Raw genomic sequence first — 115,343 nt, forward strand, 5'->3', positions numbered from 1 at the left:
AAACCTCTCCGTATTCTCTCTTAGTCTTGTTCAGAAATCAAATAGGAGTCCTATAGTAAGGAATTAGGTTACTCAGTCAGCAAGGCAGGAGACATCAACAATGATGGTATTGACGACTTGATTATTGGGGCATTTACTAATAAAGATACTAATAATAAAAACTATGTGGTGTTTGGAGGGACGAATCTGGGCAGTGGAGGTACCTTAGACCTCTCTTCTTTGGATGGCACTAATGGCTTTTTGATTAACGATATTAGACCATATGACTACTCAGGCTACTCAGTCAGCAATGCGGGGGACATCAACAATGATGGCGTTGACGACCTGATTATTGGAGCACCATATGCCTCCGCCAACGATGATGCTGGGCGAAGCTATGTGGTATTTGGCGGGAGGAATCTGGGCAGTGGCGGCATCCTAGACCTCTCTTCCTTGAATGGCACTAATGGCTTTTTGATTAACGGCACTACTAATGACCTCTCAGGCTCCTCAGTCAGCAATGCGGGGGACATCAACAACGATGGCATTGACGACGTGATTATTGGAGCACCATATGCCTCCCCCAACGGCAACGATGATGCTGGGCGAAGCTATGTGGTGTTTGGGGGGACGAATATAAACACTAAGGACACCCCTAACCCGGCGCTAACTCCTGGTAATTCTACCCTGACGGGCAACAGCCGTCAAGATACATTTGTGTTTCGCCCTGGCGATGGCAATGACACTATCACCGATTTTGGTGGCATTGGTAAAGGCTCAAACCCTTTGGCAGCACTGATTGACAGTGTTGACACCTTGCAATTTACAGGTTCGGGTTTGACTGCCCAAAATCTGCAATTAACTCAAAATGCTAACAACTTAGAAATTACCTTTGAAAATGTGGCTAATACCAAAGTCACTCTACAAAACTTCAAATTAGAAAACCTCGATAATGTGCCTGCTTCTGGAGCAAGACCTGCGATTGGCAATATCCTGTTTGATGGGCAAACCAACATCACCGACAGCTTTGATGTCTTCGATGCCAACTCCACTCAAACTAGCCTGTTCAACAAGAACACAGTCACATTCCTCAATGACCTGAATAATAGCATCACAGGTTTTGAAAACTCCAACGATGTGATTAATGCTCAAGGGAGTAACGATTTTATCTATGGCTTGAGTGGCAATGACCTATTGCGAGGCGGTACTGGTAATGATACTCTCGTCGGCGGTGCTGGCAATGATACTCTCGTTGGCGATGCTGGCAATGATGTTCTCACCGGTAGTGCTGGTGCCGACTCTTTCGTTTACAATACCGATGCAGCTTTTGCCCTGACTGCTGTTGGTGTAGATGCCATTAGTGACTTTAAAGATTCCCAAGGCGATAAGATTATCTTGGATAAGACTACCTTTAATGCTATTACTTCAACTGCGGGAACAGGTTTTAGTAAGAAGAGTGATTTTCAAATCACAAGTTCAGGGGCGGCTAGTACGGGGAAAATTATCTACGACGCTGTGAGTGGGCAGTTGTTCTACAACCAAAATGGTAGTGCGGCTGGTTTTGGCAGTGGTGGTCTATTTGCAACTCTGACTGGTGCGCCAACTCTCAGCGCATCAGATTTTGTGGTGCAAGCGTAGAATCATACATCTGTATATCTGTGTCAACTTCGGTAGGGTAGCACAGCTGTGCTACCCATGTGTTCGATTTATACGAAAATAGCTATTATATAGGCGATGTCTACGATGGTCACTGAGCTTTGTCGTAGACATCGCATCAACAAATAGTCAATTTATCTTGCAGTTCTCCAAAATTAAAAATCTTATTAATGATAATTCATTCTCTTAAAATCCAACGCCTAAAATCAACGTATTTCTATTCTCTAGCAATGACAATATCGTTAGACTTTATGACTGCATAAGCTTCTTTTCCCTCAGATAGTTCCAACTCTTCTGCGGAAGCTCTGGTGATAATCGAGATTAACTCTACTTTGTGAATAATCTCCAGAGTTACCTCACTATTAACAGCTCCATAAACAACTCGTTTAACCACACCTTTAAGAATATTGCGAGAGCTAACTTTTAGTGATTTCTTTTGAATAGTACTTTCTATATCAGGCTTTTGAATGTAGGCATCTTCCTGTTTTTCCTGCTGAGTTGGTGATGATATTGATGCCCAAGTGTGCTGATTAAGACTACGCACGAGTTCCCGGAGAATTTCAGTCTTGGTACGTTGAGACTGTTCGCAGAATTCCTCCAGAATCTTTCGCTCGTCCTCTGAGGTTTGAAATGTGACCCATCCTTGTTCTTTTCTTGGCATAATAATATGATCAATTTTGGTTATCTTGGTAAAATTCTAGCAAGTATCAATTCGATATGTCGTTTTAGTAATAAGATTTTTTTCTCAGCATTTTTGGCATTTTTATCGCAAATTAATCAACTAATCTCATCTACTTAACTACATATATATTTTTTTCTAGATGCGAAATATTTTGTTACTTGAAATTGTCTAAATTATCACTAAAATATTACCAACTAAGATGGTATAACATTGGGCTATGGTATTTGTTGGGATAGCGATGCCTACGCAGGGTAAATCTGGCAGAAAATTCCGCTAGCGATCGCATGAGTGCCATAGGATTATTTAACGTGACTTCACAGCAGGGCGATGAAACACCTAAAATCGCGTTCTCAAAACCTACGAAGTTTATTTGAGAACAATATCACCATTGAATACGTGGCAGAACCCCTCAAAGCTATGCCAGCTGATGCGGAGGTGACAAAAGTGCTGCATTGGATGCAGGCACAAAATTTTGATGTTATCGGCATTGAGACGGGAGATATTATTAGCGGTTATCTAGAACGCTCTAGTTTGATTCAAGGTAAAGAAGGTAAGTGTAGCGACTATCAACAGTTGTTTCATCCAAAAGAACTAATTGCTATTTCCACCCCGCTTATAAAGTTGCTACCCATTTTGCAAGAAACTCCGCGATTGTTTGTCTTAGATTGCAATCAGATAAGTGGTATTGTTACCTGTGGCGACTTGCAGAAAGCACCTGTGCGAATGCTACTGTTTGGCTTGGTAACGCTCCTAGAAATGAATTTGCTGCGGCTGGTGCGGATTTACTATCCCCAAGATTCTTGGCAAAAAGTCCTCAGAACTGAGCGCTTAGAAGTTACTCAACGGCTATGGCGAGAAAGCCAGGAAAGAAACGAAGCTACCGATTTGTTAGATTATCTGCAATTCTGTGATAAGCGAGAGTTGATTTTAAATCAACCAGAACTTCTTCAGCAATTGGGACTAAAGTCTAAGCGGTTTGGTGAACGCTTCCTCAAGTCTGCTGAACAGTTGCGAAACCGATTAGCTCACGCCCAAAATTTAGTTACTGGCTCCTCTTGGACAGAGTTGATTTCTTTAGCAGAGGCGATGGAAACACTCTTAATTCGCTGTGAGGAAGTTGAGTGAAATGGTCAAACAATTTTGGATTTTAGATTTTAGATTTTAGATTTTAGATTGAAAAGAGCAATCAAGTCACTTGCTCTGTCATTTAATTTTATATTTTGCGGAAAGTTGCTCTTGCGGCTCTGCCGCGCCACTTCCTACAACTCTTGGAACCCCCCTTCGGGTGACGCTCGCGGACTCGCTAACGCTACGCTAACAGCAGTTCCTCATGGGGGAAACCCCCTCTGAGCGACTGCCGACGCTCCTACGTCGCTACCGCTACGCTAACACCGCAACGGAGTGACTTGACTTGAGCAAACTTTCCAAGACGGATGCAAGAATCTTCAATTCCATTTTCCAAAATTTAAAATCTAAAATTCGGTAAGTCCTACTTACTTAAAGCGACAGGATTGGTCAATAGTCGGCGTCTCTTCAAGTTGCACCATTATCAACACCGCTGGCGCATCGCCTACTGTTCCAGATAAGTGACCCTTATGACCTTGTGCGTCTGCTTTTGTACCTTGATCTTCTCCAAATGAAATTTCGCCTTCCCCCATCTCGACTCGCTGGCCGTCCATAGTCTCCACAAACCAGCGTCCTGACAAAGGTATAATCCACTGGGGCTTGGGGTTCTCATGCCAGTTACCAACCCAACCCACGGGTAGCACAGTAAAGGTGATTGTAGCACCAGACTGCTTCAATTTAGAAAGCCACTGCGGTGAGGTATCCGGGGCTATGCCTTTTTCGATGAAGTCCTCAATTTGACAACGGGACTGGTGACTTATACCGTCGTGGTCAGTCCAGACGTGCCAGTAGTCAATTGTTGGCTTGTGTGATGAATTCTTCTGCATAAAAATGGCTCTTTTTGATTGTGGGATTAACTTACTTTGGTTTCGTTTATTCGCTCACAGAGCTAGTAAAGCGATCGCTATTCTTGGATAATAATGTCTGCTGGGACTGGTCTAATACCAATTCTGTATGAAAATGCGCTAAACCATATTTAAGTACAAGAAAGAAAAACGAACCGCATTCGCGTTAGCGTCTCCCCTTGGGAGAAGGACGCAAAGGTCACAAAGAAAGAAAGAAAGAAGTTAAAAGGGTTTGGCGCAGCCTCACAAAGAAATGGTCTAACTTGATTAGGAATTATGAAACCGCAACCGTGTAATTGCGTTGTTCCCATTTACTGCTTTCAATCCAGAAAAAGGTAAAGCTAATTGGCTGTTGCTGTTTGTCTGAAACAGAAATATCCACAAAATTCACTCCTAACTTGGTAGAAGTAGAAGGCGTATCTTGTACGGTTTGCCAATTATCCTGTGACCAGTGCAACTGAAAAGATGCTAAAGCATGAATTCGCAAGATATGACCTTTTTTAACTTTGTCTATTTGACGGTTAAACTTCCAAATTTCTAATGATTTACACTTTTGTCTTTCGCCCAGATAGCGATTCGCCACCTCTGGAATCAAATCAAATACCTGACCATCATGATTTGACCGTAGTAGCTTAATATATTCCGAGTGTGCCCACATTAGGGGCATTGCAGAACCTGTTGGTTTTCCTAAATACATGTGGTTTTCAGCTGTATCTGCTTCATCCCAAACCTGTTCTGGGAGCAAACAAGTGTCTGAAGCAAATCCTTCCATTGCCTTAATATATGTTTTGACATCACCACCCGCAGCTAATTCATAATGTCCTCGTTCTCCTGCTAAGAGAGGCCAAGCACGTCCCTGACCCCAACTAACATAAGGACTGCCATCTTCTTGTTGTCCGTAGCCGTCGTGGTTGTAACGATGCCAACAAGGCCCAGCAGATGTATCTACTTTCAAGACTGCATCAATTACTTTCACAGAATCAACAATAATCGGGTCATCAGCTTTGCGAATTCCATAACGCACTAATTGCAGAAACCCGCCATCAACAATTTCTTTCGCCGGAAATTCTGCGATTTTACCAGGCGGTTGACTGCTAATAAAAAGAGTTCCTTGGTTGGGATTTTCGTTGGGTTGAGGATTATTAATATCTGTAGGAGTAATCCGAATATAATGCCGTTTGATGCCAGCAACTAAAGTCCCTTCAGTAGTTACTGTCCAATCTTCGATGTGAGATTCTAAAAAATCAGCGTATTCTTCGATAAACTTTGCTGTTGCTTCATCCCCATGTTCACGAACAAATTGAGCAGCACAGATTAAGGCGGCAATATTAGATGCTAGTGTTGATGGTGAATAACCGCTATTTTCTTCCCAGCGTTCTTGTTGGGTAGCCGGGCCGTGACGAATTAAATAACCCGCCGCCCGCAAAATCATTGGATAAACATCAAAGTTTAAGCAAGTTTTCTGTTGATGCAATAGCCATGCTAACAGAATGGGAAATGCTACCTCATCAAGCTGGATACCTGTCCAGTAAGGTTTACCATCAACCCAAAAATTTTGGGGAAAACCGCCATCTTCCTGCTGACTGGTGGCAAGATAAATGAGCGATCGCACTGCTGTAGCTGTTTGACCCGCAGCCACTAAACCTGATACACTGCTAACCATATCCCGCGTCCAGACAAGGTGATATCCTCCCTGATCTTGGTCGTTTTTGGCTTCACCCCAAGGGATAGCCAGGGATGCAATCAACGCACCAGGATAAGTTTTGTCTTCATGTGCTAACAACAAACTAATGCTGTTGTGATACAACTCCCCATCATCATAAGCAACATTTTCTAATGGTTTGACGCCCTGGCGCGATCGCTTCCATTGTTCGTTGTATTGCTCTTTCTGCTTTTCAAATGGAATATTCAGCGACTGAAAGAGTGTGGAAATCGCATTGTGCAGATTTGTACCAAACGCCAGTCCTAAAGTAAACTCTTTAGTGCTATCTAGATTTAATTCTCCAGTCAGAGCAATGTTGCCATCCACAGCACTGTCAAACTCCCAATCCATCTGAAAATTATCGGCTAAATCTGTCCAGCCATCACTTTCACCGACGTAACCACAGGAAAGACGGGTAAAGGGAACTGTTGCACCTAGCGCTAGCCATGTTCCTCCTTTCTCGGCTGTGAGAATCCGATGTCCAGCAACTTGTATAGCGTAACCATTATTACCTCTACCTCCAACTTCCAGATGGGGCGCACATAAAGCATATAACTGGAGTTGGGAAATAAAATCGCTATCTCCTGTTAACTTTGTGTGTTGTAAAATACAGGAGAAATGCGGGTCAGCAATCACTTCTTTGATTACAGCATAACGCCCTTGGGGATCGGAATTAGTGATGCGGTATCCTAAACCATGAGTCCACATCGGTTCCACTTTTGATTCGAGATGGCGTTTCTCTTCGTGAAAAAAGCTTTTTCCATCAGAAATTAGATACTGTAAATCCCGAACTTGGGGTTTATCTACTGTGGGATGGTAGATTTCAGTGATAACACTGTTCCAGATCGTAAACCAAATATTACTGGAGGTAGAGTAAGCTGTACCGACTCCATCTTTATTGGCATGAGTCCATCGCGGCTCGATACCGGGTGCGCCAAAAGCCTGTCCTTGACCAAGAATTTTTACCATAATTTATTGTACCCATCAATAACTACTATTTAAAAATGCTGTGTTTGATATTTATTCAAAAGGTTCAGAATATCTGCGAGCCGCACTTAAGTATTTGGCTTCAATAAAAATTTGTTTGATTTCAGGATGCTTTTGGCGAATTTTTGTTTCTAAACTTTCTACAGTTAATGCTATTTCTTCACCTGTCAGATTTTGAGAAAATTGAATTTCTAAGTTGAGTAATACTTCCTGTGGAGCAAGCTGCATTGTTAGTATACGGATAACTTCTTTGACTCCTGGTTCTGTTTTTGACAAAGAGCGGATATTAGCTATAGTTTTAAGATCGGCACTTTCACCAAGTAATAATCCTTTACTTTCTCTCGCTAGTACCATCGCTACTATAGCCAAGATAATCCCAATGATAATCGAGGCGATACCATCAAAATAAACATTATTAAATAAATGTCCTAAGAAGATTCCGATGAAGGCAACGATTAAACCTAAAATTGCCGCAGTATCTTCACATAATATTGTCAATACTGTGGGGTCTTTACTATTTTTGATTGCTTGCCAAAAATTTTGTCTACCCTTGGTTGGCAAAAACTCTCTTAAAGCTACAATCCAAGAAAAACCCTCCAATAATATTGCTATAGCTAACACAATATAATCCCATTTTGCGTCTTCTAAAGGACTGGGATTAATTAAATGAATGATTCCTTGGTAAATTGACATACCGCCGCCAATGGCAAAGACCAAGAGAGCAACGATGAAAGTCCAGAAGTAAAGTTCTTGACCATAACCAAAGGGATGGCTAGCATCTGCTGGCTTTTGGCTTCTGCGAATTCCCAGCAAAAGTACTAGTTGATCGACAGTATCTACAACTGAATGAATCCCTTCAGATGTCATGGCAGAACTGCCAGTAAAAGAGGCGGCGATAAATTTAGTAATAGCGATCGCTAAATTAGCCCCCATCGCCGCATATATAGATTTATTAGATGAATCAGATGCCATGATCGGAAATAATAATTATGCAGAAACTTCTAATTCACCATCTAGATGGGTAACTTCCCATTGGGTTTGTTCGCCATCGCGCCAAAAGCGCAATCCCACTGTAGCGTCTCCCACGGACAAATTTATGAGTTCTAAATCGGGTAAGTAATCTGGGAGTGAGGGCTGTACTTTTAATTGTTGTTTTGAGGCATCAGCTTTGAGTCCTAAAATGGTACGAATCAGTAAGAAAATTGAACCAGCAGCCCAAGCCTGGGGTATGTTAGCGTCTGGGTAGGGGACTGGAAAGTTATCATCTTGGCGTTCAATTCCCGCAAACAATTCTGGCATTCGCCCAGCTTGAAAATAACTAGCAGCAGCAAAAATACCCTCCGCAATGCGGTTAGCTTCTTTGTGATAGCCATACTTTTTTAATCCCGCCGCGATGATCGAGTTATCATGAGGCCAAACACTACCGCGTTGATAACTAATCGGGTTATAAGCTGGATTTTGAGATGAGAGAGTCCGCACTCCCCAACCACACCACATATCTGGTTGAAAAAGTCGGTTAACAAGTTTTTTTGCTCGTTCCTGTGGGACGATACCAGACCAGAGTAGATGCCCAGGATTTGAGGTAATTGATTGAATTTGCTGCTTTTTATCGTCTAATCCTAAACAGTAAAAACCTTCTGATTCCATCCAAAAGCGATCATTAAATCGTTGATAAAGTTCTTCCGCTTTTTGACGCAGCTTTTTCGCTTGCTCTTTTTCGCCCCAGACTTCATAAATTAAAGCTGCCCTCAGCCACGCATCATAAACGTAGCCTTGCACTTCACATAAAGCGATTGGCGGCTCAACTAATTCACCGTTTGGGTAAACTATTGCGTCACCCGAATCTTTCCAACCTTGATTGCGTAATCCTTTTGACGAACGAGTTAAATACTCAACAAATCCATCCCCGTCCAAGTCGCCGTATTTGTCAATCCAATTTAGCGCCTTTTCCAGTGGTTCTCGACACTCATCAAGCATACTGAGGTCGGCGTTCCAGTTATAGGCTTCAGCTAAAGTAACAATCCAAAGGATGGTAGTATCTACTGTTCCGTAGTAGGGTTTGTATGGAAGTAGATTTAGTGTAGTTAACTCATCGCGCCGCAGTTCGTGTAGTATTTTGCCCGGTTGGGCATCGTGCCAATCATCCAACTCAGTTGCCTGGAGTTGAGCCAGTTTCAGCAACGTGCCACGTGCAAATTCATGATAAACTGCGATCGCTTGCAAGCTAGCAATTATTGAGTCGCGCCCAAAAACGGCGACAAACCAAGGAATACCAGCAGCAGGCATCCAAAATTGATGCCCATTGTCATATACCTCAATCCGTAGCGCTCCCATATCCACGATCGCTTGCTGATAGTATTCGGTAATTTCAGCATTAGATGATCGCAACTTTGTGGCATTAATCAGAAACTCATCTCTAACCTTTCCGGCTTTTGTATTGTGAGCCACATCGCAGGTATCTTGAGGTTTGAAGACATTTCCATCAGCTAAGGCTGTAAAGTTGATACAAGTGTGCCATGTCTTGCCAGGAGCGATCGCCACATCAAACATTAAACGACCATTGGCATAGCGTGGCTCAGAATTACCACAAACTGTTTCAATCACAATACCTCGGAAGAAAGAACCATTGCGATATTCAGTCGTGAGTACACCATTTTCCCATCTGGTTTCTGTTTCACCCCGCGTCAATATTTGCTGTGATTTGACATCAAAAATGTCCGCAAAATCTGAGCGCATAGCTAGCATTAATTGAAACTTAACAACTTCATTGTGATAGTTAGTTATATCAATATCTTCATGCATACCTTCCACAATGTCGCGCCGAACAGTTACAAGCAAACTACCCGGAGGTAAAGAGCTATTGATAGTAGGAAGTTGCGGGTTGGTAAATTGGTAAAGCGCATTATGATGGGTGATATTGCTAGAGGCTAGCAGCGAAAGGGGGTAGCGATTCAGAGAAATTTCGTAGTAAGAAATTAGGCGTGTGTCCCAAACAAAAAAACCTTGAGGTAAATTTTCGTTGATGGAACCATCACTAGCTGTTACTAAAAAAGAGGAACCATCGTTGATGGTTATCAAACCAGGATTGACAGTAACTTTTGTCGGCATTGTCAATTAACCATTCTCTGTAAAACCGGGGTACAAGGTCATACCACCGTCTACAAACAGTGTTATACCATTAACATAATCAGAGTCATCAGAAGCCAACCAAACTGCTGCTTTGGCGATATCTTCTACATCTCCCACACGTTTGGCTGGAATCAGTTTTAGTAACTTCTCCTCTGCTTCTGGAGTATCCCAAGCTGATTTATTAATTGGAGTTTTGATTGCACCAGGAGCAATACTATTGACGCGAATTTTGTGGGGTGCAAGTTCTTGGGCAATACTTTGCATCATCATATTTATACCGCCCTTACTGGAAGCATAATTAACATGCCCCGCCCAAGGAATTATCTGATGCACTGAACTTATACAAATAATCTTACCTGCGGCAGATGAAATCTGGGGCTGTACACCTCGGCGCAAGAATTCTTTTGCAGCTTCCCGCGCACATAAGAATTGTCCTGTCAGGTTTACCTCAATAACTCTATTCCATTGCTCAAGGGTCATATCTACAAACGCTGAATCTTTTTGAAGACCTGCATTGTTTATCAAAATGTCAATAGTGCCGAATTGTTCGAGTGTCTGGCTGAACATCGCCTTTATTTGGTCTTCTTTGCTGACATCAGCTTGAATAGCAAAAGCTTCACCATTAGCCGCTTTGATCTCATCAACAAGTTTTTGGGCTGACTCAGCTTCCGAATAATAGTTGACAGCTACTGCTGCACCTGATAAAGCTAAATAGCGAGCGATCGCTTCACCAATGCCAGAACTAGCACCCGTCACAAGTGCTTTTTGACCTTTAAGTAGGTCAGGAGAATAGCTCATAATCTTTTCGATATTTTTAAAACTTGCATTTGTTGTTGCAAGTAGCTGAAGACTTGCATGATATTTTTGCTTTGTGGGCGTAGTATTACCTTGGCGATTTAGATCGTAAAATCGGCAAGTTATACATTAAAGAGACAAAACTTTTTATATTCTAAGAAATCTCTCGTATTTTCCTAATCTATCCAGAGAAAGATAAACAGTATATTGTTTTACCGAGCAATATTTCAATTAGTTGTCATTCCTGTGACAACACGATGTCTTTATTTGTAAAATTGTCATTTTCAAGATCATATCAATCTTAAGAAAGATTTCTGATATATTCAGAGCAATATCGGTTATGAATTCAGGTAAAATCTTTAGTTAATCAATCTAAATGAGAGAACCATGTAATATATTGAGGTTGGGGCAAATCAGGGTTTAGGCTATTGTTTTTGTAAATCCTGAGTGTCTGATTAGATTAGCTATTGTCAAATAACCAATCTAACTAATCAAAAACAACCATTCTCTAGTTTTTATAAATGCCAGTTGGGATATGATTTAAACTAAAATCGTGGTTAATTTAATTAGTTTTGGGATTTGAAAAAACAAGTACTAAAAAACAGTAAATATGGATAAACTTTTTTATGCTCTGTCTTTGAATAATCAAAATTTACCATACCCTGATCCTTTACACCCTATCATAGTCCACTTTGTAATTGCGATGGTACTTTTTTCTTTTGTATGCGATGTGCTGGGCTATTTCACCCGCAACGTGCGTTTGTTTGAGGTGAGTTTTTGGAATATGTTTGTTGCCTCAGTCACCATCTTTTTAGCGGTAATTTTTGGTCAGTTTGAAGCAGGTCTGGCGAACATTTACCCAGCAGTCCAACCAACACTGAATTTTCATACGGTGATGGGTTGGTCGCTGGCGGCTATTGTTGTCGCCATTACAGCTTGGCGTTACGTAATTCGCGATCGCACCCCACGGAAAGTACCGCCTGCTTATTTGGGTGCGGCAACGTTTTTAGTCTGCCTAGTGTGCTTGCAAGTCTATCTAGGCAGTAAGCTAGTTTGGGTGTACGGGTTACACATCGAGCCAGTTGTGCAAGCGATGAAGCAAGGAGTTTCGCCATGAACTGGCAACTCATTGAACAGTTGAGATTGAGGCTGAATGCTAACGGATTGCCTTATGAAATTCCGATACATCCGCAACTGGTGCATTTAACATTGGGTTTGTTGATTATTGCGATCGTTTTTGATATTGCAGGAACGTTTTTTGCTTTAGAAAAACCAATCTTCAAATTTTTAGGTCTGCCTGCCCTGCGTTCTGGTTTCTTTGATGTCGGCTGGTATAACCTCATCGGAGCAGCTTTTATCAGCTTTTTCACTGTTGCAGCTGGTTTTTTTGAGCTACTGCTAGCAAATCCACCAGTTGATCAAAAGAGCGTTTGGGGGTTAACTACTGGTTGGACGATGCTTTTGCATGGTTTGGGTGGCGTTTTCCTGTTGGGAGCGATCGCAGCCATGACTGTATGGAGAGGTTTGCAACGCTATCGCTGGCGCAAGGATGCTTCCAGGCAGGTGCAGTGGAGTTACTTGTTAGCAGGCATGGTGATAATGGCAATATTATTCGTTCACGGAACTTTGGGAGCGCAATTGGGAGAGAACTTTGGAATTCACGTTACTGCTGCGAAGTTACTCCAAGAAGGTAAAAACCCAAATTTGATACTCAAATAATCAAGCATCGCGCCCGCTCATAGCTAAGAGGATGTTTGAAAAGTCCTATTGTAGGTATCAAAACGTTCTCGATCCTCCTAAATCCCCCTTAAAAAGGGGGACTTTGATTCCGGTTCCCCCCTTAAAAAGGGGGGTTAGGGGGGATCAATAAGTGCTTAAAATCACAGCCAACTACTTTTCAAACAACCTCTAAAGGCGGGCAAGATGCCCACCCCACAAGATTGAATAATTTATTTGTTGCAAATCCTTTAATTGTAAGTACAGAGGCCGTCGAATATGCCTAATCAAAGCTATGTACAAGTACAAAGAATTCGAGCTATTGGATTAACGGTGACAAACTGCGATCGGTCTTTAAATTTTTATAAAGAAGCGCTTGGTTTTGAACTAGTTTCCGACATCACTGTTGAAGGACAGAATTACAGCGACCTGGAAGATGTGAGTGGGGCAAAAATTCGCATTGTTACCTTGCGACTAGGTGATGAACTTATCGAGTTGATGGAGTATCTCAACATTCAGGGTAAACCTATTCCCAGCGATTCACAAAGTAATGACCTGTGGTTTCAACATTTTGCAATTGTGGTGAGTGATATAGATCGTGCCTATGCTCACTTGCGTTCATTTCCCATTGAACCAATTTCAGTTTCCCCCCAGACAATGCCACCTAGTAATGAAGCATCTGCTGGTGTCCGTGCCTTCAAGTTTAAAGACCCTGATGGTCATGATTTAGAGTTAATTTGGTTTCCGCCTGATAAAGGAAAAGATAAATGGCATCAAAAGAGCAATCGCTTATTTTTGGGAATTGATCATAGTGCGATCGCAGTTTCCAACACCGAGCAAAGTCTACACTTTTACTGTGACCTCCTGGGAATGCAAATTGATAGCCGCAGTCTGAACTGGCAGTCAACCCAAACTCGCTTGGATAATTTACCAGGAGCCAAAGTCAGAATTACAGGACTGCGACCAGATCAAGATAGTGTGGGAATTGAACTGTTAGATTACATTTTGCCTGGAAAAGGCCGTCCTATACCGAGTGACTGGAAAAGTTCTGATATTGCGAAGGTGCAAATTGAACTTGTTGTCAATAACATTGAGCAGGCGGTAGAGATATTGCGGCAGAATGAGGTTCAGTTTGTGTCATCGGCGGTTGTACAGTTTACGGATAGTGCAAGTCCTGATCGCAAGGGGTGTTTAGTTAAAGACCCTGATGGACACGCAATATTGCTAATTGCGGAATCCTGATATGGGAAGCGGATTTAAGCCTATAATGCCTGTAGTGAGTAGGACATAAATAAAAATGTCAGAAAAGACTTTCGATATTGCTTACTTATCTGATAATTTACTTGATTTATTATCAGATATCCAAAATAATGTTGAAATTACGCTAACTCGTCAAGGGGTTCCTTGGGCAAAAATTTTACCTCTGTCTCAAGCAGAGTCTACAGTTGAAAAAGGGGGTTTAAATCATGGCTTGATGGTGGTGAGTAGTGAAGATGTTTTAGAACCCAGAGTTGCAGGTTTTTGGCAAGGACAGGTTAATATTTCTGATGATTTTGATAACACTTCAGAAGAGGTAATTGCTGCTTTTTATGGAGATGATTAATGAGTTTTCTGCTCGATACTCATATCCTACTATGGTTTTTAGAAAATGATTCTAAGTTGTCAAATCAGGTAAGAGAAGTAATTACTAACCCTGAGAATTTAATTTTTGTCAGTGCTATTAGTGCTTGGGAAATTTCGATTAAACAGTCTTTAGGAAAGTTAATAGCTCCTAGTAATTTAGAAGAGGCTTTGCGCTTTAGTCGGTTAGAGGTTTTAGCGATGACGTTGGCACATGGAATAAAGGTTGCTGATTTGCCAATGTATCATAAAGATCCTTTTGATCGGATGTTAATTGCTCAGGCTTTGGTAGAAGGTCTTACGATAATTACAGTAGATCAGAAGTTTAAATTTTATAATGTAGCGTTGTTAATAACCGAATCATAAATATTTGGTAAGTATTCGATGATTCAACGTCCAAAAATCAAAGCATCCAGCGAATATGCACCAGGACCTAAAACTGCGATCGCAATCAGCATAACGCAATACATAAAAGCTTTTTCCCAACTTGGGGGTTCACCTTTTCCTAAAGGTCCCTCATACTGTCCTTCAGCAATTAAGTAGGGATCTTCGGCTACAAAGGGTTTACTTCCAGAAATGTCCAAATATATTGCATAAATCATTGAGCCGAGAATGGGCAAAGTTGCTAAGAGTGTGAGGAATCCAATTATTAGAAAAATTCCGCCACCTATCATCGACGCAGCTGATAAAAAGCAAAGAAAAATAGGCATTTTTAGAGACTCAGCCCACTGTCGAAGATGCGCTATCTTTGGATATCCGTGTAGTATAAACAACCCGCCAAGGCTAACTCTTAGTAGTAAAAGTGCCAATCCTGGGAGTCCGTCAGGATACACAGGAGAAAGTGAACTAAACAAGTGTGGGCCTAGCTGTGGGTAATTAAATGCAGCTAGAAAAAAAGCAATCGCTACACCCAGCCCAAATTGATAAATCATAGTTGTACACCACGGGTATTAAGGTCAATAGTATATAAGGAATGACCGGCTGTGATAAATAGGCGATCGCGTTCTTTACCACCGAATGTTAGGTTAGTGCTTGTCTCCGGGATCAGAATTTTTCCTAACTGAGTCCCATCGGGCGCGTATACCTGTACGCTGTCTTCAGAACTAGTAAAAATGTTGCCATGTTCGTCAACCCGAAATCCATCAGGTTGTCCGGGATCGATGACACAGAACACACGGCCATTCTGCACATGGCGCTCGTCCACAACCTCATAGACACGAATATGATGAGGCCCGCCAGGAATATTAAATGCAGCTGTATCTGAAACATACAAAAGGCTTTCATCTGGACTGAAAGCCAGTCCATTCGGGCGCACCATGTCTGTTACTACCGGATAAATTTCACTAGTTGCCGGGTCAAAGCGATACACGTAACTTCCAGGTTGTTCCTGTTCGCCGCCGTAACCTTGGTTCGGCTCGGTGATGCCATAGGGCGGATCGGTGAACCAAATTGTGTTGTCACTTTTGACTACCAAATCATTTGGACTATTAAGGCGTTTGCCCTGGTAGCGATCGACTAAAATCTTCCATTCCCCATCGTGTTCACGTCGGATGATGGCACGCAGACCGGACGAGCAAGCAACCAGACGACCCTCCAAGTCACGGTAATTACCGCTTTGGTAATCAGATGGCGATCGCACGACGCTCACACCATCGGTAGGACTCCAGTGCAACAGGCGGTTGCCATGAGCGTCACTCCAGACAACGCTATCGTCTTCATGGAAGTAAACAGGGCCTTCGCTATGGACTGCACCGTTGGCTAGCTCTTGGAGTGAACCAACTGGGCGTAGAATACCACGCAGGCGATCGTCATAAATCTCAATGGCTTCAGCCATAGGAATCTCCTGTTATTTAACTTGGTTACTGGCGATAAATGGCAGGTTAAAGTTAATACAAACTTAATTTTTAGAATTATCAAATATGCCTGATTTACATAATATATAAACATCAATGAAATTAAAAGGAAATATTAGCCTTCCTTTAGGCATAAATGAAAATTAGACCATTGGATAGAGTCTAAAATTTTAAATCGCGTTTTTTTAAAGGTTACTCATAGCAGTTCTAAATTTTCTGCTCTTGGCGGTTCGATTTGCAGCATAGCTTTAATAGAATTGCTATATATCCAAAGGCTGAATTTATAATTTTATAGATACACCATTGATGAGTTGAAAAATTCAGAGTTTGTGACATAAAGTAAAGTTTGAAATCAAAAACTATCTGAATATTTTTCAGTTAATCGGCTTGATATAAATTGTTTCCAATTCTCGAAATAAATAGCTTATGGATCTTGGTCTTAAAGATAAAGTCGCTGTAATTACTGGAGGTGATTCCGGCATTGGAAAAGCGACAGCTAAACTGCTTGCTTGTGAAGGTGCAAAGGTTACTATTATCAATAAGACTTCGGAAAGTCTTGAACTGGCGGCTGAGGAGTTGAGAAAGTTTGGAGAAATATTTACGGTTCAGGCGGATCTCACTCAGCCTAAGGAAGTTGCAGCTGCTAAAGAGCAAATTCTTGAACGCTTTGGAACAGTTGACATCCTTGTTCATGCGGCAGGAATCACAGGTGCTACGGGAGATTTTCTCGAACTCAGTGATGAGCAGTGGTACAAGACGATTGAGGTTGACTTGATGGGGACGGTACGCACCTGTCGCGCTTTTATTGAGCCGATGCGTAAAAGTGGTTGGGGAAGAGTTATCCTGATCAGTTCGGAAGATGCACTACAGCCCTATCCAGAAGAGATACCTTACTGCGCTTGCAAAGCAGCTGTACTAAATCTTGCTAAAAATTTATCTAAAGCTTATGCAAAAGATGGCGTGCTGGTGAATGCAGTTTCTCCTGCCTATATCGCCACCTCAATGACTGACGCAATGATGGAAAAGCGCTCAAAAGAGCTAGGTGTCAGTTTTGATGATGCAATTGACAGTTTCCTTGATGAACAGCGCCCTCACATCGAACTCAAACGACGTGGCAAACCAGAAGAAGTAGCGGCTGTGATTGCCTTCCTTTGCTCAGAGCAATCAAGCTTTGTGGTTGGTTCTAATTATCGGGTAGATGGTGGCTCGGTTGCAAGTTTGTGAGCCAAGCGGGTATAAGGGAAATTAGCCCCGCTTCTCGTAATTCGTAATTACTGTTGGCTAAGGGTTTTAAATATTTTAAATTGGGTAGTTTATTTACGTCACTCTGTACTAGCCCCGAAGAGAGTGTACAAGTTTTTTGTTGTTATATCAATTCGTAATCAAGGGGTGTAAGAAGGTTGCATCTGGTTTACCGGGTTGAAATCTGTTGCCGGATTTGAAAGAATTGGTATAACCTCTTATTCTTAATTTGAGAGTTGATTATGAAACAGATAGAAACAGTTGTTGCCAATATTAACGATCTAAATGATGGTGAAATGCGACAGGTATCTGTCGGCGAGACAGAAATTTTACTGAGTCGTATAGATGGAAAGTTTTATGCTGTCGGCGCACACTGCTCTCATTATAAAGCGCTACTGGCAGAGGGGGTGCTGAGTGGGCATTGTGTTGTTTGCCCCTGGCACAATGCCTATTTTGATGTGACGACTGGCGATCAACTAGAGCCACCTGGCTTGGATTCTCTAGATTCCTATCAGGTACGGATTGAAGGTGAAAACGTTATTGTCAGCGTACCAGAGGAAACAACAGGATTGCGATCGCCCGCAATGGCGCAATTTAACCCCAATGTTGATGGACGCACATTTGTGATCTTAGGAGCTGGAGCGGCGGGTGTCCATGCAGCACAAACTTTGCGAGTCGCTGGATATCAAGGGCGAATCGTCATGATCACTCAGGAAGATAAGCTGCCCTACGATCGCACCAAGCTGAGTAAAGACTACTTTATTGGTAAAACATCCTCCGAGGAAATGCCCCTGCGATCGGCCGATTTCTTCAAGGAACACGGCATTGAAGTGCTGTTGAATCAGCGAGTTGAACAGGTGCAAACAACGGCAAAAGCGATCGCCTTTACTAATGGAGATTCCTTAACCTATGATGCCTTACTAGTAGCAACAGGAGGTAAACCACGCCAGCTAGATATTCCTGGTGCAGACTTGGAAAACATTTTGACATTACGCAGCTTTGATGATACTGATCGCATTTTGGCAGCCATCAAGCAAAAAGCACAAGCGGTAGTGATTGGCTCCAGTTTTATCGGTATGGAAACGGCATCTGGGCTGAGTCAGCAAGGTTTACAAGTAACTGTTATCTCACCGGATTCTGTACCTTTTAAGAAAATCCTTGGCGAGGAAATTGGCAAAATCTTTCAGCAAGTTCATGAGGAAAGCGGCGTTTCCTTTAAGTTTGGTAGAAAAGCGGTGCAATTTGAAGGTAGCGACAAAGTAGAAGCTGTAATTTTAGATAATGGCGACCGCTTGAAAGCAGATATCGTAATTATCGGAGTTGGCGTACAGCCGGCAACAGACTTTCTTAAAGGCGTCGAATTGCATCCCAAAGATCACAGTGTTGTTGTTGATGAATACTTGTGTGCAGGTGATGGCATCTACGCCGCAGGCGATATTGCCCGTTATCCCGATTGGCGTACAAACGAATCGATTCGCGTTGAACATTGGCGAGTTGCAGCACAGCAGGGGCGAATTGCAGCTCATAACATGGCAGGGAAAGCAGTCAAATTTAGAGGGCTTCCTTTGTTCTGGACAATGCAATTCAACTTTCCGTTGCGCTACATCGGACACGCCCAAAGTTGGGATGAAATAATTGTAGATGGGGATTTACAAAAACAGGAATTCATTGCTTTTTACATCAAAAACAATCAAGTCTTGGCAGTTGCAACCAGCCATCGGGATACGGAAACAGCAGCTATCTCGGAATTGATGCGCTTGAACCAGATGCTAACTGTTGAGGAATTACGGCGCGGTATAGTTGATTTGATTGACAAACAAACAGCCTTAAGTTAGTAGCAAGCGGTAGCGGAGTTTCTAGTGGGTGCTGAAGCAAGCGCTCAATTAAGCACTTTAGTACTCATACCAATTTGAAAAATGATTGCGACAGATGGATTGCTTAAGCAATACAGTTCAGTTAAGCAATTTTTTCCTTATCCTTCTTCTCTCAGTGCCGCGCCAGTTGCTACAACGGGGGGAACCCCGCAACGCACTGGCTTCTCTGCGCCTCTGCGGTTCGTTAAACAAAATGACTTTGACAAAGAGTGCTAACCTTAACTGAACCGTATTGATTGCCTTAAGAGCTTATGCACTAACTTTTTTACAATCCAAAATCTAAAATCCAAAATGGTATAACTAGGAACCAGAGTAGACTAATAAGGCTCGATATAAAAATAATTTGCAACCTCTTGCATATATGATCAACATCACTGAGCGCTACGACATCATTATTATCGGTACGGGAGCCGGTGGAGGTACACTGGCTCACCGCCTCGCACCTACAGGTAAAAAAATTCTAGTGCTGGAACGAGGCGACTTTTTGCCGAGAGAAAAAGCTAACTGGAATCCAGAGGAGGTTTATCAAAAACATCGCTATCATACAGATGAGCAATGGTATAACAAGGAAGATAAGGCATTTAAACCTCAGACAGGTTACTGGGTTGGTGGCAATACTAAACTTTACGGTGCAGCCTTAATTCGATTCCGAGAGCGAGATTTTGAAAGGGTAATTCATAAGGGAGGAATTTCTCCAGAATGGCCTTTGAAATATCAAGACTTTGAGCCATACTACACGCAAGCAGAAAAGCTGTATGACGTGCATGGCAAAGAAGGAGAAGACCCCACCGAACCACCTCGCAGCGAACCATATCCCTATCCGCCAGTCAGTCATGAGCCAGATATGCAGTCCCTTGCTGATGGCATCCGTGAACTGGGTTACTACCCATTTCACCTACCACTAGGATTAAAGCTGAATGAAAGCGATCACAGCAAAAGTCCCTGCATTCGCTGCGATACTTTTGATGGATATCCTTGTCTTGTAGGTGCAAAAGCCGATGCTGATGTTAACGCCATTCGTCCTACCCGCGAAATGTATGCCAATTTCACGCTTTTAACTAATGCTAAAGTCTTGCGACTACATACCAATGAGTCGGGGCGAGAGGTTACAAGAGTAGAAACTGAAATTGCCGGGGAAAAACATTGGTTTACCGGCGATATTGTGGTTGTTGCTTGTGGTTCTGTCAATTCAGCTGCTTTGCTGTTACGGTCTGCTAATGACAAACATCTGAATGGATTAGCAAACAGTTCTGATCAGGTGGGGCGGAATTTCATGAAGCAACTGGAAACAGCTATAGTTTCCATACACTTAGAGGTGAATCACGCCAACTTTCAAAAAACGATCGCTGTCAACGATTTTTACTGGGGAGAGCCGGATTTTCCTTATCCCATGGGCATGGTGCAGAATACAGGTAATGTGCTAGCCGATATGATTCCCGGAGAAGCACCCCCACTAATGGCTCCATTTGTCAAGCTGATTCCTCATTATGAGCGCCATTTGTTGGCCGAGCGATCAGTTGGTTGGTGGTTGCAAACAGAAGATTTACCAGATCCGAATAATCGGGTTCGGGTGGTGGGTGACAAGATTCACGTTGACTATACACTGAATAATACCGAAGCAAGCGATCGCTTAATCCATCGCTGGACATCTGTGCTCAAGTCAATCCCTCACTCTGCTAAAAGCGTCCTCCCATTTAGCCTTTATCCTCGCACACATCTACCAGAACAAGCCGTTGCCCATCAATGTGGTAGTTGTCGATTTGGCACAGACCCCAAAACTTCAGTCCTTGATGTTAATTGTCGTACCCATGATGTCGATAATCTCTATGTGGTAGATAGTAGTTTCTTTCCGTCAAATTCCGGTGCTAACCCGACATTAACGATTATGGCGAATGCGTTACGTGTTGCTGACCGCATAGTTGAACGATTGAAATAATCAGGCATTCCGTTGGGCGGGTTAAGAGACTTGAAGGAAGTGCTGAACCCGCAAGGGTGATTAGTTATTTGTAAGGACAAAAAGGACGAAACATTATGACAAATGATCAAGGGCAAATTACACCACAACAACAACCAGAGATTCAATCTCAACAGGAGGATTTAGAAGCGACAAATTTACCTCATCCCTTGGCTACAAATCTAGGCGCTGTAGGAGGTGGCGTTGCCGGAGCCGCACTAGGTCGCTCCATTGGTGGTAAAATGGGTGCTGCAATTGGTGTGGTTGCAGGGGCAATTACTGGTAGCATTGCAGCCAACAAGTTGGTAGAGTACGCTGGAGAATTCATTGAAGAACTCCAACCGACAATTGGATTGGGATTAGGAGCCAATCACAAACCAATTGAACTACCCCGTCACTATTCTTGGGAAGAATTACAAGCATTATCAAAACCACAAGGTGGAGAAATTCAAGTCCCCTAAACCAAACATTTAAGTGCGATCGCTTCGCTCCTTATACTATTTGTTTGTGAGGCTGCGCCAAACCCTTTTAACTTCTTTCTTTCTTTCTTAGGACTTACGCAAAATATCTCTGAAACTCTGATTTCTCTGTGTACTCTGCGCCTTTGCGGTTCCTTTTTCTTTCTTGTACTTAAATATGGTTTAGTGCATCTTCATACAGAATTGGTATTACAATCTTTGCCTCCCCAACAATCCCCCTATGTTAAATTCAAGCTAGAACTCCTGCGGATAAGGAATCACGTAATCGCGGCTTCTGTAGAACATGGCTTAAATAATAGCGCTTTTATCCCTCCCTTAGAAAGTGGCGATCGCTTAACCCGCCACGAATTCGAGCGGCGCTATACAGCAATGCCCGATAAAAAAGCAGAATTAATCGAAGGAGTCGTCTACGTGGCATCACCATTGCGTTTTAGAAGTCATGGTTTACCTCATGGAAACTTAATTATCTGGTTAGGGAATTACAAAGTTTCCACCCCAGGCGTAGAACTAGGCGATAATGCTACTGTGCGCTTGGATTTAGACAATGAACCACAACCTGATGTTTTACTGTTAGTAGATAAACCAACCAGAGGACAGGCACAAATCAGCGAAGATGATTACGTAGAAGGCGCACCGGAATTAGTAGCAGAAGTAGCAGCCAGTAGTGCATCTATTGATTTGTACGACAAAAAACGCGCCTATCGTCGTAACGGAGTGCAGGAATATATCGTCTGGCAGACTTTAGAGAATAAACTCGACTGGTTCTGTTTGCAAAATGGAGAATATTTGCCACTCGTAGCAGATGCAGATGGGGTGATTAAAAGTAGGGTATTTCCAGGTTTGTGGTTAGCTGTCACCTCACTAATTACAAGAGACATGACGAAAGTTTTAGCAGTGCTGCAACAAGGATTAAATTTAAAAGAACACGCTGACTTTGTTGAGCATTTAGCTTAGTAAAACTTAATACAAATGGTGAGGCAGTACCTGTGGCAACGATGTCTACGACGGGCGTAGCTGCGGCGCCTGCAATCCACACTTAATTCTTAGGTAAAATTCACCGCACTCTCTGTCTGGAGGGCGCTTTTTTTATGAAGCTATAGTTATACAAATATTTACACAGATAAAATATTAAAAAAATATCTGGTGTATTTGGGTACAATTACTAAATTGTTACTGATTTATATTAGTAAATGCATTGGTATAAATAAAAATACTTATCAAAAATGTCAGCAGTGAGCATCTCACTTTCGTAGAAAGCCTAAACCTGACCCCAGCCCTCTCCTTAGTACAGCTTTGCGTAAAATCGTGGCGAATTGAGGGGAGAATTTAAACGCAAAGGGGAGGCAGCGGGTTGCGGTGAATCCAGCGCTGTAGGCGGATTTCCCGCCGTAGGCGACTGGTGTTAGCGTAACGGTAGCGACGTAGGAGCGTCACCCGAAGGGGGGTTCCCACGCCACTCCCCCCAACGGAGGGAACCTCGGCAAGGGGGTGGCTAAGAGTTGTAGCGACTGCCGTCGCGCAAAGGGAAACGCAGAGTCACGCAGAGGATTCGTTATGAATTAATGAAATGTTGTACTTAGTAAGGAGAGGGAGCAGGAATCTTCTTTATCCTATAGTGTAGTGTATTTGCTTTCACTGAGATGCTCCCCATTGGGTTTACACTGACTAACAAATCTCAGATTTGAGTTTTCGTCTCAATTCAATATAAAATCTAAAACTTAAAATCCAAAATCCACATGGCAGACCTAACTCCTAATTCTAGTTTTAGTTTGACGCTGCGCTTGCAGATTCCCAATCGCATCGGGATGTTAGCGTCAATAACCCAGGCGATCGCAGCCACTGGCGGTAATCTCGGTCAAATTGATCTAATCGAGCAAACCCGCAAAGAGTCTACCCGCGATCTGACTGTGGATGCCGCTAGTACTGAACACGCTGAAACCATTGTGCAAGCAGTGAAAGCATTGCCAGACATCAAGTTACTCAGTGTCTACGATCGCACCTTTAATTTGCATCGCGGTGGCAAAATCAGCATTGTCAGCAGAATTCCCCTGAAGAGTGTTTCCGATCTAGCAATGGCTTACACGCCCGGAGTTGGTCGAATTTGTACGGCGATTGCTCAAGACCCAGAGGAAGTTTATAAGTTAACCATCAAACAAAACACCGTTGCCATTGTTACCGATGGTAGTGCCGTTTTAGGTTTGGGAAATCTCGGCCCAACCGCCGCCCTACCAGTCATGGAAGGCAAAGCAATGCTGTTTAAGGAATTTGCGGGGCTGGATGCTTTTCCCATTTGTCTGGCCACCCAAGATACAGAAGAGATTATCCAGACAGTTAAGAATATTGCTCCGGTGTTTGGAGGTGTGAATTTAGAGGATATTGCTGCCCCTCGCTGCTTTGAAATTGAAAACAGATTACGCCAGGAGTTAGATATCCCCGTTTTTCACGATGACCAGCACGGTACAGCAATTGTCACCTTAGCGGCGTTGTTTAATTCCCTAAAGCTGGTGCAAAAGTCAATAGCAGAAATCAAAATAGTGATTAACGGTGCTGGGGCGGCTGGAGTGGCGATCGCGCGGTTACTCCGTAAAGCTGGGGCAGAAAAAATCTGGATGTGCGACTCTAAAGGGATTATCTCTAATAGTCGCACCGACTTGACAGAAGAAAAACTCGAATTTGCCGTGAAAGCTCAGGGTACGTTGGCGGGTGCAATGCAAGGGGCAGATGTGTTTATTGGTGTCAGTGTACCGGGAGTTTTGACACCAGAAATGGTGCATTCAATGGCGAAAGACCCAATTGTGTTTGCAATGGCAAATCCCATTCCAGAGATTCAGCCAGAATTAATCAGTAAAGATGTTGCTGTGATTGCTACTGGTCGCAGCGACTACCCTAATCAAATCAATAACGTCCTCGCTTTTCCTGGGGTATTCCGTGGTGCTTTAGATTGTCGGGCACAGACAATTACCATCAGAATGTATCTGGAAGCCGCAAGTGCGATCGCCTTTTTAGTCAAGCCTTCAGACTTGGATCGGGAACATATTATTCCTTCAGTCTTTGATGAGCGCGTCGTCACTGCTGTTGCTGCTGCTGTACAACGTGCAGCGCGTGAAGAAGGTATCGCTCGGAATTAATTAACTAAAAGAAAGCAACGAAAAATTCAGCTTTTTGCTCCCCTCTCCGCGTCGGAGAGGGGCTGCTCTTGAGAGGTGAAATAAAACTTGTCGAACTCACGTTAAATAAAGGTTTCTTTTCCCCTCTTACTGCACCCTTGCCGCAGCTGGACATCAATTTTATCCGCCCAACTTCTATTAAGGGCGATCGCTAAAGTTGGGCGGGTACGCCATAGCACAGTCCAGACAAAAACAGCACAAAACTTGAGATTGCTCAGTGGGGTAAAATCATCAGGTATTGCAGCGATCGCTATTTTTCCGTAGGTAAGACTTTTTAAAGTAATTACAAATAAAAAGCGCCCCCCATCTCTGGAGGGCGCTTTTTATTTAGCTAAATCTTCAGAATTAACCGTTGATAGCAGGGGCAGTCATTGCTACAGGAGTAACTTCACCAGCAGCTAAGTCTAGGGGGAAGTTGTGAGCGTTACGCTCGTGCATTACTTCCATACCCAAGTTAGCGCGGTTGATTACGTCTGCCCAAGTGCTGATAACGCGACCTTGGGAGTCAATGATTGATTGGTTGAAGTTGAAACCGTTCAAGTTGAACGCCATTGTGCTGATACCCAAAGCGGTAAACCAGATACCAACGACAGGCCAAGCTGCGAGCAAGAAGTGCAATTGACGGCTGTTTTGAAATGATGCGTATTGGAAAATTAAACGACCGAAGTAGCCGTGGGCTGCAACGATGTTATAGGTTTCTTCTTCTTGACCGAACTTGTAACCGTAGTTTAATGATTCGGTTTCAGTGGTTTCACGCACCAAGGAAGAAGTTACTAGAGAACCGTGCATTGCAGAGAACAATGAACCGCCGAATACACCAGCCACACCTAACATGTGGAAGGGGTGCATTAAGATATTATGTTCTGCTTGGAACACAATCATGAAATTGAAGGTTCCAGAGATACCCAAAGGCATACCATCAGAGAAAGAACCTTGACCGATAGGGTAGATCAAGAATACTGCGGTAGCGGAAGCCAAAGGTGCGCTGTAAGCTACGCAGATCCAAGGACGCATACCTAAGCGGTAAGAAAGTTCCCACTGACGACCCAGGTAGGTAGCACAACCAATTAAGAAGTGGAAAATTACTAACTGGTAAGGGCCGCCATTGTACAACCACTCATCTAAGGAAGCAGCTTCCCAGATTGGGTACAAGTGCAAGCCGATGGCGTTTGAAGAAGGAACAACTGCACCAGAGATGATGTTGTTTCCATAGATCAAAGAACCTGCAACTGGTTCGCGGATACCATCGATGTCTACAGGAGGAGCAGCGATGAAAGCAATTACGAAGCAGGTGGTCGCAGCTAGCAGGGTAGGAATCATCAAAACGCCGAACCAACCGATGTATACACGGTTTTCGGTGCTGGTGATCCACTCGCAGAAGCGATCCCATACGCTAGCGCCAGAGCGCCGTTGTAAGGTTGTGGTCATTGTTTTATAAGTGCTATGGGTTGTTAAATATGGAACAAGCGGATTATTTTTCGCCTGCTAAAATCCAGTCTACAAGAATTTACTTTCAGCTGATCTGTGATTTAATATTCTGTAATATTATGATTCAACAAACTCATCAAACTGTAAAGTTTTCCTACTATGAAATAATAATGAATTGAGGCTTTATTAAGCCATTTCAAGACCAAAGGAAATGTAACTTTCAATGACGCGATCGCCTACTTACTTTGCTTTACACTTCTTTACAATTAGAGCGGATGAAAAATTTTAAGCCTTCCTGATTTGTCACCAGACAATAAGTTCTATATTAGACATCTCCAGAAATTAAATATGCGTTATCTAGAACCATTGTAGAGAGGCGAAATTTCGCCTCTCTACATTCTTTTTGGGAGATGTCTATTGTTTGATGTTTGAGTTAAAAATCAAAGTAGATGTAGGGTAAACTGCCTTCAGGAGCTAATAACCAAACAGCGTAGAAACATAAAGGCACGAAGACAAGCTTAAGCGGCCAGTTCAACTCTAACTTCAGAATTCGGTTGAAAGCATAGACTACAGCCATAAGGGCAGCGATAGCTAGAAGTACCCAAGTGAGTTGGTATTGGCTCATATTTAAGGCTTCCACATAGACCTTTTCAGCAAACTGGGGATCAGCAGGATAACCCCAAAGATGCCGAATTACTAAAGAAGAGTCTTGGAGGTTAGGTAGGCGGAACCAGATCCAAGAGGTAAAAACCATCAGTTGGGTCAATAACCAAGCAACAAAGATACCCAGAGGATTTTCCCAGAATTCTTCCAAATTTTCAAAGCGATCGCTTATAGCATCGGTAAGTCGATGAACCACCAAGGCTAACCCGTGGAATATGCCCCAAACGACATAACCCAAAGCAGCACCGTGCCAAATACCAGCGATTAGCATTATAATAAGTAAATTCCAGCAGGTACGGACTAAACCCCGACGGGAACCACCCAAAGGAAAGTAGATATAGTTACGTAGCCAATCTCCGAGAGTGATGTGCCAGCGCCGCCAAAATTGGGCAATATTAGTGCTGAAATAGGGAAAGTCGAAATTCTCAGGTAGAACCAAGCCGAAAAGCAAAGCACTACCACGCGCAATGTCTACGTAACCATTGAAATCTAGATATAACTGCAATCCGTAGGCGAATGTAGCTAACCAGAGATCGGTACTACCCGCCCGTTGCAAATTACCAAAACATAAATCAACAAAAATTCCCAGGTGGTCTGCCAAAATACCTTTTTTGACTGCGCCCCTAGCAATCAACCACAGCGCCTCTGCGACTCTATCGCTACTGGGGAAGTCTAGTGTATTGAATTGATTTGCTAAATTGTGGTAGCGCGTAATCGGGCCGGAAATCAGTTTGGCGAAGAATAGTTTGTACGTGGCAAATTTGAGAAACTGCTCAGTAGCAGGAGCACCGCGATAGACATCTATTAAATAGGCAATGCATTCAAAGGTGAAAAATGAAATTCCCAAGGGTGCAATCAATTTAAAAGAGCTATCTGGTGAGTTTGTTTCTAGATGAAAAACAAACTTGAATAAAGGGGTGAAATACTTAAAACCTAATAACAGTAAAACATTTAGAGTTATACCCAGCCACAAAAGTTTTACACGGCGAAGATTCCAGTCAGTTTGGGCAAATTGCCACTCTTCGTTAGAAATTTGCCAGTCACGAGAATGTTTACCTGGTGATGTGTTATTTCCAATCTCCAGCCCCACACGAAAATTAATAAACGTCAATGCTAATAGTAATGGTATGTACTGGATCTGCAAAGATGCGTAGAAAACCAAACTAGCAATTAGCAGCGTCCACAATCGCAATTTCTCTTGTACTAAAGACCAGTAAATTCCTAACACACTCAACAAGAACAGCCCATAGAAAATTGATATAAAGTTCATTTGTCATTTGTCATTTGTCATTGGGCATTGGGCATTGGTCATTGGGCATTGGGCATTGGTCATTGGGCATTTGTCATTTGTCATTTGTTTTGGCGTTAAAACTCCTAACTCCTAACTCCCCACTCCCCACTCCCCACTCCCCACTCCCCTATTTCACTGGCCAAGGAATCATCGGGTCATTAGCAAGCTTTTTCGAGACTTCGTATGCTCCAAAGCGGTTGAGGTGGCTAGGGTCAGAAAAGTAGTCATTTGCTTTTATCCACTGTTGACTCAAATCACGATAAATAAACTTGGGATTAGTAGCCAAATGCAACATATATTGCTGAAATTCTTGCTCATATTGTCTACGCACTGGATCTAAATAATCTTCCGTCAGAGGCATATTGACAAACACTAGGAAAATTTTCTGAGACTCGGCAAACTTAAGCACTTGTTGAAAGGCAGCATCTTGCTGTCCTTCTACTTGGAAAGATTTATAATCGTTGTCGTAATTTCCCGGAACTCGAGAATGTTTTTGATAGTATCTAGCAGGATTGAAGCGAATAGACAAAGGTAGAAAGCCATCAAAGTCAACTGCTTGTTGGGAAGTACTCTCATCTGAAGTACCGTCTGTTAGCTGTTTTTGTGATGCAACTGTCTGATTATGACCTGGTGTGAGCAGTTGTTTTTGCAGTAAACTTTTAATTTGGTCGCGGTTTTGATAGCTAGCAGAAACAGATGCTAGGGCCTGATTTAACGACTGATTAACAGCTTCATAGATACTAATCTCCGGTTTTTCTTCCTTTGTCTTTTCTTCTGGCGAATTTACCGTATTTTGTGGCAAATCATTACTATTTGCAATTGTTGGTGTTTTTTGGAATGCTTGTTTATAACCAGCTGATGCAGCGATCGATTTAAAGGTAATATCCTCGCGTCCACCGTTAAAAGCACGGGCACCATCTGCCCAGATAATTATTTTAGGTAGTTCTGATGGTTCGAGTACCTGGCGAATCACAAAGTCTACAACTTGTGCAGTAGCACCGTTGATCCCAAAGTTAAACACGCCAATATTTGGATAGCCCTGAGTCGCTAAAGCTTTAGAAAGTGCTGCAGGATCAATTCCCCTGAGGGCACGAGAGGAGCCAATAATTAACACATCAGGCGGACTACCAGTTCTAGCCAAACGCTGTTTATACAATGCTAGTTGCTCGTCTAACTGCCTGACATTGAAACTTGGCATCTGCGATCGCGCTGCTAAAAGAATAGCGGTAGCGGTTGCTTTTTCCTTCAGTGGTGCGGCTGCCAAATTCTGGATTGGGGTATTATCACTTTGGGTAAATTCCGAAGCATTAAATACAGAACTCTGATTTGGAGGGTATTTCGTCTTAGCAGTGCTAGGAAACAATGTCGTTTTATCACTCTGATTTTTCCCAGATGTCAAAGACGCCTTTTGCCCAGAGGATGATGGGGGTGAGATATTAGTGGGCGTAGTACGGGCGATAATTAGACCCAATACCCAATCAGTTTGGAAGGTGAGTAATAATCCCAGTGTTCCCCAAACCAGAGCCACCTTAAGTCCTTGAGCATCAGGGTTTGCTTCGGCTGACTGGTAGCTTTCGGTAAATAGCTGGCTACTCAACAGGAATTTTTTCGCTGTTGCACTCGCTGTTGCTATCCAACCTCGCGCTACTTCTGTCACAAAAGTTTGAACTTCTTCTGTCGTTAAGTCGGGGCGCAAAATTGGTTCGTTATTTTCAGAGGTTACTAGATCGTTAACGTATTTAGAAGTAGCAGCAAATTCTGGGGTTGCTTCTGGGACTAAACGCTGCCGTTGCTCAAGATCAAGTCCATAGTGCCAAAAAGGTTCTTTATTGCCAGCACGGCGACCGTACACACGTATCCCCATAATACCGGGAATTTTTAACTGGCGGATAAACTGCGTAATTTTGCTTGCTACTTGTTCACGCCCTGGACAAACAGGTGCATCACACATGATGTGCAATAAATCATTTTTGACCAGTAGGAGTACGCGAATTCCACCTGTCAATAGCCGCCAATCCAAATCAGGATTGAGTAAACGCTCCAGTAAAAATACGATCGCTGGTTGATCGCCAGTATTCGCCAAATCGAGCGGTGATGTGGCAAAGGCGGGATGCTTTGTAGCGGGTAAAGCTAGCCAATCAATCCAAGTTGCTTGCTTGTCACCTGCTTTTTGTCCGTATACGGTGGCGGCGAGAATGCCTTGAGGAGCGATCGCTTCTAACTGCGGTAAAATCGCCTCTAAGCATACTACCTTGTCTGGGATTGGGGCAGTTCCTAAGGGATCAAAAGCTGGGATACAAAAAATATGTAGCGTTGATTCTTTAACAGAAACTTGGACAGCAACTTTTAACTCTGATAGTACCTCAGTTAATAATCGAGCGATCGCTTGTACATCCCCCCAACGCGCCCACTCCTTCAGCATTACCTCTGGTGGTGTCAAATCCACCCGCAGTAGCCAATCAGGTGCGGTTTCGCCGCTCACCTGGGAAACAATTACTGCATCTTGGTAGCCGGAAAGCTTGAGAAAACGCAACTTTTGTGCTATTGGTTCAGCCAGCAATGAGGCATCAGGGCTATAGCTCGACTGGCAAAATATCCACAGGCGATTTTCTTCTGGCTGAGAGTTCTTTGGCTTAAATAGCTTAATCTTTGCCTGTACCGATACACCTAACATACTCAGACTTTCGCTGAGATACCGAGCAATGGCCTCTGGGTTCCCTTGGCGTGCCAAACTTTCGTTAGAGACAATCAGCGCCCCACCAGATTGTGTTGATTTTTCCGAGTCTGCTAGTAACGCTTGCTGCACCTGCTCCAGATGCTTATCTATTTGATTTAAGTAAACTCGATGGCACCATTTGGGGCGCTGTTCGCCTTTTCTTCGCCCATAGACGAATACTTGATATATTGACGGTTCTTCGTTGCTTGTGAGGATATCCAAGTCAGTTTGCTGTAGTGCTTGCAGCAAGTCAGACAAAGTGCGCCAACGCTGCGGACATTCTGTACCTTCACAAAGAATATGAAGGTCATTTCCCCGTAACCGGACTTTCACTCCGAAAGTGTTGATCCCTGTTGCTTGGCTTACCCATTGCAATAAGGATTGCTGGCGATCTGGTAATACTATTTTCATCGGAAGTTAACTTTACACAAAGCGATCGTTGGGGGATAGTGCCTGCACTTGTAAACTAGAACCATAGGTCTATCACACTCTGACGGTTTTTTTTAACAATTTTGTTACCTTCGTAGCTCACAAAATCGGACAAGATAGTCTTGTACAGGTTGCAAGTCTGACTAATGTTGAGTTTTGCGTTTATTTTACTAATAGGGAGTCAAAAATCAGAAGTTAGGAGTTAGCAGCTAGGAGTTCAGAATAATTCTATATGACTGGCTGATGACTTGTCCTTTAAAGCCGGACTTGCCTCTGACTGCGTTAACTCCTCTCATAGGCAAAACAAACAATAAGCTTATCCCATTTAAACTCCATTCCTTGATCTTTGGAGTCATCCTCACTCCTGTACACACACGATTAATCGCGTCTCTACCCCATAATTCCCATAACCAAAAATTAGCAATGTCTTCTGCCAAACAACAGCTTTCACCTAACCCCGCATCCAATCTGGATTTATTTACCATTCCCCAGTCTTTCCTTTTACAAATAGGTACAGCGTCTATATTACTATTGCTGATTACAGGAAAAACTACAGTAAGAGCATTAGAAGCCATAGGCGAAGCCAGTGAAGAATTATTTCGAGGCGATCGCCTACCTAACCTCGACTTCCCAGATGAACACGAAACTAATCCAGATGAGAATATATACACCAAATAATTATTTGCTCAGGAACAACCCGGTGAGCATTAAGTGCAAAGCCTAGAACCGTAAACAGTAATTAGCTTTACAAGAATAGAGAATATGGGTTCCCTTTTATACTCTTCGTCTCAAACTGCGGATATATACCCGGTGTCGGAATTATTTTTGCGTCATCGTCTCCAGGTAGTGGAAGAATTGTGGGAGTCAGTTCTCCGGCAAGAATGCGGTCAAAATATGGTAGACCTGTTGGGGCAGTTGCGCGATTTATGTTCACCAGAAGGACAAGCAACAAATGACCAAGCATCCTCAGCCGTCAAATTGATTGAACAACTAAATATCAATGAAGCAATCCGCGCGGCTCGGGCTTTCGCTCTCTATTTTCAGTTGATTAACATCATAGAGCAGGAATACGAACAACGGCAGCAATTGAGTCGCTATGAGGCAGAAACAGAGGCTACAGAGCCGCAAACACCAGCCAATGTCAACTATTCTTCCAATCAAAGAGAAGATGACGCGCCTGTTAGCAGGGGAATTGCAGCAGCCTTCCTGAGAAAGAGTTATCTAGAAAAAGAATTAGTCAAACCAAAAGGTACTTTCGCTGCCTTGTTTCCCTATTTATTCAAACTGAATGTACCACCCCAGCAAATTCAACGTCTAATTGCACATCTGGATGTGCGCTTAGTCTTCACAGCGCACCCGACGGAAATTGTGCGTCATACCATCCGAGATAAGCAGCGACAGGTGGTACAACTCTTGCAAAAACTGGATGCGTTGGAAAACCACTCTGGTAGCACACCAGGAGCATATCCTTGGGAAGCAGCAGATGTGCGCGAACAATTGCTCGAAGAAATTCGCTTGTGGTGGCGCACAGACGAACTTCACCAGTTCAAACCGACGGTGCTGGATGAAGTAGATTATGCCCTGCACTACTTCCAAGAAGTTTTATTTGATGGCATTCCTCAACTGTATAAACGTTTTAAACACACCCTATCCAATACCTTTCCTTGGCTAGAACCACCGAGTAAAAACTTTTGCTCTTTCGGTTCCTGGGTAGGCTCAGATCGGGATGGAAACCCATCAGTCACACCCGAAATTACTTGGCAGACAGCTTGCTATCAGCGGAAAATGGTGTTAGGGAGATATATTCAGTCAGTGAAAAATCTGATTGAATTGTTGAGTGTCTCGATGCACTGGAGTGATGTTTTACCAGACTTACTAGAATCTCTAGAGTTGGATCAGTCGCAGTTAAGCGAAGTCTATGACGCACTGGCGCTACGTTATCGACAAGAACCCTATCGGCTGAAACTGGCTTATGTGCTGAAACGGCTGGAAAATACTCACGATCGCAATTTAGCTTTGTACAATCGGGAAACGCCAAAAAATCAAGATAGTCCCCTGTATCTTTCGGGAGACGATTTTTTAGCAGAACTGCGAATGATTCAGCGCAACTTAACCGAAACAGGTTTAAGCTGTCGAGAATTAGAAAATCTGATCTGTCAGGTAGAAATTTTTGGCTTTAACTTGACACAGCTAGATATCCGCCAAGAATCATCCCGCCACGCTGATGCGCTCGATGAGATCCTGGAATACCTGCAAATATTATCTCAACCTTACAACGAACTATCTGAGGAGCAAAGAGTCGCTTGGCTCACCGCAGAACTGCAAACCCGCCGACCATTAATTCCGGCAGAATTGCCATTTTCCGAAAAAACCAATGATGTAATTGAAACGTTTCGCGTCGTGCGATCGCTCCAACAAGAATTTGGTATCAACATCTGCCAAACTTACATTATCAGCATGTGCCGCGACGTCAGCGACGTGCTGGAAGTGTTGCTGTTAGCCAAAGAAGCCAGACTTTTTGACCCCGCCATTGCTGTCGGAACTATTCAAGTTGTCCCCCTATTTGAAACAGTAGAAGACTTACAACGCTCCAGAAGCGTCATGCGGAAACTGTTTGAACTCCCGTTATATCGGGCTTTGTTAGCCGGTGGCTATGAACAGACAAAAACAGAAGATGCCGATGAAAATTCATCCTCCCCTGCCTCCCCCCTCACCCCTAATTTGCAAGAAGTAATGCTGGGGTATTCTGACAGCAACAAAGACTCTGGTTTTTTAAGCAGTAACTGGGAAATTCATAAAGCTCAAAAATCACTGCAACAAATAGCAGAAAACTATGATTTAAATTTGCGGATTTTCCACGGACGCGGCGGTTCTGTGGGACGGGGAGGCGGCCCAGCTTACGAGGCGATTTTGGCTCAACCGGGTCATAGTATCAATGGGCGGATTAAGATTACCGAACAAGGAGAAGTTTTGGCTTCCAAATACTCCTTGTTGGACTTGGCATTGTACCACATGGAAACCATAACTACAGCTGTGATTCAAGCTAGCCTGCTGCGGACAGGGTTTGATGATATTGAACCCTGGAATGAGATTATGGAAGAATTAGCAGCGCGATCGCGTCAACATTATCGGGCGCTAATCTACGAACAGCCTGATTTTGTTGACTTCTTCCACGAAGTAACTCCAATTGAAGAAATCAGCCAGTTACAAATTAGTTCCCGCCCAGCACGCCGTCCATCTGGTAAAAAAGACTTAAGCAGTCTCCGAGCTATTCCTTGGGTATTTAGCTGGACACAAACTCGCTTTTTGCTGCCTTCATGGTATGGCGTTGGCACAGCTGTACAAGAATTCTTGAACGTAGAACCAGAAGAACACTTGAAATTGCTACGTTACTTTTATGTTAAGTGGCCTTTTTTCAAGATGGTGATTTCTAAGGCCGAGATGACCTTGGCAAAAGTAGATATACAAATGGCACATCACTATGTCCAAGAATTGTCAAAACCAGAAGATCGACTCCGTTTTGCCAAGGTTTTTGACCAAATTGCCAGCGAGTTCTATCTTACAAGGGATTTGGTCTTAAAAATCACCGATCACAATCGACTCTTAGATGGTGATCCTGTATTGCAACGATCTGTACAATTACGCAATGGCACAATTGTACCCTTGGGATTTATCCAAGTTTCACTACTCAAGCGCCTACGACAGTCCCAAAATACGACTGCTACATCTGGAGTCATCCACTCTCGTTACAGCAAAGGCGAGTTACTGCGAGGGGCATTGTTAACTATTAATGGGATTGCTGCTGGGATGAGAAATACAGGTTGATTAGGAATGGGGCATTGGGCATGGGGCATTGGGCATGGGGCATGGGGCATGGGGCATTGGGCATGGGGCATGGGACAAGTGACAAATGACAAATGACAAATGACAAAAAATAGAATTTTAATTTGCACTTTTTTGGCGCTGTCATCAGGTTTTTTTGGGGCTTACACCAGTGGGCAAATTACTATCATGCTGCATAGCCAAAAGTGCCAAAATCAACCTTGGGGTTTCAAGGAGATGTGCAACGCTTGGATGACACCTGGAGCAATATGGCAAGGTAGCACAACAGGGCTATGGACAGGCACTATCTTAGGGGCGTTTGTTGGGGGTTTGGTGACGCGACAAGCTCGTGATTAGCTTTGGCAATAGAATTTGCGGCTAGACAAACAACAGCCACACCTGCGTGGGCTAAGAGAAAACAGGACTTACGCACTCAAAACCTGAAACCTAGATCCCCCCTAACCCACGCCAGTCGCCTCAAGTCGGGAAACCCGCCCACAGCGCTGGCTCCCCTTAAAAAGGGGGGAACTTTAAAAGCCCCCTTTTTAAGGGGGTTGGGGGATCTCTTGTGCGTAAGTCCTAAAAATTAAGGTTTTTAACCCACGCAGGTGGGTAAAGCCTCGTGTGACGAGGTTTTGAACCGCCCTTTTAACTGGTAAAATCTACCTATACCAAAGAAGAACAAATCACCATGCCTACCGAAACTAACCCAGGGAATCAAACTACCACAGGTGCTGATGCTATTGATGAAGCGATCGCACAGGGAATTGATTTTGATGGTTCTCCCATTCCGCCTGCCAAGCTAGAACTTTATGGAAAAGTCATGGCCCTAGAAGGCAATAGACAGCGCAGTGGGGTATCTAATACTATGCGATCGCGCATTGTGCGAATCGGTGCAAAACACATACCCCAAGCAGAACTCGACCAATTACTTGTAGATGCTGATTTTGCACCCCTAAAAGAGAAAGAAATTGCCTTTTTCTATGGTGGCAAATAAATAGAGTTAGGAGTTAGGAGTTAGGAGTTAGTTGAGATCAGATATCTTAGCAATGTCTAGCGACAAACTCTGACACTCCTTTGCACAGCGTAATGCTGCTACGTCCCTACCGCCACATGTCTGGGCTTAACGCATCAACTCAATTATTTACCTACTTATTAATCCTTCATTTATCTGAAGGGTTTTCAAATCTGTCAAACTTTCAGTTACCCTGAATAGGGTGTATTTAAATCTGTAACAAATATTTATGCCTCCTCGTTGGCCTCGCAAACCCGATCGCAAAGACCCAGATTACCGCAAGATCGATGACCGGATGAATTTTGCCGTGCATGTGGCGATCGCTGCTACCATAAATTCTGGCTTGTGGTTTTTCCACATCTTAAAAGGCACTACCTGGGAGTGGCTGCCGTGGGTCACTGTAAGTTGGATAGTAATAGTGTTGGTGCATCTAATTTATATTGCTGCGATCGCTAACTACAACCAAACTCCACCCAAATCCACCTGAAGACGGATTGCTGATGCTGGGGCGATTGTAACCTGTGGTAGTAGAATCAGCCTGTTAATTGAGCGATAATGTAAAAAAGCCTAAGATTTCGCACTCTTTCTTAATGTAGGGTTATTTTTATGGCTAAGACTAACACCACAGAACTACTGGAAGCCCTAGCAGCTGAAATTGGCGAAAATGTCTACATAGACATTGCCAAATGGCATCTTTATTTATCTAATGCCAAACTGCATACCCTTGTTGCTGAACAGTTGTATCCCCTAATTACTTCCAATGCTGTAAATGAAGACCAAGTTACAAAAGTCTTGCAATCAATTCCAGTAAAAATTGGCGGCGGGAGACGTGAACTTCCTTTAATCGATTTACTACCACTGCAATGCCAAGTTACCTTAGTAGATATTTTAGAAAAATATCAACGTGAAATCTAATCGCTAAAACCAAGATTATTTCAATTAAACAATTTTCTTCGTCAGCATTCCCTGATTCAATTTTGAATTTGAGATGCTGAATTGGGGATGAGTTTACAGTGTCAATTTTATAAAAGTAAAAATCACAGATAGATATAGATGAATCTTGTAAAATTTATTTATATATGCACTATCTGGTAAAAATTCCTTTAACAATTAAGGAATCTCAGCCTTATGATTCGGTTGAGATGTGAGTGAGTTTATCTTAAGACTTACTTTTAACTTTCATGCAAACTTATTGAGGCAATTTACATGCTTTTACAAGTCAAAGATAGTGGCGAATTGGTAAAAATTGTTGAAATTCAGGAATTACTTGACCCGAATACTAATCTTGTTCACGCAAAAGACCAAGAAGGTCAAGAAGAACAGGAACCTGAGACTTTTAAAAAAGAAAATCTTGTTTTTCCTTCAGGTGAAGTTCTACCACGCTGTTGGTTAGATGCTGACTATAGACACAACAACGCTTAATTGATTTTAAAATCAGGTAATTGGGAATGGGAGTAAACTGATTATCCATTATCAATTTATCTAACAAGAGTAGGTGCACATGTGTGCATACGTGTCAACTTAACCTGAAAGTTAGTCTAGAAGCAGCTTTTAGAGATTATCTCGTTCCCAGTCTCTGACTCTTAATGCATTCTCAGAGGCTCCGCCTCAAGACTTGCGGCAGAGCCGGCATGAGGTGCATTTCCAGCTTCTGGCTGGAAACGAGGTTTTAAAAGGCTTTCACCTTAAGTTGACACCACTAATATGTGTGCCCCTACTACTAAGTAGGTGGGCGGAAAAATTTATCACTATGTCATTGCGTTGGCGTTGGCGCAGCCTCTCCGTCAGGAGAAGGGTACGGAGCAAAGCGAAGTGAACCAATCGCAAGGGTTTTCGACGATTTACATTTTGTCATATAGTTAGGTTTATTTGTGCCTACTTACTTATGTGCCAGTTGATGATACTTCTTGTTCTGCTAGCGTCGCCGTTTCATTCTGCTGAAACTTCGGGAAAAATGCTTTAGCAATCCAGTCAGTCAAGATGTGAGACAGTAATCCTAAAGGCCCAGCAAACAAACACAAAGCTAGGGAGTGAACTGTCCAAATGCCTGTTTTCTGCCCTTCCCAATAAATCCAACGACCGACGAATAAATCCATCACTAAAAAATGAATCCAACCTGTTGCAGCAGCTGTTTCATCTGCAAAAAATCGCGCAATATCAGCTAATTGGGGATTCGATAAAGCTTGGGCATTTTCTGGCGTAATGCTGTTGATAAACAAATACAAATATAACCCAGCTAACAGCAAAAAAGGTAGATATGATGACATTATCCACCGTGTAGCTTTCCAGTTCGGCAATAAAATCATCAACGCCCAAAATGGCAATACGAAAAGATTAGCAACGTTAAATAGTTGGGATATCGTCATATTTTTGTAAAGTGAAGAATGAAAATTTATTAGTTAGGAGTGATAAGTTATGAGTTATGAGTTAAAAGAAAGAAGTTAGGGATCAAGAATAATAAATTAATATTTTTAAGTTATCAGCATTTTTTTGGGTTTGTCAATTAACTAGTTATTAATAACCCCTAATCCCTAACTCTCAAATTATAAAGCTACAAGTTGTGATTCTATTTCTGAGGATTTCAAATCACGACCAATGAAAACTAAGCGGGTTTGCCGGGCCTCTTCGGGTTTCCAGGGGCGATCGTAAAATTTATCAAACCGGGTTCCCACGCCCTGCATCACTAGGCGCATAGATTTATTTGGCACTGCCACAAAGCCTTTAATTCGGTAAATTTCTTGTTGTTGTGCTAATGTTTGCAACTGCTGTTGCAGCTTTTCTGGGTCAAAGGAACGATCCAAAATTAAATTAGCTGAGGTAATTTCTTCGTCGTGATTGTGGTCTTCTTCGGTATCGTGATGACTAGGACGAGAATCTAAATTATCTTCGACTGCGGCTTGAAATCCTAATAATATAGATGCATCAAGTTGAGAATGTAGGCGTAGTCCGCCGTAGGCATCGCTCTCGACAATCTTCACCACTCTGGGCAACTCTTGCTTAATCAATTCCTCAACTCTGGCTTTTGTCTCGGCATCCACCAAGTCAACTTTATTTAACACCACCAAGTCTGCACAAGCAAGTTGGTCTTCAAACAGTTCTTGTAAGGGTGTTTCATGTTCTAGACTATCATCTGCTTGCCGTTGGGCTGCGATCGCCTCTGGATCACTAGCAAATGTCCCCGCCGCTACCGCCGCACAATCTACGACGGTAATCACCGCATCCACAGTGGCGGCGTTGCGAATTTCCTGCCAGCGAAAAGCCTTAATCAGTGGTTTAGGTAAAGCTAAACCAGAGGTTTCAATCAAAATGCAGTCGATGCTATCTCGCCGCTTGATTAACTCTTGCATCATCGGGTAAAATTCTTCCTGCACGGTGCAGCATAAGCAGCCGTTAGTTAATTCAAAGATATTAGTATCGCCCTCATCATCTTCCGGGCAAACTTGACAGGATTTTAACAATTCGCCATCAATACCGAGTTCGCCAAATTCGTTGACTATAACCGCAATACGGCGTCCTTGGTTGTTTTGTAGCAGGTGGCGAATTAGGCTGGTTTTTCCACTACCTAAGAAGCCTGTAATTACTGTGACAGGAATTTTTGCAGCCATATTTTTGCCGGTTCTACTCAGTATGGTAAGTTCTATCGGTTACAAACTTAAATACTGAGATTAAGCTTGGTTTGAAGATTGACTTAGTTATTTTACAGCTATTTTCAGGTAAATAGACTCGCGGCGTAGAGGCACAGCAATAGCCTATTTGTTACAGCAATTTAATAAGGTACAACAAGGGTTTGAAGCCTTTAAATTTCAGGAACTTCAATGATACAGTTTAAAACCTGCCGATCGCTTGGGTTGAAAGCGGCTTAATAAGTCCTTAGCATGACTTTCAGAATCACTGTTCATCTCGCCCCGTGATCCACAGCCGACAATGTTTTTGACCCCAATTAGTCAGAATTTGCTTGACCGAGGTTAGTGAAGGGCGACTGTGGAGAAGAGAGGACAGGCAAAATTTAACCCATCTCTGATCAGATGGGTTAAGAAGATAGGTGATGCTGAATTATGCCTACATTGCATCCACCAATTCCAAACGTATCCGTTTACCAACCACTCTGGCAGCACGAGCAATGGTGTCTAAGGATACAGATAAGTTACTGGGGTCTAACAGCCGATCAAGAGATGATCTGCTAGTTTTCATCTCTTTTGCCATTGCTGCCTTATTCAACTTTTTTTCTTCCATTGCTTTGCTAATCTGCCATGCAATAACACGTTTAGCAGCAATCAGGTTAATTTCTTCAAGTGTCCCTTCTTCTTCAAGAAGGTCATCAAGAGACGAACCAACATATGGATTTTTGTTCATCTTTGCGCCTCCACTTTTTGCTTGCGTTCTAAGGCTAACTCCAATTCTCTTTGTGGAGTTTTCTGAGTTTTTTTGATAAACCCATTGAGAAGAATCATTTTTTCGTCATAAATGCAAAACAACACACGAGCTTTTCGACCTTGAGGTAAATTTGTACGTACCTCAAATAGTCCTTTACCCATTGGACGGCAAGTTGGCATCCCAATTGGCCATCCAATCTCTACTGTTTTAATATCCGCACCAATTAATTTTCGATCTTCTTGGTCTAAGTCCTTTAACCAATCACGAACAGGTTCTGTACCATTTTCGTTTTGATAGAACTGTGCAGGAATTCGTTTTTCTTCCATTTATATCAAATTTTTCTAAAAATACATAAACCTGCAAAAGTACATATTTTAGCTTTACAGAGCTATGTTTAATTAGATAAATTTGACATCACATTACTCTTGTACCTTTTTTGGTACTAATAGTCAACAGTAGACATAAGTTACTTTTCACCCATTTACTCTAAGGGCGATCGCCCCAATCCCCCAATGCGGTCAAGCCAGGGTCAGTGGAGTCAGCAGTGGGGAAGTAGAAGCCTTAAAATAATTGAGGGGCAATATCCCCATGCTTGCTTTCACAAATCAAAAGCAGTCATAGGACTATTGCCCCTAAATATTTTGAGCGTTTTTAGCGTAGGCGTAGCCCAACCCAAGCATCGCTCTTTCCTCAGAAACACCTATGAATTATCTTTCATCAGGCTGTCTGGACTTATTACTCCACACACCATAATCCGCAATCTCAACACAGTTACTCAGCAGTAACGAGTTCAGTACTACCGCGTGTACGACGCCGTGTGAGGGTGTTGTAAAGCATTATACCGATCGCCTTGATTAAATTGCCTTCCAATTCCTGAAACATCTTCATGTTCGTACCAAAGGCGGCGTTAGCTTCATCAACTATGCGATCGGTTGTAGCATCGTCAAGGGGTAATTCATCCAAAGTTTGACGATATTTGGCTTTGAATGCCTTCTCATCAGGAATCTCTGGAAATTCATAAAAGGCTGTTCCTTGCCCATCAGACAAATTCATTGCTGTTACAGCAATATTTTTGAGAATTTGTCCCCCGGATAAGTCACCCAAGTAACGAGTATATGAATGGGCGATTAACAGTTCTGGTTCAGTTTGAGATATTTCTCGGATGCGCTGTACATAAGCTTCACCTGCGGGAGATAGTTTGATTTGCTCTCTCCAGTTGGCACCAAAGTAAAAACTCAGGTCTTGCTCTAGGGTATACTTGCGGTTTAACTGGGGAAAGTTAATTTTAGAAACTATTGGGTGCTGGCGATGCTTTTCCATTTCCTCTTCCATCGCTGAGTAGACGAAGTAGAAGTTAGCAACTAGTTTCCGGTAAGAGTTTTTCTCCACTACTCCTTTTAAAAAGCACTTGACAAAACCTACATTCTCTGCCATTGTGTGGGCTTTTTTAGTGCCTACACGTAATTTGGTTGCTAAATTGCTGCTCATGCTAAAATTCTCAACTTTAAAAAGTTAACTGCCGAAGTTTTGATTCACTAACGGCTAAAAAAGCCATTAAAACGTTACCTTAAAACTTTTTGATGAGAAATTATATTAAAATTTTTTAAGCTGCAATGATTTTGTAGGTTTTTACACAGCGACAAGCACAATGCAATATAATTTTACATTTTGTTTGGTGTTTTTATTTTTTGTTGTTATGGCTGAATTTTGGTTTCCTTCTCAGCTTTCCTGAAAAACACTTGTGATCAAACAAGGGTAATATTTATTACAGTTTCTCAATAAAAATTCATAACTCAGGAGCGGAGCTTGGGATTGCTCCGCCGAGGCATCAGAATTCAGTTTGAATTGGAGTCCGACTTTCTTGATAGCGGAGCGTTAGCGAGTCCGCGTTTAAAAGAAGTTGCCACAAACTCCTCGACTCCCGCAAGGCATTTCTCTTCTGCTGCGGGAAACTAGTATTAAATATTTTTCCTTGATTATTACTATATCCCTTTATGGGTATAGTAATAATCAATTCTGAATTCTGTATTCTGACTCGTGATTTATTCTTTGTTATTAGCATTGCAAAGTATGAACTAATACAGATAATCAGGACTGAAGTTAAGGGCATAAAAGGAATAATTCGCTAAAATGTGGAGACTTTACTAATAATGTAAAAAGCAATGCTGATTTCATAAAATATTTACAATTAAAAAAGGATAAATTCAGTATTATTACGTAACAATAGCCTGATCTAGAATGAATTTCTAAAGATAAAAAGCATGTCAAAATTGCTGAATAAAGTCTTAAATGGTATTTTTCAGTTTGATTGTGTAGAGTGTTTAAACATATGGTTTCATCTATAACTCGGACGTCGGGCATTCCTGGGGGTTCTGCTTCCGAAGTTGAGGAATTGGGCAAAGGGATTGAGAGCAGTTTTGCACTGAATTTAATCCCACTGCCAGTAAATCCCTTATTTGGCACAGATGGGATTCGCGGACGAGTCGGAGAATTACTAAGTGCGCCCCTAGCATTACAAGTTGGTTTTTGGACGGGTATTGTTTTACGTAACCATGCTACTCAAGTCGGGCCAGTCATTCTCGGACAGGACTCTAGAAACTCCAGCGATATGCTGGCAATGGCTTTGAGTGCAGGGTTAACAGCCGCAGGATTAGAGGTCTGGTATTTGGGATTATGTCCGACTCCTGGGATTGCCTATCTCACCAGCATCAGTGAAGCGATCGGCGGAGTGATGATTTCTGCTAGCCATAATCCCCCAGAAGACAATGGTATTAAGATTTTTAGTGCCGATGGTGGCAAGTTACCGCAAATATTGCAGGCAGAAATAGAAGCCGGACTGCGTGGTAAAATATCACCTATTGCTAGAGTCAGTAATTTCGGACGGCATTACTCACGTTTCGAGTTAGTGGGGCATTATAGCGAGGCGTTGAAAAAACCCTTGAACAGTGCCCTAAATCTTCAGGGAATGAAGATTGTTTTAGACTTGGCGTGGGGAGCAGCCGTCGGGTTAGCACCATCAGTATTTACAGAAATGGGGGCAGAGGTAATCTGCTTGCATAACGAAGCAGATGGCGATCGCATTAATGTTAATTGCGGTTCCACACACCTAGATATTCTTGCAGCAACAGTACAAGAACAGAACGCCGACATCGGCTTTGCCTTCGATGGCGATGCTGATCGCGTCTTAGGAGTAGACAATACAGGAAGGCAAGTTAACGGCGATTACATTCTTTACCTATGGGGACTTCACTTACAACAAAAGCAACAACTACCAGACAACCTGATTGTATCTACTGTCATGGCCAACTTAGGCTTTGAGAAAGCTTGGCAACAACAGGGTGGTAACTTAATTCGCACCGCAGTCGGCGACCAATACGTGCAAGCCGAAATGTTGCGGACTGGGGCAATGCTAGGCGGCGAACAATCAGGTCATATTCTTTGCCGTCATTATGCTATGACTGGAGATGGTTTGTTAACAGCATTACATATGGCAGCTTTGGTGAAAGAGGCGGGTGTTTCCCTAGCAGAATTGGTAGATCAAAGCTTCCAGACCTATCCGCAATTATTGCGGAACGTGCGAGTTATTGATCGCGATCGCCGTTTGGGATGGCAAGATTGCCAACCTGTACAACAAGCGATCGCTCTTGCGGAAGTAGCAATGGGTGATTCCGGCAGAATTTTGGTTCGCGCCTCTGGCACAGAACCAGTGATCAGAGTGATGGTGGAAGCTGCCAATGCCGAACTTGCCAACCACTGGACAAATGAATTAGTTTCCCAAGTCCAGCAGCATCTAATGGACTAAATTAGCTATTATCTCAGCTTTTAACAAGCGTCAATATTTCGTCACAGCTTCTACAAGTTAACCAGGCTTGGTTATCTGTAGAAGCTGTGACATTTGTATTTGCATTGTCAGAGCATAAGTAAGTGGGTCAAATTAAATATAAAACCTCACCCTGCCTCCGGCTTGCCTCTCCTTGCTAAGGAGACGGATTAAGCGTAAGGTTTGATTTTATATTTAATTATGCCTACCTATTTATCTGGCTAATTTATATTTTGGAAACAGGAGAGAATCTTTTTGATAATTCCAAAAGATTAAGATTTAGCATTTTTAATCGCAAATTATTAAATCAATCAGTTAGAAATGAATTCCGATTGTACGAGTTAGAGCAATCCAAAGAAATTTGTCAACTATAATAGATTTTCTGAGGCTGATAGGCTACAGCACCACCATGCCAAAATTCAAGTCAAAATCTCAGCAATCTAAAAAGTCGAAAAAGCAGGCTAAAAAGGAAACTTCTACCCTTAGCCTCAAAGAACAGTTAGCCAAAAAGCGCAAAGCAGCTAAAGCACGTAAAGAATTCATTAGCTTACTCACCACCGCCTCCTTTGGCGGTGTCTTCGTTGGCATTGTGCTTTTTTTTGTAGCTGGGATTAAAGCAGCAGTCCCTGGTGTCTTGGGGATAATCATCATATCCCTTTCCTACAAATACCCGCGCCAAGCACTATATGCCTTCATTATTTATGTACCTATTGGGGGTACTATCACCTATTACTTGGGCAATAGTCCCATACTCCAATTAGCTAAAGATACTTTTTACGTTCCAGCGCTAATTGGACTTTGGCAGACTTGCCGTAAACAGGGGCTACCCCTAATTATTCCCCAAGGCATTAAAATCCCACTTTATATTGTTTTAGGTTGCAGTCTGCTAACGCTGTTGTTTATCAATGGTGGTCAGCAATTGAACCCGCCTAGTGTGGGACTATTTGAAAAAGCAGAGAAAGAAATACCATTAGCTATGGGAATTCTGGGACTAAAAGTATTTTTAGGCTATGTCCCCCTGATTGGTTGTGCTTACTATTTAATTCGCGATAAGCGGGATTTTCTATTTTTATCACGCCTCCAGATTGTTCTCATACTAATTTGCTGTGTGCTGGGATTTTTTCAATACCTGTTACTACTAACTGGTGTATGTCAAGGCACTAGAGGTCTTGAAGGAGATGCCTTATTTAGAGCAACACTCGATGCCAGGTGTTATATTGGTGGAGCGCTAGTATATAGTCCCGATGAAGGGGTTATTCGCCTACCAGGGACATTTGTAGCTCCTTGGCAGTGGGCATGGTTCTTAATTGCCAGCACCTTTTTTACCTTTGCCAGCGGCTTCACCGATCCCTCTCCGATATGGCGGTTGGTTGGTTTAGGTTCTTTAGTGGGAGTCTTTCTCAATTCTGTAATCTCTGGACAGAGAATCGCCTTAGCTTTAGTACCAATCTGCTTCGGGATTTTGCTATTGATCACTGGACAAATTGGCAACCTGAAACGATTTATCCCCATAGGCGTGGGGCTTGCCTTGATTGTGGGAATTGCGATGGTGACTAACCCTACTCTCGTGCAAGAGAGAACCGAGAGTTTTACGGGTCGCTGGGACGCTTCACCACCTCAAGATTTTATCATCCAGCAATTTGAAGAGAATTGGAAAAACGTAGACGGGCCACTGGGAAGTGGCTTAGGTCGAGCAACTAACTCTACCCGTGCATTGGGTAAAAGTAAGCTTGTGGAAACCTACTACCCCAAAGTACTTTATGAAGTTGGAATTATTGGAGTACTAGCGTTTCTGGGTTTGGTAACAAGTTTAACAATTATTGGCTTTAAAACCTATCGCTCCATAAAGAACCGTAATTTCCGCAGTTACGCAGCAGCTTTGTGGCTGTTTATAGTGTTTATCAGCTACAACACCTACTACTATCCTCTGGATGTTGATCCGGTTGCTGTCTATTATTGGTTTTTTGCAGGAGTTCTTTTTAAAATACCAGAACTAGATAAACAAGAGAGAAAAGATGCTGAATCTCAACCACAAATTCCAAATAAACGATTAAAAACAAAATTTTAAGGAGGATAAAATGGTGAAAGTTATTATAGGTGGTCAACAACATCTCAGCGTTCCTAATCTTCCTCGTAATTCTGAACATACTCTGATTCGTTCTAAAACTTTTCTCACAGGCAAATATCCTATAGATAAAGTTTGGTATCCTTTAGGAAGTTTTATGCCTTGGCGACCTGTATGGGGTGGATACGAGGTAATTCATACTTTTAATAGAATTATCTGTACTAATAAACCTTGGTTTGTCACTTTTGAAGATCATCGGTTTTTGTATAGAGATCCGCAAACTCAACTAGAAGAATTCACTTATAAATTTCTGAATAATCGTTTGGCACTAGAAAACTGCAAAAAAATTATTGCCATATCTGATTATGCTAGATTGCGATTCATGAACTGGGTACAAGAATGGGATACAATATCAAAAATAATCGGTAAAGTAGATGTCATACACCCAAATTTCCCTGTGAGGGTTAACCAGTATAAATCTTATCAAAATCAGCAAAATCTTCAACTTATTTTTATTGGCAACCACATTGCCAGAAAAGGCGGAGTTGTGGCTTTAAGACTAGCCAAGAAAGCAACAAAGTTAGGTTTACCTATTACTATACATATAGTGTCTGAACTATGGTGTGGTGTCGGCGTACCTACTGATTTTCCTGATGCTAATAGATATGCAGAAGATTTAAAGTTACTCGATTTAAATAATGTCGTTTTCCATAACATAATTCCGAATGCAAAAGTTATAGAATTACTATCACAAAGTCATTTTCAACTGATGCCATCATTAATGGATACCTATGGTTATAGCATTATTGAAGGTTTCTCTGTTGCGACTCCGGCAATTACAACCAATGTATGTGCTTTGACAGAAATTGTTCGTCACGGTGAAAATGGATATGTTTTAGAATTACCACTGGACAAACTCAGACATTGGGGTAATTGGCTAAATGGTGAAAAAACTAAAACTGAAGAATATTGGGAAATTGTCAATCATACCTACGATGATTTAGCAGAGCAGGCATTACAACAAGTACAAGAATTTTTAGATAGAAGTGATAAACAGGAACATTACGAGTCTCTCAGTGCTGGAGCTTTAGCACAAGTGATCAATGTCCACGACGCTGAAAAACAAAATAAGTTATTCGATAATCTCTACACAGCAGCGGCAAGGTTATACTGAAGGTTCGGATGTATTAGTAGATAAACTGTACCTTCAGGAGTGCCAAGTGTTGTTAGCGGTAGCGGGGCGTTTAGTCTGTGCTGAGTAACCCCATACTTCGGTAAGCTCAGTAACCAACTCTAACAATTATTAGCTTTAAAACCTATTGCTCCATAAAGAACCATAATTTCCGCAGTTACGCAGCAGCTTTGTGGTTGTTTATATTGTTTATTAGCTACAACACCTACTACTATCCTCTAGATGTTGATCCAGTTGCTGTCTATTACTGGTTTTTTGCAGGAGTTCTTTTCAAATTGCCAATATTAGATAAACAAGAGAAGAAAGAAGCAGATCCTAAGCAAGCAGGAAAACAAAAACGTCTAATAAGCTGACGGGACATAGTGAAAATACTCCAGTACGCTATCGGTGGACAGAAGCTTGCTTGTGTATTAAGCTTAACCAAGAGTTGCTAAATCTTCTTAGTGGCTAAGTCTGGTATCTTTCTAGTTATCACCAGGTATTAGCGAATAACCAGCCTGTAAAGGTCGAATTACTGGATATCAAGCTGAATATAAACTCCGAGATATCACATAGATGAATACTCCTAGTCAAATACGCCAAACTAGATTTAATTGGATTGATCAGACAAAAGGATTAGCAATTTTAGCAATTGTCATATTTCATTTTTTCCAAAATTATCCAGAGCGATCGCAACTAATTTCAGTTTTAGATAGTAATGGAGCAAAGCTCGGATATGCTGCTGTAGATATATTCTTTTTAATGGCTGGGTTGAACACAAGTTATGCTCTCATCTCTAAGTTACAAAAAAATCAGATAGTACCGATTAAAATTAATTGGAGATTATGGTTAATTAAACGTTTGTATAGAATATATCCTGCTTATATACTAGCTGTTATATTAAGTTGCTTACTTTATTTATTTACTAATAGTAAGATTAATTTAAACCTAAATTTTTTCTTATCATTTATAGGTATAGCCGGGATAAAATTCCAATCAATCAACCCTGGATTTTGGTTTTTCACAGTAATTCTAGAGGCTTATTTACTTACACCATTGATATTTTCATTTTCCCATAAAAAGCCGAATAAAATATTATTTTTAGGACTTACGGGAGCAATAATAACGAAGCTTTTAGCTTTTTACTTTTTTATAGTTGATGATACGAATATTTATTTATTTTTATTGCAAAATAATTTTATAGGAAGTTATCTATTTCAGTTCTGTCTGGGACTTTATTGGGGATTTATCTATGCCGAGCATCAAACTTTTAGAAAAATAGATTTTATTGTTGCAAGTATTATTTTTAGTATGGGAATTCTTATTTTTGCTATCTTAACTATTTTTAAAATAAAATATATATATATGTTAGGTATAGATATGCTGTTTACTCCTTTATTTTTTTTGGGTATTCAAGCATTATTATACCGTCTCGATAAAATAGCTAAAATTGGACGTATACTAAGCTTTGTTAGTATATTAGGAATTTATTCTTATCAAATTTATCTAATTCATCAACCTTTGTATTTTGTTTTATTACCTAAATTATATTCTATGATTCAGATAAATAACTATTTGAAGATAGGGGTTTCTTTAATGATAGTGAGTATTTTACTGGCAATTTATGTATTTTCATTTATTAAAATAGAGCGATTCGTAATGAAAATGTTTGGAAAAGTGATGAGTAAGCAAAATTAGTGTTTTGCATGATTAACGAAAATTCCAATTACCTTTAGATAAAGTAGTAGAAAAAATTATGGCTAATTACCCTTTAATTTCTGTAGTTATACCAACCTATGAGCGAGAGGAACCTCTACGCGATAGTATTGTGGATGTTCTAAAACAGGACTATCCAAATTTTGAAGTTTTAGTTGTAGACCAAACCTCAAAACACCAAGCAGAAATTCAAGCCTACCTGGAAGAGATGGCGGAGGCAGGTAAAATTAAATGGTTGCGCTTAGATTGGGCAAGTTTGCCAGGGGCGCGGAATTATGCCGTCCGGCGGTCATCTGGTGAAATAATATTATTTATTGATGATGATGTTCAGCTAACGCCTGGATTGCTAGCAGCCCATGCGAAAAATTATTTGCAAAACCCAGAGGTGGGCGCTGTGGCAGGACGGGTATTTGACAGAATGAAATTGGGTGATTCTGGGGGAGATTTAGAGATTGAATATCTGCCTCCCCAGGCAATGGACCCAGGAATTGCTTGGTATCATATTGATTTAGTACATACTATCAAACCCCAGCAAGTACTGACAGCGAGGGGTTGTAATATGTCTTTTCGACGCGATATTTTTACTAAGTACGGACTGAGATTTGATGAGAGGTTTGGCGGTAGTGCAGTGCGCGAAGAGTCAGATTTTTGTTTGCGAGTGCGACAAACGGGGTATAAGATTTGGTACGACCCAGAAGCCCATTTGGTGCATTTAGGCGAAGAAACAGGGGGTTGTCATGATATTAGTATGCGATCGCTCAAATATCAACTCACCTTCTACCACAACCATTTTTTACTGGGGCTGAAAAACCTCACTCCGACTCAAGCTTTACGCCTATACGCTCGTTTATTTGACTGTCACGTCCTGGGACGCCCACCTTGCCATAAAAGCGGTTCCCCTATCAAAATTGCCACTCGCGGTATTTTCTACATTTTGGGTTTTTTCAAAGCTTTGGGTACTGTCATTCAATCAATATGGAACGATGGTCAAATTTACAGTCGGTTTGATCAAAAAGTTTCGTGATTGGGCATTGGGCATTGGGCATTGGGCATTGGGCATTGGGCATTGGGCAAAAACTCTCTAAAACTCTTATTTCTTTGCGTCCTTTGCGTCTTTCTCTAACGAGACGCTGCGCGAAGGCGGTTCATTTTTTCATAATTTTGCGTAAGTACTGGTTGTTTAAAAAAAATGACAAATGACAAATAATAAATAACAATGAAAATCTTAGTTGCTAGTCACACTTATATCGTAGACCTCAACTGTGAAAAATTACGCGCTTTATCTCAACTAGAAGCGGGAGTTGAAGTGACAGTTGTAGTCCCAAAGCGCTGGAAACCAGGTGGCGTGCAAAACAGAATTATTGAAACTGAATACCGCAATGAAGGCAGATTTAGAATAGTTCCCGTTTCTAATTTCAGTCAAAATCATCAAGGACTTCTGACATTTGGGGCTGATTTGATATCTTTGTTAAAACAGTTTCGTCCCCAAATCATCCAGGTGGAACAAGGGTCTAGAGCATTGGCTTATACTCAGATGATTGGTTTAAATAAACTCTTAGGACTCAAAGCAAAAAATGTATTTTTTACTTGGTGGAATCTACCATACAGCCTGAAGCTACCAGTTTCTTTGTTAGAAAAATATAACCTCCATCACAGCCACGGTATTATTTCTGGCAATCAGGATGGAGCAGAAGTTTTGCGACAACGAGGATATCAAGGGTCAATTAAAGTCATGCCACAACTGGGCGTAGATGAAAGTCTATTTACTCCCAAACCCCAACCAGAGTTAGCAGCTAAGTTGGACATTGAAAAAGGAGATTTTGTGGTAGGTTTTGTCGGGCGTTTTGTGCAAGAAAAGGGTTTATTAACACTTTTGCAAGCCTTAATAACTTTGAAAAATAAACCTTGGAAATTACTTCTGCTAGGACGCGGAGAGTTGCAAAGTGAATTAATCAAAATTGCGGTAGAAAATAATATTAAAGAGCGGTTAATTTTGGTAGAGAGTGTGCCTCATGATGAGGTTGCAAACTATATCAATTTAATGAGTACTTTGGTACTGCCTTCAGAAACAACTTACAAATTTAAAACCTTAACTTCTGTTGGCTGGAAAGAACAATTTGGTCATGTCCTAATTGAGGCAATGGCTTGCCAAGTCCCTGTAATTGGTTCTGATTCTGGTGAAATTCCCTATGTAATTGGCGATACTGGTTTAGTATTTCCTGAAGGTGATACTCAAGCCCTTGCTAATTGCTTAGTTCAATTAATGGATAAACCCTCTTTTGCTTATACTCTCGGTGAAATGGGTTATCAAAAAGCAATGATTAAATATACAAATCAAGCTTTAGCTAAACAGCAATTAGAATTTTATCAAGAATTGGTTAATAGTCATTAGTCATTAGTTATTAGTAGACCTCTTGCATAAATCACAAATAAGAACCCCAAAGAGCCAAAGCGTAGCTTTGTCTCCCCTAAGAGCAGGCTCTTAGGGGATTAAGGGGAGCCAGTGCCGGAACAGGAGTCTCCCCAAGTAGAGCATCTGGCGTGTGCGATGTTAGGGACTTTTGCAAGATATCTAGTGAATAAAAAATGACAAATGACAAATGACAAATGAAAATATTACAAATGAAAATATTACAAATTGTCCCCTCAATTTCTCTGATTTACGGCGGCCCCAGTCAAATGGTACTAGGACTAGCTCCAGCGTTGGTAAAAGAGGGAGTAGAAGTTACAATTCTCACAACTGATAGTAATGGCGATAATGGTCAAACACCTTTGGATGTTCCTTTAAATCGCCCAATTAAACAAGATGGCTATGAAATAATTTACTTTCGTTGTGCCCCGTTTCGTCGCTACAAATTTTCCCTAGATTTATTAAACTGGCTAAAACGTCATGCTCACGAGTTTGATATAGCACATATTCATGCTCTATTTTCCCCAATAATTAGTGCTGCTGCTATTGTATGTCGTCAGCAAAAGCTACCTTATATTTTCCGTCCTTTGGGTACTCTCGATCCGGCTGATTTACGCAAAAAAAAGCAATTAAAACAGCTTTATGTCGCAATTATAGAACGTCAAAATTTAGCTGGTGCGGCAGCAATTCATTTTACCAGCGTTCAAGAAGCCAAAATATCAGAACGATTTGGAGTATCTACGCCAGATTTGGTGATTCCGTTGGGTGTAATTCCCCGTCAATCCCCTCTTAAAAATGTATATAGTCAGCTGGAAATACCGGAGGATGTACCGTTGGTGCTGTTTATGTCACGAATTGACCCGAAAAAGGGGTTAAATTTGTTAATTCCGGCGCTAGAGAAGCTGTTAGCGGTTGGTTATAAGTTTCATTTTGTCTTAGCTGGAACAAATCCCCAAGATCCAGATTACGAAAAAAAGATAATATCCCAAATTCAAAATTCACCACTGCGATCGCACACTACAATTACGGGCTTTGTCACTGGTGAATTAAAAATTAGTTTACTACAAGCTGCTGATTTATTTGTCTTACCTTCCTATTACGAAAATTTTGGGATTGCTGTCGCGGAAGCGATGGTAGCAGGAACACCGGTGGTAATTTCTGACCAAGTGCATATTTGTCAACAGGTGCGTGATAGCGAGTCGGGTTGGGTAGGCGCAACAGATGTGCAAGCGCTGGTAGAGTTACTGCAAGAAGCTTTGCAAAATCCCGCAGAACGCCAACGACGGGGATTAAACGCCCAAAAATATGCCTTGGAAAATTTTAGCTGGGATGCGATCGCTAGGCAAACAATCCAAGCCTACCAGCAAATTCTGGCGAACAAATTAATTTAACCCAATGCAGACAATAGCAGTTTTTGCCAAATAGGTGTAGCCAGTTCACAAAGGCAGCATCTCAATGAGTGTAAAAAGCCTTGTAAAACCTCAGTCCAACCCTCTGCTTACCAAGGAGAGGGAGCAAGAATCTTGTTTCTCATCTGGTATATTTGCCAAATAGGTGCAGCCAATTCACAAAAGACCTAAAGAGCATCTCTCCTCAAGCTTTTAGGTACTTTCCCCTGAGTCTTGAAGAATAACTGTTCCTTTCTTTTCCCCACGTTCCCATGCGCCCCACGATACACTGTTTCTAAAAGTTGTTGTCTTTTTTGGGAGATCATAGATACAATCGTCGCTCAATGCCTTATATGCTCACCCTATCCAGGGATGGGGTATTACGACACCTTTAATAAAAAGCTACTACCTGACGCAATGTGCAACTTTTTCTTACAACCCCCGCAACGCACTGGCTCCCCCACAGGGAGAGAGGCTTTGATTCTTGCTCCCCTTCCCGACAAAGTAAGGGGTTGGAGGTTAGGTTTGAAAGAAAGTTGCACACGGGGCTACCTCACTAACCAGTTTTGAACTTTTCCCTGATTTTATGTTTGTCAATACCTTCATCAGACGTCCAGTCCTGACGACGGTCTGCACGTTCATTATTTTGCTGCTGGGAAGCATCTGTATTCCGATTCTCCCCATTTCTCAGCTACCAGACCTCGCTCCCGTGCAAATCACCGTTAGCTCCAACAATACTGGTGCGGATGCTCAAACAACAGAAAGCACTGTCACTAACATTATTGAGCGACAAATTAATGGTGTTAAAGATGTATCTTATATATCTTCTAATACGGGTAATGATGGTTCTAGCAATATAACTGTCTCCTTCCCAACTAATGTTAATAGCGATATTGCTCAAGTAAACGTTCAAAATAAACAAGGACTTGCTGATCCTCAATTGCCAGATACTGTTCAACGAACAGGTGTCACCGTTGAAACGGCATCAAGCAGTCTCCTTCTCGTCTTTGGGTTTTACTCAGAAAATAATGAGTATGACAACATTTTTATCAGTAACTATGTCGATCTGTATATTTTCGATCAGATCAAACGGCTTCCTGGTGTAGGAAAAGCGACGATTTTTGGGGAGCGCAAATATGCCATGCGTCTTTGGCTTGATCCCAACAAGCTTGCTCAACATCAATTGACTCCTCAAGATGTGGTAACTGCCCTGCAAGAACAAAATATTCAGGTGGGTGCAGGGGCAATTGGTAAGGAACCAGCACCAGCTAATCAAAGCTTTGAATTTGCTTTACGGGCAACCAGTCGCTTTAAAGAAGCAGCTGAATTTGAGGACATGGTGCTGAAGGTAAGTCAAGGTCGCACTAATAGCAGCACTAATGGCAGCACTAATGGCAGCACTAATAGCAGCACTAATAGCAGCACTAGTAGCAGCCTAGTTAAGGTCAGAGATATCGGTCGAGTTGAACTGGGAGCAGAGAGCTATCTCGCTGATGCCAAATTCACCATCCCAGGAAATGCTCCCAAGTCAGCCGTGGGTTTGGGGATATATCAACTTCCGGGTAGTAATGCTCTACAAGTTGCTCATGCTGTTGAAGAGCAGATTGCAACACTATCGAAGAGTTTTCCACCTGGACTAAAAGCACAGTTGGCATTTGATACCACTCCATTTGTAGAAATTTCTTTAGAAGAAGTTCTACATACTCTGGTTGAGGCGATTATCCTGGTGGTCTTGGTAATTTTTGTCTTTTTGCAAGACTGGCGTACCACGATCATTCCCACTGTTGCGATCCCCGTTTCCCTGATTGGGACGTGTGCGGCTCTGTTGGTTTTAGGATTTCAGATTAATACACTCACCTTATTTGGTTTCGTCCTCGCGATCGGTATCGTCGTCGATGATGCCATTATTGTGGTGGAGGCGGTTGCAGTCAAACTAGAGGAGGGCATGAAGCCCTTTGATGCCGCCGTCGAAGCCATGAAGGAGTTAACCGGGGCAATCATTGCCACTTCACTTGTACTGATGGCGGTATTTATTCCAGTTGCATTCATTCCGGGCACTACTGGGATTGTCTACAAACAATTTGCGTTAACCGTTGCTTGCTCCATTGGCATCTCGACTTTCAATGCCTTAACTTTCTCTCCGACTATGGCAGCCATCCTGATGCGCCCTGCTCAGACTCCACGGGGCCCTTTGGGGTGGTTTTTTAGGCAGTTTAATCGGGGATTTAGCTGGTTCACGCGCCGCTATGTCGGATTTGTTAGCTACCTTACCCATATCAAGCCGATTGTAATTGGGGTTTTCATCACTGGTTTAGTAGCAACAGTTTTGATGTACAGAGCAGTGCCTACCGGATTTATTCCAGAGGAAGATCAGGGTTACTTTTTTGTAGTTGTCCAGGGGCCTGATGGGGTTTCTTTGAAATACACCGAATCTGTGATGGAGCGGGTTGTCAAGGAAGTAACATCGATTCCTGAAGTTCAAGCTAGTTTTATGATTAGTGGCTTTGGTTTCGATGGGAATGCTTCTAATTTAGGCATTGCCTTTGCTAACCTGAAACCCTGGAAAGAGAGAACTCTAGAATCTCAGTCTGTCTATGGAATACTTCAGAGGATGAACAAAAAGCTCTCTGCAATTACAGATGCTAGAGCGATCGCTGTGAATGCTCCTCCGGTTAGAGGGTTAAGTACTACAGGTGGTTTTGAGTTTATCATTCAAGACAAAACCGGAAGTGCGCCGATTCAAACCCTGGTTGATACTGCTAACAAATTCATTGGGGCAGCAAATAAAAACCCTGTTCTCCAACGAGTATTCACTCAGTTCACCGCAGACACTCCCCAATTTGACATCCAAGTGAACCGCAACCAAGCCAAAGCTCTCAACGTCGAACTCAACGACATCTTTGGGGCGTTGCAAAGTTACTTGGGGTCGCAATATGTGAATGACTTTGTGCAGGGACAACGACAGTATCGAGTATATGTCCAAGCAGATGGGATTTTCCGCTCTAATCCCGATGATATTGGCAAGCTGTATGTTCGCTCTGCAACTGGGGCGATGATTCCATTGAGCAATTTGGTAAAGGTTACTCCCTTTGTGGGGCCGAAAACCATTTCGCATTATAACTTGTACAGGTCAATCAAAGTCCAGGGCGCTCCTGCTCCCGGTGCTAGTTCTGGACAGGCGATTCAAGCGATGGAGAAACTAGCAGCAGAGGTCTTACCTCAAGGCTTTGGTTATGAATGGACAGGGACTTATCTCCAGGAGAAGACATCTGGCGGATCTACAGGCTTGATTTTTGGCTTAGCGATCGTTATTGTTTTTCTGGTGCTATCGGCTCAGTATGAAAGTTATATTGACCCGATCATTATTTTGCTGACAGTTCCCCTAGCAGTTTTGGGAGCGATGACGGCGATTTGGCTACGTTCCAATATTTTCATGGCAAGTAGCCTCTTCCCGAAAGTGGTGGATGATATCTATTGCCAGGTAGGTTTGGTAACTTTGATTGGTCTAGCCGCAAAGAACGCGATTTTAGTCGTGGAATTTGCCAATCAGCTACATGAGCAGGGCATGAGCTATACACGGGCGGCAGTGAAAGCGGGGCAAGAACGTCTGCGACCGATCTTAATGACTTCCTTTGCAGCGCTGTTAGGATTTTTACCCTTGGTGATCTCTCAAGGGGCTGGAGCCAGCAGCCGTTGGTCTTTAGGAACGGCGCTCTTTGGGGGGCTGATGCTTGCGACGTTCTTGAGTTTGTTCTTAGTGCCAATTCTTTACATCTTAGTCAAGAGCGCGGCTCAGGCTATATTACCTCGGAAGGGATCGGGTGGCTCAAAGCCTCCAGATTCTCCTAATGGAACTTTGGGATCTGAACATCGGGTTTTGCCTGCTGGCTCAACTCAGCCAGAGACACAACTTAGGTCGCAGCAGGATGGGATAACCTGATTGCCGTTGTTAAATCTCTATTTTGGCTCTGCCGCAAGTTAAGAGGCAGAGCCTTTTATTAGGCATTCTCAGTCTCCGACTGCGAACGAGATAAACGGCACTCTCAAGAATAAGATGCGATCGCTAAAATAGCAGAAATCTCATCTGTAATAACGGCAACTATTTTTGAGCGGTTCATTAGTATTTCCTGTAATGCAAGTTATTGTGCTGTACTTGTATCCACATTAATACTTGATACACAAACCATACACTTACTGATATATATCGCTTCGATGGGCTAACAAGCTGAAAGCAACATTGAGCTATTGCCATGACAACTAAATCCTGATTTCTCACAAAATCCAGATTGACCGCATTACCTGACAACTTTATTTAGCTACAAGAAAATTACTTCAGATAAATCAGCAAATTCAATCCTGGAATTGTGCGGGAAAGTGTCCACAAAACTAACGTGATGTAAATTACACCCAAACTCCATTGATACCAAGCTAGTGCAGAGATGAGACCTGGTAAGTGTTCGTCTCGGAGCCGAATGTCGTTAAATCCTAATCTAAGTAGGTTATTGAGGCTAAAATCATAGTAGTTGAGCCAGTTCCAACGGCGATCGCCCAACAAAGGCATATATCGTTCCCGAAATGTCTCATTCCTTGGTATCACTGGCAAACGTCCAATCAATAATCGTAACTGGCGAAAGGTGCCGTCTTCTGTGAAGTAAGAAACGTCCATTAAATCGTGATAACGACCTTGTTGGTAAAGTCGGATCAATAAAGCCATTGGGACGGGGACAATAATTATTAAAATACACCCCAATGTCAGCCAAGGTTGTTCAGCATTGCGAAAGATAGCTAGTAAGCTGAAGAATTCTAAAACGCTAAAACTGATTAATATCGAAATGGTTTCGTAAGATGTGGGAATAATTGGTATGGGATGCAGCCGACGATAGCGATCCACTAGCCAAAACAGTAAGCCGAAATAAGCGATCGCTAATCCTCCCACGCCAAACACTAACCAAAAATTTGTACCATAGCCACTCAACAACAGCAATACACTCAATGCCAACCAACTCCAAGCTTGCAGTAACCACGCACCTATAGAAAGGGGTTCGCCAACAATTAGGCGATATTTTTCTAAATCGATGTCTGCTAAGGTGAGTAACTCACTGCTGTTGCGAAACGATTTTAACAGACGACGCTGGGCGATCGCTTCAGCTTGAGTTGCAGAAAAACCCAGGTTAATCAAACTTGCAACAGTTGCACTATTAATATTTGTAGCTGTCAGACGGCGGCTCATTTCTATTAATCGCAGTCGTTGTTTTGTGTATTCCAGTTCATTAGCATCGCTAACTTGCTGTTGCTGACGAAAATTTTGCCCCAAATTCCGCAAGACATTTTGATTACCTTGCAATGTCGGGATGCAGAACATCTTACCAATCTGACCAGAATTACCTAAAATTTTTGCTTGATTGGAGTTAAAAGTTAAATCAGGTACGCTTAAACAAGCCTCTGGAGCAAACATCGCATCGCTAAAATCTGCTTGGTTAAGAATGTTCGCACCTTGCAGATTTACGAATTGGTTAAACTCCGCTTCCCGGAAGCTCACAGCTTGCTCAAAAGTCGCTTCTATAAAAAGGAGAAACTGATTAAAATTCGCTTTAGTAAACTGTACTTGATTGGCAAAGCGCACATCAGAAAAATCAGCATTTTCTTGCCACTGCACACTATTGAATTTAGCTAACTGTTTAAAAGTTGCTTGGTTAAAGTTAGCAGTTTTTTCAAAGATACTGCTTTGAAAATCAGTGATTTCCTGAAATTTGATTTGTTTAAAATTAGCTTTTTCAAAAAAAATACTGCCCTGAAAATTGCTTTGTTGGCGGAAGTTAGCACTAGTGAAACTAACGGAACGACCGAATCTGGTTTCAGTCCAGTTAGTGGGTTGGAGAAAAGTTGCACCTTGGGCATCCACAGATTGAAGAAAGAATGTATTAGGGAACTTCACTTCGCCATTGAAGCGAGTTTGCACCAGTGTCAATGCACCACGAAAGACGGTGATTTCACTAAATTGAATTGGCTGTGTTCCCAAAAGCGATCGACAATCTTTGGAGTTGGGTAAAGCGTAGGCGTAGCCCGTCGTAGATATCGCGAGTGACTGCAAGCAAACAAAGCGCAAACGTTCTAGTTCTTCTTGTTCAGTGGCCGTGAAAATGGGAGCGTAGACGCCTCGCGGTGAGGGGGTCGTAGTCTTAGCGGTTGCCGTCGTTAGCGCAGCGTTAGCGAGTCTTGTCTGCGACAGGCTGCGCGAACGAGCGTCTTGCGACCCCCCGAACCCAAAGGGCTTGTCGCCAGACATCGCTTGCCAGTACAAGGGTGTTCTTAAACCCAAATCGCTACCCACAAAATCCCCCAGAATCAAAGCATAGCTGAGGTCTAAACCTAGAGGTTTTGCACCTAGTTCTTTTCGCAGTAGTTGGTAAAAAGCATCACGAAACCTAGCGTTTTCTGGGCGCAAATCAATCACCATCTTCTGCAAATCTACGGTCAAATTGCCTTCGCGAAGCATTGGTGTGCGTAGTCGTTCTTGTAATAATTCCAGAGTTAAGGATGTGCGTTCTGGTTGCGTTTGTGCTGCCCAAGCAGGTAGGGAGAGGAAGAGGAAAAGAATTAAAAAAACGCAAAGGAACGCATTCGCATTGGCGTAGCCTCTTGTAGAGAAGCGTCTCGCAGAGAAGGAAAACGCAGAGGAGCGCAAATAAATGCCTCTGCGTAGATTTGCGTTTAACCTCTGCGTACCTATGGGTTTAAAAAATAATTTATGCAAATTGTTCAATCATTCATCGCTAATCAGCAGAACAATTTTACCCGTCACAGACCCGCTTTCAATTAATTGGTGGGCTTTAGCTGCTTCTTTCAAAGTAAATTTATGACTAACGTGGATTTTTAACTTGCCCTCATCGATCCAGGTGGCAGATTGTTCGAGAATTTCTGCATGATGCTGGAGGCTCTCTTCCAATCCTAGCAACGCTGGTGTCAGCATTAATTCTAAACCAATGCGGAGATTACGTAGTCTAGCAGTTTTCCAAACAGTATTGGCATCTGGTTCGAGAATCGTCACAATATCGCCATATACTCGCACTGCGGGGAAGGTTTTGTGAAAGGTTTCGCCACCTATAGTGTCAAAAGCCAAGTCTACGCCTTCGCCGTCAGTCCAATCTAATATTGCTTGCACAAAATCTGTTTGTTTGTAAAAAATTACATGATCAGCACCTAGTTGTTTGACAAAATTAGCTTTTTCTTCAGAACTGACTGTGGTGGAAACAGTAGCACCTTTAAGCTTCGCCAATTGAATTGCTACATGACCGACACCACCAGCACCCGCATGAATGAAAACCCGTTCCCCAGGTTCCAATCGTCCCCGTTCATATAAAGCTTCCCAGGCGGTGATTAACACCAAAGGCGCTGCTGCTGCTTTGGCAAAGGAGATAGACGCGGGTTTACGTGCCACAAACCGCTCATCCACAACGGTATATTCAGCATAATTTCCTTGGTGTGCGCCCAAGCCACCATAGCAAAAATATACCTGATCACCTGGGCGAAAACGCTGAACGCCAGTACCTACCGCTTCGACAATACCGGCACCATCACATCCTAAAATCGTCGGCAAGCGATCGGGGTAGAAAGTGCCTCGGCTACGAAGTTTAGTATCAATGGGGTTAATGCCAGCCGCCACCAAACGCACTAAAAGTTCAGTATTACCTACAGGAACAGCAGGGTTTGGCACTTCCTCTACTTGCAGAACTTCGGGACTGCCAGCTGCTGTCATTAAGACTGCTTTCACAACTCTTTCCTCCTGGCTTTAGATGCACGTTCATTTGCAACTTTAGCGCAAGAGGGTAGATACAGAGCTATGTTTTAGGGAAAACTGCGTCACCGAATAGCCCGCACTTTTCTACAAGACGCTGCGCGTAGCTTGCTTCCCCGTAGGGGTACGACAAAGCTCAGTGACCATCGTAGACATCGCGTTAAGGTTATAATAAGTGTACATTTAAATGTACACTTATTTATATGCTAAAGTACTTGACCATTACGGAAGCTCGACGACAACTATTAGAGTTGCCGAATGAGTTGAAAGATGAGCCAATAATCATCACCAAGCATGGTAAGCCAGTAATGGCAGCACTTAGCTTTGAACAATTTGAATCTTTATTAGAAACCCTGGCAATCTTATCTGATCGGGAGTTTGCCCATCAGCTACAGGAGAGTATAAGCCAAGAAAAACGGGAAGAAACTATTAGCTGGAAGGAAGTAAAAGCCCAACTTGGACTCTGATATACCACAACCCGTTAACATAGAGTATGAAATTGAACTGACACCACTAGCTTTAGAAATGTTGGTTGGTGTTAAGGATAAGCGTCATCAGAAATCTTTGAGCGATAGAATCGACAAACTCAAGACAGATCCAGAAAAGCAGGGAAAACCTCTCGTTGACAAGCTTAAGGGATATCGCAGTGTCAGGGCTGTCGGTCAACGCTACAGAATTATTTATAAAGTAGAGCTAGAGAAAGTCGTGGTTTTAGTAGTTGGGGTAGGACGACAAACGACTTCGTATCTACGCCCCTTCGTCAATTTTGAAAAAGGAAAAAGCTGTGAAACATTATGTTTCACGGCTTTCAGTGTGGTGTGAGGAGCTTAACTAAATATCATCATAAAGTAACTGCCCAATAACAACGCACTCGTAACAATTTTGGTAACAGACTTTTTTTAGTGATCGCACTCTCAAATATAAATCCAGTGAGTCAAAAATCCCCAATTGGTTGACTAGCTTTGAATGTGCAGGTTTGGTGGAAAGAAGTTAGTCTCAAGGATGAGTTTGAAATCTGACCGCTTCTAACTTTAATCCTTTAGCTAACTTTCAAGCAAAGCACCACCACAACTAGAACCACACCCAGCAGTACAACCATAGCAATAAGCAGCAGTTTGTATCTCATTAATCAGGTCTAAACTGCCAGCTTCTAACAGTTTGCTAACTGTCAAGGTTTCGCCATTGCGATTTTTCGCAGGCAAATTCATCATTTGGTTAAAGTCACAATCATATACATTGCCCAGATAGTCAATTGAAAGTTCATCACGACACATTAAATATTCAACTGTGCTGGGATTAAAATGCGACTCTAAAAATTGTAAATAACTGGTGTACAGTTTTCTCCGTTCTAAATGCATTTTGGTTCTACCAACTGGTAGGTTGGTAATGGTGAAGAGGTTGTTAAACACAATATTAAAATGTTCTTGTAAGAACATTTTGTAATCTCGTTCTAGGCTGGTCTGTTCGGGAGCTAAAGAAAATTTTTCACCCGTGGGTAACTGGGGATTAAATACCAAGTCCAAAGTTAAATTTGGCTCTTTACCATAGCCGAGTTGGTTCAGCCACTGCAAAGCTTTAACTGAACTATCAAAAACACCAGCACCGCGCATTTTATCAACATTATCTGCTAGGTAGCAAGGTAGGGAAGCCACAACTCTTACCTGGTGTTTAGCAAAGTATTCTGGTAAATCACTAAATCCATCTTCAAAATAAATGGTCAAATTAGACCGGACAATCACTTGTTTACCAGTTGCTCTTGCTGCTTCTACCAGTGGCTTAAATCCATAATTCATTTCTGGGGCACCACCAGTCAAATCCACAATTTTAATTTCGGGGAATCTGTGAATTAGCGAAATCAATTGTTCGCAAATTTCAGGAGAAAGTTCTTCTGTACGTTTTGGCCCAGCTTCAACATGACAGTGTGTACAGGCAAGGTTACAACGCTTACCTAGATTAATTTGTAAAACAGTGATTCCTTTTTTTTTAAAAGGAGAATTGAGTTTGTTTTTAAATGGTATGACTGTTGAATCTAGTGTAACTTTTGATTGAGTTTGCATTAATTACTACTCCTTTTACATGGCATAAATATATTCAATCAATTTTTCTAACCTTGCAATAATCTATAGGTTATTGCACTAATAATTGCAGCAGTTGGTAAAGTTAAAATCCACGATAATAGTATCTGATAAAAAACACGCATATTGGCTTTTTTGCCAGTCAACCCTACTCCAAAAATAGAACCAACTGAAACGTGAGTTGTGGAAACTGGAAGCCCAAACCGACTAGCTGCAATGACTAGAACTCCAGTTACTATATTTGCTGATAAGCCTTGAGTATGATTCATTGAGGTAATTTTTTGACTCATGGTGACAGCAACTTTTTGGGAGTTGATTAAACCACCAAGTGCCATTGCGATCGCAATCGTGATCATTCCTCCCTGTATCGAAAAATACTCAATAACTACAATCAGTGAGAAAATCTTGGGAGTATCATTTAATCCTCTAGCAAAACTAACAATTCCAGCGCTGATAAAATGGCAAGTATCAATTATTTTCTGATTGACTGATAGATTCCATTTTGAATTGATATAGCCAGATAAGCTGTAAATTCCTGCTCCCAAGGGAATAGCAATGATTGGACTGAGTAATAGAGGCAAAATAAAGGAAGTTCCCAAAGCTGCAAAATTAATTTTGAGTCCGATCGCAACTAATCCAGCCCCAACCAGCGCACCTGTTAAACTGTGAGTTGTGGAAATGGGAAACCCCATGAGGGTGGCTATAAGCACTGTTAAACCAGCCGCGATCGCTACTGCCAGATGAAACTCTGGAGCGTTAGCGATCGCATCAGGCACTAGTCCTTTTCCAGAGAAGTTTTTAATTAGTGTACTTGCCAAAAAAGTCGCAGATACTGCACCAGCCAAAGTTGTAATAGTTGCCCATAAAATTGCTGTTTGATAGCTGCTAGTTCGGCTACCAAATAACGTTGCTACCCCTTTAAAGTTGTCATTTGCACCATTTGAGTATGCTAAAAAAAGCGTGGCGATAAATAGACTAATTAACAACATTTTTGGGTTTATAAATTAACAAATCAGAATCCAGAATCCCGAATACAATTAGTGAAATATTGAAATTGTGCATTCATTCGTCAGTACTTTGACAAGCTCAGTAACCATCGCACAGAATTATTCTGAATTCTGAACGGTAGTTACTCTACTTGGAAAGACCCCTTCTCTACGAGACGCTTCGCGAAGGCGCTAGCCTCTCCCTTTGCGAGAAGACTGCACTACGTCCTCCTGACACCTGAACTCTTTCTGAAAAATTAACAGCAACCACCACCGCTATAGTGCCAGGTTGAATTGGTAACAATTATTTCTGCTGGCTTGATAGCAGCAAGTTTAGCAGCAGTCTTATCACACACTGCTGCGGGAATACCTCGCTGAAGTATATGACCTGCTAAATCGTCAAAGAATGGTTCCAAGCCAGCATAAATTGCTGTTTTACCCGTGAAAAGGCAAGCACCATCTTCTGGAATAGCAACTTTAAAAGAGACAGAATCCAGGCTTTCTAAAAGTAGGTGTTCTTCTAAATTATAAGTCTGCAAATCTAGGAGACGATAAGGACGACGGGCGCGAATTTCAACTTGACCAAAGCCAGCATTTGTAATCCGTTCAGTATACTCTTGATATGTGAGTGCGCCTGATAAACACATGGCTCTGAGTCGTTCATCTTGTTGGAGATGTGCTGGAATTTCACTAGTGGCAATTGGATCACTCATCTGTAAGCGTCCGCCTGGTTTTAATACCCGATAGGCTTCTTTTAAAGCACGGGTTAAATCTTCTGGTTCAAAGATGTTGAAAAGGCAATTTTGCGCCACGATATCGACGCTAGCATCAGCAACAGGTAAGTTAAAAGCATCGCCTTCGCGGATTTCTACAAACCTGGTGTCAAACCACGGGTTTTCTTGAGCAGCAATTTCCAAATTACGTGCGGCGGCTTCCCGCATAGCTGCAACTGGTTCAATGGCAATTACAGCACCTTCATGGCGCGAAAAATAAGCGAATTGCAACGCTTCTAAGCCGCCGCCAACACCGACATACAGCACAGTCGGTTGGTTTCCTAGTTCCGTGGGATGAACAGTGGTGCCACAACCATAGTTCATTTCCTGCATTGGCAAAGGAATTTTTAATCCTGGTAGTTGCAGGGGTGTACTTTGCACACAACAAAGTCCAACTTGGGGGGTTTGGGCAACTTCGCGATAGAATTGCGCTGCTGTTTCTAGATAGGTCATGCCATTTGAGATTTTAGATAATCATAAGCTTTGTGGATATTAGTATAATTAAAACTCTGAGTTACATGAGTTTTTGCTGAGATTGCCAAAAACTCCAAATCTTCATAAAAAGTAAATATTCCAGGACTTACGCCAAAAGGCAGTCAAAGCCTTGACTTACCGTAGGGGCAATTTATGAATTGCCCCTATATCTGGTACTTGATGCCTAAGTCCGATATTTTAGTAAATTAAATTCCTTAGCAGTTAACTAAATTAACCGTTGATCTCAGTACACTTCCCGCGTGCGACGATTTAAACTCCGGTTTTCAAATACCAAAATATCTGGGCTGTCTGCTTACTTAGTGGCTTCTTCGCAGGTGTGTGCCGACTCTGGCTAATAATTCATCAACGCTAAAGGGTTTAACGAGGTAATCGTCAGCACCAGCGTCTAAACCTGCAATGCGATCGCTCACTTCATCTTTGACGGTTAACAAGATTATCGGCACTTGATCACCAATACTTCGCAGGCGGCGGCAAATTTCCAACCCCGATAAACCTGGCAACATCCAGTCTAAAATTACTAAATCTAGATGTAACTCCCGCGCTGCGGTGAGTGCAGTTAATCCATCGTAGGCAATACTGACTTGATAACCTTGATAATTCAATTCCAATTCGACAAGTCGTGCCAGTTTGACTTCATCTTCAACCAGTAAGATGTGCGTCATGATGATGTTAATGATTTCAGCAGGGTACGGAAAGCAACAATACGGTGTGGAAATACTTTAGCAATGTGCTAGCTACTCAGTAGCCATACATTTAATTAAGTGTACGTTAGCTTAGTATAAACCTGAGTATAGTAACAACCGTAAATTTGCAATTACCGATCGCGGCTTGATTAAAGAACGATTCAACTGGCTATTAGCAATAGGCTGTGACATCTTCACCGCATTCATCGGCAAGATAACATAGCGCTTTAAAACGCAAACCAACCACTTCCTCGTATAGGGGATTTAATTTACACATCGGAGGAATGTGAAATAGCTTCCGACCAAACAGCGTCAAGTCTCGCTCAAAGGGACACTGAGCAGGAATAGCTTTGCACAGGAAATGAGCCAATTTGCAGTTATGAATTTCTATCGTTTCCAACCACTCGCGGACTGGGTGCAGTAGATCATTGTCTAAGCGGGCTTGAATAAAGCTTGTCATAATTATTCACCTTAATAATTTCTAACTAGATTGAGTTTGTTGTATTTGAACTTCTATAAATACATACAGTTAGGTTCTATAGTTTTATGCACTGATTGCTCATTCTTTGGTTTTCTACAGAGATAGAATAAGTCTCTAGGCACATTGTTAACTACACATTCAAGTGCTACAGTTCCCGATAATTTATCAAGCCGAACATATCTTTATGTGCTAAACCGCATTTTTGTAGAGTGTGTTACGCCGTAGGCTAACGTACCGACTATAGCGGTTCTCGTTTGGATACAATAGACGGTAGGGGCACAGCAATGCCCATCCGTGTCAACTTAACGTGAAAGTTAGTCTAGAAGCAGCTTTTAGAGATTATCTCGAAAAGAAGTCTCTGACTCTTAATGCATTCTGAGAGGCTCCGCCTCAAGACTTGCGGCAGAGCCACCAGCAGCTGCATTTCCAGCCTCTGGCTGGAAACAAGGTTTTAAAGGAGTTTGAGCTTAAGTTGACACCAATGAGCAATGCCCCTACTAATGGTACGGCAGTTCGCCCAAGTCGAGAGACTCGCCCACGCGACTGCCTCCTGTATTCCATGCAATTGAGAACCGCTATAGTTAACTTGTGTATTAACCAACTTTTTGGAGGGGCAGCTAAACTTAACTTAAAAAAGCATCAAGCTTTAAGAAAGCTGCGAAAACTGATGAATCATGACTTTTTCAGTCACAAAAAGCTACTTTTTGATCGATGGGCACCAAGTTACGACTGGTTCTTTCCTTCAGTGTTTTATCGAGCCGTTCACAAACGGTTGCTGGAGTACGTCGATTTATCAGAGCCAGCAAATATACTTGATATCGGCTGTGGTACTGGACGCTTACTTGAGCGCCTTGCCACTCAGTTTCCCGACCTGCGAGCTACCGGATTGGATTTATCTGCGAATATGCTGCGCGTAGCAAGACAGAGCAACCGCCACCGTCCACGTTTAATTTATATCGAGGGCAAAGCTGAGTCTCTTCCCTTTGCTGAAGGTCAATTTGATGCCGTTTTCAGCACTATCAGCTTCTTGCACTATTTGGAACCTAAACAGGTGGTTAGTGAGATAGCACGGGTACTTTCTCCCGGTGGACGCTTTTATTTAGTTGACATTACTTCTAAAAAAGAGACAGAACCTCAATTATTGCCAGTCTCTCCCCGTGGAATTAGACTCTACAGCCCTAATCAACGTCAACTTCTTGGCTCCTCTGCTGGGCTATTGTGTTTGAATCACCACTATTTACTAGGGCCTGTTTTACTAACGATTTTTGCTAAACCTCCGATTTAAAAATAGAGAATGGGGAATGGGGGAAACTAAACGATTGGAAACACCTTGTATCCAGCCCTGTTCTGCATATCTTAATTACGAATTACGAATTACTTCGATATTCCATAAACACCACAGGAACTTTCAGCAGCCTTTTAGCTAACTGCGAGAATCTAAATTTACCCTTGAGCGTAGACAAACCTATTGTCTTGGGAAATTGTGGTAAGTCTTCAAAAGATATTGGCACAAAATCAAAGCGACTGTAAAACTGCGCCAGTCGCTCACCTAAACATTCAAGATAAAGTGGTTGTGTTGCTGTATTAATCAAATGCTGGATTAGCAAAGTAGCCAAACCGCGACCTCTCCAAGCTGATGCAACGACCAAACTACCAAGTTCTTGTGCCCCTGAGAAATTACGTAGCTGTCCACAAGCTACCAGATTGCGTAGGCTTTGCCCGCCGTAGGTATCGCATTCAATTACCCAAAATTGCTGCCAATTTAATTGGGTTGGATCGAGTATCGCTGAAAACACCAGCAATCGAATCGACCACCGATCCGCAGAGGTGGCTTTGCGAAGGACACACCCAGATGGTAACGATAGATTGTTCTGGTTCATCAATTACACTTTCATAGTTTGGATCACAATCATCACACCATATTATTCACTCACATCCACTGAGATGATTTGGCATTTCTTCTCAACTATTAATAATGCAACTTCAAAAGCATCTTGGACATCAAACCCGTTCCAAGTTCCCCCTTAACCACAGCAAGCCTTCTCAGTTTAACAAATTCTATATTTATGGATTTTTGTCAGCATATATGAGTAGTACTAAACAATACTTCCGATAGAGGGCCGCATCAGCCATAACTAGATTCTGGATAGATGTACTCACACGCCGAACTTTTTTAAGATAATACTAACAATAGATGATTAGGAATGTTAGTCATGGCTGAAGAACAAAAACAAAAATCTGATAATCAAGAAACTACGCCTAGTGCTTCTGGTGGCTACCAAACCCCCATCGAAGAAGGTATCCGCAAAACTGGCGATGCTGAAAAGAGTGATGCTAAACCCAGTGCTACACCAGAAGCACCAGGAGAAGATGGTATCGCAGGTAGCCCCAATCAGGGAACTGAGTCACGTTAATTGGTTTGAACTTTCCTAAGTTCCAATAATCTAATTGGGCTTTTTATAGTAACCCGGATTTAGTAAAATTTGAGTGGATAGTTGTGGTTTAGATCACGATTATTCACTTATTTTCGTTGTCGAAGAATCGTTTTTAAAGGATTTGAAACGCTACAAGGAAAAATCGGTTACTCAGTTGATAAATTAAATTGTATGAATGAAAACTGCCTCGCCTACGGGATTAAAATTTCCGACTCAGATTGGGAAAAGACTCCAGCCAAGGTCAAGTCGCTTTGCTCCAATTAAAAATTAAAAATTATTAATTAAAAAATTGCAAGATGCTCGAGGACTCGCTAACGCTTCGCTATCAGTGGTTGCTCTATACCCCAAATTAATTAATTAAAAATTATTGTTTTTATTAATTTTTAACTTTTAATTTTTAATTAAAAAAAAGTCAAAGAACTGGTAGAGAAAACGAGGCGGCAGATAAAGTAATTTCGTTCAAAGGCTTGCTGAACAAGAGTCCAAACAGCAGGAGCTATGAGAAAAAATTAATCGCAAATTGCTTCATACCGTAAAGCTCCACTACTGCCACTCGGAAAAAGCGCATTTTCATATATACCAACTAACTCTTTTCCAAGTCGCTGACAATTTTTGATTGAAACTTCGCTGAGATTACTAGCAACAATTCCACACCCTAACACTCCTGGATGTTCATCGAAGAGTGGGTCATCTATTGCAGCTAAACTTACGTCACCGCACCAAATTCGTCTTTCTCTCAAACTCAGTTGATATTTTGTCAAAGACAACTTTATTTCATTAATTAAAGTGTCTCTGTATTGATAAGAATCATAACCATACCAATACAAGACTTTTAAACCTTGCTGACTCAATTTACTAAATAAGTCTATCGAATGCAGTCCGTTAGCAGACCGCGTAAATGGACGGAAAGGATCAATATGTACAAATGTAGTTAAAGCGTCTTGTGCTGACAACTTCGCTGCTTTTTCTGCTAATGTACTAATACCATCTGCGTGAATCACCTCAACAACTTTTGATGCGGCTTCAGTATCCGATGCTTCTTGAATATTCTTCAAGCTTTCATTATCTATGTCGCAAAACAAAAACTTAGATTTGTTTTTATGCAGGACTTTTAATGCAATCAACGGTGAACCTGGGTAGGTAGATAATTGTCCCTCTTGTTGGTAGGTGTTAAGAATATGCTTGTATGCTGACGCTTCAAGCATTGGAGATTGGGCTGTATGGTCTATGAAGTAAAACACTCCATAATCCCTCTGAATAGAATGTGTGAGGGTGTACAACGCAGAACCAGCATGAGATTCCCAGTACGAAAACGGCTTTTCAACTCTCAGAATTTCTGCTAATGGCAAATGTTTCCAAATATCACCGATTGTTCCGAAGTGTCTATTTGTCATATTGATTAGCAAAAGATTTTATCTGTAGTAACATTTGTCAATCCAAAGTCGCATTTCTTCTTCAGAACCAAAACAAGCAGAGCGTCCTGTGATTGGATCGTAGGCGTGCCAACAAGAAATGTTACCACGCCGGTCTGATTCTGGCCAAACTTGGAGGTCAGAACCACTAATCATCCATATAACAAAATGTTGCCAATATTTTCGTAAATTTAACAAAAAATTAAATTTGTTCATAGTGAAAGCACCTGATAAACAGTGAACTATTACTATTACTTTTACGTAAGAGTTTTTAACTGAGAAGGTACAGTTTTGGCAGATTTGATCTAGTACAGTTAAGCGCCATTCCAACTGGTATAGTAAAAAAACTCTCAACTGTACTAGGTAAACTTGGTAAAAATAGTTTATATTGCCAGTATTGATGATTATTTAGTCATTAGACATCTCCGAAAAATAATGTAGAGACGCGAAATTTTGCGTCTCTACAAGAGTTGTAGATAATGCATATTTAATTTCTGGAAATGTCTATTAACAAATGCGCCAAAATGAAAATTTTATTAGAACGACAGTCACACAAACCAATTTATTTGCAGATCCGAAATCGCATCAGTAGTTTGATTAAATCTGGCGCACTCAAAAGTGGCGATCGCCTCCCTTCTATCCGCTCTCTGGCAGAAAGTTTACAAGTTAACAAACTCACGATTATTGAAGCGTATAATGTTTTAGAAGCAGATGGGATTGTTTCTGCCCGTCAAGGTTCAGGATATTTTGTCAACAGCATTTCTCTAAAGAGCGCAAACTTAGAATCTACATTTGCTCCATCTCAAAATGTGATAATTACAAAACCAGGTAAGTGTTCTTTTTATGAGATGTATACTCCACTGGTGCAAGCTCAAACGCAGCCAGGAATGATTAATTTTGGCTACGGTTATCCTCGTCCACCAAAAGATATCAACCTGATTGCCAGACGAGCACTAAGACAAGAAGATACTGATATTTTCTTTCCTCACGAGATGCCTCAAGGACAACTAACTCTGTGCAGACAAATTGCCCAGATGCTAGTACATCAAGGATTAGAGGTTTTTCCAGAAGATTTAATTATTACTAATGGCTCTCAGCAAGGGTTGTCATTAGCGATGAATTATTATGTAAAACCTGGTGATTGGGTAATTGTGGAAGCTCCCACCTATTATGGTGCAATCTCTATCTTAGAAAACTTAGGAACCAAGATTATTGGCATTCCCATGACTGCGGAGGGAATGAATTTAGATTTATTAGAGCAATATCTACACAGCCACCGCCCGAAATTAATTTATACGATTAGTACCTTTCACAATCCGACTGGATTGACAACAACACAAACTCATCGTCAACAATTGCTAGCGTTAGCGGAAAAATATGAGTGTCCAATTTTGGAAGATAATGCTTATGAAGGAATAAATTTCCAGGCTGTGCCAGCGCCAATTAAAGCTTTAGATAAAAATAATTTGGTGACTTACTTAAGCACTTTTTCTAAAACTTTAATGCCTGGTTTACGAGTGGGCTATATGGTAGTTACAGGTAAGCATTATCAAGCAATTATTGAGCGGAAGTTGCTCCATGACTTGCACACATCCAGTATTTCACAAACTATAGTTAGCGAATATCTCGCTTCAGGACATTACCGCCGTCACCTCAGCCGACTTTGTACAGATAATCTGCAAAGTCGTAATACCATGCTGCAAGCTTTGGAGCGTTATTTTCCTGAAGAGATCCGGTGGACAGTTCCTACAGGAGGATTATTTCTCTGGGCGCAGTTACCAAATGATATTCCTATTGGAACAATTCGCAAGGAAGCCTTTGCACAAAATGTCTACCTGGCGTGCGGTTCGGCATTTTTCCCCGATAAACAGGGTTATCCGGCGATGCGTCTAACTTTCTGTCTCCAGCAAGAGGAGATTGAGCAAGGTATTTCGATTGTGGGTAAGTTGCTGAAAAAGTATATTTCCAAAGGATGCGTAGATACAGAGCGGCTTGTCGTTAAACATCGCATATCTAATTATCAACCGCTTGTTCACAGTTCGTAGGTTATACCAATTCTGTATGAAGATGCGCTAAACCATATTTAAGTACAAGAAAGAAAAACGAACCGCAAAGGACACAAAGAAAGAAAGAAGTTAAAAGGGTTTAGCGCAGTCTCACAAAGAAATGGTATTAGCACAACTGTCTTAAACTATTTAGCGCTGAAGGTGATTTATACAATGCACTACGTCTTGGCAATCATAAATTACCACTCTATATTTGTTTTTGTAGCAGATCACTATTTCATTCAATGCAGCCATCTCAATTAAAAATACCTCATGTCCGTGGTTGACTTCAGCTAGGCCAGTTGAGCATTAGGTATTAAATTTACCAATTCTTGTTGTTCTACTAAGAGAATATAAGTAGTTATTTAAATTTCCAATTATACAAACCAGTAATAATGCGAGTTGCACCTTGTGTAGGATCAATCAACGGTAATTTGATAGGCTTTTCGTATTTTAACTGTTCGCGCCCAAGATTCACTATCTTTACCACAGCAAGTTGAGGATTGAGGACTGGGAAAGGATTATTTTAATCCGAATTCCTAATCTCTGATTCCTAATTCAAACAAAGAATTTTATCCGTGAAAAAAGTAAAATACTACGAGTTTTGCGTGAGTATAGCCTTCCCCAGGCATCACGTCTGGATACAATGCCTTAGTATTTATAGCGATTTTTGTTTGGATGCAATAGGCAATGCCCAATACTCTTTTTTCTAAAGTTCATCAAATTTTTAGAAATAAAAAGTTTGAGTGGGGTTCTGAAAGAGCTAAAGTTTTGTTAAGATGCAATTGTTAGCAGTTTCTCAACGAAATTCACCTATCGGGGTGTGGAGAAATAAAAAGTACTAGCAGCACAAATTTCAAAAGGTGAAGCAATGACCACCTATATTTTTTTCGATGAAGCCCTACGAATGCTTACCAATGCCTACTTGATGTCAGGAGTACTGTTAATAGCAGTTTCTGGTATAGGTTTGGCGGTAATTGAAACAATAGAAAAGGCAGGAGAACCCTAAGTTTACAGGTGGCAGTGTAGTTATTGCCAAAAACCATTGGGTGCAAGTGTTCGCCGTGGCAAAATCCTGGGAACACTAAGGCATGAAAGTCTCACAGCGTTGCAGTCTTACCTGGAAATCCACCAAATGCACAGGTAACTCTACCGCTATTGAGACCCTAAGTAAGGAGTTACTACAATGGGTCTATTCGACGCTGTGTTGGGCACAGAAAGCCAAACGCAAGCAGCACTCAATCCAGAGGAAGCTTTTGCTGTCATTATCTTGGTGGCAACAGCCTCAGACGGTTATCTTTCAGTTGAGCAAGCAAATTCTATCATCTCTGTGCTGTCCCGGATGAAACTTTTTAAAAGTTATCCCCATGAAATGATGAACAGGCTGTTTGAAAAAATCTTGGGCATTTTCCAGGGTGATGGTTTTAATCCTTTATTTGATGCAGCAAAAGATTCTCTATCTCAAGACTTGCGGGAAGCAGCCTTTGCAGTAGTGACCGATTTAGTCCTAGCTGAAGGCATTCTACCTGAAGAAGAAAAAAACTTCTTAAATGATTTATATCAAGCATTAGGTGTTTCTAATGAGATAGCAATACAAATTGTGCAAGTAATCTTGATTAAAAACCGGGGATAGGGCGATAGAAGATATGCCTAATTAAACTATATAAATAGCTTATAAACAAACCGTGCCAAAGAAGCCTGACTCCTTTGGCACTATTTTTGGTGTTATTGTGACAAGGCTGAGATTGCCGACTTTTTCAAGAAGTCGTAAATCTTGTTGTTGAATGCAGTATTGTGTCATAATCCGATTTTATCAAACAGAATTCAGGAGCCAGAATTCACTTGGGTATTTTGTGCGACTGGTGGATGAATAAACGGCATTTTTGCACCCCCACCAAATTTTCTTGTTTTGTGGTCAACAAGAAAGTGGCGGGTCTGAATTCCCCACTGATTGCATTCTGACTCCTGAATTCTGACTTCTGAATTCTTCTTCAAAATTTTGAACTTTAAATTGTGAATTACTTATGTGTTGTTCTGCCACCCTAACTCAACTGGCTGAAGTTATTTTGGCCCGGACTGTAAACTTATCTGAAACTGCTTTAACACAAGTAAGTAGCGGTATACAAACAGATAGCCGTACCCTAAAGCCGGGTGAAGTATTTGTCGCTTTGCGAGGCGATAAGTTTGATGGACATGAATTTCTGGCAACTGCGATCGCAAAGGGTGCAATAGCTGCAATTGTAGATTTTGAATACGAAAATCCTGGATTTCCGATATTACAGGTAAAAGACACCCTCAAGGCATATCAACAAATTGGCAGATGGTGGCGCGATCGCTTTAACATTCCTGTAATTGGCATAACAGGTTCTGTGGGCAAAACTACAACCAAAGAATTGATCGCCGCAGTTTTAGGAACAAAGGGACGAGTTCACAAAACTTATGAAAATTATAATAATGAAATTGGTGTCCCGAAAACTCTCCTAGAACTTGGCGCAGAAGATGACTACGCCGTGATTGAAATGGCGATGCGGGGTAGAGGACAAATTGCCGAACTGACGCAAATAGCACGTCCAACAATCGGAGTGATTACCAATGTGGGGACGGCGCATATTGAGTTACTGGGTTGCGAAGAAGCGATCGCTGAGGCAAAATGTGAGTTATTAGCCGAAATGTCTGCTGATAGTGTGGCAATTCTCAACCACGACAATCCCCTATTAATGGCCACAGCAGCGAAAGTTTGGCATGGAGAAGTTTTGACTTACGGCTTTTCTGGTGGGGATATCCAAGGGCAATTAATTGATAACGAGACTGTGGAAGTCGCAGGAATCCAACTACCCTTGCCGCTACCTGGTCGTCACAATGCAACTAATTTCTTAGCAGCTTTAGCGGTGGCAAAGGTGTTGGGAATCGATTGGGCAAGCCTGAAAGCAGGTGTGGTGGTGAATATGCCCACAGGGCGATCGCAGCGATTTACCTTACCCAATGACGTGGTAATCTTAGATGAAACTTATAATGCAGCACCAGAAGCGATGATCGCAGCGTTGCAATTATTGGCAGACACACCCGGAAAGCGGAAGATTGCCGTATTGGGTGCAATGAAAGAATTGGGAGAGCGATCGCAGCAGTTGCACCAGCGAGTCGGAGAAACAGTGCGAAAGTTGGATTTAGACGGCTTGTTGGTTTTGGTAGATGGACAAGATGCCGAAGCCATCGCCATTAGTGCCAAAGGTATTCCATCGGAGTGCTTTGCAACTCATGCTGATTTGGTGTCTAGGTTGAAAACATTTGTGCAAGCAGGCGATCGTTTATTGTTCAAAGCCGCCCATTCCGTGGGACTAGATCGGGTAGTCAATCAGTTACGTGCAGAATTTCCCAAATGATACCGCTAGAAACCCAACGTCTCAGACTGCGAGACTTTGTAGAATCAGATTGGCAAGCGGTTCATAAATACGCTAGCGATCGTGAAGTTGTGCGTTATTTGACCTTTGGCCCTAATAGTGAAGAAGATACTAAAAATTTTTTGCAAAGAGAGATTTCATTGCAAGGCGAAGAACCCCGTCAGCATTTTGCCTTGGCAGTGACTTTAAAACCCCAAAAGCAATTAATTGGTATCTGTCGCATATCTGTTCAGGATACTGGCAATAAAACAGGCTCTATTGGATACTGTTTTACTAAAGAATTTTGGGGACAAGGATATGCAACTGAAGCTGTAAAAGCAGTTGGATCATTTGGTTTTCAAAAGTTAGACTTACATCGCATCTTTGCAACTTGTCACGCAGAAAACATTCCCTCAGCAAGAGTTCTGCAAAAAATTGGAATGCAACAGGAAGGGTATTTGCGAGAACACCATTGGATTAAGGGAGAATGGCGAGACTCTTGGCTATATGCCATCCTTGAACATGAATGGAGAGGCCTCAAATGATGATTTTCTAAAAATCTTACCAATAGATGGTTGATAGACTTCAGTTGGAAAGACTAGGGCTGTTAATGTAGTATCTTTGAAAAATAATAGCAGCCAAATTAGTCACTAAACAGGTGATTGCTAGCCACAGCAAGATATAAGTAGGAGCCATCACCACGCCAATCATGAACCAAGTGTATACGTGCAGTATCATTACAGAAGCGAAAAAGCTGGCAATTCCAGCAGATTGCCACACTTGATGTGATGGGCGACGTAACGCTACCAGGCTCATCGTTAAAATTGTGACAAGCAAATTCGCTGGTACGAGAAATGCACAAATACTTATGCAGTTGCCACGAGAGAACTCAACTAAGGTGTTAAAATCGAGCATTAATTTCTTGGGATAGATGTTAGCTTTTTAAGAATTTAATTTATTTTAAGATAACGAAATCTATATTAATATATGAGTGAGTAATCACTTTGCAAATATAACATAAATTAAACTATCTAGTTAGGTTTTGATACTACCAATAGTTAGTTAATTATAAAGATTTTGGATAAGTAGGGTGGAAAACACCCACCCTAGCTGAATTAACCCGGTAAAATCACTGTATCGATAACGTGTACCACACCATTATCAGCTTCGATATCTGCTGCTAAAACTGTGGCATTTTTAACTTCAAAACCATCAGAAGAATCAATTTTAATCGGTGAACCTTCCACAGAATTAACCGTACCGAGTTGTGCCAAATCAGCTTGTAGCAGCTTTCCTGGAACGACATGATACTTTAAAATCCGCGTTAGCTGGGGAATATTCTGTAACAGAGTTTGGATAGTTCCTGCTGGTAGCTTGGCAAAAGCATCGTCATTTGGTGCAAAGACAGTGAATGGGCCAGGACTTTTTAATGTTTCTACTAAATCAGCAGCTTGTACAGCCGCTACCAGTGTTTTGAAAGACTCAGCCCTAACTGCAATATCAACAATATCAGCCATATATTTTACCTAAATCTCTGCAAAAGATATTAAAGAATAATAAACCTATTTTAAGTTTTATTAAACCAAATAAAACTCATTGCTTTGCAAGTAGTAGATGTTTGATAAACACGCCTGCGCTACCGGTTTATTGAGGAAACTGAGTTTCTAACTCTTCTTTAGCTCCTGAGCAGCATCAGTAAGTGAATTTTAAGAGTATAAATAATATAAATGTGTGTTTTTTGCTATTCAAAGCGAATAATCTCCCTAAATGCTTGACTACAGTAAGTTTCGTTCCAAATACAAAAATAATATTTATCCCGATTTAGTGTAATTGCTGACACCATTACCAAAATGAGTTACAAATGAGCAGTCATTGACTTCAAAAGTGAACATCTAGTCAAGACAGATGAAAATTATTGGTTAGGAAAAATTCTTCTTTTCCAAAGGCAGTAGCAGCCAGGGTTATTCATGTCTAAGCTATTCGTTCATTTTCATATCCGCATTCAACAAACCATAATATCTTTAGGAGACACTAACTCATGGATCAAAACCGTTTAAGCAAAAATTCCTCTCGCCGTGAGCTAATAGTGAGTGGGGCACTCGGTGGTATAGCGACTGCGTTAGGTTTACCGCTGATTGCTGAGAAGGCTGATGCTCGGACAACAACTTCTGGGCGAAACGATATAAAAATTCTGAACAATGCTCTTTATTACGAACATCAGGCAATTTGGGCTTATAGTGCTGCTGCTGGCAAACTAACTAGTACTGAGGTTGGCAAAGCTGTTTTGGCCCTAGCGCTCCGCAACCAAGCTGATCATAAAAATCATCGAGATGCTTTAGCAGCTACGATCGCTAGTTTGGGGGGAACTCCACTAAAAACACAGTCTAGCTATGATCTTTCATCATACATAAAAAACGGTGAGGGAAACTTGGATAGCGATGTGAATATTGCCAAGCTGGCTTTAGGTTTGGAGACTGATGCTGCGATCGCCTATACCCAAGAAATTGCTAACTTGAAAACTCCAAAATTGATTACTGTTGGGGCGAGTATCGGCTCTACTGAGGCTGCCCATGCTGCGGCTATTCGTGCCACTTTCAAAGCCCTCGGAGTGAATCTCGAAATCGTACCAGCGTCTTTTGTTAGCCTCGAAAATCGTCAAGCCTGGGTACTGAAGGTATAGATAGGGAATGGGGAGATGAGGAAATCTCAATACCCCATGCCGATTAATTATGATTAGCTTTCCAGTTTGCTAGATCAGTTAAAGAGCGATCGCGGTAACGTCCGTAACGCTCTTGTTTACTTTTGATTTTCGCACCGAGTTCGGGAAAAATCCCAAAGTTGGGCGGCATTGGTTGGAAATGCTTTGGCGAAGCGGAACTAATAAATTCCAATAACGCACCCATCATTGTTGTCGGTGGTAAAACCAAAGGTTCTTTACCCAAAGCTAATCTTGCTGCATTAATTCCCGCCAAGCAACCACCGGCAGCCGCAGCAGTGTAGCCTTCAGTACCAATCAACTGTCCAGCTGCTAACAATGTCGGACGCTCTTTAAATTGCAGCGTCGGATGCATTAGTTGGGGAGCATTAATAAAAGTGTTGCGGTGCATCACTCCCAGCCGGACAAACTCTGCCTTTTCCAAACTTGGAATTAGCTGAAATATTCGCTTTTGCTCACCCCAGCGCAGGTTAGTTTGAAATCCTACCATATTCCACAGTTGACCGGCTTTATCTTCTTGTCGCAACTGCACCACAGCATAAGGACGTTCCCCGGTGCGAGTATCTGACAATCCCACTGGCTTTAGGGGGCCGTAGCGCATGGTATCTTCTCCCCTTTGTGCTAGTTCTTCTATGGGTAAACAAGCTTCAAAAAATTTCGCCGTTTCCCGTTCAAAATCTTTAAGTTCTGTTTGTTCAGCTTTACAAAGTTCTTCTCGAAACTGCAAGTACTGCTCTTTATTCATTGGGCAGTTGAGATAAGCGGCTTCACCTTTGTCATAACGTGATGCCATAAAAGCAACGTCACGGTTAATCGATTCTCCCACAATAATCGGACTAGCCGCATCAAAAAAGCTGAGGTATTCCATCCCGGTAAAGCGGCGCAAATCTTCTGCTAAGTCGGGACTAGTTAAAGGCCCAGTCGCCAAAACCACAATTCCTTCTGGAATCGCAGAGACTTCACCCCGGCGAAATTCAATTAAAGGATGGCTAGCTAAAGTTTGAGTCAAGTCTTGGCCAAATTGTCCCCTGTCTACAGCTAGCGCCCCACCAGCAGGTACGGCGTGTTCATCAGCTTTCGAGATGACGATAGAAGCCAGTTGGCGTAATTCTTCGTGCAATAATCCTGCTGCGCGATCGCTTGCCATTGCCCCAAAGGAATTACTACATACTAATTCTGCTAAATCTTCTGTATGATGAGCAGGACTAAATCGCTTTGGACGCATTTCATGCAGAATTACAGGCACTCCAGCTTGGGCTATTTGCCAAGCTGCTTCTGTCCCAGCTAGTCCACCTCCAATCACTTGTATCGGTTGTTGTTCCATAGTTAAATTTTTAGTTCCTATATCATAAGTATCGATCAGCATCAGCGCTAGGACACATCAACCAACAAATAAGGCGTTTTAGACATAGCCAGTAGCGGCAGCATAACGCACCATCAACAGTAGCAATTACAAATTATCTGTGTCAATTCCCTTTTGTTTGAGCTATTCCCGCCAGCAGCCCCACACCGTCCTGTTCGCGGAGCGTCTCGAAGAGCACTTTAGTTAACATCAAAAGCCCCAACTCTTGGAGACGCTACACGAACGGGGAAGTCAAAAGTCACTGCCCCGTCGCTTAGGGCATTGGGCATTGATAACTTCTTCCCCATGCCCCATGCCCCATTCCCCATACCCAAAAACTCCACCCACAAGGGGATGGAGTTTTTTATTTCTGGTCACACTCACTTCTTCAAGGAACCGGGTAGCTGCTTAGGTGTTCGTTCATTCAATCTAACTTCAGAGGATGTTTGAAAAGTCATAAAGTATATAAAAAACCCCCATTCCCTACTAGGGAATGGGGGTTAGGTTTGGGAAGCTTTGATGTTACCAAAAATACTTTTCAAACCTCTCAGATCGACTTTATCCAAAATTAAGAACTTGTTTTCTTTATCCGGCAAAAACCCTGGCTTTTTAGCAAATACTTTTTCCACGTCACAGATTATCGATAAGTTCAAAAAGTAAAACTACTGTCCCGCAAAGATTACAGCGATAACTTGAGCGTTGCGAAAAAAATGGATAAAGTCGAGATCATGGCTAATCTTAAAGAAGCACAGAATAACTGTATTTTATATAGAGATGTCGAGAGGTTGTCACGAATTTTTGCAAATTACCCACATTCATAAAAGTCATTAATATCACCTGAAAAACAATTAAATTAGAGTATCTCTAAAGGCTGAAGTCTTTTAAGTAATCAGCAATAAAAATACCATACTTTTTCCTGAGTTCAGTAGAACGAAACTTAAATCCCAAGGTTTTAATTCTACAGTTTGAAACGCCACAATAACATTTTGGAATAGCAATAGAAATGTATTCTGTTGTTTCATAATCCCATGTAATTTCACTTCCTTCATTTATATCTATCAAGGCAACAAAATCATATGCTCCAAATTCATTATTCCGAATTCCTGTATTTGGATTACAAGAGTGATTAATTAATCGTCCTGGTTCATCTAGTTCTATATGTAAATCAATGTCTATTTGGAAAGAATGATTAGTTCTTTCTGGTAGGTTTTGGACTCGGTGCCCAATCACTACCTTCTCACCTTCACGGAAATTCCGGTTAGCAAAGACTCCTCTTCCTTTATCTGTAATCTCTATTTTGACATCACTCAAATTTGTTACTTTCATACTTCATACTCTATTAGTAGGTGGGCGGAAAAATTTCTAACGGGCAGTTGGGCGTTACCCTTGAGACATGAGCGAATTAACAATTGGGATAACCCGATACAGAAAGCAACTTGGTATCTGCAACAAGTGTGTGAAAATTTGTTCGATTTATTGTTAATTACAACTTCAGAATAGAAAACAGTTATATAATTTGTCATTGGTGTTTTGACTGAATATTGTCAAAAAAGTCTTTTAAGTATTCTTGCCGAAAAAATAACATATTTTATCATTACTTTATACAAAAATAAGCAAATGTTTGGTCAAATTTATAAGTATTTAACGAAAATCACTTCAACAAGTTCAGTGACCGCCGTGGGATCGGTGGGCATCGTGCGTGCTCTAACTCCGTGCTTTGTGCGATCGCCCCCATTCTTGAGATTTTTAGAGCAAAGTTGAGTTATTGAGTTTTCCTCTCAGAAATTTTGTGGTATTAATTTACACAGATAAATTTTTTATTTTAAGATGATCAAGCGTTCCGCTAGGTTGCCGCTCTCCTCACCCTTCAGTCCTGGGGGAAGCTGAGGCGATCGCACTTCCTTAGCAAATTTTCTTCAGCGTGTTGAAGGTGTATTTAACGAAGTACAAATTGGACAGACAGTGAAGTTATTGAGCCGATTGCTCTTTTTAAGGCAGTATTTCAGGTGTAGTAGTCATAGAAATTTTGTCTCAAATCGGATTCTACTATTATGGAAACTTCCGATCGCGCACTTCCACAGCATAATCTTGCACAGCTTTGGTAATCGTCTCCCGCAAGTTTGTATAAACCTTGGCGAATGGTGGATGTTTCTCTGTAAGTCCGATGACATCTGAAGTAACTAAAACCTGTCCATCGCAGTGACGCCCTGCACCGATACCAATTGTCGGAATGCTCAGTTTTTGTGTAATCTGCATTGCTAAATCTGCCGGAATATGCTCTAACACTAGAGAGAATACACCAGCTTGTTCGAGAGCGATCGCTTCATTTAAAATTCTTTCTCCCGTTTCCTGGCTCTTTCCCTGTTGTCGCAAACCAAGTTGATGTATTGATTGCGGTGTCAAACCTACATGACCCATTACCGGAATTCCAACTTGTACTAAACGAGCTATAGTTTCAGCGATCGCTGGATAGCCACCTTCCAATTTTACCGCTTGAGCGCCTGTTTCCTTCAGTACCCGCCCAGCTGAGTGCATCGCTTGCTGGAGACTTTCTTGATAGGTCAAAAATGGTAAATCTACAACTACTAATGCGCGTTTAACTCCTCGACGCACGGATTTGGCGTGGTATATCATCTCATCCAAAGTTATCGGCAGTGTTGTTTCATACCCTAAAACTACTGCCATTGAGTCACCCACGAGGATTAAGTCTACACCAGCTGCGTCGAGGAGTTGAGCGATCGCGTAATCCCAGGCAGTCAACGCCACAATTGAACGTCCCTGTTGTTTCCATTGAATTAATTGCTGGGTAGTGATTGCCATTTTTCTAGGTGGGGAGTGGGGAGTAGGGAGTAGGGAGTACGGAATAGGGAGTAGAGAGTAGGGAATAGGGATAGGGAATTTCACCACTCCCCACTCCCCATTCCCTCATTTAACGGCGTGACTGAAAGCAATATGGGGTTTTGCACTACCCATTTTGGGCATTAACCAAGCTAGACCTTCACTAGTGCCGATCCATAATTTATTGCTAATGTCAGGTACAAGGGCAAGAACCCGACTAGAAGGAAGTCCAGCAACTTCTGCATCTAACACAGCTCCTGTATTTGGATTTAATCGTAACAAACCATTATTAGTCCCGACCCAAACACTACCATCTTTAGCAAAACGTACTACTGTCACGTTACGCCCACGCAGGCGAGTCACAGACCGCAACACTGCACCAGTTTTGGGGTTAATAACGAGCAAATTATTTGGCATTCCCGCCCAAATTAATCCTTCTGGACTAATAGCTAAAGCTTGTACAGTCGTCCCTGGTAGATCGGCTATCCGCTTCATAATCGCAGCACTAGCAGTATTTACCCGCACTAATCCATCAAGGGTGCCAACCCACAGTTGACCTTCAGCATCTAAAGTCAGGGTATTGGCGCTGACACCAGGCAGATTTTTTAATGTTGTCATAATCAAGCCTTGGTCGGGACTAATTAGGGCTAAACCACTATCGGTTCCAGTCCACAAATAACCCCGCTTGTCAAGTAACAGAGACAACACCCGTTTAGAAGGCAAAAATAAATTCTGCGCGGTGATTTCGTTAGTGCGGGGGTCTACTCGCATCAGTCCTTCATAACTTCCCACCCACAGACGTCCTACTTTGTCTTGGGCTAAAGCACCAATGACAACACTTGGTAAGCTAACACGAGAAATAATCTTGCCGGTTTTAGGATCAATCCGCGATAGTCCCCGCCAAGAACCTACCCAAAGATTGCCTGTAACATCTCCTAGTAAGTTACCGACACGATAATCAGTTTTTGGCAAATGTTCTTGCACTCCCCGCTCATCGGGCAAGGGTTCCACTCGCGGGGGCGGTGGGGAAAGTGGGTAAGCAGGGGTTTTTTGTGCCAATCCCATACTTGGCAAAGCTATCAACCCCAACAAAATAGAAGTAATCAATAAACTAGTACGCTTGCAAAACAATACCACGGTGACATTTCCTTTGGAGACAGTACCCATAGCCGCTACCCAAACTCTCTTTGGGTTAATTCCAGTGTTCCCCTAGCTGGGATTTTTTAAACGTCAATAGGCAATTTTTCTCAAATTTAACGAGTATTAGGCATTGGGGAAAGAATTCTGATCACTCCTAACTCCTAACTAACTCCCTACTCCCCACTCCTCACTCCCCACTCCCCACTCCCCAATAGTGATTGATGACATTTTGTAAAGTTTTTGTTACAAAATGTTTAAATCTTTATGTGATAACAAAATTAAATAGATAAGTTAAAAACTTTCAAAGAATAACTTATCAAATTCTTGATATATTGTGAGACAAGCTACAAATTACGTGATGTGCAATTCTTTTTGATTTCGCTCATTACTCTGCTAAATCTGTGTCAAGTAGATTCTTTTGTGGTATCTTTTCTATCAACAGGGAAGATACAAGGAGTGTAGAGGCGGGAATGTGTGGCAGCCAGCCAAATCCCCTGAATACGCTGATTTGTGAGGGCATTATCTGAATACTGCCCGCAAAACGCGGAAGTTTTGGTGAAATTGAAAAGGTTTAGTCGGGTGCAAAGAAGAGGTAAAAAAGAATTTTGATTCGTAGGAAGAGGGAACAGTAGAAGCGCTAGGTCGTGTACCCCTAAAAGGTGAGAACACTGGTGAGGAGGATTACCACAACTACCATGTCCGCGGCCAAAACTCTACCCTCTACCAAAAGCAACCCTTAAAAAAATTTTTCCTGATCTTCTTCCCGGTGAAGGGGGGAAAGAGCGGGATGAGAAAAGTTGCCCAAAACGTGATTTGATAAGTAAAAAGAGTGACTTCTGAGAAGGATAAAATATGTCTTACGCTCAAACTAAGACTCAGAGCAAAACTGGGTATAAAGCCGGGGTTCAAGATTACAGACTAACTTATTACACACCGGATTACACACCTAAAGACACAGACATTTTAGCGGCATTCCGCGTTACACCCCAGCCCGGAGTTCCCCCCGAAGAAGCAGCTGCTGCTGTAGCGGCTGAGTCTTCCACTGGTACTTGGACAACTGTGTGGACAGACTTGCTCACCGACCTAGATCGCTACAAAGGTCGTTGCTACGACATCGAACCAGTTCCTGGTGATGACAACCAATTCATCGCCTACATTGCCTATCCTTTGGATTTGTTTGAAGAAGGCTCTGTAACAAACATGTTGACCTCCATTGTGGGGAACGTATTTGGTTTCAAAGCCTTGCGGGCACTACGTCTAGAAGACTTACGGATTCCTATAGCTTACCTGAAGACCTTCCAAGGACCTCCCCACGGTATTCAAGTTGAGCGTGACAAGTTAAACAAATATGGTCGTCCTTTGTTAGGTTGTACAATTAAGCCCAAATTAGGTCTTTCCGCTAAAAACTACGGACGCGCTGTATACGAGTGCTTACGTGGTGGTTTGGACTTCACCAAAGACGACGAAAACATCAACTCCGCACCATTCCAACGGTGGCGCGATCGCTTCTTGTTCGTATCTGAAGCTATTGCCAAAGCTCAAGCTGAAACCGGTGAAATCAAAGGTCACTACCTAAACGTTACCGCCCCCACCTGTGAAGAAATGCTGAAACGGGCTGAGTTCGCCAAAGAACTCAAACAGCCGATCATCATGCATGACTACCTGACAGCAGGCTTCACCGCCAACACCACATTGGCTCGTTGGTGCCGTGACAACGGTATTTTGCTGCACATTCACCGAGCTATGCACGCCGTTATCGACCGTCAAAAGAACCACGGTATCCACTTCCGCGTTTTAGCTAAGGCGCTGCGGATGTCCGGCGGCGACCACATCCACACTGGAACAGTGGTTGGTAAGCTGGAAGGTGAACGCGGTATCACAATGGGCTTCGTTGACTTGTTACGTGAAAACTACGTAGAACAAGACAAGTCTCGCGGTATATACTTTACCCAAGACTGGGCTTCTCTACCTGGAGTATTTGCTGTTGCTTCTGGTGGTATTCACATCTGGCACATGCCTGCACTCGTAGAAATTTTTGGTGATGACTCCGTGCTGCAATTTGGTGGTGGTACTCTCGGTCATCCTTGGGGTAATGCTCCTGGTGCTACAGCTAACCGCGTAGCTTTAGAAGCTTGCATCCAAGCTCGTAACGAAGGCCGCAACTTGGCTCGTGAAGGTAACGACATTATTCGCGAAGCCGCTAAGTGGTCTCCTGAATTAGCCGTTGCTTGCGAACTGTGGAAAGAAATCAAGTTCGAGTTTGAAGCGATGGATACCGTCTGATCAAAAGTTAGGAGTTAGAAGTTAGGAGTTAAGAGTTACATTAATTCATAATTCATAACTCTTAATTCATAACTCATAACTGTTGACGGCTGGGGTCAAGCATGAATCTTAACCAAATTGCAAAGGACACAGCCAAGACTGTCCAAAGTTATCTGACTTATCAGGCTCTAAGGACAGTATTGGCACAGCTAGGCGAAACGAATCCTCCATTAGAACTGTGGCTGCATAACTTTTCATCTGGCAAAATTCAGGATGGTGAATCATACATTGAGCAACTGCTGCGAGAAAAGCCAGATTTGGCTTTGCGAATCATGACTGTCAGAGAACACATTGCCGAAGAAATCATGGAATTTTTACCGGAAATGGTTCGCACTGGCATTCAGCAAGCCAACATGGAACAACGTCGCCAGCATTTAGAACGCATCACACGAATAGACACATCAAACCCCAGCCTGCAACCAGAACAGCAAGCAAGTTCAGATCCGAATTTAGATAACTTATCCAATTAGTTCGGTCAACCTAGTAGTAAAAAATCGCCACCCATTATCAAAAGCTATGCAAACTTTACCAAAAGAGCGTCGTTACGAAACCCTTTCTTATCTACCCCCCCTGTCTGATGCTCAAATTGCCAAGCAGATCCAGTATATTTTGAGTCAAGGTTACATTCCAGCGATCGAGTTTAACGAAACTTCTGAGCCAACAGAATTATATTGGACAATGTGGAAGCTGCCTTTGTTTGGTGCTAAATCCACTCAAGAAGTATTGAGCGAAGTTCAAGGATGCCGTTCTCAATTCAACACCAGCTATATCCGGGTTGTGGGTTTTGACAACATCAAGCAGTGCCAAATTCTCAGCTTTCTTGTTCACAAACCCAACAAAGCCAACAAATACTAAAGTTAACAAGCTTTAACTAATTGGTTTATTTCTATAGGAGAGGTAGAATTATCTGCCTCTCCTATTTACTAGATTTGTTTTGGAACGCAAAGGAACGCATTCTCATTGGCGTAGCCTCTCGTAGAGAAGCGTCTCGCAGAGAAGGAAAACGCAGAGGGACGCGGAGTTATTCTCTACGTTTTTTAATAAGGTAATAAATGGAATTGCAGCATCTACCGGAAGTAAGAATTTGTTTTGTTGGCGATTCTTTTGTTAATGGTGCTGGCGACCCAGAATGTCTTGGTTGGACAGGGAGAATATGCGCTAATGCTAATAAAAAAGGCTATGATATCACCTACTATAATTTAGGAATTAGGCGAGATACTAGTACTAGTATAGCAAAGCGTTGGTTACAGGAAGTATCACTTCGCTTACCCAAAGAATATGATGGCAGAGTTATATTTTCCTTTGGATTGAATGACACAACAGTAGAAAATGGTAAAACTCGCGTGGATTTGGCAGATTCAATCAAAAATACCTGTGAAATTTTAAGTGAAGCTCAAAAGTTGTACCCTGTGTTGATGGTTGGTTCTGCGCCATATGCAGAACAAGAAAACCCTCAAAGGAGGCAGAGAAATACCGATTTATCTAAACAGTATGCTTTGATTTGTAATGAATTAAATGTACCTTATTTAGATGTTTTTCCGATATTAGAAAAATCAAACATCTGGATAAATGAGGCAAAAGCTAATGATGGTGTTCATCCTCGAGCAAGCGGTTACACAGAATTTGCCCAAATTGTAGAAAATTGGGAGGCTTGGTTAAATTGGTTTCCTTTAATTTAATCGAGAATTCAAAGTTAGGATGGTGGTAGCACTTTAGTCTTTCTATTCAAAGGTAGGAGTTATGCAACAAATTACTCTCCCTGAAGCATCTCAAAACTTACCTGAGTTGATTGAAGCAGCACTCAGTGGTGATGAAATTATTATCATCAAAGATAATCAACCTTTAGTAAAGTTAACTCCTGTATCGCCAGTTAAACGCCGCCGTCAACCTGGAAGCGCCAAGGGTTTAATTACAATATCTGATGACTTTGATGCACCACTCGAAGATTTTAAGGAATATATGGAATGATCTTACTGTTGGATACACATACTTTAATTTGGTATGTGACGGACAATTCAAGACTTAGTAATCAAGTTCTAGATTTAATCAATGATGAGAATAATGAAATTTTGCTAAGTATAGCTAGTCTCTGTGAAATAGCTATACTTAGCAAAATTTAGGAAAGCTTCGTTTCAATCAGCCATTTGAGATATTCATCACACAGCAACTCAACCTTAACAATTTGAGGTTACTCGATATCAAAATTAGCCACGTTACTATTGTTGCTACACTACCTTTGCATCACCGTGACCCATTCGACCGACTTTTAATTGCACAGTCGGTAGTTGAAAATATACCTGTATTGAGTGCTGAGAAAATTTTTGATGCATATCCAATTAGGCGTATATGGTAGATAGCGCTCCTTTTCTACCAAAAAATAAATAAACACTAATCACAAAAAAAACTTAACATTACTTTAAGCACTGCTAGGCAAAGATAATTTTATGGGTTATTACATCGCTCCCCGCTTTCTAGACAAACTGGCTGTCCACATCACCAAAAACTTTCTAAAGCTTTCTGGTGTGCGAGTTCCCGTGATTTTGGGTATTCATGGACGCAAAGGAGAAGGCAAAACATTTCAATGTCAATTAGTCTTCGAGAAAATGGGTATCGAGGTAACTAACATATCTGGCGGCGAATTGGAAAGTCCAGATGCAGGAGATCCAGCGCGGTTAATTCGGCTGCGCTATCGGGAAACAGCAGAACTGATCAAAGTACGCGGTAAAATGTGTGTTTTGATGATTAACGATTTGGATGCGGGGGCTGGACGCTTTGATGAAGGTACTCAATATACTGTAAATACGCAGTTGGTGAATGCCACACTGATGAATATTGCTGATAATCCCACAGATGTGCAGTTGCCTGGAAGCTATGATTCCACGCCTTTACGTCGTGTGCCGATTATTGTCACAGGTAATGATTTTTCCACCCTCTATGCACCGTTAATTCGGGATGGACGGATGGATAAATTCTACTGGGAACCGAACCGAGACGATAAGGTGGGAATTGTCAAGGGAATTTTTGAACCCGATGGACTCTCACAGAAGGAAATTGAACAGCTAGTTGATACTTTTGTCAATCAATCCATTGACTTTTTTAGCGCTTTGCGATCGCGCATTTATGACGAACAAATCCGCAACTACATCCATCAAGTAGGTTTTGAGCGGGTATCGTTAAGTGTGGTGAACAGCGTTGAAGGGCCACCAGAGTTTAAAAAGCCAGATTTCAGGCTGTCTCACTTAATCGAGTCTGGTAACTTCCTCGTTGGTGAACAAAAACGGGTGGAAAATTCCCATTTGGTTGATGATTATAACCGACTCAATCGAGGTAGAAATTCTCAATCTGCACCACCTGCTGCTGTAACACCAATTAGTCAGCCGTCAAATGGCGCAGCAAGTCAAGAAGCAAAAATTAATGGATTCCAGAAAGAGGAAGTATCAAGCCCACATTTGACCCTAGAGACACAAGCACAAATTAGGGAATTATTATCTCAAGGTTACAAAATTAGTATTGAACACGTAGATGAGCGCCGTTTCCGCACAGGTTCTTGGCAAAGTTGTGTTCATAGCCACATTGATAGCGAGTCTGATGCCATCTCAAATTTGGAATCAACTCTGACAGAATATAGCGGTGAGTATGTGCGCTTGGTAGGTATTGATCCAAAAGCCAAGCGGCGGGTGGTGGAGACGATTATTCATCGTCCGCATGGGATAAATTAGGCGTAGATAAATGATAAAGTGCGATCGCTACTCACAAGTTATCTGACATCCCTCTCCGTGAGTTCGGAGAGGGGCAGGTGAAAGCGTAGCATAACCTTTGTTGAGGTTATGAGACTTAACGATCAATTGCGTTGAGAAAAACTTCTGTGTACACTGTAGCAGGCTCAAAGAGGGGCAGACTTGAACTTTAGTTCAAAGCAGGGAGAGGTTTATCAAGCTCACGTTAACTACAAGTAACTGCTGAAGCTGAGTTAACCTTTGTTAAATCGCCAGTGAATATGGCTGTGTATTGATAAGGTGATGAACCAGAGCAAGTCATGGAATTTGTATTAGCACTACGGGGAGTCCACCATGAAGTTGCTTGCACAGTCAAATTTGTGCCATTCCATGATAACTTGTTGACAACTAAAGAGTTAGTTTGTCCATCAGTTGGCTTTTTGGCAGATAAAAATGTGGCATAGTTCACCTCGCCATTAGCTGGATTAATCCGGGCTACAACCGCGACTTTTGGCCCGCCTCCGCTACCATAGGTAGACAACCAACGCCCAGTAGCAAAGCGGCGGAAATCATTACCAGTCTGACTGCCAGTGGAAGAGTAAACGCCATATAAAACATTCCCCCCATCCCAAAACAATCCATAACCTGTACCATCGTCATTTGTTGTTTCGTAATCAGTACGACACCATGTTTTCATTCCATTATTGAAACGGATAGTTACAGGGTTTTTGTTATTAGATGATACTTGCTGATAACCAATGTAAATGGTTGTATTTCCATTCTTTACTTGAGGGCCATTTTTAGCTTTGATTGTCGCTTCACTATCATTGCAACTGAATGTCACAGCATTACCGATAGATGAATTTATGGTTTGGGCAAAAACTGGAGGAATTTTTTGTGTGATTAGTAAATCAGCTACTAATACTACAGATAAAGAGAAATATGCGAAATATTTCTGCAATTTATTAGAATAAATCATGGTAAAATCTGCCGAGAAAGGGTAAGGGAAAACTTCGTAGTACTATAAACTCTTATCAGAATTTAGACAATCAAAATTGTTGAAACTTGCAGATTGCAAGATTCTCAATCTAGTCCTATCAATGAATAAAATAAATTGCGTCGGCATTCGGGCAGGGTCTCGTAGAGAAGCCCACCAAACGTATCGCAGTAGTCAACAACAAATGGTTTTAATGAACAAATAGAGTTTGTTTATTCTTCATGTCCCTTGTTAGAACATCGTTAAAGAGGGTTCCATAACACCAATTTACTAATCCTGCAAGAAGCTCTCGCGCAACCCCTCTCCAAAGCCCATAGCAGAGTTTAACTCTCCCTTTTCTGGTAAGAAAAGAGACTGGAGGGTAAGGTTTTTGATTACTGAATTGATGCTCTAGAGCTACTTTGACTTAGGAAAGCAGTTTTGTGGTTCAGTAAAATTCGTGAATAATTTTAGGCTTTAAAAAAATAATATATAAATCTGAGTAATTTCTCTTAATTTAGATATTGCACTGGTTTTTCTCCAAAAGGTAAGCCTTTAACAGGCGTTGCATAAATGCGGGATGAATTGAGATTTTTGACAAAAGCTAAAGGTAGTTACTTTGCGCCTTTGCGCCTTTGCGTGAGGTAAAAATCATCCCCAGATTCAGCAATGCCCTTTAACAATATGTCGATGATTTTACTGAAGAACCATAAATTTTGCTTGATTAGCTGCATTAAGCGGGATAGTTTAGATACTCATCTAACACAAAATTCCGCTTATGCGCCTGACTTCACTAGATGTTTTTCGCGGCATTACGATCGCTGCGATGATTCTCGTCAATATGGCGGGAGTCGCAGATGATGTATATCCTCCCTTAGCCCATGCCGATTGGCACGGTTGCACACCAACTGACTTGGTATTCCCCTTCTTTCTCTTCATTGTCGGTGTAGCGATGACTTTCTCGCTGTCAAAGTACACCGAAAGCAATAAACCAACTTCAGCTATTTACTGGCGCATCTTACGCCGCGCTGCCATTCTCTTTGGGTTGGGATTGCTACTAAATGGCTTTTGGAATCAGGGTGTTTGGACTTTTGACTTAAGTAGTATTCGCATTATGGGGGTGTTGCAACGCATCAGCCTTACTTATTTGCTAGCTTCCGTAACTGTTCTCAACCTGCCGCGTAAAGGTCAATGGATACTGGCAGCAGTGCTACTTATCGGCTACTGGCTAACGATGATGTATGTACCAATACCCGATTATGGTGCGGGAGTTCTGACGCGGGAAGGTAATTTCGGCGCTTATATTGACCGCCTGATTATTCCCAAAGCACATTTATACAAAGGTGATGGTTTCAAATTTATGGGAGATCCAGAGGGACTTTTCAGTACTATTCCGGCGATAGTAAGTGTTCTCGCTGGCTACTTCACTGGACAATGGATACGCAGCCAAACTATACATTCACGCACAAGTATCGGGTTAGGATTATTTGGAGTTGGCTGTTTAATTATCGGTTGGGCGTGGGGGTGGACATTCCCCATCAACAAAAAGCTGTGGACAAGTTCCTATGTAGTCTTCACTAGCGGTTGGGCGCTACTTTTGCTAGCAGCTTGTTATGAACTGATCGAAGTACGGCTGAATCGTCGCTGGAGTAAACCTTTTGAAATTATGGGCTTAAATGCGATCGCTCTTTTCGTTCCATCTGTTTTGTTGATTAAAATCTTAGTGAAAACCACTATCGGCACAGGCAAAGATGCTAAAAGTACCTACAATTGGATTTACCAGAATTTTTTCGGATCTTGGGCGGGGGCGCTGAATGGTTCCCTGTTGTTTGCCATAGTCACCGTGTTATTGTGGTGGGCTGTTGGTGTTCTGATGTATCGACAACGTTGGTTTCTCAAAGTGTAAATTTGCAAGCAGACATCAGAAATTGAAAAAATTTTTGTTGTTATTTATGTTTTAGTGTTGTCGAGGTTACAATATACTACATAAGCATTTGCAGATTTATTTTGTCTAATTCACTCAAACTATTAATCCATAGACAAATTGTGAGGTAATGAATGCGTCGCCTTAAATTTTGGGTGTTTTTGCCAATTGGGTTGATATTTGGCTGCTCAGACCAACTGTTTCAATCTAACCGGTCTGTAGCATACTCTAACCCAGCAGTAGTTCCACAAACTAGTCCGACTTTATCAAAAGTGAGTTACCTTTCATCGTTAGAACAAGAGGTAATTGTTGAAACAAATAAGGTACGAACAAATCCCCAGTCATATCTCCCGATTTTAGAAAACTATAGAAAGCGCTTTGAGGGAAACCTAGTCAACATTTCTAATAATACTTATTGGCAAACTCAAGAAGGAGTTAAAGCAGTCGATGAGGCGATCACATTTTTAAAATCAGCACGTCCTGTAGCGACGTTGAGTGTATCTAAAGGTATGTCTTTAGGCGCAAAAGACCATGTTAAAGACCAAGGGTCAAAAGGTGCTACAGGTCATGATGGTAGCGATGGTAGCAACTTCTCCACTCGCATCAACCGTTATGGTAGATGGGAAACAACCGCAGGTGAAAATATCATTTATGGCTTTAACACTGCTCAAGATATCGTCATGCAATTAATTATTGATGATAGTGTGCCCGATCGCAGTCATAGAAAAAACATTTTTAACGGCGCTTTTAAAGTGTCTGGTGTTGCTTATGGAACTCACAAAGTATATAGAACAATTTGTGTAATTGAATACGCTGGGGGGTATAGGGAAAAATAATTGGAGTTGGGGAGTAGCTACAAATACTGAAGGTTTTGAATTATTTTACTTAAAATCAGGCAGAATAAATTAAAATTTTTTTTGTGCTTTACGTTCCAGTGTTAACTAGATTACAACAGGTATTTAGTAATGTTTTTTAACACTCAAGGAACAAAGACAATAACAGCGTTATCTATACTCTTGATGAACTTATTTCTATTCTTCTTAGGGCAATATGCTTGGGTTAAGGCTAAAACTCTTTGTCAAAGTCAATTTTTTAACGTAGAGGCGTTGGCGCAGCCTCTCGTAGAGAAGCGGCTTCCCGTAAGGTACCGCAAAGGACGCAAAGAGAAGGAAGAAATGCTTAACTGAACTGTATTGCTTTTTAGGGGACTGATCGAAGTTCTAATGTATGATAAAAAGCCGCTTCTAAAATTATGAATAAAGAAGCGTCTATAAACTTTCGTGTGTGTTGAAAATTATTATTTCTTCTAATTCACTAAATTAATCCATAGAAAAATTGTGAGGTAATTAATGCATCGCATTAGATTTTGGGTATTTTTGCCACTTTCCCTGATATTCGGCTGCTCAAATCAAGTGTTTCAATCTAACCCAGCAGTAGTTCAACCAGCCAGTCCGACTTTATTAACAAAGGCGAGTTACCTTTCATCGCTGGAACAACAGGTAATTATTGAAACAAATAAAGTACGAACAAATCCCAAGGCATACCTCCCGATTTTGGAAAACTATAGAAACCGCTTTCAGGGGAACCGAGTCAAAATTTCTAATAATACGTATTTGCGAACTCAAGAAGGAGTCAACGCAGTCGATGAAGCGATCGCATTTCTGAAGTCAGCACGTTCTGTGGGAGCGTTGAGTGCATCTAAAGGTATGTCTTTAGGAGCAAAAGACCATGTTAAAGACCAAGGCTCAAAAGGTGCTACAGGTCATGATGGTAGCGATGGTAGCGATCCCTTTACTCGCATTAACCGTTACGGTAGATGGCAAACAACCGCAGGGGAAAATATCAGTTATGGCCCAAACACTGCCCAAGATATCGTCATGCAGTTAATTATTGATGATGGTGTGCCCGATCGCGGTCATAGAAAAAACATTTTTAATGGTGCTTTTAAAGTGTCTGGTGTTGCTTATGGAACTCACAAATTATATAGGACAATTTGTGTAATTGACTACGCTGGGGGGTATAGGGAAAAATAATTTGGTGTCTACGTTAAAAAAAATTGACTTTCACAAGGAGTTTTAGCCTTAACACCAAGCCTATTGCTTCTTGATTCTGAATTCTGGATTCTTCTTCAACCGAATTCATCGATTTTCTAGAAGTTTAAAACGTCTAATGATTCTTCTATTTCTAAATCTAATATTCTTTCTCGTGTATCTTTGAGTGCTTCTAGCTTACCTTCTTGACGATAGATGTCTGCCGCTTTTTGAAAATCTTCAATTGCTCCCTGTTTATCTGCTATTTCTAAACGAATATTGCCACGATTGTAATAAGCATCTGCATAATTGTAATTAATCTGTATTGCTTGAGTATAATCTTCAATTGCTCCTTCCAAATCTCCTAAATCTGAACGAGCATTACCACGGTTGTAATAAGCATCTACATAATTAGGATTAATCTGTATTGATTGAGTATAATCTTCAATTGCTCCTTCCAAATCTCCTAAATCTGAACGAGCATTACCACGTTTTTTATAAGCTATGGCATCTTTAGGATTAATCTTGATTGCTTGGGGAAATGCCGGTTGAGAGCCTAATAAATAACGAGCAATCCCACGGTTTTTATAAGCATCAGCATAATGGGGATTAATTTTAATAGCCTGTGTATAATCTTCAATTGCTCCTTGATTATCTCCTATGTGAGAACGAGCTTCAGCCCGGTTTTTATAAGCTACGGCAACATTAGGATTAATTCTGATCGCCTGGGTATAATCATTAATTGCTTCTTCTAATCGCCCCAGTTGAGACAGAGCTAAACCTCGCTTATTGTAAGATTTAGCATCATGAAGATTCATCTGGATTGCCTGAGAATAATCTGCGATCGCAGCTTCATAATCTCCTATTTTATAGTAAGCCAAACCTCGTTTATAATATAATAAATCAACACTGCTAGATTTAAATTTTAAAGCTTGATTATAGTTGGTTATTGCATTTGTATATTCTCCTTTTTCAAAACATTCATCACCCAATTTTACATAAAGTATATTTAAATCTTCGTTACGATATTGGTGAAAGTTCTCTAATTCAGGTTGAAAAGAAGATTTTATCAATTGATTAGTAGTTGTCTTAGATGAAATTTCCTGTTTCGGAAGGTATTTATAAATTGGTGGTTGTTGCTTATAAGAATTATTCAGAGAAGATTGTAACTGTTCTAAATAGCACCATAAACCACCACCATACAGTAATTGTTCTATCCCAAAGGAAATTTTACCAGTTTTCAACTTAATCATCCGAGTTGGGAGAAAGCCAGCCAAGAAAAGGTGATACTCAGATTGTGCTTCACTCACATCCTCTTGAATCAAAATGCAAACTACAACTGCATTTTTTTCCACCTCTTCAGAACTAATTGACCATCTAACTCTATCAATACTACCGTGACGAGATTTAACCTCAATACCAATAGATGGGTCAGAAGTCAAGGTAAAATCTATATTGCCATCGCCGCCAAATCGCTTTTCATAATCGACTTCGGTAATAAAATCAGCTAAACGTTCTTTGACAACTTCCTCACCCAATTTCCCTTTGAGATAGCTAATAAAAACATCACGCACTGGCGAAACACGCTTATATTTCTCAGCCATCACCCAGCAAAATTCCCGTAGTGCCTTTAACCTTTCTCCAGAGATTATAGTTAATTCACTATATTGACCTTCTGTTTCACAATGAAGCAGACAACCAGATGTTAACCTTTTAATAAAATCAGACTGTAGCGATCGCAGTAGTGTAATCCAGTCCATTTATGTTTCTGCGAATCTTTTGATGAGATTATTCTATTAAAATATCCATTCGGCGTAAACCTTTTAATTAGCTTGGGTGATATTCCCAAAAATTGTTTACTATTTTGCAATAATTCTTAATTTAATTTAATATATCAAAATTGGCAAAGAATGAGATTGGATTAAAGGGAGTGTATTAAGATATAGCACCCTGTCTCAGACATCGCAGCTTTTTAGAGTCGAGTATAAGTAGTAAATTATTGATAGATTTGCCGGAGTTCTTCTAGAGAATTCACAGTTTTGATACTGGTCAGAATAGCCCTTAATCTCTTTACGTTCTGTATTTGGAGAATTTCTGGTAATATATTTAGTCCTTCGCTGCCAAACTTTAATTCCAAACCCATTTCAATACCTTCAAAGAGTCCTTCTCTCTTCCCCAATTTAATACCTTGTTGAATACCCCTTCTTTCTACGCTGGTAATATACAGCATTTTCTTTTCCTCCTCATATTGAGTTACTTCTTGCCAAAAACTGTTCTCTAATTCTTCAGGTAATTTCATCATGCAATAGACATCTCCGAAAAAAAATGTAGAGACGCGAAATTTCGCGTCTCTACAAGGGTTCTAGATAACGCATATTTAATTTCACCAGATGTCTAATCGATAAACCGAAACAGGTTGATCATATCTTGACGCTAATAACCTTTTTCGTAGAGTCGTTGGGAAGATTTACATTAGTTTTGAAGGTGCGGCTATGCCTAATCAGGGTAGCAATAGTGGATTTTTACATCACTTTTCACTTGCCAAGTGGAAGATACACCAGCATGAAATGTAACCAAATCCCCTTTTTTAATATGGACTGGCTCTCCCCAGATAGGATTTACCAAAACTTCGCCTTCAAGAAAGTAACAAAGTTTATCTGCATCGTAGACTTGTGCTATGTCTGATACTTCTTTTGTCCAAATAGGATAGTTAAAAATATCTAAATCTTTGAGTTCTTCTTCGCTTGGTGTTTGATTAACTTGAATTGCATAGCAGTAATGCTTTTTGATGTCACTTTTTACATCCCAAGTACAAGATAAACTAGCACCAAAAGTTACTAAGTCACCTGCGACAATCCTTACTGGCTCACCTGAATCTGGAGTCACGATTACCTCTCCTTCTAGGAAATAGCACATTTCAGCTACTTCATAAAATGCTGGGAACTTTGATGGCTCTTTCATCCAAATAGGCCATTTATACACATCTAAATTATTAAGTTTTGTTTGAGTAGGTTGATGCTCAACTTTAATATCCATACCTATTATTCTCATACACAACTATTCCTTAGTACCATTTGTACTATTGCTTGAAAAGAGCATTTGTTTTACTGGTAATTCATATCTCTCTTGTTGATCAAATTTTGTATTCTCATCCCAGATATTTGTTTTACACTCCCAGTCGAACTGTAACATCAAGCGTTTTAAAGGAAAATAGACCGGACAAATATCAGGCTTAAATATAGAGTCAGTGTTGCAAGCACAGCAAACAAACAAAAGCGATTCACGCTTAAAACCATAATCTAAAAGAATGTTACACACATTCTTAAAATTGTTACCACTCATACAACCGCTATCTGCAATAATTAGCCTCGAATATCTATCTAATATATCTTGACTAATTTCTAATTTAAATTCACTGACAAGAGGTATTTTAATCACCTCAATTGGTAAAGGTTTCCCTCTCCTCGACAATTTGTGTGACAAGTGAACTGCTAGTACACCTGAATACTCAGCACTCAATTGTAATATACCTGTATTCTCTGTAACAAAATTTTTCTCTCTAATTTCAGCAATTATCCAATCTATAATTGCTTCTTCCCATTCTTTTGAAATTCTGAGTTGATTTGACATTACTGATATTTATAATATACTTGATTTTTCCGACTATTAAAACCGCGCTAAAGTCAATATCTACTTCAAGATATCTATCTGAAGAGGTATTAGGTTATTACTGATATAGTAGTGGAAAAAATAAATAAAAGCAAGCGATTGTCCGTATTATCCCGTAAACAGTTACTGGGGAACGACTTTAAATATCACACCGCACTCCTAACTCCTTTTTGACTACTAGCTTTCAAGATAAACTTCCAAACTCGGTACATTTACCCAACTTGCTTTTTTATGAGATTCATGGGATAAATCCATCAACAACTGAGAATAAATTCCTTCTCGCAGCGATGGTGTAATTTCCTGATTGCGGTCAATTCCTTGCACCCATTGGTCTACTACGCGGATAAATGCACAAATGCGCCCATCCGCATAATTCTTCGGAAAAATTAACCGATTCGGTATTTCTATTTCCGTTAAAGGTTTACCTGGCTGGGAACCCCAAACACGAAAACCATGTATATAATCTTTTTGATTTTCACTGCCCAGAATTAATGTACCGCGATCGCCATATACTTCTACCCAATGGGTTCTTGGTGCATGAACAACCGCACTGATAGAAAGTTTGCAAGGTGTGCCATCCGCTAATTCCAGTGTTAATATACAGTTGTCATCTGTATCTACTGGCTTAGATTCCCCACTAACAGAGTCAACTCGTGTGGGAATAGCAGTAGTTAAATAGGCGCTTAATCTGCGGACTGGCCCGAATAACCAGTGAATGTAATCGAAGGCGTGGGAACCCAACGACCCCAATGCACCGCCTCCTTTATCCTTGTCAGAATACCAATTCCAAGGGCGTGAAGTATCAGCACGAGAAGAACCTAACCAATCAATTTTAATTAAGCGCAACTTACCCACATAGTCTTCTGACAATAATTCAGCAAATAACTGCCATGCTGGTACAAAACGAAATTCAAAATCTATAGTCGCAATCACGCCTTTTTCTTTAGCTAGCTGATAAAGTTCTTTAGCTTCAATTGCATTTAAGGTTGTCGGTTTTTCTAGTAATAAATGTTTCCCAGCTTGCAATACGGTTTTTGCCATTTCATAGTGCAAAAATGGCGGCGTAGAAATGCTAACTGCTTGCACTGCTGGTAATGCCACAATATCTGTAAGTGAGTCGTAAGCGTGCGGGATATGATGGGATTCTGCTATGGCTTTGGCTTTATTTATATCTCGGTGATAAACAGCAACTATCTCAGTTTGAGGATGTGCTTGGAATCCAGGGATGTGGACTTTTTGACCAAATCCAGTGCCGGCGATCGCAATCCCAATCATATCATTATTTACTCCTATAATTATACAACTTACTATTTGCTTAATATGACTTGTTCATCTTATTTTATAGCATTTAATTTTTGCTTGATCATGCAATCATGTAAATCTAAAAAAATCTTAGCTCAAAAGGCAACTTTTAAGATTTAATCATGCCAACAGCCCATAGAGGGAGCGATAAAGATGTAAAACTTTAGTCTTTCTTGAAAATTGGAAGTGTTAAACAACAGAGGCTTAATCATTTTTTATCGGAGAATTCTAATTGTCCAAGGATAACGATAATGCTCACCATTATAAGCTTTGATTGCGGCAAAAGTCACTACAAATGATTGTACTATTAAAATGAATAATATTAATAACATGAACACAACTAGTAAACTGTCTAGAGTTATTTCTACTTGATTAACTGAACTATTAGCACTCACTGCCCAACTAAAACTAGTTAATACCACAAATAAGGAGATTGCCATGACAATTAAGGTATATAATGTCCAAGTAATTTGAAAATTCAAGGATTCCTTTCCTTGGAAATCAATCCAGGGATATTGTGCTTTTTTAAATCGCCAAATCATCAGTGGAGCCAATAGATTTAAAGGTAAATATAAAGGGATGCCAATAAGTACCAAAAAACACAATAACATCCATCCTAATAAAGCCGAAAAATGACACAACATTCCCCAGATACGCATTTGTTGTTTAGGTTTTTCTCTCATTGCTTTTTATATGTAAGTGGATTTAACAAATAATTCTTCACTGTAATTATCTATAAAAAAGCCAAACAAGAGCTTAAATCTGAGTATTTCTCGCTCATAATTTTCGCGGATTGGTTCTATTTCCCAGACTATGCCTTTTCCTGGGTCTAAAGCAACTTCTATGTCGTAAGCTTAATAAGACTAACGGATTTTCAATATGCTAGTTCAAATAACTGTAGTTGCGATCGCAGTAATCTTAGTGGGTATGGAAAATCGGCAGGCGCTTGCAGACTTGCAATCTTCTACTCAGGATAGCCCTAGTGGTATTGTGACACCGGAAGCTACGATCCCGATAGAGGGAGAGTATGCCAAATATGGTGATTATGTACGAGCGACTTCAGTAGATACCCAGGCGATGGAATTTTCTCAGAAAGTTGTAAAAGATATCCAGATTCGTTTTATTAATCAAAAAGGTGAATTGCACGATGATAAAGGTCAGCCGATCAAAGGACGTACTCAGAAAGATTTTATCATGGGTCTGCTGAGACTCAAACCTGGTCAGGTATTTCGTGAAGATTTACTTGAAGCAGACTTGCAACGATTGAGGAGATTAGAGTCATTTAATCAAGTCAATGTTTACCGAGAAGAAGATACCTCCAACATTAATATCATCTATGAAATCACAGAGCGTAGCTTCCCTTCTCTAATCTTAGGAGGCGGTAATAACGATGATGTTGGGCTATACGGTCGGGTGGGTTATAAAGATGCAAATATCAGTGGTCTTAACGATAAATTAGATACAATTGTGCAGATAAGCACTAAAGATGTCCAGTTTAATGGTCAATTCACTAGCCCTTATCGTCGTGAAGAACCAAACCGCTTAGGCTATAGCATTAGAGCTTTTCGTCGTCGAGATATATCGGGAACCTTCAACGAAGATATCAGATTAGCTAACGGCGACAAAGTGCGTGAGGGAAGATTTGGCGGTTCTGTGGCAGTTTTAGGAGCTTTTGATGACTGGGATACATCAGTGGCACTCAACTATACCAGAATTAGCCTACGCGATCACGAATATAACGTTGCCCAGGTCGATAGCTTAGGGAGTCCTCTATCTGTGAGCGGTACTGGCATTGATGACCTATTTACAGTATCATTTGCTGTATCCAGAGATCAACGCGATCGCAAAGACAATCCGACTCAAGGATCAATCCTCACCCTCAGCACAGAACAAGCGATTCCCATTGGACTAGGCAATATTTCCAGCAACCGCCTACGCGGAGATTATATTCAGTATTTACCAGTCAGTTGGATAGGTAAAGGTAAACCAACCAATAATCCCGAAATGTTGGCGATTAATTTACAAATTGGTACGACTATTGGAGATTTTCCCCCAGCTGATGCCTTTAATATTGGTGGGCTAGATTCTGTCAGAGGTTACGGTTATGGAAAAGTTGCCAGTGGTCGGAGTTATGGTTTAGCTTCGGTGGAATATCGTTTCCCAATTTTCCAGTCAATAGGAGGAGTTTTCTTTACTGACTTCGCCTCAGATTTCGGATCTAGCGACACCGTGCTAGGAGAACCAGGAGTGCTGCGAGACAAACCTGGAAGTGGCTTTGGTTACGGCTTAGGATTACGAGTCAACTCATCCTTTGGGCTGATTCGAGGCGACTTAGGAATTAGCGACCAAGGAGAAGTTAGATTTGAAGTTACCACAGGTCAGCGATTTTAATCCCAACTGTAGTTTTTACTCTGCGTTCCTACCCTGCGGGAAGGCGAAGCGCCTATGCGTTAACCTCTGCGTTCCTTTACGTTTAAATCTTCTCATCGTCTACATAACCAGTCGCAAAATCATCGCCTTTCGCTCCCAATTTCGATCTAGAAGTGAAACCGATTGAATTAGATAATTTTGCACTATCTGCTAACTTTTCAAACATTCAGAAGTGACATGAATAGAAAAATTTTCAAAAAAATTAAATTTGTTATTTTTCCCACTGTCTTGGCTTTGACAACGATAGGAATTAACTCTGCATATGCAGTGCTAATTGGCAATCCTATTAAACTATCAGAAGGGACAAGTTCATACGCTTCTGAACCATCCTTAGCATACAACAGTGTTGATCAAGAGTACATAGCTGTATGGAAAAATGTAACAATGGGCTTCCAAACTTTGACATCACAGAGGTTCACGACTACAGGTTCTTTAATTGAGGGAAACATCAACTTATTTCCTCGAAAGTTAAGTGTTATTTTTGGGCCAGTTATTGCTTATAACAGTACTGATAATCAATACTTAGTGAGTTTTGGAGTTCAAGGAAACCCAATTTTTCCTTATAATAGCTCTGTTGGTCAACTAATAACAGCAGATAGCGAGTTGATTGGAGACAATTTTTTAATCAGTAGTGCAGCGCAAGAAATTAGTCTACTTTATAATCCTCAAGTTAACAAATATTTGCAGACAGCTAGAGCCTTCGACCCAGATAGCATCTATCCATCTAACATAATCTTGGGGCAGCGAATTAAATCGGATGGAACCTTAATTAATTCTAACATTCGTCTTGATACTTCTAATGAAAGCGGCCCCAATGGGCAGGTTGCATTGGATAGTGTTCACAACCGATATTTAGCAACCTGGCGGGATCAAGGAAGTTCTTTCGGGAGCAACTATACGTTACAAGGTCGTTTTATTAATGCAGACAGTGGACTGATAAGCAAACAATTTGAAATTGTACCGCCGCCAGATTTTAAATCAGGTACAACGCCTCTAATACCCATCAGAACAAGTTTTGACCCTATTAGTCAAAAATTCCTTGTTGTTTATGGACTTGCGAATGATACACAAATCCGTGGTCACTTTCTTGATGAGAATGGAAGACCAATTGGCAGTGATATTATTTTAGATAGAAATTTCACTTACGATAACTTTTCTGTTACTTTTAATAAAACATTACAAGTTTATTTAGTTGCATGGACAAGCGACTCTGGCTTAATTGGGCAGTTTATAGGTACATCAGGCAATATAATCGGCGATCGCTTCACTATTGCTTCAGGAATTAAGTCGTCAGTTATTGCTAATATTGCTAATAATGATTTAGGAGAATTTGTCATCGCTTGGCAAACACAAGGTACGCAAGCAGGTATCTTTGCTCAACGTATTAATACATCTTCTTCCTCCATTCCTGAACCGTCTACTATCTTTGGTATAGGTGTAATCCTTGCTGCTCTACCAATGCTGAAAAAGGAGTATGCTACGAGAAACAAGAAGGCTTTGGAAAAAGTTTGATTTCTGAGGTTTTTTGTCCAGAATAGGACTTACGCAAAATATCTCTGAAACTCTGATTTCTACCGTTAGCGCAGCGTCTCCCCTTGGGAGAAGTTCAGAGACGCTCGCGGACTCGCTACCGCTACGCTAACGGCGGAAGCCGCCGCTCTGACTTGTCTTTGTATACTCTGCGCCTCTGCGGTTCGTTATTTCGATGTATAAGTGAAGCCGATTGAATTAGATAATATAGTAGCGAATGATCATATAGGCGATCGCTCGATATTGTTTGAGTTGGGCAAAAAAATTCTCACTTCCGTTGTCGTGCTTTGTATAAATCTTTGTCATATTCACGTTGGAGAATGCGATTGTGTTTGGGCGGAATTACCACCGTTTTGCTATGCTGTTCAAGTCGTTCAATTACGCGCTCATCAGCATCGTATCCTTTGTCTGCAATCAGTGTATCGGCTGCAAGGTCTTCGAGTAACACCTCGGCTCCATCAAGATCACATGCTCGTCCTTGAGTCAAATGAAAGCCAGTTAGATTACCCAAGGCATCGACCAAGGCGTGAATTTTCGTACTTAGTCCACCTTTACCGCGACCGATGGCTTCTCTCTTAGCATGATACCTATTTGATGACACGCCTTAGTCACAAGGCAGAAATTGCCGCGATCGCACAAATATCCTGTATCAGGCGATCGCAGCAATTATTAAGTCTCCCAAGATTAGCTAAATTACGATTCTTCAAACAGGCGATCGCCTTTATGCAACCGATCTGCAATTTGATAGGTTTGCCCTTGCGATCGCATTGTGGGTGCGTGTGCTGCTAAATAACGAGCAGCAGCAACTAGTACATGGATACCAGCAGGAGTTTCACCCAACAGCGAGTATTGTCTAAAAGCTGCTTCTATTTCCTGAATCACATGAAACTCCCGATTTTCTCGCAGCATCAACTTACCCAACATTGCCATCAGTCGCTCAACAGAGCCGCCACTATACAAATAATCAGCCACTAACTGACCTGTCTGATTTACTTGTTGTTGGCGATTTAATAAATCCGGTAGTTGGTTGAGCAATTCTTCAGGATTTTGAGCAGAGTCTTTTGGTTCTGGGAGTCTTGCTGGTGGCACATTCAAAAAACGATTCAGATATACACTCATAGCAGCATCAAACACACCTCGTAGTAATTCAAGCGTTGGCACTCGTCGTAATCCTTGATGCACCGCATTGGCAAAAGTGAACGGATGGTGCGCTGAATTCCAGTCGCCAAAATCGTTGTTAGTGTGGAAACGGGCTACCCGAAGTGCTGCTGTGTACGTAACTACACCTGCCAATTGTTCTTCAGTACAACCAGCTTCCAGAGCAGTCAAAAGAGAGTTGATAATTTTCTGTGGGTCTTCCCCTAACAAAATCGGCACCAATTCCTCCTCACCTGACCAAGTTCCTTGTCGAGGTTGTCCTGCTGCCAAAACCATAGGTAACTGCTCAAAGGCAGATTTCAGAATTCCAGCTAAATCTAGAGGGTAACACCAGGAATTGGATTCTTCCATGCGGGAAGCAGTTGCTAAACCAGAAACTAGACTTGCCAAAACTGACTCTGCCCCTTGCCAATCAACGGCATCCAGGGCTTCCAGTGCCTTGTTAATGAAGTCGAGTACATGACCGCTATCAATGTAACAGTGGTCTGTAGCTGATGTGAACAGCATGTCTGCAAGTTGCTCAGAATTAGCTCCCGCCCGAATTGCAGATACCAAACATCTCTCTGCTGCTTCACTATCACGCACCTCAATAAACTGGCAAAACCAGCTTTTGAGGGTACTGAGGTCAACAGTAGAATTGGGCAATGGATGAACTACGAAGTGGGGCGGCGCTCCAGTGCTATCACTAGCGACTGCTGAAAGTCCTTGAAAAAGGGCGCGGGGTTTGTCTTCTGCATCTAGATAAGGCAGCAAATTCATCATGCAAGTATGGATAGTTAAGCCTGTACTCCAGCCTGCTTTGTTGTAACGTGTGCCAAATTCCAGTCCCACCTGAAATGGTTCGGTAAAATCTACCCCCATGTCTAATAATGCGATCGCTGATTTGGCAATAACTAACGAAATATTCTGTTCTAAACCATCCTGAAGACGTTGGCTGTGGTGGGCATAGAGGTTAACTGGGGGATCTAAATTTACCCAAACTTCCCCATCGCGGATTTCCACACCAAAGGAGGGAACATCATCTGCCCAAGAGTCAAATGTTCCGCCACTAGCGAGATCGAAACGGGCATAGTGCCAAGGGCAAGTCACAATGCCATTTTTGCAAGTGCTTCCGTGGAGGGGAAAGCCCATATGAGGACAACGGTTGTCAATTGCATAGACTTTATTGTGTGAGTAAAACAGAGCAATGGTATGTTTTTCGCTGCGAACCAACAAACTACCTGCTGCTTGAACATCTACAAATTTAGCAACACGGATGTATTTGTCTGTATGGATTAGGGCTGTAAATTTTTCAATCATTTCAGTTTTCCACAAAAGTGATGTAAAAACTCCTACTCGCACTCTGGCGAACTTTCTAACGGTTTGGACAATGATGCAATTGTAATTTTTGTTAACTGGTAGGGCATTTACGAAAAAGGTGATTGGTGACGACAATGTAACAAGGCATAACACCACTGCATTAAGACAATTGGCAAAATCGTTACTTAGGACTAGAACCAGTGCGAATTCTATAAGCCTCAGTGCATTAAGGGAGCAACGCAATTTTGTGAGATCGGGTTTGAATTCTCAGTTACATAGGCAGATTCTCAATAAAAATAGCTATCTCGCTGCGATGCCTGCGGCAGTCACTGAGCTTGCCGTACCACTCACTTCCCTACGGGACGGAAGCAAGCTACGCGCAGCGTCTCGTAGAGAAGTACGGGCGTAGCTGCGGCACTATTAAACAGGTGGTTTATACCCCTAATTTTTAGCACCTCACAAAATCGCGTTGCTCATGTGCATTAACTACAAGCACATAATCAAGGCTTGAGGCGATCATTGAATGAAATAGTCATTTCTTTTCGGCAAAGTTTAGATTTTCCAGCCTCCTAGTTCGGCGTTTCGAGTTCTGAGCATCAAGTTCCAAGATAAAAGCTCGGCGTTTCGAGTTCTAAGCTTGAACCATGAGGCTCAAAGGTGGAATGATGAAGTTGAAAAGGCGATGTCTACGATGGTCACTGAGCTTTGTCGAAGTGCGGGCTACGCCTACGCACCATTTCCCCCAATCCCCAGATGAGTCATCAAGTCCCCCACTCCTGAGAGGACAAGAGTTTTAGTTTGTTTTACTTTGATTTACATAGATTGTTTTTCTTGTGCTGACTTACTTAATAAAAGGCTATTTATAAAGTAAATATTAAGTAGGGTGTGTTACGGCTATGCAAGGATTTGGGAGTTCGAGAGAGTGAGAAGTAGCCGTAACGCACCATGTTTCTCGGTGCGTTAAGCGTTGCTATAACGCACCCGACAATTTAAGGTTTACTTTATAAATTATCTCTAACTAAAAAAAATAGGAGAAGCATGAAAAGTTTTATCCTCTTCACAGCCCGTGATTTTCAGTCAAGGGTTGCTTACTGATTTAGATCCAAATTATTGCCAAACTTTTATCCTATACCTTGCTTTTAATAAACATACTGATAGTAAGTAATTCATGATTATTTGTCAAATTCATAGAATAAATAATGTCTATGCATGAAATAAATTTGCAGCAATTGGATCTTAATCTTTTACTGGTGTTATATGCCTTGCTGCAAGAGCGTAACGTCACGAATGCTGGAGAAAAAATTGGTTTGAGTCAATCAGCTACCAGTAACGCACTTGGGCGATTACGCCAAGTGTTCAACGATCCATTACTTGTGCGGTCTAAGAAAGGCATGGTTCTTACACCACGTGCTCAAGAGCTACTCGAACCACTACAGAAAATTTTGTTAAATATTGAGCAGTTAATTCAACCAAGCAGTTTTGAACCTAAAACAGCACAAGGTACAATCCAGCTAGCTGCATCAGATTACGCAACCGTTTTGATTCTTCCAAAGGTTTTGAAGCAAATTTCTCAACAGGCTCCTCAACTGAATTTGGAATGCCATCATTGGCGTTCTGACACATTAGATTTACTGAGAAATGGAGTTATTGATCTAGGCTTAGGAGTTCCTAATCTACCAAAAACTTCGGAGTTTAGGTTCCAAAAGTTATTTGTAGAAGATTATGTATCTGTAGTTCGGGCTGACCATCCCATTACTCAAATGGATCTTACAATTGAATCTTATGTTGCTTGGCCACATGCCTTCATTACGCCTATAAACGCAATACCGGGTTCGACTAAAACCCTTGTGGATACTGTGTTAGAAGGCTTAGGCGTGAAGCGTCGAGTGATGTTGAAGTTACCACATTTTCTCTCGGCTCCTCTAATAGTCGCTCAGACTGATCTCATTGTTACGTTGCCTAGTCGAATTGCAATGCTCTTTGCTGAATATACAAACCTTGCTATCCTTAAACCACCGATTGAACTTGGTAACTACAATTTTCTACAGATTTGGCATGAACGTTGCGATCACGATCCGCTACACATTTGGCTACGTGAGCTAATAGCGTCCCAAACTCAGCACCTCTGAAACAAAGAGAAAAAGCGTCGTTCCAGGCACTTAAAAATTTCTAAACGTACAAAAAACCTGAACGGGCACAGTGACCCCCTTTAGGAAAAAATGAATACCATAAATTGCCTCAAGAGAGATTTGTGTAGACCGTGGCTTTTTAATGCCAGTTTTGACGCTGATATCTAGAGTTGCTGTTCTTGCCGGACAGAACACACACCCAAAGCAGAAAATTGGACCGAAAGGAGAAATCACCATGACCCTGACAATGACACCCACCATTACCGCCTTTGAACGGTCGCCTGATGGCGGCAAGGGACTGGCGCGTGACATGCGCGTTCGCTGGGCGCTCGAAGAAGTGGGCCAACCTTACAACGTTCGTCTTGTTTCGTTCAGTGAGATGAAGCAACCCGCGCACCGTGCGCTTCATCCTTTCGGGCAAATTCCAACCTATGAGGAGTGTGATCTCGTTCTGTTCGAGTCGGGGGCGATAGTGTTCCATATCGCGGAGCGCCATACAGGGCTGTTGCCAGACGATGTGAATAGTCGAGCGCGAGCGATCGCATGGATGTTTGCCGCACTTAACACGATGGAGCCGCCAATCGTTGATCGGGAAATCGCCACGTACTTAGAGCGTGATGAGGCCTGGTACGAGCAGCGCCTGCGTGTCGTCGAAGGTCGCATCCGTAACCGGCTCTTAGAACTTTCCAGTCACCTTGGAGATGCCGAGTGGCTCGATGGCGCATTCAGCGCAGGCGACCTGATGATGGTGGAAGTGCTGCTCAGGTTGAAAGACTCGGGTATACTCGAGGATTATCCGAATCTCTCTACCTATGTCGCCCGTGGCGAAGCGCGGCCCGCCTTCAAGCGTGCTTTCGCCGCTCAATTAGCGGTTTTCACTGGCAAGCAACCGACTGGCTGACTAGCGCAAAAGATAGATATAACACTATTACCCATAGTGTTACATCGGAAGCTAACTATGCGCCTCGCCCAGTGATTTGGTACTTCCCTTGAATTTTGGCTGACCGCTTTTTTTCACCATTTAGTCTAAACTCCAGTCATCTAACGCTAGGAGTGTTTACTAAAAATAGGTTTCAATACTCACAGGCTTTAGAAGAAGTGCGACAGTTAGATTTAGATTATTATATCGTCGACAAAGTAAATCTATTGAAGATTACTGATGTGAAGAGACAAATAGTCTGGAGCCAAGAATATATATTACCAATCTGAACATGAAAAACTTGCAAGTTATAGAAAAAGCATTTTCATCCGTCCCGATTATTGATATTCAGGCACTAGTTTCTGGAAAAGGCGATTACTATTCGGTCGCCTCTCAAATCAAACAAGCATGTCGAGAATCAGGGTTTTTCTATATTATCGGACATGGCGTGGACGAAAATTTGCAGCAACGACTCGAAGAACTCAGCCGCCAGTTTTTCGCCCAGGATTTGGAAACTAAACTTAAAATCCGCATGGCTTTGGCAGGTATTGCATGGCGAGGTTATTTCCCTATTGGTGGCGAACTGACATCCGATAAACCCGATTTGAAAGAAGGTATTTACTTTGGCGCTCAACTGGGAGAAGAACACCCACTAGTACAAGCTGGTACTCCTATGCATGGTTCCAACCTCTTCCCCGCCAGCATCCCCCAATTTGGCGAAACAGTGCTTGAATATATGGAGGCGATGACAAACTTGGGACGCACTCTGATGATTGGTATAGCCCTAAGTTTGGGATTGGAAGAATCCTACTTTGCTGACCGTTATACCTCAGATCCTTTAGTGCTGTTTCGCATCTTCAACTATCCTCCTAATTTATCACCGTCAGATGGTGAACCGATATGGGGCGTTGGTGAACATACTGATTATGGCGTTCTGACCATTCTCAAGCAGGACGACTCAGGCGGATTAGAAGTTAAATCCAAGTCAGGTTGGGTTGCTGCACCTCCCGTTCCCGGTTCCTTTGTGTGCAACATTGGCGATATGTTAGAGAAGATGACGGCAGGTTTGTATCGTTCTACACCTCATCGTGTACAGAACCAGTCCCAAAATCATCGCCTTTCGTTCCCCTTCTTTTTCGCTCCCAATTTCGATGTAGAAGTGAAGCCGATTGAATTAGATAATATAGTAGCGAATGATCATATAGGCGATCGCTGGGATCAAGCTAACGTTCATGATTTTCGCGGAACCTATGGTGATTATGTGTTGAGTAAGGTGTCTAAAGTTTTTCCCGAATTGCGGCGATCGGTATTATAGGGTTTGAAGCCTTTTCTTCTTTATGAGTCCCCTTCTGGTTAGGTTCCTGGATGTCAAATGCGCCCAAGGGTAGGTGTACAAATTCCCCAGCCGAAAAAAGTGTTTCTATCTCAACCCTAGCAAGCATTTCACCCCACTAATCACCCAATTCTCATCCGCGCAATCTTTGAAATGCTTACAAAAAGTGGGTTTCAGCCTTGAAGCTTTCCCGACACTCTTCCTAAACGAATTCTGTAATGCTATAACTGCTCATTGCAATTCATCAAAATCCCTATTAGGGATTAAAACAGAACATAGTTAAAGCCTGATATAAAAACTTAGATTTATTCTTCAATCCAAAATTCAAAATTCAAAATCTAAAATTGAATGACTCCTACTGCTTCTCAACAGATAGCTTGCTTGTTAAGCTGATCCGTGGTTTGATTTAAATACGGCATCTCTATCAACTTAACGTAGTTTGTTGACGACTCAATTACCACAAATTAACTTGTCAGCCACAAAGTAAATATAAAACTTTCCATGCCTATCCAAACTATTGGTATTTTAAGTCCAGGTGATATGGGACAGGCGATCGCAGCTGTTCTGAATCAAAATGGATTGAAAACTATTGCAGCTCTAGACGATCGCAGTGAACGAACTCGCCAATTAGCAGCCGCAGCCAACATCCAAGATGTGGGTTCCCTCAGACAACTGGTAATTGAATCTGATGTAATCTTATCAGTTCTAGTCTCCGCAGCAGCCACCGAAGCAGCAAAGGAAGTAGCTGAGGCGATCAGCAATGTTGGTAAACCCATTCTCTACGTTGACTGTAATGCGATCGCACCCCAAAAAGTCATAAATATCAGCCAACTTATCGAATCAGTTGGGGGAACATTCGTAGATGCATCAATTATTGGCCCACCACCGCGAGTTCCCAATCGCACCCGCATTTATACTTCGGGAAAACAGGCCAATCAACTCCAACAACTGCGAGATCATGGCTTAGATGTGCGGCTGATTGGTGATGAAATTGGTCAGGCTTCCGGGTTGAAAATGTGCTACGCAGCTCTGACAAAAGGACTGACAGCAATCGGCACAGAATTGCTAATAGCAGCCCATCGTTTAGGGTTGGATCAGGAACTATGGGATGAAGTGTCTAGTAGCCAAAAGGAACTTGCTAGCATCTTAACCCGTTCCATTCCATCGATGACACCGAAAGCGCATCGTTGGATAGGAGAAATGGAAGAGATTGCAGAAACCTTTAAAGAGTTAGGTCTGACTGAGCGCATTTTTTACGGAGCAGCCGATGTTTACCGCTTGGTGAAAGAAACCTCCTTAGGTAAGGAAACACCAGAAGAGTCTAATCGCGATCGTCCACTGAACGAAATCATTACAATCCTCTCCAACCAAGCAAGCTCCGACACCTAATCTTGAGTATTTTATAGCGGTTCTGAGCTGCATCAAGTAGATCATATCCAAACCCCTCTCCTTATTAAGGAGAGGGGAGATAAAGCAATACGCTTAGGTTAAGCATTTGTTTCTTCTCTCGGTGTCGCGCCAGTTGCTACAAGTCGGGGAACCCGCCCAACGCACTGGCTTCTCTGCGCCTCTGTGGTTCGTTAAAAAAATTGACTTTGACAAAGGATTTTAGCCTTAACACCAAGCGTATTGGGAGATAAAGCGGGGTGAGGTTAGCTCTATGTCCCTAGATTAGGAAACACTATAGATAGATGGGGAAAAAAGCGGGAATCTATGACTCAAGAGCAATGGACTGCGGTTGACCGTTACTTTACCGATCTGCTTGTGCCGCCCGACCCCGCGCTGGATGCGGCGCTCCAGACCAGCGCTGCCGCCGGACTGCCACCACACAACGTTTCGCCAAATCAGGGCAAGCTGCTGCTGCTGTTGGCGCAAATCCAAGGGGCGCGAACCATCCTGGAGATTGGCACGCTGGGCGGCTACAGTACTATCTGGCTGGCGCGGGCGCTACCCAGCGACGGGCGTCTGATCACGCTGGAGGCTGACCCAAAGCACGCCGAAGTCGCCCGTGCCAACATCGCCCACGCGGGTCTGTCCGACATTGTTGACCTCCGCTTCGGACAGGCACTCTCGACGCTGCCACAGATTGCCGCCGAGGGTAACAGCCCATTTGACCTGATCTTCATTGACGCTGACAAGCCAAACAATCCGCATTACTTGGCGTGGGCGCTCAAGCTTTCTCGTCGCGGCAGCCTGATCATCGCCGATAATGTCGTGCGTAACGGAGCGGTGATTGATCCAAGCAGCAGCGATCCTAGCGTCCAGGGAGTGCGCCGCTTCAACGAATTGCTTGCCTCTGAGCCGCGTGTCAGCGCCACCGCAATCCAGACCGTGGGCAGCAAAGGGTACGACGGCTTTGCGATCGCGATCGTCACCACTGACTAATAGGGCATTGAGCCAAGAGCAATCAGGGACATCCCTCTCTTTACTAAGGCTACAGTGTACAGACAAGTGTCTTGACCTGCAATGCCATTGCATCGACAATGCCATTGCATCGACTGACAGTGCCATTGCATCGACTGACAATGCTTTGCATGAGAATCAGAAGCCTTATCAAGCTAAGTTTTTAGGACTTGTGTGTACACCGTAGCTTTACTAAGGAGAGGAATTCCGGTCAACCAATCGGGCGATTACCAGGATTGACTGCATGAATATATTCACTACCCGATCGCGGTCTTCCTCGTTTGTAATAAGCTTCTTCTGGTTTACCCCATCCTAGCTGCAAAATCATTTCCAAAAAGCTAGAATTTTCCCATTTACACAAACTTGCCCATTCTGTTCTTTGAACAATTCTCTCTAGATCAGATGTGACAATTTGTTGGTATTGTTTACTATTATTGAAACTCAAGTATAAATCCATCCCCATAGATACTTCATACCAAAATTCTACGATGGAATTTTTAGCAGCTTTTAATATCTCTAAGTCACTGATGAGGGCTATTAACTCGGTGTCTACTTCGGGATAGTTCAAGTTTTTACCTTTGACTGTCACTTCGCGCCAGATAATACCTGAAATTCGATTTTCCCTTTGATAATCATGAATTGCAGTTTTGAAATCTTGATACGCAGTGAACTGTTGCAGCCCATCAGTTCTAAGAAACTGGTCAATTAGAGGATTGCCAGAGACTTTTATTTCTAATTTTAGGCGTTTTCCATTGAGGCAGGCTTGACGTTCAGCTGCCAAAATTTGAATTAGCTCCTGGGTTGTGTAAACCTTTGACATCAGAATACACTCTAGTTAGTCATTGGTCATTGGTCATTGGTTATTGGTCATTAGTCATTTGTTACAGACTATAGACTATGGATTAACTTTTTAATCTGTTAACACTGATATTTAAATATTATCCTTTGGCATCGGCAGAAATGTAGTAACAGATAGCACTAAAAATTAGGGCAGACCAATTTGGTCTACCCCATAAGTTACCTAGCTAACTCACTACTGAACTCATTGAAGGCTCGCCGCTTTAGCTGTGCTGTTTCCGTGCGTGGTAACAAATCAAAGATTTTGCGAAATTCATCGTCTATCTCTTCAAAAGCTACTTGACCCTTCTTATTCAAAACTACCTCACCGGATTTATTAAACACCACGACTTGAGGAACACCCCCAGAATAGTAATATCCTGGTTCTGTAGGGTTGTAGCTCTGTTTAGGCGGGATAGTATCTACATTAATCGGCATAATCTCTGCTACCCGACCATAGAATTCCTGTACCCGTGAAATCGAAATGGCGTATCTTTTAGAATCGCTGCTGTCATCGAGATAAAAAGCCAAAAATACGGGTTTATGTTGCGCTAAAGTCTGTGCCAGTGTCTGTCTGGGAGGAACCAATGAACCATTGCCAGCATAAACGACAAAGATGTTGCCATCATATAAATCATTATTAAGACCAGCATATGCAGGTTGCATACTGAGAATGAACAGACTTGCAAGCAACAACAGGCATTTGGACAACCACCTTCGCCAGCCAGTAATTTGTTTATGTAAAAAAAGAAACTTTATGCTATTCATCAAAAGGAACCTTGCAAGCTACTACTTGTCGTGAGTTTGTGCTGAATTCGGCAAACTGGGCTGGATATGTAATTACACCCGCGCACTATTTTTTAAGATAACGCCTACTGAGATTATCTATCGGAAGTGGAAGTGGCGGATGAAAGGGGAGTTAACGCTTTTTCATCACTCTCATGAGATAATAATAGAGTTAAATGTCGCAAACCCTTTGCTGATGTAGGTTTTAGGTAAGAGAGCCTGCTGAAACTATAAAATTTGTTGACGATTAATATGAATGCTACAAAAGGCTATTTCTAAAAGTGATATCAATTCTTTAATTTACTTAAACCTTGGCTTAGGGTCTTTCCAATTTCACATTTCTCGTCAATTAAAGGGTTTAAGACTTTGACATTCTGAAGCGTTCTAGGCAGTCGGGAATCTCCAAAGCGTTTGCTATAGCGGTCATACTATTCGGCTGGAGCTAGTGACTTCAGGCAACTGGGAGTTAAAAGCCGTAAAAACTATAAATAAATTTAATAAATACTCAGGTTTTTATAGCGATAGATCCTCAATATTTGCCCTCTGATGTCAATTTTATGGAAAAATTACTGTAGTGTTAGATATATTAGGACTTTTTAGACCATCTTACAGTAAATTACACAAATCTTGGTTTAATGCCTACCTAATATAGTCAAAATAGCCTCTATTAGTAGCTCTGGTTCAATTGGTTTGGAAATATGGCGTTGAAATCCGGCGGCTAGTGCTTGTTGTTGATCAATTTCTCCAGCATAAGCAGTAAGGGCGATCGCTGGAATTTCTCCGCCTTGGTCAGGCGACTGCTTTCTAATTTGACGAATTAGTGTGTAGCCATCCATATCAGGCATACCAATATCACTAATTAGCAAATCAAATT

100 protein-coding genes and 4 pseudogenes (1 of these 104 running past the window's edge) are annotated in these 115,343 nt (G+C 41.8%); 57 read left to right on the forward strand and 47 right to left on the reverse strand.

Features of this window, described 5'->3' with window-relative positions; translation table 11 throughout:
- Nucleotides 1-69: 69 nt before the first annotated feature.
- Both PUQ00_RS32685 and PUQ00_RS01360 read left to right on the forward strand, forming a co-directional pair.
- Nucleotides 70-129, forward strand: a pseudogene (locus PUQ00_RS32685) (hypothetical protein); the annotation flags it as partial.
- A gap of 39 nt (nucleotides 130-168) precedes the next feature.
- A complete protein-coding gene (locus PUQ00_RS01360) occupies nucleotides 169-1,617 on the forward strand; it encodes a hypothetical protein (RefSeq protein WP_366145944.1) in 1,449 nt (482 codons plus the stop codon).
- Between the two features lie 235 nt (nucleotides 1,618-1,852).
- Here the strand turns inward: PUQ00_RS01360 and PUQ00_RS01365 are convergent, their stop codons facing one another.
- Complete coding sequence (locus PUQ00_RS01365; protein WP_300412402.1) at nucleotides 1,853-2,296, reverse strand: molybdopterin-binding protein; 444 nt, start codon at nucleotides 2,294-2,296, stop codon at nucleotides 1,853-1,855.
- Between the two features lie 348 nt (nucleotides 2,297-2,644).
- On the opposite strand from PUQ00_RS01365, the gene PUQ00_RS01370 reads away from it, so the two are divergent.
- Nucleotides 2,645-3,442, forward strand: coding sequence for a hypothetical protein (locus PUQ00_RS01370; RefSeq protein WP_300412404.1), 798 nt, complete (start codon nucleotides 2,645-2,647; stop codon nucleotides 3,440-3,442).
- Nucleotides 3,443-3,810: 368 nt separating this feature from the next.
- Here PUQ00_RS01370 and PUQ00_RS01375 read toward each other — a convergent pair whose 3' ends face one another.
- The 5 genes from PUQ00_RS01375 to PUQ00_RS01395 all read right to left on the reverse strand — a co-directional run bounded on the left by PUQ00_RS01375 (nucleotide 3,811) and on the right by PUQ00_RS01395 (nucleotide 10,903).
- On the reverse strand, nucleotides 3,811-4,269 hold the full coding sequence (locus tag PUQ00_RS01375; protein ID WP_300412406.1) for a cupin domain-containing protein: 459 nt from the start codon (nucleotides 4,267-4,269) through the stop codon (nucleotides 3,811-3,813).
- Nucleotides 4,270-4,561: 292 nt separating this feature from the next.
- Nucleotides 4,562-6,958, reverse strand: a complete 2,397-nt coding sequence (locus tag PUQ00_RS01380) for a glycoside hydrolase family 15 protein (RefSeq protein ID WP_300412408.1) — start codon at nucleotides 6,956-6,958, stop codon at nucleotides 4,562-4,564.
- Nucleotides 6,959-7,009: 51 nt separating this feature from the next.
- A complete protein-coding gene (locus tag PUQ00_RS01385) occupies nucleotides 7,010-7,948 on the reverse strand; it encodes a cation diffusion facilitator family transporter (protein ID WP_300412410.1) in 939 nt (312 codons plus the stop codon).
- Nucleotides 7,949-7,963: 15 nt separating this feature from the next.
- On the reverse strand, nucleotides 7,964-10,084 hold the full coding sequence (locus PUQ00_RS01390; protein WP_300412412.1) for a glycogen debranching N-terminal domain-containing protein: 2,121 nt from the start codon (nucleotides 10,082-10,084) through the stop codon (nucleotides 7,964-7,966).
- Nucleotides 10,085-10,090: 6 nt separating this feature from the next.
- Complete coding sequence (locus tag PUQ00_RS01395; protein ID WP_300412414.1) at nucleotides 10,091-10,903, reverse strand: SDR family oxidoreductase; 813 nt, start codon at nucleotides 10,901-10,903, stop codon at nucleotides 10,091-10,093.
- Between the two features lie 607 nt (nucleotides 10,904-11,510).
- On the opposite strand from PUQ00_RS01395, the gene PUQ00_RS01400 reads away from it, so the two are divergent.
- From PUQ00_RS01400 to PUQ00_RS01420, 5 genes are all read left to right on the forward strand, one after another.
- Complete coding sequence (locus PUQ00_RS01400) at nucleotides 11,511-12,017, forward strand: DUF2231 domain-containing protein (RefSeq protein ID WP_300412416.1); 507 nt, start codon at nucleotides 11,511-11,513, stop codon at nucleotides 12,015-12,017.
- Nucleotides 12,014-12,619 (forward strand): DUF2231 domain-containing protein, encoded by a 606-nt coding sequence (locus PUQ00_RS01405; RefSeq protein ID WP_300412418.1) that lies wholly within the window; start codon nucleotides 12,014-12,016, stop codon nucleotides 12,617-12,619. The genes PUQ00_RS01400 and PUQ00_RS01405 overlap by 4 nt, the downstream gene beginning before the upstream one ends.
- Nucleotides 12,620-12,895: 276 nt before the next feature.
- Nucleotides 12,896-13,858: a VOC family protein gene (locus PUQ00_RS01410; protein WP_300412421.1), complete on the forward strand. Its 963-nt coding sequence runs from the start codon at nucleotides 12,896-12,898 to the stop codon at nucleotides 13,856-13,858.
- A 55-nt stretch (nucleotides 13,859-13,913) separates the two neighbouring features.
- Nucleotides 13,914-14,219, forward strand: a complete 306-nt coding sequence (locus PUQ00_RS01415) for a hypothetical protein (RefSeq protein WP_300412423.1) — start codon at nucleotides 13,914-13,916, stop codon at nucleotides 14,217-14,219.
- A complete protein-coding gene (locus tag PUQ00_RS01420) occupies nucleotides 14,219-14,602 on the forward strand; it encodes a type II toxin-antitoxin system VapC family toxin (RefSeq protein ID WP_300412425.1) in 384 nt (127 codons plus the stop codon). The genes PUQ00_RS01415 and PUQ00_RS01420 overlap by 1 nt, the downstream gene beginning before the upstream one ends.
- A 23-nt stretch (nucleotides 14,603-14,625) precedes the next feature.
- Here the strand turns inward: PUQ00_RS01420 and PUQ00_RS01425 are convergent, their stop codons facing one another.
- Together PUQ00_RS01425 and PUQ00_RS01430 are read right to left on the reverse strand one after the other, a co-directional pair.
- Nucleotides 14,626-15,168 (reverse strand): DoxX family membrane protein, encoded by a 543-nt coding sequence (locus PUQ00_RS01425; protein WP_300412427.1) that lies wholly within the window; start codon nucleotides 15,166-15,168, stop codon nucleotides 14,626-14,628.
- Nucleotides 15,165-16,070 (reverse strand): SMP-30/gluconolactonase/LRE family protein, encoded by a 906-nt coding sequence (locus PUQ00_RS01430; RefSeq protein WP_300412429.1) that lies wholly within the window; start codon nucleotides 16,068-16,070, stop codon nucleotides 15,165-15,167. The genes PUQ00_RS01425 and PUQ00_RS01430 overlap by 4 nt, the downstream gene beginning before the upstream one ends.
- Before the next feature lie 445 nt (nucleotides 16,071-16,515).
- On the opposite strand from PUQ00_RS01430, the gene PUQ00_RS01435 reads away from it, so the two are divergent.
- From PUQ00_RS01435 to PUQ00_RS01455, 5 genes are all read left to right on the forward strand, one after another.
- Nucleotides 16,516-17,313: an SDR family oxidoreductase gene (locus PUQ00_RS01435; RefSeq protein ID WP_300412431.1), complete on the forward strand. Its 798-nt coding sequence runs from the start codon at nucleotides 16,516-16,518 to the stop codon at nucleotides 17,311-17,313.
- A gap of 260 nt (nucleotides 17,314-17,573) precedes the next feature.
- The gene (locus tag PUQ00_RS01440) at nucleotides 17,574-19,166 is read left to right on the forward strand and encodes an FAD-dependent oxidoreductase (protein ID WP_300412433.1); all 1,593 of its coding nucleotides are present in this window, start codon (nucleotides 17,574-17,576) and stop codon (nucleotides 19,164-19,166) included.
- 400 nt (nucleotides 19,167-19,566) lie between these two features.
- Nucleotides 19,567-21,141 carry a GMC family oxidoreductase gene (locus PUQ00_RS01445; protein ID WP_300412435.1) on the forward strand — a complete coding sequence of 525 codons (1,575 nt, stop codon included), beginning with the start codon at nucleotides 19,567-19,569 and terminating at the stop codon, nucleotides 21,139-21,141.
- A 95-nt stretch (nucleotides 21,142-21,236) separates the two neighbouring features.
- On the forward strand, nucleotides 21,237-21,620 hold the full coding sequence (locus PUQ00_RS01450; RefSeq protein ID WP_300412437.1) for a hypothetical protein: 384 nt from the start codon (nucleotides 21,237-21,239) through the stop codon (nucleotides 21,618-21,620).
- Nucleotides 21,621-21,902: 282 nt separating this feature from the next.
- Entirely contained in the window at nucleotides 21,903-22,592 is a 690-nt protein-coding gene (locus PUQ00_RS01455) for a Uma2 family endonuclease (RefSeq protein WP_300412626.1), read from the forward strand.
- Nucleotides 22,593-22,964: 372 nt separating this feature from the next.
- Here PUQ00_RS01455 and PUQ00_RS01460 read toward each other — a convergent pair whose 3' ends face one another.
- Nucleotides 22,965-23,090: a hypothetical protein gene (locus PUQ00_RS01460; RefSeq protein ID WP_300412439.1), complete on the reverse strand. Its 126-nt coding sequence runs from the start codon at nucleotides 23,088-23,090 to the stop codon at nucleotides 22,965-22,967.
- A gap of 284 nt (nucleotides 23,091-23,374) precedes the next feature.
- Between PUQ00_RS01460 and PUQ00_RS01465 the strand changes: the two genes are divergently transcribed.
- Complete coding sequence (locus tag PUQ00_RS01465) at nucleotides 23,375-24,766, forward strand: malic enzyme-like NAD(P)-binding protein (RefSeq protein WP_300412441.1); 1,392 nt, start codon at nucleotides 23,375-23,377, stop codon at nucleotides 24,764-24,766.
- Between the two features lie 384 nt (nucleotides 24,767-25,150).
- On the opposite strand, the gene psbA is transcribed toward PUQ00_RS01465, so the two are convergent.
- The 3 genes from psbA to PUQ00_RS01480 form a co-directional block, all read right to left on the reverse strand.
- Nucleotides 25,151-26,233, reverse strand: coding sequence for a photosystem II q(b) protein (gene psbA, locus PUQ00_RS01470; protein ID WP_300412443.1), 1,083 nt, complete (start codon nucleotides 26,231-26,233; stop codon nucleotides 25,151-25,153).
- A 433-nt stretch (nucleotides 26,234-26,666) separates the two neighbouring features.
- Nucleotides 26,667-28,166: an MBOAT family protein gene (locus PUQ00_RS01475; RefSeq protein ID WP_300412445.1), complete on the reverse strand. Its 1,500-nt coding sequence runs from the start codon at nucleotides 28,164-28,166 to the stop codon at nucleotides 26,667-26,669.
- A gap of 148 nt (nucleotides 28,167-28,314) precedes the next feature.
- Nucleotides 28,315-31,314 carry a DUF1574 family protein gene (locus tag PUQ00_RS01480; protein WP_300412447.1) on the reverse strand — a complete coding sequence of 1,000 codons (3,000 nt, stop codon included), beginning with the start codon at nucleotides 31,312-31,314 and terminating at the stop codon, nucleotides 28,315-28,317.
- A 441-nt stretch (nucleotides 31,315-31,755) separates the two neighbouring features.
- On the opposite strand from PUQ00_RS01480, the gene PUQ00_RS01485 reads away from it, so the two are divergent.
- The 7 genes from PUQ00_RS01485 to PUQ00_RS01515 all read left to right on the forward strand — a co-directional run bounded on the left by PUQ00_RS01485 (nucleotide 31,756) and on the right by PUQ00_RS01515 (nucleotide 37,591).
- Complete coding sequence (locus tag PUQ00_RS01485; RefSeq protein ID WP_300412449.1) at nucleotides 31,756-32,010, forward strand: hypothetical protein; 255 nt, start codon at nucleotides 31,756-31,758, stop codon at nucleotides 32,008-32,010.
- 84 nt (nucleotides 32,011-32,094) lie between these two features.
- Nucleotides 32,095-35,157, forward strand: a complete 3,063-nt coding sequence (ppc, locus tag PUQ00_RS01490) for a phosphoenolpyruvate carboxylase (protein WP_300412451.1) — start codon at nucleotides 32,095-32,097, stop codon at nucleotides 35,155-35,157.
- Nucleotides 35,158-35,256: 99 nt separating this feature from the next.
- The gene (locus PUQ00_RS01495; RefSeq protein WP_300412453.1) at nucleotides 35,257-35,511 is read left to right on the forward strand and encodes a hypothetical protein; all 255 of its coding nucleotides are present in this window, start codon (nucleotides 35,257-35,259) and stop codon (nucleotides 35,509-35,511) included.
- 334 nt (nucleotides 35,512-35,845) lie between these two features.
- Nucleotides 35,846-36,151 (forward strand): DUF4090 family protein, encoded by a 306-nt coding sequence (locus PUQ00_RS01500; RefSeq protein WP_300412455.1) that lies wholly within the window; start codon nucleotides 35,846-35,848, stop codon nucleotides 36,149-36,151.
- Between the two features lie 247 nt (nucleotides 36,152-36,398).
- On the forward strand, nucleotides 36,399-36,656 hold the full coding sequence (locus PUQ00_RS01505; RefSeq protein WP_300412457.1) for a hypothetical protein: 258 nt from the start codon (nucleotides 36,399-36,401) through the stop codon (nucleotides 36,654-36,656).
- 119 nt (nucleotides 36,657-36,775) lie between these two features.
- Nucleotides 36,776-37,084 (forward strand): DUF3181 family protein, encoded by a 309-nt coding sequence (locus PUQ00_RS01510; RefSeq protein WP_300412459.1) that lies wholly within the window; start codon nucleotides 36,776-36,778, stop codon nucleotides 37,082-37,084.
- Between the two features lie 291 nt (nucleotides 37,085-37,375).
- Nucleotides 37,376-37,591, forward strand: coding sequence for an acetyltransferase (locus tag PUQ00_RS01515; RefSeq protein WP_300412461.1), 216 nt, complete (start codon nucleotides 37,376-37,378; stop codon nucleotides 37,589-37,591).
- A 461-nt stretch (nucleotides 37,592-38,052) separates the two neighbouring features.
- Here PUQ00_RS01515 and PUQ00_RS01520 read toward each other — a convergent pair whose 3' ends face one another.
- The 5 genes from PUQ00_RS01520 to PUQ00_RS01540 form a co-directional block, all read right to left on the reverse strand.
- Complete coding sequence (locus tag PUQ00_RS01520) at nucleotides 38,053-38,535, reverse strand: ABA4-like family protein (protein WP_300412463.1); 483 nt, start codon at nucleotides 38,533-38,535, stop codon at nucleotides 38,053-38,055.
- Between the two features lie 177 nt (nucleotides 38,536-38,712).
- Nucleotides 38,713-39,774 (reverse strand): cobalamin biosynthesis protein CobW, encoded by a 1,062-nt coding sequence (gene cobW, locus PUQ00_RS01525; RefSeq protein ID WP_300412465.1) that lies wholly within the window; start codon nucleotides 39,772-39,774, stop codon nucleotides 38,713-38,715.
- Nucleotides 39,775-40,228: 454 nt separating this feature from the next.
- Nucleotides 40,229-40,522 carry a Fis family transcriptional regulator gene (locus PUQ00_RS01530; protein WP_300412467.1) on the reverse strand — a complete coding sequence of 98 codons (294 nt, stop codon included), beginning with the start codon at nucleotides 40,520-40,522 and terminating at the stop codon, nucleotides 40,229-40,231.
- On the reverse strand, nucleotides 40,519-40,869 hold the full coding sequence (locus PUQ00_RS01535; protein WP_300412469.1) for a type II toxin-antitoxin system RelE/ParE family toxin: 351 nt from the start codon (nucleotides 40,867-40,869) through the stop codon (nucleotides 40,519-40,521). The genes PUQ00_RS01530 and PUQ00_RS01535 overlap by 4 nt, the downstream gene beginning before the upstream one ends.
- A gap of 445 nt (nucleotides 40,870-41,314) precedes the next feature.
- The gene (locus PUQ00_RS01540) at nucleotides 41,315-42,031 is read right to left on the reverse strand and encodes a heme oxygenase (biliverdin-producing) (RefSeq protein ID WP_300412471.1); all 717 of its coding nucleotides are present in this window, start codon (nucleotides 42,029-42,031) and stop codon (nucleotides 41,315-41,317) included.
- A gap of 841 nt (nucleotides 42,032-42,872) precedes the next feature.
- Here PUQ00_RS01540 and glmM point away from each other — a divergent pair.
- From glmM to PUQ00_RS01585, 9 genes and pseudogenes are all read left to right on the forward strand, one after another.
- Complete coding sequence (gene glmM, locus PUQ00_RS01545; RefSeq protein ID WP_300412473.1) at nucleotides 42,873-44,345, forward strand: phosphoglucosamine mutase; 1,473 nt, start codon at nucleotides 42,873-42,875, stop codon at nucleotides 44,343-44,345.
- A gap of 427 nt (nucleotides 44,346-44,772) precedes the next feature.
- Nucleotides 44,773-46,431 carry a hormogonium polysaccharide biosynthesis protein HpsL gene (gene hpsL / locus PUQ00_RS01550; RefSeq protein WP_300412628.1) on the forward strand — a complete coding sequence of 553 codons (1,659 nt, stop codon included), beginning with the start codon at nucleotides 44,773-44,775 and terminating at the stop codon, nucleotides 46,429-46,431.
- Nucleotides 46,432-46,441: 10 nt separating this feature from the next.
- Nucleotides 46,442-47,602, forward strand: a complete 1,161-nt coding sequence (locus PUQ00_RS01555; RefSeq protein WP_300412475.1) for a glycosyltransferase family 4 protein — start codon at nucleotides 46,442-46,444, stop codon at nucleotides 47,600-47,602.
- 116 nt (nucleotides 47,603-47,718) lie between these two features.
- A pseudogene (locus PUQ00_RS01560) lies at nucleotides 47,719-47,973 on the forward strand (hypothetical protein); the annotation flags it as partial.
- 202 nt (nucleotides 47,974-48,175) lie between these two features.
- Entirely contained in the window at nucleotides 48,176-49,297 is a 1,122-nt protein-coding gene (locus PUQ00_RS01565; protein WP_300412477.1) for an acyltransferase, read from the forward strand.
- Between the two features lie 58 nt (nucleotides 49,298-49,355).
- Nucleotides 49,356-50,339, forward strand: coding sequence for a hormogonium polysaccharide biosynthesis glycosyltransferase HpsN (gene hpsN, locus PUQ00_RS01570; protein WP_300412479.1), 984 nt, complete (start codon nucleotides 49,356-49,358; stop codon nucleotides 50,337-50,339).
- 192 nt (nucleotides 50,340-50,531) lie between these two features.
- The gene (gene hpsO, locus PUQ00_RS01575; RefSeq protein ID WP_300412481.1) at nucleotides 50,532-51,707 is read left to right on the forward strand and encodes a hormogonium polysaccharide biosynthesis glycosyltransferase HpsO; all 1,176 of its coding nucleotides are present in this window, start codon (nucleotides 50,532-50,534) and stop codon (nucleotides 51,705-51,707) included.
- 230 nt (nucleotides 51,708-51,937) lie between these two features.
- Nucleotides 51,938-53,116 carry a hormogonium polysaccharide biosynthesis glycosyltransferase HpsP gene (gene hpsP, locus PUQ00_RS01580; RefSeq protein WP_300412483.1) on the forward strand — a complete coding sequence of 393 codons (1,179 nt, stop codon included), beginning with the start codon at nucleotides 51,938-51,940 and terminating at the stop codon, nucleotides 53,114-53,116.
- Between the two features lie 583 nt (nucleotides 53,117-53,699).
- Nucleotides 53,700-57,053: an efflux RND transporter permease subunit gene (locus PUQ00_RS01585; protein WP_300412485.1), complete on the forward strand. Its 3,354-nt coding sequence runs from the start codon at nucleotides 53,700-53,702 to the stop codon at nucleotides 57,051-57,053.
- 387 nt (nucleotides 57,054-57,440) lie between these two features.
- On the opposite strand, the gene PUQ00_RS01590 is transcribed toward PUQ00_RS01585, so the two are convergent.
- The gene (locus tag PUQ00_RS01590; protein WP_300412487.1) at nucleotides 57,441-59,798 is read right to left on the reverse strand and encodes a pentapeptide repeat-containing protein; all 2,358 of its coding nucleotides are present in this window, start codon (nucleotides 59,796-59,798) and stop codon (nucleotides 57,441-57,443) included.
- A 78-nt stretch (nucleotides 59,799-59,876) separates the two neighbouring features.
- Complete coding sequence (locus PUQ00_RS01595) at nucleotides 59,877-60,884, reverse strand: zinc-dependent alcohol dehydrogenase family protein (protein WP_300412489.1); 1,008 nt, start codon at nucleotides 60,882-60,884, stop codon at nucleotides 59,877-59,879.
- 227 nt (nucleotides 60,885-61,111) lie between these two features.
- Here PUQ00_RS01595 and PUQ00_RS01600 point away from each other — a divergent pair, with 227 nt between their 5' ends.
- Together PUQ00_RS01600 and PUQ00_RS01605 are read left to right on the forward strand one after the other, a co-directional pair.
- Complete coding sequence (locus PUQ00_RS01600; protein ID WP_300412491.1) at nucleotides 61,112-61,375, forward strand: type II toxin-antitoxin system Phd/YefM family antitoxin; 264 nt, start codon at nucleotides 61,112-61,114, stop codon at nucleotides 61,373-61,375.
- Nucleotides 61,365-61,730 carry a type II toxin-antitoxin system RelE/ParE family toxin gene (locus tag PUQ00_RS01605; RefSeq protein ID WP_300412493.1) on the forward strand — a complete coding sequence of 122 codons (366 nt, stop codon included), beginning with the start codon at nucleotides 61,365-61,367 and terminating at the stop codon, nucleotides 61,728-61,730. The genes PUQ00_RS01600 and PUQ00_RS01605 overlap by 11 nt, the downstream gene beginning before the upstream one ends.
- Nucleotides 61,731-61,951: 221 nt before the next feature.
- On the opposite strand, the gene arsS is transcribed toward PUQ00_RS01605, so the two are convergent.
- From arsS to PUQ00_RS01630, 5 genes and pseudogenes are all read right to left on the reverse strand, one after another.
- Nucleotides 61,952-62,965, reverse strand: coding sequence for an arsenosugar biosynthesis radical SAM (seleno)protein ArsS (gene arsS / locus PUQ00_RS01610; protein WP_300412495.1), 1,014 nt, complete (start codon nucleotides 62,963-62,965; stop codon nucleotides 61,952-61,954).
- A 47-nt stretch (nucleotides 62,966-63,012) separates the two neighbouring features.
- Nucleotides 63,013-63,972, reverse strand: coding sequence for an inorganic phosphate transporter (locus tag PUQ00_RS01615; protein ID WP_300412497.1), 960 nt, complete (start codon nucleotides 63,970-63,972; stop codon nucleotides 63,013-63,015).
- Between the two features lie 254 nt (nucleotides 63,973-64,226).
- Nucleotides 64,227-65,195 (reverse strand): arsenosugar biosynthesis arsenite methyltransferase ArsM, encoded by a 969-nt coding sequence (arsM, locus tag PUQ00_RS01620; RefSeq protein WP_300412499.1) that lies wholly within the window; start codon nucleotides 65,193-65,195, stop codon nucleotides 64,227-64,229.
- A gap of 268 nt (nucleotides 65,196-65,463) precedes the next feature.
- Nucleotides 65,464-65,899: pseudogene (locus PUQ00_RS01625) on the reverse strand (response regulator transcription factor); the annotation flags it as partial.
- 193 nt (nucleotides 65,900-66,092) lie between these two features.
- Nucleotides 66,093-66,380 carry a Mo-dependent nitrogenase C-terminal domain-containing protein gene (locus PUQ00_RS01630; protein WP_300412501.1) on the reverse strand — a complete coding sequence of 96 codons (288 nt, stop codon included), beginning with the start codon at nucleotides 66,378-66,380 and terminating at the stop codon, nucleotides 66,093-66,095.
- Between the two features lie 688 nt (nucleotides 66,381-67,068).
- Between PUQ00_RS01630 and PUQ00_RS01635 the strand changes: the two genes are divergently transcribed.
- Nucleotides 67,069-67,686 (forward strand): class I SAM-dependent methyltransferase, encoded by a 618-nt coding sequence (locus PUQ00_RS01635; RefSeq protein WP_300412630.1) that lies wholly within the window; start codon nucleotides 67,069-67,071, stop codon nucleotides 67,684-67,686.
- Nucleotides 67,687-67,768: 82 nt separating this feature from the next.
- Here PUQ00_RS01635 and PUQ00_RS01640 read toward each other — a convergent pair whose 3' ends face one another.
- Nucleotides 67,769-68,281, reverse strand: coding sequence for a GNAT family N-acetyltransferase (locus PUQ00_RS01640; protein ID WP_300412503.1), 513 nt, complete (start codon nucleotides 68,279-68,281; stop codon nucleotides 67,769-67,771).
- A 333-nt stretch (nucleotides 68,282-68,614) separates the two neighbouring features.
- On the opposite strand from PUQ00_RS01640, the gene PUQ00_RS01645 reads away from it, so the two are divergent.
- On the forward strand, nucleotides 68,615-68,815 hold the full coding sequence (locus PUQ00_RS01645; protein ID WP_300412505.1) for a hypothetical protein: 201 nt from the start codon (nucleotides 68,615-68,617) through the stop codon (nucleotides 68,813-68,815).
- Nucleotides 68,816-69,345: 530 nt separating this feature from the next.
- On the opposite strand, the gene rlmJ is transcribed toward PUQ00_RS01645, so the two are convergent.
- Together rlmJ and PUQ00_RS01655 are read right to left on the reverse strand one after the other, a co-directional pair.
- On the reverse strand, nucleotides 69,346-70,230 hold the full coding sequence (gene rlmJ, locus PUQ00_RS01650) for a 23S rRNA (adenine(2030)-N(6))-methyltransferase RlmJ (RefSeq protein ID WP_300412507.1): 885 nt from the start codon (nucleotides 70,228-70,230) through the stop codon (nucleotides 69,346-69,348).
- Between the two features lie 18 nt (nucleotides 70,231-70,248).
- Nucleotides 70,249-70,464, reverse strand: a complete 216-nt coding sequence (locus tag PUQ00_RS01655) for a hypothetical protein (RefSeq protein ID WP_300412509.1) — start codon at nucleotides 70,462-70,464, stop codon at nucleotides 70,249-70,251.
- A 308-nt stretch (nucleotides 70,465-70,772) separates the two neighbouring features.
- Here PUQ00_RS01655 and PUQ00_RS01660 point away from each other — a divergent pair, with 308 nt between their 5' ends.
- From PUQ00_RS01660 to PUQ00_RS01680, 5 genes are all read left to right on the forward strand, one after another.
- Nucleotides 70,773-72,293, forward strand: a complete 1,521-nt coding sequence (locus PUQ00_RS01660) for a PLP-dependent aminotransferase family protein (RefSeq protein WP_300412511.1) — start codon at nucleotides 70,773-70,775, stop codon at nucleotides 72,291-72,293.
- 871 nt (nucleotides 72,294-73,164) lie between these two features.
- A complete protein-coding gene (locus PUQ00_RS01665; RefSeq protein WP_300412513.1) occupies nucleotides 73,165-73,302 on the forward strand; it encodes a hypothetical protein in 138 nt (45 codons plus the stop codon).
- A gap of 177 nt (nucleotides 73,303-73,479) precedes the next feature.
- Nucleotides 73,480-73,926: a tellurite resistance TerB family protein gene (locus PUQ00_RS01670; RefSeq protein WP_300412515.1), complete on the forward strand. Its 447-nt coding sequence runs from the start codon at nucleotides 73,480-73,482 to the stop codon at nucleotides 73,924-73,926.
- A gap of 391 nt (nucleotides 73,927-74,317) precedes the next feature.
- Nucleotides 74,318-75,673, forward strand: coding sequence for a UDP-N-acetylmuramoyl-tripeptide--D-alanyl-D-alanine ligase (murF, locus tag PUQ00_RS01675; RefSeq protein ID WP_300412517.1), 1,356 nt, complete (start codon nucleotides 74,318-74,320; stop codon nucleotides 75,671-75,673).
- Nucleotides 75,670-76,215: a GNAT family protein gene (locus PUQ00_RS01680; RefSeq protein WP_300412519.1), complete on the forward strand. Its 546-nt coding sequence runs from the start codon at nucleotides 75,670-75,672 to the stop codon at nucleotides 76,213-76,215. The genes murF and PUQ00_RS01680 overlap by 4 nt, the downstream gene beginning before the upstream one ends.
- A 40-nt stretch (nucleotides 76,216-76,255) precedes the next feature.
- Here the strand turns inward: PUQ00_RS01680 and PUQ00_RS01685 are convergent, their stop codons facing one another.
- On the reverse strand, nucleotides 76,256-76,585 hold the full coding sequence (locus tag PUQ00_RS01685; protein ID WP_300412521.1) for a hypothetical protein: 330 nt from the start codon (nucleotides 76,583-76,585) through the stop codon (nucleotides 76,256-76,258).
- A gap of 200 nt (nucleotides 76,586-76,785) precedes the next feature.
- A complete protein-coding gene (locus tag PUQ00_RS01690) occupies nucleotides 76,786-77,187 on the reverse strand; it encodes a fasciclin domain-containing protein (RefSeq protein WP_300412523.1) in 402 nt (133 codons plus the stop codon).
- A gap of 521 nt (nucleotides 77,188-77,708) precedes the next feature.
- On the opposite strand from PUQ00_RS01690, the gene PUQ00_RS01695 reads away from it, so the two are divergent.
- Entirely contained in the window at nucleotides 77,709-78,350 is a 642-nt protein-coding gene (locus PUQ00_RS01695; protein ID WP_300412525.1) for a DUF4439 domain-containing protein, read from the forward strand.
- 43 nt (nucleotides 78,351-78,393) lie between these two features.
- On the opposite strand, the gene trmFO is transcribed toward PUQ00_RS01695, so the two are convergent.
- The 5 genes from trmFO to PUQ00_RS01720 form a co-directional block, all read right to left on the reverse strand.
- Entirely contained in the window at nucleotides 78,394-79,710 is a 1,317-nt protein-coding gene (gene trmFO / locus PUQ00_RS01700) for an FADH(2)-oxidizing methylenetetrahydrofolate--tRNA-(uracil(54)-C(5))-methyltransferase TrmFO (protein WP_300412527.1), read from the reverse strand.
- Between the two features lie 270 nt (nucleotides 79,711-79,980).
- Nucleotides 79,981-80,106 carry a hypothetical protein gene (locus PUQ00_RS01705; RefSeq protein ID WP_300412529.1) on the reverse strand — a complete coding sequence of 42 codons (126 nt, stop codon included), beginning with the start codon at nucleotides 80,104-80,106 and terminating at the stop codon, nucleotides 79,981-79,983.
- 486 nt (nucleotides 80,107-80,592) lie between these two features.
- Complete coding sequence (locus PUQ00_RS01710; protein ID WP_300412531.1) at nucleotides 80,593-81,054, reverse strand: SET domain-containing protein-lysine N-methyltransferase; 462 nt, start codon at nucleotides 81,052-81,054, stop codon at nucleotides 80,593-80,595.
- Between the two features lie 723 nt (nucleotides 81,055-81,777).
- Nucleotides 81,778-82,548, reverse strand: coding sequence for a 3-methyl-2-oxobutanoate hydroxymethyltransferase (gene panB, locus PUQ00_RS01715; protein ID WP_300412533.1), 771 nt, complete (start codon nucleotides 82,546-82,548; stop codon nucleotides 81,778-81,780).
- 105 nt (nucleotides 82,549-82,653) lie between these two features.
- Complete coding sequence (locus PUQ00_RS01720; RefSeq protein WP_300412535.1) at nucleotides 82,654-83,733, reverse strand: two-component regulator propeller domain-containing protein; 1,080 nt, start codon at nucleotides 83,731-83,733, stop codon at nucleotides 82,654-82,656.
- Between the two features lie 825 nt (nucleotides 83,734-84,558).
- Here PUQ00_RS01720 and PUQ00_RS01725 point away from each other — a divergent pair.
- From PUQ00_RS01725 to PUQ00_RS01755, 7 genes are all read left to right on the forward strand, one after another.
- Nucleotides 84,559-85,989, forward strand: coding sequence for a form I ribulose bisphosphate carboxylase large subunit (locus PUQ00_RS01725; protein ID WP_300412537.1), 1,431 nt, complete (start codon nucleotides 84,559-84,561; stop codon nucleotides 85,987-85,989).
- Nucleotides 85,990-86,090: 101 nt separating this feature from the next.
- A complete protein-coding gene (locus tag PUQ00_RS01730; protein WP_300412539.1) occupies nucleotides 86,091-86,498 on the forward strand; it encodes a chaperonin family protein RbcX in 408 nt (135 codons plus the stop codon).
- A gap of 46 nt (nucleotides 86,499-86,544) precedes the next feature.
- Entirely contained in the window at nucleotides 86,545-86,883 is a 339-nt protein-coding gene (locus tag PUQ00_RS01735) for a ribulose bisphosphate carboxylase small subunit (RefSeq protein ID WP_300412541.1), read from the forward strand.
- A gap of 197 nt (nucleotides 86,884-87,080) precedes the next feature.
- The gene (locus PUQ00_RS01740) at nucleotides 87,081-87,707 is read left to right on the forward strand and encodes a GDSL-type esterase/lipase family protein (protein WP_300412543.1); all 627 of its coding nucleotides are present in this window, start codon (nucleotides 87,081-87,083) and stop codon (nucleotides 87,705-87,707) included.
- Nucleotides 87,708-87,768: 61 nt separating this feature from the next.
- Nucleotides 87,769-87,996, forward strand: a complete 228-nt coding sequence (locus tag PUQ00_RS01745) for a type II toxin-antitoxin system prevent-host-death family antitoxin (protein ID WP_300412545.1) — start codon at nucleotides 87,769-87,771, stop codon at nucleotides 87,994-87,996.
- 214 nt (nucleotides 87,997-88,210) lie between these two features.
- Nucleotides 88,211-88,381 carry a hypothetical protein gene (locus PUQ00_RS32690; protein ID WP_335029549.1) on the forward strand — a complete coding sequence of 57 codons (171 nt, stop codon included), beginning with the start codon at nucleotides 88,211-88,213 and terminating at the stop codon, nucleotides 88,379-88,381.
- Nucleotides 88,382-88,472: 91 nt separating this feature from the next.
- Complete coding sequence (locus PUQ00_RS01755) at nucleotides 88,473-89,747, forward strand: ribulose bisphosphate carboxylase small subunit (RefSeq protein WP_300412546.1); 1,275 nt, start codon at nucleotides 88,473-88,475, stop codon at nucleotides 89,745-89,747.
- Nucleotides 89,748-89,970: 223 nt separating this feature from the next.
- On the opposite strand, the gene PUQ00_RS01760 is transcribed toward PUQ00_RS01755, so the two are convergent.
- Nucleotides 89,971-90,723, reverse strand: coding sequence for a hypothetical protein (locus PUQ00_RS01760; RefSeq protein WP_300412548.1), 753 nt, complete (start codon nucleotides 90,721-90,723; stop codon nucleotides 89,971-89,973).
- A 775-nt stretch (nucleotides 90,724-91,498) separates the two neighbouring features.
- On the opposite strand from PUQ00_RS01760, the gene PUQ00_RS01765 reads away from it, so the two are divergent.
- The 3 genes from PUQ00_RS01765 (at nucleotide 91,499) to PUQ00_RS01775 (ending at nucleotide 94,677) form a co-directional block, all read left to right on the forward strand.
- The gene (locus PUQ00_RS01765) at nucleotides 91,499-92,626 is read left to right on the forward strand and encodes an acyltransferase family protein (protein ID WP_300412550.1); all 1,128 of its coding nucleotides are present in this window, start codon (nucleotides 91,499-91,501) and stop codon (nucleotides 92,624-92,626) included.
- A gap of 152 nt (nucleotides 92,627-92,778) precedes the next feature.
- Nucleotides 92,779-93,480 carry a CAP domain-containing protein gene (locus tag PUQ00_RS01770; protein ID WP_300412552.1) on the forward strand — a complete coding sequence of 234 codons (702 nt, stop codon included), beginning with the start codon at nucleotides 92,779-92,781 and terminating at the stop codon, nucleotides 93,478-93,480.
- 513 nt (nucleotides 93,481-93,993) lie between these two features.
- Complete coding sequence (locus PUQ00_RS01775) at nucleotides 93,994-94,677, forward strand: CAP domain-containing protein (RefSeq protein ID WP_300412554.1); 684 nt, start codon at nucleotides 93,994-93,996, stop codon at nucleotides 94,675-94,677.
- Nucleotides 94,678-94,793: 116 nt separating this feature from the next.
- On the opposite strand, the gene PUQ00_RS01780 is transcribed toward PUQ00_RS01775, so the two are convergent.
- From PUQ00_RS01780 to PUQ00_RS01810, 7 genes and pseudogenes are all read right to left on the reverse strand, one after another.
- Nucleotides 94,794-96,434 (reverse strand): tetratricopeptide repeat protein, encoded by a 1,641-nt coding sequence (locus PUQ00_RS01780; RefSeq protein WP_300412556.1) that lies wholly within the window; start codon nucleotides 96,432-96,434, stop codon nucleotides 94,794-94,796.
- 236 nt (nucleotides 96,435-96,670) lie between these two features.
- Nucleotides 96,671-96,976 (reverse strand): hypothetical protein, encoded by a 306-nt coding sequence (locus PUQ00_RS01785; RefSeq protein ID WP_300412558.1) that lies wholly within the window; start codon nucleotides 96,974-96,976, stop codon nucleotides 96,671-96,673.
- A gap of 194 nt (nucleotides 96,977-97,170) precedes the next feature.
- A complete protein-coding gene (locus PUQ00_RS01790) occupies nucleotides 97,171-97,464 on the reverse strand; it encodes a cupin domain-containing protein (protein ID WP_334740451.1) in 294 nt (97 codons plus the stop codon).
- Nucleotides 97,444-97,710: pseudogene (locus PUQ00_RS01795) on the reverse strand (cupin domain-containing protein); the annotation flags it as partial. The gene PUQ00_RS01790 and the pseudogene PUQ00_RS01795, both read right to left, overlap by 21 nt.
- Nucleotides 97,711-97,731: 21 nt before the next feature.
- Complete coding sequence (locus PUQ00_RS01800; RefSeq protein ID WP_300412560.1) at nucleotides 97,732-98,304, reverse strand: hypothetical protein; 573 nt, start codon at nucleotides 98,302-98,304, stop codon at nucleotides 97,732-97,734.
- Nucleotides 98,305-98,520: 216 nt separating this feature from the next.
- Nucleotides 98,521-99,618 carry a Gfo/Idh/MocA family oxidoreductase gene (locus PUQ00_RS01805; RefSeq protein WP_300412562.1) on the reverse strand — a complete coding sequence of 366 codons (1,098 nt, stop codon included), beginning with the start codon at nucleotides 99,616-99,618 and terminating at the stop codon, nucleotides 98,521-98,523.
- Nucleotides 99,619-99,860: 242 nt separating this feature from the next.
- The gene (locus PUQ00_RS01810; RefSeq protein ID WP_300412564.1) at nucleotides 99,861-100,328 is read right to left on the reverse strand and encodes a DUF4870 domain-containing protein; all 468 of its coding nucleotides are present in this window, start codon (nucleotides 100,326-100,328) and stop codon (nucleotides 99,861-99,863) included.
- Between the two features lie 196 nt (nucleotides 100,329-100,524).
- On the opposite strand from PUQ00_RS01810, the gene PUQ00_RS01815 reads away from it, so the two are divergent.
- Together PUQ00_RS01815 and PUQ00_RS01820 are read left to right on the forward strand one after the other, a co-directional pair.
- Nucleotides 100,525-102,036, forward strand: a complete 1,512-nt coding sequence (locus tag PUQ00_RS01815) for a BamA/TamA family outer membrane protein (RefSeq protein WP_300412566.1) — start codon at nucleotides 100,525-100,527, stop codon at nucleotides 102,034-102,036.
- 216 nt (nucleotides 102,037-102,252) lie between these two features.
- A complete protein-coding gene (locus PUQ00_RS01820; protein WP_300412568.1) occupies nucleotides 102,253-103,587 on the forward strand; it encodes a hypothetical protein in 1,335 nt (444 codons plus the stop codon).
- 286 nt (nucleotides 103,588-103,873) lie between these two features.
- Here PUQ00_RS01820 and PUQ00_RS01825 read toward each other — a convergent pair whose 3' ends face one another.
- Nucleotides 103,874-104,206, reverse strand: a complete 333-nt coding sequence (locus tag PUQ00_RS01825) for a transposase (protein ID WP_300412570.1) — start codon at nucleotides 104,204-104,206, stop codon at nucleotides 103,874-103,876.
- Nucleotides 104,207-104,298: 92 nt separating this feature from the next.
- Nucleotides 104,299-106,062 (reverse strand): Rieske (2Fe-2S) protein, encoded by a 1,764-nt coding sequence (locus tag PUQ00_RS01830; protein ID WP_300412572.1) that lies wholly within the window; start codon nucleotides 106,060-106,062, stop codon nucleotides 104,299-104,301.
- A 1,205-nt stretch (nucleotides 106,063-107,267) separates the two neighbouring features.
- Between PUQ00_RS01830 and PUQ00_RS01835 the strand changes: the two genes are divergently transcribed.
- The 5 genes from PUQ00_RS01835 to PUQ00_RS01855 all read left to right on the forward strand — a co-directional run bounded on the left by PUQ00_RS01835 (nucleotide 107,268) and on the right by PUQ00_RS01855 (nucleotide 112,828).
- Nucleotides 107,268-108,191, forward strand: a complete 924-nt coding sequence (locus tag PUQ00_RS01835; RefSeq protein WP_300412574.1) for a LysR family transcriptional regulator — start codon at nucleotides 107,268-107,270, stop codon at nucleotides 108,189-108,191.
- Between the two features lie 235 nt (nucleotides 108,192-108,426).
- Entirely contained in the window at nucleotides 108,427-109,092 is a 666-nt protein-coding gene (locus tag PUQ00_RS01840) for a glutathione S-transferase family protein (protein ID WP_300412576.1), read from the forward strand.
- Nucleotides 109,093-109,402: 310 nt separating this feature from the next.
- On the forward strand, nucleotides 109,403-110,425 hold the full coding sequence (locus PUQ00_RS01845; protein ID WP_300412578.1) for a 2-oxoglutarate and iron-dependent oxygenase domain-containing protein: 1,023 nt from the start codon (nucleotides 109,403-109,405) through the stop codon (nucleotides 110,423-110,425).
- A gap of 519 nt (nucleotides 110,426-110,944) precedes the next feature.
- Complete coding sequence (locus tag PUQ00_RS01850) at nucleotides 110,945-111,832, forward strand: NAD(P)-dependent oxidoreductase (protein WP_300412580.1); 888 nt, start codon at nucleotides 110,945-110,947, stop codon at nucleotides 111,830-111,832.
- 324 nt (nucleotides 111,833-112,156) lie between these two features.
- Nucleotides 112,157-112,828, forward strand: a complete 672-nt coding sequence (locus tag PUQ00_RS01855; protein WP_300412582.1) for an O-methyltransferase — start codon at nucleotides 112,157-112,159, stop codon at nucleotides 112,826-112,828.
- Between the two features lie 229 nt (nucleotides 112,829-113,057).
- Here the strand turns inward: PUQ00_RS01855 and PUQ00_RS01860 are convergent, their stop codons facing one another.
- The 3 genes from PUQ00_RS01860 to PUQ00_RS01870 all read right to left on the reverse strand — a co-directional run.
- Nucleotides 113,058-113,666, reverse strand: coding sequence for a hypothetical protein (locus PUQ00_RS01860; protein WP_300412584.1), 609 nt, complete (start codon nucleotides 113,664-113,666; stop codon nucleotides 113,058-113,060).
- Nucleotides 113,667-113,863: 197 nt separating this feature from the next.
- The gene (locus PUQ00_RS01865) at nucleotides 113,864-114,451 is read right to left on the reverse strand and encodes a thylakoid membrane photosystem I accumulation factor (protein WP_300412586.1); all 588 of its coding nucleotides are present in this window, start codon (nucleotides 114,449-114,451) and stop codon (nucleotides 113,864-113,866) included.
- A 650-nt stretch (nucleotides 114,452-115,101) separates the two neighbouring features.
- Nucleotides 115,102-115,343, reverse strand: partial view of a response regulator gene (locus PUQ00_RS01870; RefSeq protein ID WP_300412588.1) — the end only. Its footprint extends 1,753 nt past the window's final position; the window shows 242 of its 1,995 coding nt (coding positions 1,754-1,995); its start codon lies beyond the right edge, outside the window — the gene reads right to left on this strand; it ends in the stop codon at nucleotides 115,102-115,104.

Origin of the sequence: Nostoc sp. S13 (genome assembly GCF_029379315.1) — a bacterium.
Taxonomy (GTDB): Bacteria; Cyanobacteriota; Cyanobacteriia; order Cyanobacteriales; family Nostocaceae; genus Nostoc.

Excerpts from the sequence above, each read along its gene's own strand:
- PUQ00_RS01365 (WP_300412402.1), bottom strand. The coding sequence starts at position 2,296 with ATGCCAAGAAAAGAACAAGGATGGGTCACATTTCAAACCTCAGAGGAC.
- PUQ00_RS01370 (WP_300412404.1), top strand. The coding sequence starts at position 2,645 with ATGAAACACCTAAAATCGCGTTCTCAAAACCTACGAAGTTTATTTGAG.
- PUQ00_RS01375 (WP_300412406.1), bottom strand. The coding sequence starts at position 4,269 with ATGCAGAAGAATTCATCACACAAGCCAACAATTGACTACTGGCACGTC.
- PUQ00_RS01380 (WP_300412408.1), bottom strand. The coding sequence starts at position 6,958 with ATGGTAAAAATTCTTGGTCAAGGACAGGCTTTTGGCGCACCCGGTATC.
- PUQ00_RS01385 (WP_300412410.1), bottom strand. The coding sequence starts at position 7,948 with ATGGCATCTGATTCATCTAATAAATCTATATATGCGGCGATGGGGGCT.
- PUQ00_RS01390 (WP_300412412.1), bottom strand. The coding sequence starts at position 10,084 with ATGCCGACAAAAGTTACTGTCAATCCTGGTTTGATAACCATCAACGAT.
- PUQ00_RS01395 (WP_300412414.1), bottom strand. The coding sequence starts at position 10,903 with ATGAGCTATTCTCCTGACCTACTTAAAGGTCAAAAAGCACTTGTGACG.
- PUQ00_RS01400 (WP_300412416.1), top strand. The coding sequence starts at position 11,511 with ATGGATAAACTTTTTTATGCTCTGTCTTTGAATAATCAAAATTTACCA.
- PUQ00_RS01405 (WP_300412418.1), top strand. The coding sequence starts at position 12,014 with ATGAACTGGCAACTCATTGAACAGTTGAGATTGAGGCTGAATGCTAAC.
- PUQ00_RS01410 (WP_300412421.1), top strand. The coding sequence starts at position 12,896 with ATGCCTAATCAAAGCTATGTACAAGTACAAAGAATTCGAGCTATTGGA.
- PUQ00_RS01415 (WP_300412423.1), top strand. The coding sequence starts at position 13,914 with ATGTCAGAAAAGACTTTCGATATTGCTTACTTATCTGATAATTTACTT.
- PUQ00_RS01420 (WP_300412425.1), top strand. The coding sequence starts at position 14,219 with ATGAGTTTTCTGCTCGATACTCATATCCTACTATGGTTTTTAGAAAAT.
- PUQ00_RS01425 (WP_300412427.1), bottom strand. The coding sequence starts at position 15,168 with ATGATTTATCAATTTGGGCTGGGTGTAGCGATTGCTTTTTTTCTAGCT.
- PUQ00_RS01430 (WP_300412429.1), bottom strand. The coding sequence starts at position 16,070 with ATGGCTGAAGCCATTGAGATTTATGACGATCGCCTGCGTGGTATTCTA.
- PUQ00_RS01435 (WP_300412431.1), top strand. The coding sequence starts at position 16,516 with ATGGATCTTGGTCTTAAAGATAAAGTCGCTGTAATTACTGGAGGTGAT.
- PUQ00_RS01440 (WP_300412433.1), top strand. The coding sequence starts at position 17,574 with ATGAAACAGATAGAAACAGTTGTTGCCAATATTAACGATCTAAATGAT.
- PUQ00_RS01445 (WP_300412435.1), top strand. The coding sequence starts at position 19,567 with ATGATCAACATCACTGAGCGCTACGACATCATTATTATCGGTACGGGA.
- PUQ00_RS01450 (WP_300412437.1), top strand. The coding sequence starts at position 21,237 with ATGACAAATGATCAAGGGCAAATTACACCACAACAACAACCAGAGATT.
- PUQ00_RS01465 (WP_300412441.1), top strand. The coding sequence starts at position 23,375 with ATGGCAGACCTAACTCCTAATTCTAGTTTTAGTTTGACGCTGCGCTTG.
- psbA (WP_300412443.1), bottom strand. The coding sequence starts at position 26,233 with ATGACCACAACCTTACAACGGCGCTCTGGCGCTAGCGTATGGGATCGC.
- PUQ00_RS01475 (WP_300412445.1), bottom strand. The coding sequence starts at position 28,166 with ATGAACTTTATATCAATTTTCTATGGGCTGTTCTTGTTGAGTGTGTTA.
- PUQ00_RS01480 (WP_300412447.1), bottom strand. The coding sequence starts at position 31,314 with ATGAAAATAGTATTACCAGATCGCCAGCAATCCTTATTGCAATGGGTA.
- PUQ00_RS01485 (WP_300412449.1), top strand. The coding sequence starts at position 31,756 with ATGTCTTCTGCCAAACAACAGCTTTCACCTAACCCCGCATCCAATCTG.
- ppc (WP_300412451.1), top strand. The coding sequence starts at position 32,095 with ATGGGTTCCCTTTTATACTCTTCGTCTCAAACTGCGGATATATACCCG.
- PUQ00_RS01495 (WP_300412453.1), top strand. The coding sequence starts at position 35,257 with ATGACAAAAAATAGAATTTTAATTTGCACTTTTTTGGCGCTGTCATCA.
- PUQ00_RS01500 (WP_300412455.1), top strand. The coding sequence starts at position 35,846 with ATGCCTACCGAAACTAACCCAGGGAATCAAACTACCACAGGTGCTGAT.
- PUQ00_RS01505 (WP_300412457.1), top strand. The coding sequence starts at position 36,399 with ATGCCTCCTCGTTGGCCTCGCAAACCCGATCGCAAAGACCCAGATTAC.
- PUQ00_RS01510 (WP_300412459.1), top strand. The coding sequence starts at position 36,776 with ATGGCTAAGACTAACACCACAGAACTACTGGAAGCCCTAGCAGCTGAA.
- PUQ00_RS01515 (WP_300412461.1), top strand. The coding sequence starts at position 37,376 with ATGCTTTTACAAGTCAAAGATAGTGGCGAATTGGTAAAAATTGTTGAA.
- PUQ00_RS01520 (WP_300412463.1), bottom strand. The coding sequence starts at position 38,535 with ATGACGATATCCCAACTATTTAACGTTGCTAATCTTTTCGTATTGCCA.
- cobW (WP_300412465.1), bottom strand. The coding sequence starts at position 39,774 with ATGGCTGCAAAAATTCCTGTCACAGTAATTACAGGCTTCTTAGGTAGT.
- PUQ00_RS01530 (WP_300412467.1), bottom strand. The coding sequence starts at position 40,522 with ATGAACAAAAATCCATATGTTGGTTCGTCTCTTGATGACCTTCTTGAA.
- PUQ00_RS01535 (WP_300412469.1), bottom strand. The coding sequence starts at position 40,869 with ATGGAAGAAAAACGAATTCCTGCACAGTTCTATCAAAACGAAAATGGT.
- PUQ00_RS01540 (WP_300412471.1), bottom strand. The coding sequence starts at position 42,031 with ATGAGCAGCAATTTAGCAACCAAATTACGTGTAGGCACTAAAAAAGCC.
- glmM (WP_300412473.1), top strand. The coding sequence starts at position 42,873 with ATGGTTTCATCTATAACTCGGACGTCGGGCATTCCTGGGGGTTCTGCT.
- hpsL (WP_300412628.1), top strand. The coding sequence starts at position 44,773 with ATGCCAAAATTCAAGTCAAAATCTCAGCAATCTAAAAAGTCGAAAAAG.
- PUQ00_RS01555 (WP_300412475.1), top strand. The coding sequence starts at position 46,442 with ATGGTGAAAGTTATTATAGGTGGTCAACAACATCTCAGCGTTCCTAAT.
- PUQ00_RS01565 (WP_300412477.1), top strand. The coding sequence starts at position 48,176 with ATGAATACTCCTAGTCAAATACGCCAAACTAGATTTAATTGGATTGAT.
- hpsN (WP_300412479.1), top strand. The coding sequence starts at position 49,356 with ATGGCTAATTACCCTTTAATTTCTGTAGTTATACCAACCTATGAGCGA.
- hpsO (WP_300412481.1), top strand. The coding sequence starts at position 50,532 with ATGAAAATCTTAGTTGCTAGTCACACTTATATCGTAGACCTCAACTGT.
- hpsP (WP_300412483.1), top strand. The coding sequence starts at position 51,938 with ATGAAAATATTACAAATTGTCCCCTCAATTTCTCTGATTTACGGCGGC.
- PUQ00_RS01585 (WP_300412485.1), top strand. The coding sequence starts at position 53,700 with ATGTTTGTCAATACCTTCATCAGACGTCCAGTCCTGACGACGGTCTGC.
- PUQ00_RS01600 (WP_300412491.1), top strand. The coding sequence starts at position 61,112 with ATGCTAAAGTACTTGACCATTACGGAAGCTCGACGACAACTATTAGAG.
- arsS (WP_300412495.1), bottom strand. The coding sequence starts at position 62,965 with ATGCAAACTCAATCAAAAGTTACACTAGATTCAACAGTCATACCATTT.
- PUQ00_RS01615 (WP_300412497.1), bottom strand. The coding sequence starts at position 63,972 with ATGTTGTTAATTAGTCTATTTATCGCCACGCTTTTTTTAGCATACTCA.
- arsM (WP_300412499.1), bottom strand. The coding sequence starts at position 65,195 with ATGACCTATCTAGAAACAGCAGCGCAATTCTATCGCGAAGTTGCCCAA.
- PUQ00_RS01630 (WP_300412501.1), bottom strand. The coding sequence starts at position 66,380 with ATGACAAGCTTTATTCAAGCCCGCTTAGACAATGATCTACTGCACCCA.
- PUQ00_RS01635 (WP_300412630.1), top strand. The coding sequence starts at position 67,069 with ATGAATCATGACTTTTTCAGTCACAAAAAGCTACTTTTTGATCGATGG.
- PUQ00_RS01640 (WP_300412503.1), bottom strand. The coding sequence starts at position 68,281 with ATGAACCAGAACAATCTATCGTTACCATCTGGGTGTGTCCTTCGCAAA.
- PUQ00_RS01645 (WP_300412505.1), top strand. The coding sequence starts at position 68,615 with ATGGCTGAAGAACAAAAACAAAAATCTGATAATCAAGAAACTACGCCT.
- rlmJ (WP_300412507.1), bottom strand. The coding sequence starts at position 70,230 with ATGACAAATAGACACTTCGGAACAATCGGTGATATTTGGAAACATTTG.
- PUQ00_RS01655 (WP_300412509.1), bottom strand. The coding sequence starts at position 70,464 with ATGAACAAATTTAATTTTTTGTTAAATTTACGAAAATATTGGCAACAT.
- PUQ00_RS01660 (WP_300412511.1), top strand. The coding sequence starts at position 70,773 with ATGAAAATTTTATTAGAACGACAGTCACACAAACCAATTTATTTGCAG.
- PUQ00_RS01665 (WP_300412513.1), top strand. The coding sequence starts at position 73,165 with ATGACCACCTATATTTTTTTCGATGAAGCCCTACGAATGCTTACCAAT.
- PUQ00_RS01670 (WP_300412515.1), top strand. The coding sequence starts at position 73,480 with ATGGGTCTATTCGACGCTGTGTTGGGCACAGAAAGCCAAACGCAAGCA.
- murF (WP_300412517.1), top strand. The coding sequence starts at position 74,318 with ATGTGTTGTTCTGCCACCCTAACTCAACTGGCTGAAGTTATTTTGGCC.
- PUQ00_RS01680 (WP_300412519.1), top strand. The coding sequence starts at position 75,670 with ATGATACCGCTAGAAACCCAACGTCTCAGACTGCGAGACTTTGTAGAA.
- PUQ00_RS01685 (WP_300412521.1), bottom strand. The coding sequence starts at position 76,585 with ATGCTCGATTTTAACACCTTAGTTGAGTTCTCTCGTGGCAACTGCATA.
- PUQ00_RS01690 (WP_300412523.1), bottom strand. The coding sequence starts at position 77,187 with ATGGCTGATATTGTTGATATTGCAGTTAGGGCTGAGTCTTTCAAAACA.
- PUQ00_RS01695 (WP_300412525.1), top strand. The coding sequence starts at position 77,709 with ATGGATCAAAACCGTTTAAGCAAAAATTCCTCTCGCCGTGAGCTAATA.
- trmFO (WP_300412527.1), bottom strand. The coding sequence starts at position 79,710 with ATGGAACAACAACCGATACAAGTGATTGGAGGTGGACTAGCTGGGACA.
- PUQ00_RS01710 (WP_300412531.1), bottom strand. The coding sequence starts at position 81,054 with ATGAAAGTAACAAATTTGAGTGATGTCAAAATAGAGATTACAGATAAA.
- panB (WP_300412533.1), bottom strand. The coding sequence starts at position 82,548 with ATGGCAATCACTACCCAGCAATTAATTCAATGGAAACAACAGGGACGT.
- PUQ00_RS01720 (WP_300412535.1), bottom strand. The coding sequence starts at position 83,733 with ATGGGTACTGTCTCCAAAGGAAATGTCACCGTGGTATTGTTTTGCAAG.
- PUQ00_RS01725 (WP_300412537.1), top strand. The coding sequence starts at position 84,559 with ATGTCTTACGCTCAAACTAAGACTCAGAGCAAAACTGGGTATAAAGCC.
- PUQ00_RS01730 (WP_300412539.1), top strand. The coding sequence starts at position 86,091 with ATGAATCTTAACCAAATTGCAAAGGACACAGCCAAGACTGTCCAAAGT.
- PUQ00_RS01735 (WP_300412541.1), top strand. The coding sequence starts at position 86,545 with ATGCAAACTTTACCAAAAGAGCGTCGTTACGAAACCCTTTCTTATCTA.
- PUQ00_RS01740 (WP_300412543.1), top strand. The coding sequence starts at position 87,081 with ATGGAATTGCAGCATCTACCGGAAGTAAGAATTTGTTTTGTTGGCGAT.
- PUQ00_RS01745 (WP_300412545.1), top strand. The coding sequence starts at position 87,769 with ATGCAACAAATTACTCTCCCTGAAGCATCTCAAAACTTACCTGAGTTG.
- PUQ00_RS01755 (WP_300412546.1), top strand. The coding sequence starts at position 88,473 with ATGGGTTATTACATCGCTCCCCGCTTTCTAGACAAACTGGCTGTCCAC.
- PUQ00_RS01760 (WP_300412548.1), bottom strand. The coding sequence starts at position 90,723 with ATGATTTATTCTAATAAATTGCAGAAATATTTCGCATATTTCTCTTTA.
- PUQ00_RS01765 (WP_300412550.1), top strand. The coding sequence starts at position 91,499 with ATGCGCCTGACTTCACTAGATGTTTTTCGCGGCATTACGATCGCTGCG.
- PUQ00_RS01770 (WP_300412552.1), top strand. The coding sequence starts at position 92,779 with ATGCGTCGCCTTAAATTTTGGGTGTTTTTGCCAATTGGGTTGATATTT.
- PUQ00_RS01775 (WP_300412554.1), top strand. The coding sequence starts at position 93,994 with ATGCATCGCATTAGATTTTGGGTATTTTTGCCACTTTCCCTGATATTC.
- PUQ00_RS01780 (WP_300412556.1), bottom strand. The coding sequence starts at position 96,434 with ATGGACTGGATTACACTACTGCGATCGCTACAGTCTGATTTTATTAAA.
- PUQ00_RS01785 (WP_300412558.1), bottom strand. The coding sequence starts at position 96,976 with ATGATGAAATTACCTGAAGAATTAGAGAACAGTTTTTGGCAAGAAGTA.
- PUQ00_RS01800 (WP_300412560.1), bottom strand. The coding sequence starts at position 98,304 with ATGTCAAATCAACTCAGAATTTCAAAAGAATGGGAAGAAGCAATTATA.
- PUQ00_RS01805 (WP_300412562.1), bottom strand. The coding sequence starts at position 99,618 with ATGATTGGGATTGCGATCGCCGGCACTGGATTTGGTCAAAAAGTCCAC.
- PUQ00_RS01810 (WP_300412564.1), bottom strand. The coding sequence starts at position 100,328 with ATGAGAGAAAAACCTAAACAACAAATGCGTATCTGGGGAATGTTGTGT.
- PUQ00_RS01815 (WP_300412566.1), top strand. The coding sequence starts at position 100,525 with ATGCTAGTTCAAATAACTGTAGTTGCGATCGCAGTAATCTTAGTGGGT.
- PUQ00_RS01820 (WP_300412568.1), top strand. The coding sequence starts at position 102,253 with ATGAATAGAAAAATTTTCAAAAAAATTAAATTTGTTATTTTTCCCACT.
- PUQ00_RS01830 (WP_300412572.1), bottom strand. The coding sequence starts at position 106,062 with ATGATTGAAAAATTTACAGCCCTAATCCATACAGACAAATACATCCGT.
- PUQ00_RS01835 (WP_300412574.1), top strand. The coding sequence starts at position 107,268 with ATGCATGAAATAAATTTGCAGCAATTGGATCTTAATCTTTTACTGGTG.
- PUQ00_RS01840 (WP_300412576.1), top strand. The coding sequence starts at position 108,427 with ATGACCCTGACAATGACACCCACCATTACCGCCTTTGAACGGTCGCCT.
- PUQ00_RS01845 (WP_300412578.1), top strand. The coding sequence starts at position 109,403 with ATGAAAAACTTGCAAGTTATAGAAAAAGCATTTTCATCCGTCCCGATT.
- PUQ00_RS01850 (WP_300412580.1), top strand. The coding sequence starts at position 110,945 with ATGCCTATCCAAACTATTGGTATTTTAAGTCCAGGTGATATGGGACAG.
- PUQ00_RS01855 (WP_300412582.1), top strand. The coding sequence starts at position 112,157 with ATGACTCAAGAGCAATGGACTGCGGTTGACCGTTACTTTACCGATCTG.
- PUQ00_RS01860 (WP_300412584.1), bottom strand. The coding sequence starts at position 113,666 with ATGTCAAAGGTTTACACAACCCAGGAGCTAATTCAAATTTTGGCAGCT.
- PUQ00_RS01865 (WP_300412586.1), bottom strand. The coding sequence starts at position 114,451 with ATGAATAGCATAAAGTTTCTTTTTTTACATAAACAAATTACTGGCTGG.